Genomic DNA, 115343 nt, shown 5'->3' with positions numbered 1-115343 from the left:
TGCGCGAACGTGTTGCCCGCGTCGCCTGGCAGGATCGAAATGTAATAGTGCTTCGTTGGATCGAGCGCGACTTGCGACGGATCGACCGCAGTCTGTTGCGCGGCGGTCGTGCGGCATGCTCCGTCGCCGACGTCGCACACGGCCGGCACATGCGAGTTGGTGGCCGGATCGAAAACCGTCTGCCCCGATTCGCACGCTATGGTTCCCACGCAGCCCGCCGCGACGACCGGCATGTAGCTGGTATGGAAACTGGTGCCGAGACTCGGCACCGGCAGCGGCGGGCAGGTAGGCGGACGCCCGGCGCCGTTCACCTGGCAGGCAGGATCGATCTGGAACGTGCGGTCCTCTTCGATGATCCAGCGATAGTCGTTGAGCGCTATGCCGGTCGGCGCGTCCTTCACCGCCACTTTCAGTCCGCTGCCGCCCTTGAACGTCACGGTGACCTTCGCCGGTGAGCTAGCCGTGTTCTGCGAATTGACCGCCTTGTAGCGGAACGTGACCTTGGCCGTCGCGTTGCCCACCGGCGGCGTCGACGGGACGGCGTTGAACGAACCATCGGCGTTCAGCGTGACGGTGCCGCCCGGGTCTGTGCTCGTCAGGACCGCGGTGAGCGGCAGGCCAGACGGGTCCGTGTCGTTGGCGAGCACGCCCGGAGCGCCGATGTGCAGGAGCGAAGCGACATTGCTGGTGTACGTGTCGTCGTTTGCAACGGGTCCGTCGGACAGGCAATGAGCCTTTTCCGTGCAGGCCGCCAGCGTCACGGTTGCCGTCAGCTTGGGATTGCCGTTCGCCTGATAGACGAAGCTGTCCGTCGTCGTGCCGCTGTTCGGCACATACGTGAAGGTGCCGTTCTGATTCAGCGTGAGCACGCCGCCTTTCGGCGGGGTCTTGACCTGCACGCCGGAGACGCCCACATCGTTGGCGATCACGCCGCGGGCGGGATCCGTCACGCTCAAGGTCTTGCCGGGCACGAGGTAATACAGGTCGGGGTTGGCCTTGGCGCCTGTGTTGGCAGCCGCCGACAGCGACGTTGCGCCGCCGTTCACGCTGATGTACCCCTGCATGCCGCCATCGCGTTGATTATTGGTGGACAGGCTCAGCTGGCGATCGAACACAGGCAACGCGGGTGCGCCCGTTGCAGGCGCATTCATCAGCACGTCATAGGTTTTGCCGGCAGCGAGGAACACCTCCGACTGAACCCGCAGATTGCCCGGCAATACGTTGCCGTCTTCCGCCAGCAGCGAGAAGCCGGACACCGGGGGGGTGCCGGTTTGCGCGCCCACCACCGACGGCACGTGCATGCGCAGCCCGGCATTGACGAAGCGCAGCAGCACGAGCCCCGTCGAGGCCGGCGCGGCAGCCGCAAAGCTCGAAGCGGACGCGTTGGTGCGGTCGAACGCGATGCCGTTGATCAGGTAGTAGCGCGGGTCGTAGTTCACCGCCGGCGGATAGCAGGTGCCAAACGTGGATGACGACGGATTGCCGCAACCGCCTGGCTGACCGGACCAGACTGTGGTCTCGCTGAAGCCGGACGTCGTCACCGCCGAGGCCACGGCGGCGTTCTGCACCGGATCGATTTCGCTCAACACGAGCGGCACGTCCGCGTCATAGCTGACGCCGGGATAGGCCAGCGCGCGCGTCGAGCCATTGGCCGGCGTTCTGACCACCAGTACGCCATACAGGCCCATCGGCCCCTGAATGGACGGATGCGTACCCGACTCGATCAGGTAAGTGCCGGGGCTGAGATTGTTCCAGGTCAGGGAGGTCGTCTTGCCATGCGTCACCTCGTTGGCGAACGACTGCACCCGCGGCGGCTGGGCGGGTGGCGTGAAACTCGCGCCGCTCGCGCTGCTGGCGATCGGCCAGGTGGTCGCGGTTTGCGTCGCATGCACCGGGCTTGCCGTGCTCGTCGCTGTCGTGCCTTGGCCGACACCGAGTTGGCCGACCACGACAAGCGAAGTCGGTATCGAGCCCGGCAGACTGTTCGTGAGATTGATGGTCAGCGAGCCGGGCGGCACCGTGATCACGACAGGCGACCAGTTTGCGCCCGCGCCCGCATTCGACGCCGCGCATGTAGCGGGCGCCGTCGCCGCCGCTGAACAGGCGTAACCCCACATCGGTACGACCTGTCCGTCGGGAAGCGCAATCGTCGAGGCCTGCGCCGTCAGACTGACACTTTGCGCGAAGGCCATGCCGCTCGCCGTGAGCAGGATCGTTGCGGCGACGCCCGCCTTGATCAGACCGAGGAGCGTCCCTCTGAACTGGGTGGATCTCATCGCGTTTCTCCCCGCCTCTAATTTCCTTCGTTGATCGTGAAAGCTTGCGGATCCACGAGCATCATCATCATCATTCCGCCTGGGAAGATGTTGTTCGTGGTGATCTCGCGTTCATTGTGTGAGTGCCACATAAAGGCGAAGCCGGCTTCGCTAGTCGGTGGGTTCGCGACCGTGCCCGTGGGCGGCGTCGACCCAGTGAAAGAAGTCGCGCGAATGGTGGCATCGGGCCCGAGGTAGGGACTGCCACCGTACCAGGCACCGTTGGTCAGCACACGCGCATCCGGCAAGGTGACCGGACCGCCGCTGCCTACGTTGCCAAATGGATGAGCTTCCAGCGGCTTGTTGTGATCGGCGCACCACTCGTAGTAATTCGGCGCTTTCGGGTCGGCCGTGTAGTAGCCGTTCGCATCCGGAATACAGACGCTGCCGTCGCCCGGCTTGTGCCCGTACACGTCCCAATTCAGGCCCTTGCCGGTCCAGTAGAAGATACCGTCCATCGCGAGGCCCGGCGTCGTCGTGGTCGTGAACAGCAAGGGGCCGGCGAGCTTGGTCGCATCCGTCTTGCTCAGCAGCAGGTTGCCGTCACGCGCCAGCACGCGCACGTGATTGCCGTGTTCGTGGAACGGATGCTGCCAGCGCCCCGCGCCGATCACCCGCAGCAACACCAGTTCGCCAGGATGCATGTGCGGATTGCCGTTGTACGGCTGATTCGGATATTGCGGCGCGTAGTTCGCGTCCATGTCGTCAGGCATGGAGCGCCCGTTGATCAGGAAATAGGCCGGGTGATAGGGCTCGGTTTCGACGGTCATGCAACCGGTGGACTGGGTGCACGCTTTGGCCGCTTGCTGTTCCGCCTGCGAGTGGATGCGCGGATCCATTTCGGCAAACTGGAACAGATACTCGCGGTCGTAGCAGGTCGCGCTATGGTTGTAGGCCGCCGCGGCATTCCGGTAATCGGGCTGGCCGTCGGGCAGCGTCGAGGATACGGCGCGGCAGCCCGTCGGCACCGCGAGGGTCCCGGGCGTGGAAGTCGGCAAGACGATCAGCGCGCCGGACAAGCCCATTTCGATCTGCAAATCGCCCTGCGTGCCGCTGTAGTAGCTATGCGTTCCCGGCGTCGCCGCCACGAAGCTGTAGGTGACCGTGTTGCCGTGGGTCGCCTCGCGTGTCAACACGCCTGGCACGCCGGTCTGCGTCGCTGGACAGGTGCCATCCGAATTCAGCACCGCCGCGCACACCTGGAAGCCCGGAAACAGGATCGAGGTATTGCCCGCGGCGGCAGGTAGATTGTTGGTGAGCTTGACCGTCACGACGTCGCCCTGCTTTACGATCAGTGTCGGCCCCGGAACCTGCATGCTGGGACAGTTCGCGCCCGCAATGCCCGCTGGCGAAAATCCCGCGGGCGCCGTGCGGCACCCGTAGCCCCACGCGTAAATGCTCGCGCCGTCCGGTTGATTGATACGGTTCGCCTCGGCGCTCAGATCGAACGACGTTCCGGTGATACCCGGCGCGGCAGCCTGCGCATGCAGGCAGAACAGTGCCGCCAGCAACGCGGCGCCGAATCGCGCGAAGCGTGTCAAACGCGCGATGCATGCGGGGTACGCACGCAGGGCGATCCACCTTGCGTTGATGAAGTTACCCACGGTTGTTCTCCTAGGAGCAGGACTTCGTGGTCGGGTCCACCGAGTGGCAGATGTGGACCTCGGTCATCAACCCGCCGAAGTTCTCGGCGTCGTTGGACAGGTGATCGAGGTTCGGCGTGTACAGGTAATAGACCGAGCCCGGCGCGTACCTGGTCGTATCGCTCGCGTCGAGAATCACGTCGATCGACTCGCCGCCGCCCAGGGTGACCGAGTTCGTGTTGTAGGTCATGTCGTTGCCGGCCAGGTCGCGCAGCAGCCGCGCATTCATGCCAATCACGTGCATTGGAATGCCGAGCGAAGCGAGCGTCTGAAACTCCGTGACGTCGAGGTCGGAGATTCTGAGCAGCGCGCGGCCGCCGGCCGGAATGTTGATCAGCGCGGGCAGCGGTTGCGAAAAGTGCTTCGATCCGTCAGCCACCGGCGTTTGCATCGGTCCGGGCGTCACCGTGTCCGGATAGCTGCGGCCGTTCAACATGAAGTGCTTGTCCTTCATGTCGACGAAGGGCTCCGGATTGAACGTCATGCCGATGAAGTGGAAGTTCGGATCGAAGCCGTGGATCTGGATCGGATACTCGACGTCGTACGCAGTCGAACCGTCGCCGTCGTTGTAGGCGTAAAGCGTCGGCGTGCCGCTCTTGTTGTTCACATGCATCACGCTGTTTTGCGGCGGCAGCGGCGTCGAGCACAGAATGTCGCTGCCGCATGCGGTGCGCGGATCGAGCTGCTGCGACTGCAGCGACGCGTAGAGCGTCCCCGTCGTGACGCGGTTCTGCCTGGGCCGCACGTAGATCTGCCCGACCATCCCCATCTGCAAATGCTCAGGCGGCGTGATGTGGCAGTGCCAGAAGTAGGTGCCGGCATCCGGTGCGAGGTAGTAGTACGTGAAGCTCGCACCGATGTTGATCGCCACCGACGCATCCGGCACGCCGTCGAAGAACGAGGACGCATTCGGATAGCCGTGGAAGTGCACCGTGTGCTGCTCGAACAGGTCCGGGCGCATGATCATCCCGACGTTGGTGAGCGTCAGGAAGAACTCGTCGTCCTCGTCGATGGCCATCATCGGCGCGGGAATGTTGCCGTTCATCACGCCGATGTCCATGATCGGCCGCGGGTCGACGTGACCCGTCATCTGACCGGCCGGCACCGAATCCGGGTCGGGCGCGATGCCGACCGCGCCGTTGTAGTTCGGATTGGTTTTCGCATCGCCCTGGACATTGAACACCGAGGGGAACTCGGTGCCGGGCAGTCCGTTGCGAATATCGGCGAGACCGGATAACGGGCCGAACGAGAACATGTAGGTTTGCGTGCCGTCGCCCATCGTCGCGTAACCATCGCCGCCCGAAATCTGCTGGCACTTGATCGCGCCGTTGACGTTCTTCGTCGGGGTCGAGTTCGATCCGGTCACGGACGGACCGACGTAGGCCGGTTCGCCCGCACCAGCCGGCAGCGCGGTCGGATGAAGCGTCGTTGTCGGTGGACATTGCACGCGGAACGACTGAGCAAATGACGGCAACGAGAATAGCAATAACAGCAGCGCTGCAAAGCCGTTCCGACAGATTGGAATACTGAACATATGACCTCCGTCCAGGGGGCAGCCAGCGCGAACCGCGCTGGAGGTCATGCTCTACGGTGGGGCACTCACCGGGTACCGACGACCTGAACCCGTAGATTGATTCTGCAGACGCGTGCAGGCGTCTGGGATGGGTCAACTCCCTACACTTGCGGTAGGGGCGAACCCAGCGGGGGGCGGGAAGGTCTGCTGCAAGCGGGGCTCATATACCCGCCATGAGCTGCGACCGCACAAGGCGAAGCGGCGCTCGCGATGCCCAGTGGATATCTTCGTGTTGGATCACACACCCGGGATGCGATGAGGTTGACCCTTGACCGCGTTGCCCGCTAGATTTGAAGGTTCAAGCGCCGCCAGTGCGAAATCACTTCCCGTACAAGATATCTGTAGAAGAACTCGATGGGGTTGCGATGGGGGGTGCGGGGTGACGGAAACGACACAGCGTTTCGCGATGTCACCCGAAGCGACGGTAGCGAACTCCTTGCTGTTCGCAATATGCGTGTATCGATGTCCGGCGCCTGCGTTAGAACGGCGAGCAACGCCAGTTTTCAGGCGCCGGTCCTAGGCGCAAGGCGCCAAGTTTCCGGTTGCACTACCTGAATTCACCTATAACAAGGACAGAACAGGTGGCAAACATGCTTCAACCGGCTCTCGAATTGCGTATTGCCTATTGCCTGTTGGCCTTCCGCAAAGCACCGTCAGCCTCTCGGGCACAAGTCCTGATGTGCTCGATCCGTCAGTTCGACCCACCTGCCACGACACTTCAACCAGCCGGGAGAAACGACATGAGGATGATCGGTTTGCTGGGACTGCTGGCGAGTGCCGCTGTGCAGGCTCAGGTCACGCTGCCGTTGCCAGAGGCATACCCGACGCTGCTCGGGGTCTCGTGCGGCGGTGTAAATGTGACCAGCTATGTCACGGGATTCGACGCGAACGGGTATATCCGCGGCGAGGTCTACGCGTGGACCCGCTGCGGCGCATCGGGGCGCGGCGGCGGCTACCACGCCCAAACCTATCAGTCCTGGCACACCATCGTGTGGGACATGCGCCAGAACTACAAAGTGCTGCCTTATGACAACATGGTTCCGGACCCGGCATTCACGGCCACCGACGCGTACGGCAATAGCATCCGGAACACCTGTTCCGTTACGACCGACGGGCAGCCGGCCTGCGTCGCCAGTGCCTATATCTACTATGCTCCGCCCACTATGACGCCGATTTCGGACACCGTGACCGTTAGCCCGGTGTGCGGGCAATAGCCGGCGCCGGACGCTGTCGTTAATGACCGTTCGACGGTCGGCGCTAGCTTGCCCCCACCGGCAGACAGCGACTTTTTGCGCGCTGCTGAAATTTGCCCGAGAGCCGACGCGATTACGACCGTAGCCGAAACGGGTCGACGAGTTCGTTCATCATGTCAAGCAGCATGGCGCGATCGCGTTTGATTTCATCGATTGGGCCGCCCAAACTCAGTGTCATCGCATCGTAGCCGCGCTTCATGGGCAGAAGCATTGCCAGTGCAGCGGCTCCGGGCATGGACACGCCCGTGGAAAGAGCAAAGCCGTCGCGGAGCGTCTGCGCGATGCTTTTGCGTACGTCCTCCAGTGCAAGGTGCAAGTCGGGATTGCGCTCGAGCGCGTTGACCTTGCGTAGCAGGTTCGCGACCTCCCTATCTGTTCTCGTGGTCAGCAACATCTTGCCGGCGGCGCTGTGAAACAGGGGACGCAGCGCACCGCTCGAACTCGTGAAGCTGCCGGCGCGGGTTGCTTGCAGCACGTGCAGATAACGCACATGGGTTCCGTGCTGCGCGCCGATCATGACCGTGTGACCGCAGCGATCGAGCACGCTCCTCATCAGGCGCAACAGGCTTTGCGCGCTGTACATCTCCTCCTGAATCCAGGCCGTTGCGAGCGCAATCCGCAGATTGGGCACATACAGCCCGGTGCGCGCTTCATGATCGAAATAGCCCGCTTCCGTCAGGCTTTTCATGAGAACCGAGGTACTCGATTGCGGATAGCCAAGCGATTGCGAAATCTCCTTGATCGTCGCGGGGCTTCGCGTTTCCGCGAAATATTCGAGCACTTCGAGAACCCGGTGGGCTGATTTGACCTTAGGAAGGGAGTCCATAACGATGATTTTGAATCACATATGTGATGGTTGTGTTCCACGGATTATAGGCGGACTAAGCTGCATGCCAGCTCGCTGCGATCGGCGAGTGCAATGCACCGCACCAGCCATGTCATTGGTGCGCAGACATCCAGAAAAGGTCAGGGTCGCGCGGTTGCCGCCATCCCTCAAGACCAGGAGGAGGCAGAGTTTTATGGAAAACGTCGGAAACGTACTGTCCGCGGTTGAGGTCAAGAGAAGCTCGCGGTATCGTGCATGGCTCTTGTTGCTGCTCAGCCTGATCTACGCATCGAGCTTCATCGATCGTATTTTCATCGCCGTCGTGGGGCAGTCGATGAAGGTCGACATGAACCTGAGCGACCTGCAGATCGGGGTGCTCGGCGGCCTCGCATTCTCGCTGTTCTACGCGACGCTGGGCATCCCGATGGCCCGGCTCGCCGACCGGATGAGCCGGGTCACGCTGATATCGCTGTCGATTGCGGCATGGTCGGTGATGACCGTGCTGTGCGGCACGGCCGGCAATTTCGCGCAGTTGCTTCTGTACCGGCTTGGCGTCGGTATCGGCGAGGCTGGCAGCACGCCCACCGCTCATTCGCTGATCTCGGACGAGTTCCCCGAGGGACGCCGCGCCACCGCCCTCGCGATCTATGCGCTCGGTCCTCCGCTTGGTGCGATCGGGGGCGCGATCGGAGGCGGAATGATTGCACAACATTTCGGCTGGCGGCCGGCTTTCTGGGTCGTCGGCGCACCGGGGCTCATCCTGGCCGTCATTGCTTTCCTGAGCTTGCGCGAGCCCGAACGCGGCGCCATGGACCGGATTACCGCCGTTGATGCGCAGCGCAATGCCTCGCTGCGCGCTATCGCGGCCATCCTCTTGCGCAGCCAGTTGTTCGTGCAACTCCTGCTGGGCACAGTGATCGGCGCGTTCGCCCAGTACGGCATCAATCTGTTCATTCCGGCGTATCTAACACGCGAATTCGGCCTCGATGCCGCGCAGGCCGGGATGATGTTTGGTCTCACGATCGGTGTCGGTGGCGCGATCGGCACGACGCTCGGCGGATGGATTGCCGACAGGGCCGGCTCAAGCGACAAGCGCTGGTATGCCTGGGTACCGGCTTGGGGCACGCTGCTTGGCTTCGTGCCGGTATCCCTCGCGTTCATGCAGTCCGACTGGCATCTCGCGGCGGCGTTCCTGTTTCTCGCCACGATCCTGTTGAGCTCCTGGAACGGACCGACTTTCGCGGCGATTCACGGCCTCGTTGCGCCACGCATGCGCGCCACGACCTCGGCCTTCGTGTTCCTGATGATGAACTTCATCGGCCAAGGCGGCGGTCCGACGTTCATTGGTTTCCTTAGCGACCGCCTTGCCGCCCATCTGTTCACGGCCGGCGACTACCCGAAGGTCTGCCGGTCCCCGCATGGCGCTCATGGTGCGATTGGGGCGGTGGCAGACTCGCCGCTCGCGCATGCTTGTGCGGAAGCTTCGTCGGCCGGTCTGCGCTACGCGATGCTCTCGATGAGCATTGTCCTCGTGTGGGCTGCGTTCCACTACTTCCTCGCGGTGCGCCACGTCGACAAACGGCGTTGACGCTGACCTCATCGACTCCCAACTACGAACACGATCATCATGCTTACCGAAGAACAGAATCGCCAACTGACTCAGGTTGGCCTGGGCACGCCGATGGGCGAGCTAATGCGGCGACACTGGCATCCGGTCGCCGGCATCGACGAACTTGAGCGAGAGACGATCAAGCCGGTGCGCCTACTTGGCGAAGATCTGGTCCTTTACAAGGACCTGAGCGGACACTACGGCCTGATGGAGCGCTACTGCGCGCATCGCGGCGCAGACCTGGCCTACGGCTTTGTCGAAGACCATGGCCTGCGCTGCAACTATCACGGCTGGCAATACAACTATGGCGGGCAGTGCGTGGCGCAGCCTTACCAGGATCTGGTGGCACCGCAAGGCACCATGCGTGAGCGGATCAAGCTCAAGGCCTACGAGGTCCGTGCGTGCGCTGGCCTGCTGTGGGCCTATCTCGGTCCTAAACCGGCTCCTCAGTTGCCGGATTGGGAACCGTTCCACTGGCGCAACGGCTTCGTGCAGGTTGCGTTCGCAAGCGTGCCCTGCAATTGGCTGCAAACCCAGGAAAATTCGATCGATCCGCTTCATTTCGAGTGGATGCACGCCAACTGGGGACGCCGGCAGCGCGGCGAGCGCGACTATGCGCCGGCGCATCTCAAGATGGCATTCGAGGAGTTCGAGCACGGCTTCATCTACCGGCGCGTGACCGAGGATACCGACGAGTCGCATCCGCTCTGGACGGCTGGTCGTGTCTGTCTCTGGCCCAATGGCTTTTTTCTCGGGGACCATTTCGAGTGGCGGGTGCCCATCGACGACGAAAACACGCTCAATGTGACGTGGTCGTACGTACGCGTGCCCCGCGAGTCCGAGCCCTATGTCCAGCAGAGCATCCCAACCTGGCATGCGCCGGTCACGGATCCGCAGAGCGGTAAATGGATCAGCTCGCATGTGATCAACCAGGACATCATCGCGTGGTGCGGACAGGGGCGTATAGCAGACCGTACCCGTGAAAACCTGGCTGCCAGCGACGCCGGCATTGTGATGATTCGCCGTCAGTACTTCCGGGACATGGAAGCCGTTGCGCAGGGGCGTGATCCGAAAGGCGTCCTGCGGGAGTCTGCCGGACCTGAGGGCATTCCGCTGCCCTGCGGCGACTGGCGGGATTTCTTCACGAACAGTCTGCCTCGCGGCGAGTATGAGCGTCATCCCAAGTGGAGCAAGCTACTGCATCATTTCCTGTTCCATCCGGGGCAGCCCCAGGCGGTTCGCGAGGCGTGCGAAGCTGCCACCGGCGTGGCCATGAAGGACGTTGGCAGCGCGGCTGTGGCTGTTTGAGGTTGGTCGCGGCTTCCGGTATGCCGGAAGTCGCGAGGCATATTGAAACGCAACTCAGTGTTCAACGAACGCCACTTTGATCGAGAGGTTATCGCGATGAGGCTCACGTGAAGATCCGCGGCAATCGGGTCTGTCTTTGTTGCTCTGTTGCACAGACTCCAGGCCCGCATCCGCAGCTCTGATTTCCATCTCACGCGCGAGGCCGCGCAGCCTCAGCGGATTGCACTTCGACACGAACATAGCCGAAGCGCTTGGGCGCCGTGGCTAAACCAAGTGACATGCATCTGCGCTCGCGGCTCCATGGCCCAGCCATTGTTCACGAGTACGCGAGACGACTTTTCCGGGCGCCGTCGTCGCAACGTGCATTATCACGCCAGTGCATCGAGATCGCTTATAAGTTCCGGCACGATGGTGAACAGATCGCCGACGAGACCGTAGTCGGCCACGCTGAAAATCGGTGCTTCCGGATCCTTGTTGATCGCGACGATGACCTTCGAGTCCTTCATGCCCGCGAGGTGCTGGATCGCGCCCGAGATGCCGACCGCGACATACAGTTGCGGCGCGACGATCTTGCCGGTCTGGCCGACCTGATAGTCGTTCGGCACGAAGCCCGCGTCGACGGCTGCGCGCGATGCGCCCAGTGCCGCGCCGAGCTTGTCGGCCAGCGGCTCGAGCACCTTCGTGTAGTTCTCGCCATTGCCGAGACCCCGGCCACCGGACACGATGATCTTCGCGCTCGTCAGTTCCGGACGATCGAGCTTCGTCACTTCTCGGCTCACGAACTGCGAGATGCCTGCGTCGGCTGCGGCTTCGATCTTTTCGACCGCTGCGCTGCCGCCTTCGGCTGCGACGGCGTCGAAACCGGTCGAGCGCACCGTGATGACCTTGATCGGGTCTTGAGATTGAACCGTTGCGATCGCGTTGCCCGCATAAACAGGACGCTCGAACGTGTCGGCGCTACCCACCGCGGTGATGTCGCTGATCTGCGCGACGTCGAGCTTCGCGGCGATACGCGGCGCGACGTTCTTGCCGTACGCGGTAGCCGGCGCGAGGATATGCGTGTAGTTCCTGGCGATGGTCAGCACCGTCGCTTCGACGTTTTCCGCGAGACCCGCTTCGAGTTGCGGCGCGTCGGCGAGCAGTACCTTGGCGACGCCGGCGATCTTCGCTGCGGCATCGGCTGCGGCTTGCGCGTTGTGACCCGCGACCAGCACGTGAATATCACCGCCAATCTTCTGTGCCGCTGCGATCGTGTTCAGCGTCGCGGCCTTGATCGACGCGTTATCGTGTTCTGCTACTACGAGGTTAACCAGATTCGTCATTTCTTGCGTCTCCTCACAGCACCTTGGCTTCGGTCTTCAGCTTCTCGACCAGCGTCTTCACGTCCGGCACCTTCACACCGGCGGAGCGCTTCGGAGGCTCGGCGACTTTCAGCGTCTTCAGACGCGGCGTAACGTCGACGCCGAGGTCTTCGGGCTTCACCGTTTCCAGCGGCTTTTTCTTGGCCTTCATGATGTTCGGCAGCGTCACGTAGCGCGGCTCGTTCAGGCGCAGATCGGTCGTGACCACGGCCGGCAGCGTCAGCGACAGCGTTTCCGCGCCGCCATCCACTTCACGCGACACCGTTGCCTTGCCATCCGCCACGACCACCTTCGACGCGAACGTCGCCTGCGGCAGGTTCGCCAGCGCGGCGAGCATCTGGCCGGTTTGGTTGGAGTCGTCGTCGATCGCCTGCTTGCCCAGAATGACGAGCGAAGGCTGCTCCTTGTCGACCAGCGCCTTGAGCAGCTTCGCGACTGCGAGCGGCTGCAGGTCTTCGTTCGATTCGATCAGGATCGCGCGATCCGCGCCGATCGCGAGCGCGGTGCGCAGCGTTTCCTGCGACTGCGTCACACCGGCCGACACGGCGATCACTTCGGTCGCGACGCCCGCTTCCTTCAGACGCACCGCCTCTTCAACCGCGATTTCGTCGAACGGATTCATCGACATTTTCACGTTGGCGATGTCGACACTCGTGTTATCCGACTTCACACGGACCTTCACGTTGTAATCGACGACGCGTTTCACCGACACCAAGACCTTCATTCATTTTCCTTTCGTAATCAAATGGACAACCGAAGTTGCCCGAATGCTGGCGTCGGATCTCAAGCCATCAGGCTCAGTCATCACGATGACGGCCTCTGGAACGCTGGTAGAAACATCTGCAACCACCGTAACGGGCACACTCCCCCAACCACAATGGCGCTACGATGCGAGCGGTTCAGACTTCTCAGCCGAGCAGCGCTGAAATCAGGCGACCAGATTGACCGCCGTTGCCGTCGCGAGCAGCTTGTCGTCCTGCCAGAGTTCGCCCTCGACATTGACGACGCGCGAACCCTGACGCACGAGGCTCGCGCGGCCGGTAATCAGGCCGGGCTTGCCCGGGCGCAAAAAAGACACATTCAGGCTCAGCGTCGCGCAATGCTTGTCCTCGCGGAGCGAGGCCATGCACAGCAACGCCGTGACGTCGTCGAGCATCGCCGCGAGCATTCCGCCCTGAACCTGCCCGGCAGGATTCGCGAATGCAGGCAAGCCCTGATATTCGCATTCGATGCGGCCCGCCTCGATATCGACCAGGACAATCCTGTTGCCGAGCGTGGTGCTGATCGGCGGTGCCGCCAGTTCGCCGTCCATAATCTTGCGTATGTACGGATGGATCGCCGCAGTCATTGCCAGATGAACCCCGAAAAAGATCGGGCGCAACATGCGCCCTCGATAAAAATGCGTTCAGCGCCTCTCAGCACCCCTTGAATGCGGGCGCGCGCTTTTCCTGCCAGGCCAGCGCACCCTCGCGCAGATCGTCGGAGGCATCGGCGCGGGCCAGATCCTGGGCGTAATCGACAGCATCGAAGCGACCCGCCGCAATGCGCGTCAGATGCTTCTTCATGCCGAGCAGCGCAAGCGGCGCCATGCCAGCCAGTTGCGCGCCCAACGCGCCGGTCACTTCGTCGAGACGCGCGGGTTCGACCACCTCGTCGAGGAAGCCGCAATCGCGCATCTGCCCGGCATCGAAGCTCGCGCCCGTGAGCAGCAGACGCTTGGCCATGTTCACGCCAAGCCGCGAAACATAGCGGTGCAGGCCGCCCTGATAGAACAGCAGGCCGAGCTTCGCGGCCGGCACGAACATCTGCGAATGCGTGACGCCATAGCGAAAATCGCAGGCCAGTGCGAGATCCGTCGCGCCGCCATAGACGCCGCCGTTCACCGCAGCGATCGTCACCGGCCGCGCGGTTTCCAGCTCTCCCGCGAGGGCCTCGAAGGCTTCGCCGATATTGCCGGCGCCGACGCCGTGGATATTGAAGCCCGAGCAGAAATGCCTGCCCTCGGCGCGCAGATGCAGAACGAGCACGTGCTCCATCGCATTCACTTCGCGCAGGTAGCCGCGAATCGTCTCGAGATCGGAGAACTCAAGGCGGTTCGCGACCTGTGGACGGCGCAGCGTGATGACGGCCTCGCGGCCATTGACCACCAATTCCGGCGCCTGGCCCGATGCCATCTCGCTCATTGCCATCTCTCCTGTATGTTCGATTCAGTGAAAGCCGTAGATCTGCATCGTGGTCTCTCCGGCCTCGATGCGCTTGCAGATTGCCGCTTCATCGATTTCGCGCTGCGCGGCTTTCGCGACCACTTCGGACGCACGAGCACGCGGTACCGCAACCACGCCGTCGCGGTCGCCGACGATCAGGTCGCCGGGCTCGATTGTCGTGTTGCCGAGCAGCACCGGCGCATTGAGCCAGCCGATCGCGCCATAGTCCTTGCCCGTGCCGCGAATCGACAGACCGCGTGAGAACACCGGGAAGCCAATCTGTTCCAGCAGGTCGGCATCGCGCACGCAGCCGTCGATGACGAGGCCCGCAAGACCACGCACCTTGGCCGCCGTGGTCATGACCTCCCCCCAGTAGCCATGATCGTACGCACCGTTCGCGTAGACGACGAGTACGTCGCCCGGGTTGGCCGCGAGGATGGCACGGTGCAGCCAAAGGTTGTCACCGCCTGGCGAATGCACGGTGAATGCCGTGCCGCAGATCCGGAAGCCCGGCGCGACCGGCCTGATCGAAGTCGGCAGCACGCCGATCTTGCCGCCGGCCTCGTGCAATGCGGCTGCCGGCACGTTGCGCGCGGCTTCGACGACCTTCGCGTCGACGCGCTCGAAATCGGTGCGAATCGTCGTCGACGAATCGTGTTCCTTGACGTTGTTCGTGGCGCTCATTACTTCCCCTTGGTCTGCAACTGGTGGTACTTGAACTGCCTGCGTGCCTCGTCGAGACGCATGCCGCCACGGCAGGCCTCGCGGATCGCTTCTTCAGCGTTGTGAATCGTTTCGGCAGCCTCGAGCACAGCGTCCTCATGCTCGCGCGGAATCACGATCACACCGTCGGCATCGCCGCGCAGCAGGTCTCCCGGCGCGACACGCGCCTCACCGATATTGACCGGTACGTTCACGGCTTCGACCTGCACGCGGTCCTTGCCAGTGCGCATCCAGTGGTCGCGGCTGAACACCGGGTAGCCGAGCTTCAGGCACAGCGCGACGTCGCGGCACACTCCGTTGATCACTGTGCCGGCAATGCCGCGGCGGTGCGCGATCTCGGTCATGATGTCGCCCCACACGGTGGCGTCTTCACGGCCGTTGTTGTCGAGCACGACAATGCTGCCGACCGGCACGTCGTCGATGAAGTCGCCCACGGTGCCCGGCGGGTTCGAAGGCGGACCGTATTTGATCGTGTAGGCGCGGCCGGTGCTGCGAAAATCCGTGCTGCGGGGCTTGATCCTGTAGCACTGGCCCACGATGCCGAGCTTGTCGAGTGCGTCGGAAAGGGTCGCCGTGTCGAGCTTTGCAGCGCGCTCGACGTTCTTGTCCTGAGTCGTCATGGAATGGATTCCTGCGTATTTCCTGCGTTTGTCCAGATGCCGCTTACTTGAGCATATGCTCGTAGTTGCCGCCCATCACCTGCCCGACCGGCGTGCCGGCCAGAATCGCCTTGGCCATCGCGGCCTCCTTGTTGACGATCATTTCGGCAACTTCCAACACGGCTTCGATGTCGGCCGCGCGAATGAAAATCGCGGCGCTGTTGTCCGCCACGACGTAGTCGCCGGCTTCCACGCGAACGTCACCGATCCGCACCGGAATATTCGTGCCCTTCTCGACCACGCGGCCGCGCGCGGTGCGAGCCGTCGTCGAGCGGCTGAACACGGGCAGTTCGTACGCCACGGCTTCGTCGATGTCGCGCACCGGGCCGTCCGCGACCACGCCGGCCACGCCGCGCACCTTCGCCGCCAGCGACAGCAGACCGCCCCAGCAACCGGCTTCCACGCCGCTACTCTGCTCAATGACGATCACGTTCTCGCCGTCGGCCTGTTCGACAGCCGTGCAACCAAGGTGCACCGGCGGCCCCGGGGGCGCTTCGCCCGTGCCAAGCTTGACGGTGATCGCGCGGCCCGCGACGCGGCCCGCACCGGCGCGTTGCGGCAAACCGCTCACCACGCCGCTGAGTTTGAGTTTGTCGAGCGCGTCCGAGACGGCGCAGCAATCGAGCCGGCGCAGGCGCTGTACGTTTTGGTCAGCCATGATGTGTTGTACTTTCCTGAAAGAAACTTGAAGTGTCATCCGAGCCCCCGTGCTGAACGGACCGGGCTGCCGGGTTCAGTCGAGCGTATGCCAGGCCGCGAAAGCGAGGCCCGTGCCGGTCATGGCCGGCGTGCGGTAACCGGGCACGTAGTTGACCCATTCGAGCTCGAGTGACTTCAGTGCCTCTACGCCGATGATCCAGTTACGGATCTCCGAACTGCCAGCCTGCAACTTCTTCGGATCCAGCGCGGCCAGCCATTCACTGTCCTTGCGGCGGATCGCATCGATGATGCCGGTGTCGAGGTCCTCGTCCACGACGAAGTGCGACAGGCCGCCGGAAGCCAGCACGCCCACTCGCAGGTCTTCCGGGTAGGCCTCGATCAGCTCGCGCAGTGCCCGGCCGAGCTGGATGCAGCGGCGCGGCGTGGGCTGGTTCGGTGGATCGAACGTGTTGACGATCACCGGAATCACTGGCAGGTCGAGACCCTGCAAATAGCGGCGGTGAATGAATGAGAACGCATGGCCCTCGTACTGGTCGCGCTCGAGACCGTCCATCGCCGCGATGTCGAAATCGCGGTCGCACAGTTCGCGGATCAGCCAGCGCGCCATGTCGGCCTTAACGGGGTAGTGCACGTCGGCATCGGGCTCCTGGCGCATCGTGCGAGCGCGCGCATACCAGTTCGCGTTCGGGCTCACCTCGCGCTTCGCGTTGCGGATCGTCTCGCCATAGTAGATCGCGAATGCCGGGTTGTTCGTCGTGCGAAACAGTTCTGTCTGGTCGTCGCCGACCACGAGCAGCACGTCGAGTTTCGCCGCGCGGATACGATCGCGCACTTCGTCCATGGCGGCTTCGGCCTGATCGTAGCGCTCGCCCATCCTCTCGGCCGACACCATCGCCTCGGAATCCGTCGGGGCGATCTTTAGCAGCGCTTCATACGTCGTGGGGTTGCCGAGGCGATCGAAGTAATGCGGATTCTTCGGATCGACCTGCTTGAAACCATGCTGCCAGTCTTCGCGCTGGCAAACCAGCATGATGCTGTGCGATGAACCGAATCCGGCGACCAGTCGTGCCATTTCGTCTCCCTCTCTTAATACTTGCCGTAAGCGCGCGTCAGACCACGAAGGCCGAGCGCCACTGCTCTATCTGTTGATCGTCGTAGCCAAGCTCGTTCAGGATCGCCTGCGTATGCTCGCCCTGCTCTGGCGCGAGGCGCGGCGTCTGCGCGCGCGGGTAGCGCGAAAGACGGAACGGCGTGCCGACGAACGACACTTCGCCCTTGCCCGGCACATCGGCCGGCCACGCGACGCCCAGATGCTTGACCTGCGGATCGTCGAATACTTCGTTCACCTTGTAGATCGGGCCGCACGGCACGCCGACCTTGATCAGCAGCTCGGTCCACTCGCGCGTGGTGCGCGTGAGGAACACATCGCCGACCGCCTTGTTGACCGCATCGCGGTTCTCCACGCGGGCAGGATCCGATTCGTAGCCAGGCTGGCCGACCAGCTGCTGCAAGCCGAGCGCCTCGCACAGGCGCCCGAACATCGCATTGCCGATCGCGGCCAGGTTCAGGAAGCCATCGCTGGTCGGGAACACGCCGGTTGGCACAGTGAGCGGATGCTCGTTGCCGACCTGCTGCGGCACCTTTTTGTCCACCAGCCACTGCGCGGCCTGGAAGTCGAGCATCGCGATCTGCGCTTCGAGCAGCGAGGTCTGCACCCACTGGCCCTCGCCCGAAGCTTCGCGCTCGAGCAGCGCGGTCATGATCGCCTGTGCGCAGAAGTGCCCCGAGCACAGGTCTGCAATCGGGATGCCGACGCGCATCGGGCCTTCGCCCGGCTTGCCGGTGAGGCTCATCAAGCCGCCCATGCCCTGTGCGATGGAGTCGAAGCCGGGCCACTTCGCATAGGGGCCATCCTGACCGAAGCCCGAAATGCTTGCATAAACGAGGCGCGGATTGGTGGCGCGCAGCGTTTCGTAGCCGATGCCGAGGCGATCCTTGACGTCCGGGCGGAAGTTCTCGATGAAGACGTCTGCACGCTTGACCAGCTCGCGAAGAATCTCGAGGCCGGCCGGGTCCTTCATGTTCAGCGTCAGGCTTTCCTTGTTGCGGTGCAGATTCTCGTAGTCGGCGCGGTTATGGTCACGCCCGCCGATCATGTCGTCGCCGCCCGGCGCGCCTGGCGGAATCTCCAGCTTGATCACGCGCGCGCCCATGTCCGCGAACACGCGCATGGCCGTGGGGCCCGCGCGTACGCGCGAGGCGTCGATGATCGTGAAACGCGACAGCGGACCTTTGTTCGGATCGTGGCGGCCGTGCTGTTCCTTGAAATCGGCTGACATGCCTTGTCTCCTCTCGGGATTTCGTTCAGGCCGGCGTGAACATCGGCACGGGGTATTCGCCTTCGCTCGGCTTGAAGACGAGCTTTACGCGCTGGCCAACCGAGAGCGCCGCGGGATCGCAGTCGACCAGATTGGTCAGCATCGTCACGCCTTCGTCGAGCGTCACGTAGGCGAGCGTGTAGCGCGCCTCGTCCTTGCCCATCGTACTGAACGAATAGACCGCGCCCAGCCCCTTCGTATCGAACCATTCGGTGTTCGAGCTCATGCAGTGCGGGCAGATGTCGCGCGGGTAGTAATGCGTTTCACCGCAGTCCTGGCAGCGCTTGATAAGCAGGCGCCCTTCCTTCGCGGCGACCCAGAACGGCATGGCCTCGGGTAGCACGCGCGGCGCGTGGATGCGGCGCGGGCCAGCGGGCTTCGCGGCGGGTCTGGCAGCAGGCGCCGCGCCCTGAGCCGGTGTGCCGGTGGTCGATTGGGTTGTGCTCATGATTACTCCCGTTCCATGATCAGCGTGCCCGCGGTGTGACGCGACGCCAGCGCGCCGCCGATACCGTTCGCGAGCGCGATATCGCAATCTTTGACCTGCACGGCCGGATGAGCCTCGCCGCGCAGTTGGCGCACGGCCTCGATCACCTTCGTGACGCCACCGCGGTTCGCGGGATGGTTGTTGCACAGACCACCGCCATCGGTGTTGAACGGCAGCTTGCCGACGCCCGCAATCAGGTTGCCGTCCATCACGAACTTGCCGCCCTCCCCCTTCTTGCAAAAGCCGAGGTCTTCGAGCTGCATGAGCACTGTGATCGTGAAGCTGTCGTACAGCGACGCATACTTAATGTCCTCCGGCGTGAGGCCAGCCTCGGCGAACGCGGCCGCGCCCGACCACTTCGCCGCCGACCAGGTCAGGTCGATCTTGCCGCCGGCCGCGTGCTTGGGCGCCTCGCCCGTGCCCCGCACCTTGACGAGCGGACGTTTGAGCTTCTTCGCGATCTCCGGACGCGCGACGATCAACGCACCGCCGCCGTCGCTCATCACGCAGCAGTCCAGTCGATGCAGCGGATCGGACACCATCGGCGAACTGACGACGTCCTCGACGGTCACGACATTGCGCAGCATCGCGTTCGGGTTGTGCTGCGCGTGGTGCGAGGCCGCCACCTTGATCCATGCGAGTTGTTCGCTCGTGGTGCCGAATTCGTACATGTGACGCTTCGCGACCATGCCGTACAGGTTCTGCGTAGCCGGCCCGAACGGCAGCTCGAACTGCACTTCCGGCGCGTCCGGGTCCGGCGCCTTCAGCGACAGCGCGGCGCCTGCTGCGCGCGGACGGCCCGCTAGCGTGATCAGCGCCACGTTGCAACGGCCGGCCTTGATCGCTTCGGCCGCGTGCGCGACGTGAAGGATCGGCGCGGAGCCGCCGCATTCCGTCGAATCGACGTGGCGAAGCTTGAGGCCGAGGTATTCGGCGACTGTCGTGGTGCCGAGGCCAGGCGCGTCACCGGCGCAGAAGTAGCCGTCAATGTCGTCCCTGGTCAGGCCCGCGTCGTCGAGTGCGCCCTTTGCCACATCGGCGTGCAGGCGCAGCACCGACAGTTCGTCGGCCTTGCGCGTCGGGTGCTCGTAAGCCCCGACGATATACGCTGCTCCGTTCAGGCTCACGCTTCCCCCTGTGCAAGACGCTGCGAAGTGAAGCGCTGGAGATGCCAGCTCGCGTCGCCATAGGTCATGTTGATCGCGAACATGCGCTTCGCGTAGTGGCCGACGCGGCACTCTTCGGTCATGCCCATGCCGCCGTGCAGCTGGATGCCCCATTCGCCCGCTGTGCGGCATGTGTCGCCGACATAGGCCTTCGCCGCCGACACGAAACGGCGGCGCCGGTCAGGATCGTTGCCATCCACGGCCATCGCGGCGGCGCAGGCCATCGACTTGCTCTGTTCGAGCGAGATCAGCATGTCGGCCACCCGGTGTTGAAGCGCCTGGAACTTCGCGAGTGGCGCGCCGAACTGTGTGCGTGTGCTCAGGTGTTCGGACGTGTGTTCGAGCAGTGCTTCGAGCACGCCGACCGACTCCGCCACCAGCGCGGCGTTCGCGCGGTCGAGGGCAGCTTCGATGAGGTCGTGGGCCGCACCGGCCGAACCGATCAGATCGGCCTTGGTCACCGACACATTGGCGAACGTGACGTGCGCGGCTTCACGTGCGTCGATTGTCTCGAAGTTGCGCAGGCTGATGCCGGGCGCCTTCGCGTCCACGAGGAACAGAGTCAGGCCTTGCCTGTCGCCGCGCTGGCCCGAGGTACGCACGGCCACCACGAATGCGCCAGCGATTGCGGCGTCGAACACAATGGTCTTCGTGCCGTTGATCTTCCAGCCGTCGCCAGTTTCGGTTGCTGGCACCGCCAGACGCGTGACGTCGTAACGCGACTCGGCCTCGCTAACGGCGAACGCCAGCACTTCTTCGCCTCTTGCCACGGCTTCGAGCCATGTGACCTTCTGTTCGTCGCTGCCGGCCGAGCCGATCAGCGTGGCAGCCGGCAGCCCGCTCGCTAACCAGCCCGCTCCGCCGAGCGCGCGACCCAACTGCTGCGCGACCAGCATCGTTTCCACCGCACCGTAACCGCTGCCGCCATGATCGGCGTCGATCACGAGGCCGGTCACGCCCATCTGGGCCAGCCCACGGCGACGCCTGGCGGCAAGTTCGCGGTCCTCGGCGTTGCCACGCAGATGCGCGGGATATTCGCCATCGCAGAAGCGGCGCACGGCGTCTTGCAGCGTGACGTGATCTTCAGTCAGAGAAAAATCCATGTTCGTATTCCGCCTCAAGCATTGAAGAACGCGCGGCTAATCAGATTGCGCTGCACTTCGTTGGTCCCGCCGTAGATCGACGCTTTGCGAGCGTCGAAGTAGTTCGCCGCGACCGCGATCAGTTCGTCCGGGCTCGGGCCGTCGTAGCCGGCTGCATCGAGCATGGCCTGCTCGTCGAACGGCACTGCAAAAGGACCGGCGATTTCTGTCAGGAGTGCGTAGATGCCCTGGCGCAGCTCCGTGCCGCGAACCTTGAGCATCGGCGCCTCGACCGTAGGCACGCGGCTCGACTGATTCGCGCTCAGCATGCGCAGGCCAGTGAATTCGAGCGCCATCAGCTCGACTTCGAAACGGCTGATGCGCGACTGGAGCAGCGGATCGTCTTCGAGGCTCATCCGCTTCGCGAGATACCTGGCTCGGGCCAGCTGCTGCTTGCACGAGCCGATGCCAGCGATACCGGTGCGCTCATGGCCGAGCAGAAACTTGCCGTAGGTCCATCCCTTGTTCAGTTCGCCGACGAGGTTTTCCTTCGGCACACGCACGTTGTCGAGGTAGACCTCGTTGAGGTCCGTACCGCCTTCGAGCATCTTGATCGGGCGAACCTGGACGCCCGGCGCATGCATGTCGATCAACAGAAACGAGATGCCTTCCTGGGGCTTCGCGCTCGGATCGGTCCGCACGAGCGCGAACATCATGTCGCACCAGTGAGCGTACGAGGTCCAGACCTTGTGGCCGTTGACGATGAAGTGATCGCCTTCATCGTCCGTGGCAAGCACGGCCGTCGTGCGCACCGCCGCGAGGTCCGAGCCCGCGCCCGGCTCCGAGAAGCCCTGCGCCCACCAGGTTTCGCTGCGCAGGATCTTCGGGATGTACTTCGCTTTTTGCTCGGGTGTGCCGAATTCGTTGAGCACCGGGCCGAGCATGTTGATGCCGCTCGCCACGATCCGAGGCGCGCCGCCCAGCAGCGTTTCTTCGTCGAAGATGTAGCGCTGCACGTGCGTCCAGCCCGGTCCACCATGTTCTTTCTTCCACGACGGCGCGATCCAGCCCTTCTCGTACAGCAACGTGTACCACTCGACATAGTCCTCGCGCTCGATGCGCAGGCCGAGCTCGGCCTTGCGCTTCAGACGCGGTGACAGATTGTTCTTCACGAACTCGCGCACTTCGCTGCGAAATGCCTGGTCCTCGGCGGAGAATTCCAGTTTCATTCGATGTGTCTCCTCAGATCCAGGGCTCAGTGATGGGTCGAGGCGCCCTGAGCGCCGCACACGACGAGCGCGTCGAGCGCGAGCACACGGTCCGGGTAGGCCACCAGCGGGTTGACGTCGATTTCTGTGATTTCGGGGTTCGCGCGCATCTGCTCGGCAATCGCCGCCACGGCCTTCGCGACCGCACGCACGTCGACGCCTGCCGCGCCGCGCACGCCTTCGAGCATCGCGGCACCCTTCAGTCGGCCCAGCTCGACCAGGATGTCGTCTTCCGACAGGTCGGCCGGCACGAGGCGCACATCCTTGAGCACCTCAATGAAAATACCTCCTAGGCCCACGAGCACGACCGGCCCCCAGTCCGCGTCGCGTTTCGCACCCACGACCAGTTCCAGACCGCGCGGGCCCATCGCTTCGACCAGCGCGCCGTCGAGCATGAGTTCCGGGCGATGCGACTTCACGCTCGCATGCAGCTTGCCCCAGCCGGCGCGCAGCGCGGCGGCATCAGCGAGGCCGACCACCACGCCACCGACGTCGCTCTTGTGCGGCAGTTCGCTTGCCTGGGCCTTCAGCACGACCGGGTAGCCGATTTCATCGGCGATCTCGAGCGCTTCGTCGAGCGACTTCGCGAGACCTCCCTTCGGCACCGGCAGACCGGCCGCGGCAAGCCAGCCCTTGCCCTGGTATTCGGCGAAGATGCCGTTCGGCGGCACGGCGCCCGGTAGCGGGATCACCTTCGGCGCTTCGGTCCTCGCACGCTCGGCGCGCGCTAGCGATTCACCATATGCAGCCACGCGAGCGCAAGCGCGCAGCGCACGATCCGGTGAGCGGAAGAACGGCACGCCGCTCGCGGCGATCGCGTCCGTGAAGAAATCCTTGAGCGGGTTGTCATCGCCCATCACCACGAGCACGGCGGGTTTCGTTGCACGCGCCAGCGCCGGCACGAGGTGATCGGCCTTGTCGCGCTGAGCGATCGACGGGCCGCCCATGATCGCGAGCACGAGCGAACCGATGTTCGGATCGCTCAGCACCGTGTCGATCAGTTCGCCGATCAGGCCCGGGTTGCGCACGCCAATCGTCGTGTAGTCGAGCGGGTTGTCGGCCACGGCGTAGTCGGGGAGCAGTTCGGTCAGCTTCCTGACGGTCGCGTCGGTCAGGCGTGGCAGCGTCAGGCCGATGTCCTCGGCGAAATCGAGCGTGATGTTCTTGACCGCGCCCGAGGCCGTCATCACGGCCGTACCGGCTGCAGGGGGGGCCGGGAAGCGGGCCAGGATCGTCGTCGTATCGAACAGTTCGTCGAGCGAATCGACGACCACCACGCCTTCGCGCTGCAGCAGGACACTCGCCGTCGCGTGATCGCCTGCCAGTGCGCCTGTGTGAGACTGCGCGGCCTCACGGGCGCGGGCGCTCTTGCCCGGCATCAGCATCACGATCGGCTTGCCTGCGGCGCGTGCCTCGCGGGCGAGCAGCAGAAAGGTCTGCGGACGACGGATCTGCTCGGCGTAGACCGCGATTGCGCTCGTCTGCGGATCGGCGATGAACCAGGCCAGGTAGTCTTCGATACCGAGGCTGGCTTCGTTACCGGTCGAAACGGTTGCCGTCATCGGTTGGCCACGGCCCATGAACGCGTCGCGCAGGTTCGCGGCCATCGCGCCGCTCTGCGCCACCACGCCCACGCCATGGCGGCCGCCGCTCGGGTACGGCGCCACGGCTTCGAAGGTCACCGGCACGCCGGCCTGGAAGTTCGTGAAGCCCATGCAGTTCGGGCCGATCAGCGCCACGCCGCCATCGGCTGCCACACGCGCCAGCTCTTCCTGCTTCGCGCGGCCTTCGTCGCCCGCCTCGGCATAACCCGACGCAAAGATCACGGCAGCGCCGGCCTTGAGCGTGCCGAGCGTGCGCACCGTGTCGAGCACGCCCGACTCCGGAATGCACAGCACGGCCAGATCGATACCTTGCGGCAGCGCCTCGACGCTGCAGACACAGGCGCGACCGTTGATTTCCTGGCTGCTGCGCGACACGAGATGGATTTCGCCCGCATAGCCGAAGCGCTCGAGGTTCTGCAACACGAAATGACCGAAAGCGCGCGGATCGGCGGATGCACCGACGATCGCGATCGACTTCGGCTTGAGCACACGCTCGACAGGGTGCACGCCTGCGACATCTATAAGGCTCTTGCTCATCTGATCTGACCTGTGATGTTGATTGGATGCGGATCTGGCATACCAGAAACGGCTGTGATGTAACGCATTCTGGCATACCAGAGCCGGCTTCTCAATACACCAGACCCTCAAAACCGACCCTGGTACTTTCCCTAAGCGGCGGCGGAATGCGTCCACCAGATCGACGCACGCAATTGAAATATAAGGACTTTATGGCCAGCACCCATGATTCCGAAGGGACGACCGGGACACTCCAAGACAAACACTATGTTGCATACCACAAACTTGTGTTGGTATATTTCACTACCAATTTCCAACCCACCGAGCATGGCAACTCAATGAAACTTGCAGCAGACCCCACTCTTGAGCGTAGCGGCGCGGCGGGCGAAGCGCCCGAGCCGCCCGCCCGCGGTAGGGCCAGTCTAGCGAGCGATATTCGGGCGACCCTGCAGGCCGAAATCGAACAGGGCAAGCTCGCACCGGGCACGTTGCTCGACGAGCGTGCACTCGCGACGCGCTTCAAGGTGTCGCGCACGCCGGTTCGCGAGGCGCTGCAACATCTGGCCGCGCGCGATCTGGTCGTGATCTCGCCGCGCCAGGGCATTACGGTGGCCCGCCTGTCGATTGGCAAGGTGCGCGCCATGCTCGAATACATCGGCGAGCTCGAGACACTGTGCGCGCGTTTCGCCGCGCGCCGTGCGAGTGACGAACTGCGCGAGCAACTGGATCATGCGCTTCTGGCATGCCAGCAAGCAGCCGTGGAAGACGATGTCGACCGGTACGCGATCGCCAACGCGCAGTTCCACGAGCTGATCTACGAAGGCAGCCGCAACCAGTACCTGGCCGAGCAGATCCGCACGGCGCGCCGCCGCTCGGCGCGCTATCGCATGTCCGACCTGCGCAACCGCGGCCAGATCGCGCGTTCGCTGCAAGAGCACTTCGGCATCGCGCGTGCGATCCAGAGCGGCGACGAAACCAAAGCCGCCGAAGCCATGATGAAACATGTGCCGGCCGGCACCACCGGTTTCTCGGAGTTCCTCGCGGCGGTGCCGCGCCATTTCTTCGATTTGGGCGCGGACTGACACGCGCCCTCCAACACGACTAGACACGGAGGAGACATGCCCCAATCCATCGACGTTCCCGGCCTCGCGCACAAGGTGCCGATCCCGCTCGGTGCGCGCGCCGGCAACGTGCTGTGCTCGTCGGCGATTGCGGGCAAGGATCCCGGCACCGGCAAGCTCGCCGAGACGCCGGCCGATCAGGTTCGCCTCGCATTCGAAAACCTCAAGCGCTTCCTCGACGCGGGCGGCGCCACGCTGGACCAGGTGGTGAAGCTCGCCGTCTACGTCAAGGACGACTCGGTGCGCGCACACATCGACCCGCACTGGTTGGCCTTCTGGCCCGATGCCGCGCATCGCCCCGCACGCCATGTGACCACGTACGACCTCCAGCACGGCATGGTCATCCAGCTCGAAACCCTTGCGGTAGTCGCTTGAGCGCGACCCAAGCGCGCCGTACCCAAGTCATCGCAGTCTTTTGCTGAACACTCCGAACCCAACTGAGGCTCATCCATGATCATCGATTCCCACGCCCACGTCGTCATGCCCCCGCAAAGTTTCCGCTACATGGCCGAACTGGTCGGTGGACGCGCGAACCCGTCGAGCGCGCCGAACATCCCCGACGAAGCCGTGCGCAAGCAGGCCGAGGAACTCGTGCGCAGCATGGATTCGGTCGGCACCGACATCCAGTTCATTTCGCCGCGCCCCTACCTGCAGATGCACTCAATCAAGCCCGCGCGGGTGACGCAGCTGTGGACGCGCCACTGCAACGACCTGATCAAGCGTTTCGTCGACATGTTCCCTGACCGCTTCCGTGGCGTGGCCGGCCTGCCGCAGTCCATGAACGACTCGCCGGCGGAGCATTGCGTGGCCGAACTCAAGCGCTGTGTGAACGAACTCGGCTTCGTCGGCACGCTGCTGAACCCGGACCCGACCGAAGGCCACGGCCCGGCGCCGGCCGGTCTCGGAGATCCGTTCTGGTACCCCCTCTATGACGCGATGACCGAACTCGACGTGCCCGCGCTGATCCACTCCGCAGGCAGCTGCAACCCACGCGAGTCGTACACGCTGAAGTTCATCAACGAAGAGAACATCGCCGTGATCTCGCTGCTCGAATCGACGGTGTTCGAGAAGTATCCGAACCTGAAGATCATCGTCGCGCACGGCGGCGGCGCGATCCCCTACCAGATGGGCCGCTTCCGTTCGTGGGCCGCGCGCCGCAACAGCCCGCAAAGCTTCGACGACCAGCTCAGGAAGCTCTACTTCGACACCTGCAACTACTCGAAGGATTCGATCGAACTGCTGCTCAAGGTCGCCGGCACCGACAACGTGATGTTCGGCACCGAAAAACCGGGCACGGGCAGCGCGCGCGATCCGATCTCGGGCCGTGACTACGACGACATGAAGCCGGTGATCGAAAGCATCGAGTGGCTGACCGACGAGCAGCGCAAGAACATCTTCGAATGCAACTGCACGCGCGTCTACACGCGTGCCTTCCGCCACTACAAGGACTGACGCGCAAACCGCGAAGCCCGCAGAGGAGAGATCATGGCAATGACTCGTGAGGACAATGAGCTGCTGACGCGCGTCGAGAACGGCGCGCCGATGGGCGACATGATCCGCCAGCACTACTGGATTCCGGCCGTGCCGTCGGCGAAGCTCGAAGCCGACGGCGCACCGGTGCTGGTGCGTTTGCTCGGCACGAACTACGTGGCGTTCCGCGCGACTGACGGCCACGTCGGCGTGGTGGACGAACTGTGCCCGCATCGCCGCACGTCGCTGATGATGGCTCGCAACGAGGACAACGGCCTGCGCTGCATCTTCCACGGCTGGAAGATGGATGCGACCGGTGCCGTCGTCGAAGCGCCGAACCAGGTCGGGGATCAGGCGCAGTTCTGCAAGCGCGTGAAGACTGGCCAGTACCGCGTTCAAGAGCGAGGCGGCCTCGTGTGGGTGTGGCTCGGCAAGGGCGACACGTCACCGGTGTTCCCCGAGCTGCCGTTCATGGACCTGCCGCCCGAACACCGCTCGGTGACGAGCGTCGAAGTGCCGACCAACTGGGTGCAGGCCGTCGAAGCCTCGATGGATTCGTCGCACGTCGGCGTACTGCACGAATCGACCACGCAGATCACCGCGGGCGGCGGAAACGAACGCATGCTCATGTCGAAGGCGCTCGCGCCGCGCTTCGAGTTCGAAGATCGTCCGTATGGTTATCGCTATGCCGCGCTGCGCGACATGCCCGACGAGAAGGTCTACGCACGCGTGAACAACTTCGTGATGCCGTGGTACGGCATCATCTGCCCGCCTGATGCGAAAGGCCCGACCACGGTGTTTTTCTCGACCCCGGTGGACGACGTGACGCACCGTGCCTGGTTCGTGCAGTACAACCCGCACCGCCCGCTCGGCATGACGATCATGTCGGCCACGCCGGACGTCTGGAATTTCCCGCCACTGCCGCCGGGCACGCGCGAGGAATCGTTCGGCCAGAACCGCGACCTCATGAAGCGCGGCCACGCGACGGGCTTCTACCAGCACCTCGGCACGGAAGACTTCGCGATGTTCCTCGGCCAGGGCGCGATCTACGACCGCACCCAGGAACAGCTGTGCTCGGCCGACGGCGCCGTGCTGCGCGTGCGCGCATTGCTGCTGAAGGCGGCGCGCGAGTTCATGGCCGGCAAGACGCCGACCCTCGCCGAGAGCCCCGAACTCGATTACTCGAAGGCCGTCTCGGTCGGCGGCGTGATTCAGGCCGGCGCCGATTGGCGCTCGCTTGCGGACTCGAAGTAGCACCGCGAAATAAAACCCTGCAGTAAAACCGCGCGGCGTTCCCGCGCGGTGAGACCGATGCAATCTCCACGGAAAGACCACCATGCTCGCGCCTACTCTCAAGCTGCGTGTCGCGTCAGTCGGCGCGCCGACCTCGCTGATCAAGTCCCTCACGCTCGAAGCTGAGGACGATGCGCTGCTGCCCGGCTACGAGCCGGGCGCACACATTCAGGTTGAGATCCCTGCGGCCGATGGCGGCGTCGCGCAATGGCGCTCGTATTCGCTGATCAACACTGATCCGCAAGTCGATACGCGCGCGGGTGTGCGTGCCTACCGCCTCGGCGTCCGGCGCGAGGACGAAGGCCGCGGCGGTTCGCGCTTCATGCACACGCTGCAGGCGGGCGCCACACTCACGGTGCGCGCACCCGTCAACCACTTCCCGCTCGCCGCACCGCCCTCGGTCATCCTGATCGCGGGCGGCATCGGCATCACGCCGATGGCGGCTATGGCGGCGGAACTGAGCAGGCAGAACCGCGACTACTCGCTGCACTTCTCGGGCCGCACGCGCGACGCGCTGCCGTTCGTCGAAGAACTGCGTGCCGTCGCGGGCAAGCGCCTCGTGCTGCACGCCGACAACGACAACGCGACGCGCCTGTCGATCGACGTGCTGCTCGACGGCGCCGAGGTCAACCAGCCGATCTACGTGTGCGGGCCGTCCGGCATGATCGACGCGGTGCTCGCGGCGGCACGCCAGCGCGGTTGGCACGAGTGCGACCTGCATTACGAACTGTTCAGCGAAGTTGCACCGCAGGACGGCGACAGGACGTTTGAAATCGAACTCAAGTCCTCGGGCAAGGTGCTGACCGTGCCCGCCGACAAGTCGGTGCTCGACACCCTGCTCGATAACGGCGTCGACGTCATGTACGACTGCCGTGCCGGTTACTGCGGTCTGTGCTCGACCCATGTGGCGAGCGGCGACATCGAGCATCGCGACACCTACCTCTCCGATACGGACAAGGCGGGGGGGAGAGTCATGCAGGTGTGCGTGTCGCGCTGCAAGAGCGAACGCCTCGTGCTCGACCTATGACCTGTCGCCCGGTCATTCTGAACATCACCAGACAAACATCCAACGGAGCACCGCATGAGCGAAACCCAGGTTACCTATGAACTCGACGGCGCCGTTGCGCTGATCGGGCTGAATCGTCCCGAGAAGCGCAACGCGATCAACGAGGAAGTGATTGCGCAACTGCGTGATGCCGTCAACCGCGCCGGCGACGAAGCCATGTGCGGCGTGATCTACGGCCATGGCGGTCACTTCTCCGCTGGTCTCGACCTGCGCGAGGCGCTATCGCGCGCCACCGGCCAGACCGCCCCGCCGAAGAAGCGCCGCCGTCATTCGTGGCACGAAGTGTTCGACCTGATCGCGCGCGGCCCTATTCCGTTCGTCGCGGCGCTGCACGGCGCCGTGGTCGGCGGCGGTCTCGAACTGGCGACGGCGGCACACGTGCGCGTCGGCGACAACTCATGCTTCTTCGGGCTTCCCGAAGGCCAGCGCGGCATTTTCGTGGGCGGCGGCGGCACGGTGCGCATCCAGCGTGTGGTCGGCTATACCGTCATGGCCGACATGATGCTGACGGGCCGTCTGCTGACCGCCGAGGAAGGCCAGCGCGAGCACATCATCACCTATCTGACGCCGCTCGGCGGCGCACTCGACAAAGCCAGGGAAATCGCCGCAAAAATCGCGCAGAACGTGCCCGACACCAACTGGCGCATCACCAACCTGCTGCCGCGCGTGAACGATCTCTCGCATGAGGACGGCCTGTTCCTCGAGTACATGAGCTCGAACATGATGCGTTCTCCCGAAACCGCCGCACGTCTGCAGAGTTTCGTGGACGGAAACGCCAAACTCGTCAAGCCGGAGTAAAGCAACGATGAATGCACCCGCAGAATTCACGCCGCAGGAAGCTGCGGCACTGGCCCATGTGAAGGCCGCCGAAAAGGTCGCCGCGCAAATCCCGGTTGCCGCCGGTGTCAAGCCGCGCGATATCGGGCGCGCAGCCGTGATCGGCGCGGGCACAATGGGCGGCGGTATCGCCATGGCGCTCGTGGCGGCCGGCATCCCGGTCACGCTGATCGACGCGAACGACGAAGGTCTGCAGCGCGGCCTCGCACGCATCAGCGACAACTATAACCAGAGCATCAAGCGCGGCAAGCTGGACGACGCCACGCGCGAGGCCCGGCTCGCGCTGATCACGGGCTCGACCGCGATCGCCGACGTCAAGGACGCGGACATCGTCATCGAGGCCGTGTTCGAAGATCTCGGCCTCAAGCAAGGCATCTTCCGCGAACTCGATCGCCACGCGAAGGCTGGCGCGATCCTCGCCACCAACACGTCGGGCCTCGACATCAACGAAATCGCGGTTGTCACGACGCGCGCGCAGGACGTGGTGGGCGCGCACTTCTTCAGCCCGGCGCACGTGATGCGTCTGCTCGAGGTCGTGCGTGCCGACGACACCTCCGACGAGGCGGTCGTCACGCTGATGGAACTCGGCCGCCGCATGGGCAAGGTGGCGGTGTACTCGCTCGTGTACCCCGGTTTCATCGGCAATGCGCTGTTCCGCAACTACAATCGCGAAGCCCACTTTCTCGTCGAAGACGGCGCGCTGCCGCACGAAGTCGATGCCGCGCTCAAGGATTTTGGCTATGCGATGGGTATTTTCGCGGTGCACGACATGGCCGGCAACGACGTCGGTTACCAGACGCGCAAGGCGCAGATGGCCACGCGTCCGAACGATCGCCGCTGGAACGACCTGATCATGAAACTGGTCGAGATGGGCCGCCTCGGACAGAAGAACGGCAAGGGCTGGTACCGCTATGAAGCGGGCGACCGCACGCCGCATCGCGACCCGGAGATCGAGCAGTACATCGTCGAGGAATCGGCACGCCTGGGTATCACGCGCCGTTCGATTCCGAAGGAAGAGATCATCAAGCGCTGCATGTACGGCATGATCAACGAAGGCGCGAAGCTGCTTGAACAGGGTATCGCGCTGCGCGCGAGCGATATCGACGTCGTGTACGTGACAGGCTACGGCTTCCCAGCCAAGCTCGGCGGCCCGATGTACTACGCCGACCAGATCGGCCTCGCCAATGTCTATCAGGACATCAAGCGCCTGTACGAAGAGTACGGCTACTGGTGGAAGCCTGCGCCGCTGCTCGAAAAGCTTGCGGCCGGCAACGGCAGGTTTGCCGATCTCTGATCTCCGCAATCAAGCATGCTGCCCGCTTCACGCGGCAGCATGGCTCGAATAGAAAGGCCAGCCCTCATGTGAATGAGTATCTGGCCTTTCTTTCTTGACGAAGCACAACCCAGCTGTTTCGTTGTTGGCGCGAAAGCTCTCCCACATGCACAACGACGCAACCGGGCGTGATCCGGTCTGCAGGACGAGCAAACGCCACGCATAAGCGTGGCGTCCGAGGCATGGCATGCCGGGAAACCCCATGCATACCTGTACGGCTTGTTCCTGACCGGTCAGAACAGGTGACGAATACCGACTTGCACGGCGAGCTGGTTGGCGGTGCTCGAACGCCCGTTCCCAAAGATTGCATTCGTACCGACGCTGGCGCCGTATGACATCGGCGTCGAGATCAGGAAGTTGTCAGCAAATTGGCGACCAGCAAATGCATGCTGCAGGGTGCCAAAGGCATACACGTCCGTACGCTTGGACAGGCGATAGTCGGCACCGAAGCTATACAGATTGAATTTGCCGAGCTGACGCTGATCCATATAGGTAAAACCAGCACCGAACGTCATAAACGGCGAAGCCTCATAGGTTAGGCCTGCTTCATAGCCGCTTGACACGACGGTGCCAAGCGTCCGGCTATTCGCACTCGTGTACGTGTAGACACCGTTCAAGGCGAAACGATCACCGAGACGCACTTGACCAGCCAACGCTGCCGTGTAAATCGCATCGGCCTGTAGGGCGTATTGCGCCATCGTACCTGCGCCCGGTCCACCAGTTGCACCGACGGCACCACCTTGCGTGCGGGTAAAGCTTGCGGCCACCGAGTACGGCGCCTTCGACGTACCGGTCGGGCTGTACTTCAGGCCAGCACTGAATACGCTCGCTGCACCGTTGAACGTACCGCCGAGACGTCCCGGCGTATTGCTGAAACCATACATCACGCCAGCACCGAAGCCGTGCCAGATCGGCGTTTCATAGCGCACCATGTTGCTGACTGGCTCACCCGCCAGGCGGTCGACGTCATACGAACCGTGGAACGCATACGACGGGGCGAACTGGGCAACGTTCGTGTAGTACGAAATGTAATCGTAGATGAAGTCGTAGTCGTAACCGGCAATCAAGGTACCGAACCTGTCGCTCGTCAGACCGACAAAAGCGCGGCGGCCGAACAGCGCGCCGCCGTGACTCGCCGTACCGGTATTCAGCGAGAAACCGTTCTCGAGCGTGAAGATTGCCTTCAGACCGCCGCCCAGGTCTTCGACGCCACGCAGACCCCAGCGCGACGCCTGATTGATGCCGTCGTCGAGCTTGAACTGCGAGCTGCCTTTTACGTTGTTCACGTAGGTCAGGCCATTGTCGATAATGCCGTACAGCGTGACGCTGCTTTGTGCATGCACACCTACCGAAGCCAGCGCTGCAATCGCCCCTGCCAATAGTTTCTTCCTCATGTCCACGTCTCCACCTATCTCATTTTTTCAGATCAAACGTAATTTGCTGGTCAGCTTCGCACCGGAACCCGAACCATCCCGGTTCCGGGCACTAAACCCCGCCCGCTACACTCGCCATCGGCTTTAATATTCCAGCAACCGGTTCGTGGAATACTAGTTACGATTTTGATGCATACCTGTTGCAGCGCGCAAGAATACATTTAGGATATCGACCTATCGTTTTCCCTCACCGGTCATGCGAGCAGACCACGCGGCGCGCAAAGGCTTGCCAGAATTGGGCCTTGGAGGGGATAGCGGGAATGAAGGTGGGAACTGCAGGAATGGGAAGGCGTAAATCGCGCGGCGCAGCGATGTATGCGTACAACAGTGTGTAGGTATACCTATTGCGTCGGGCCGTCAGTTCAGTTTGGCAGCCAGAAGAAATGCCCCCAGGGAGCTCAGCTCATAAAAAGGGGGCAACGAACGGCAGGGGCGCGGGACTCGACCATCCCGGAAGACGCCAATACGGCGCATCAACGATCGTCGTAAGGCGGTTCCGTTGAGGAAGAACCACCGTCTCGCCCAGGCGTGGGCGCACTCGCGAAGTACTCTTCCGGCAAAGTGGCGAGGAACTCCGAAAAGCCCGGCGAGTGCTCGGCCATCGCGGCTTCGGCGGCGGCTTCGTCGCCGGAAAGCAACGCCTGAGCGAGCTTCTGGTGATCGGTGATGGCCTTCTCGCGGCGGCTCGGCGCGAGGAACGGCTTGGGCCGGTAACGCGAGATCAGGCGGCGGATGGAACGAATCTGATCAGCCAGATAATCGTTGTGGCAGGCGTTGCAGAGCACTTCGTGGAATGCCACATTGGCGCGGGCGAAAGCGCGCGGATCGTTATCCTGCAAGGCGGCGACGCCTTCGTCGATCGCCTTTTGGAGCGCCGCTCGCTGTTGGTCGTTCATTCGCCGCGCGGCGAGGCGGGCCGACACCACCTCAAGCTCGCTGAGCAGTTCAAGCACGTCACGCAGTTGCGGCACCGACATCTTGCTCACGAATACGCCCTGCCGCGGCACGATCTGTACATACCGCTGCGCGGCAAGCTGCTGAAGCGCCTCGCGGATTGGCGTGCGCGAGACATTGAAGCGGGTCGCCAGTGCTCGCTCGTCCAACGTTGCGCCCGGGACCAGCTCACCTCGCTCAATTTCCGCTTCGAGAAGGGCCTTGATTTCAACCGACCGGCTTATTTTTGGGATCTGGCTCATCGAACGAGAATGACAGACATAAAAGGTTTAACAGAAAACATGAATTCCTATGATACCGCAGAGGTATACCAGATATGCATTTCCCGACTAGCGATAATGCGAAACGGCGCCGTATTTGCATACGGCGCCGTCGGGACAATGCTCGCCAAACAGGACTTACGAATTCTTCAGATGACGCGTCGCGCGGAGGTAATGGAAGGCCGACCAGATTAGCACCACGCTCGCCGTCAGCATCGCGTAGCGCACACCATTGGCCGAGGCGTCATGACATGCCGATGCAAATGGACCCTGCAACACGGCCGCGGCACCATGCGGTCCTTTCGGCACGGTACACACCGCGTGGAAATCACCTTGCGTGAACAGGTGCGATGCGAAACGATCACTGAGAAAACCCACCGTCGGCGTACCGAGGCCCTGACCGATCAGGTTCATCAGCAGGAACACAATGGCCGACGCGGTAGCACGCATGCGCGGCTCGACGATGCTCTGCACCACCGCGAAGGTCGGGCCGTTCCACACGTTCAGCAGGATCGTGCCCATGAACAGCAGCGCGACGCTCAGCTGCCACTGATTTGCGATGAAGGCTAGTGCCAGCAGCGGGAAACCAAGTCCAGTACCCAGCGCCGGGATTCGCGCATACCAGCGGCGATCGTTGACGCCGACCCGGTCCGCACACACGCCGCCGAGCGTAGTGCCGATGATGCCGCCGACGCCGAGCACCAGACCGAAAATCACGCCGGCCTGGGCAAAACTCATGCTGTAGACGCGGATGAAATACATCGGGATGAACAGGTTGATACCGTACTGGCCAAACGCACCGATCACCGTGCCGAGCAGCATCTGCACGAAGGCGCGGCTCGAGGTCAGCCGCTTGAACACCACGCTCAGGGGCGGAGCACTGGCGCTGGTGCCGGCTGCGACACCATCGGCGCCGCCGCGCTTGGGCTCACGCAGTGTCAGCCATGCCAGCAGGCCAAACACGAGCCCCGGCAGGCCCACCACAAAGAACACTGGACGCCAGCCCAGATGCTCCACGAGCCAGCCGCCTCCGAACGCGCCGGCCAGCACGCCGATCGGCGGTCCCAGCGCATAGACGGCGAGCGCGCTCGCCCGGCGGCGCGGACCGAACTCGTCGGCGATCAGCGAGTGCGAGGTCGGCGTGCTGCCGGCTTCGCCGATACCCACGCCGAGGCGATACAGCATCAGTTGCCAGAAGCTGCCTGCCGTGCCGCAAAGCGCGGTCATCGCCGACCAGGCGACGATCGAGACCGAGATCAGCACGACACGATTGAATTTGTCAGCCAAACGCGCAATCGGCAGACCAAGCACCGAATAGAAAATCGAAAACGCGAGGCCGCCGAGCAGCCCGACCTGATAATCACTAAGGCCCATGTCCATCTTCACGGCCTGACCAACAACCGCGACGATGATGCGATCGACGAAGCTCGACGCATAGATCAGCACGAGCATCAGCAAAAACCATCCGCGATACCAGCTGCTGCTCGATCTCGTGCCCACATTCTGGGCGGTCAGTTCTTCCATATTGCGCGTCTCCACTCATTCGGGGCTCGGGCGGCCAAGCAGGTCAACTCACCTACCCTCTATATCGAAACCTTCTTGTATGCCACGATATGCATCGTGGAATTTCAATTCGATTTTGATGCATAACTGGTGGTCGCGCAATCGGAACATGACCTTGCAGCGTCATCGTTTTCACCTAGCCCAACTTGCGACCGCGTTGCCTTTGGGCAGCCATCACAACGGACCACGCGCTACAGCTTGTTTGCTGGTATGGAGCGCCCTAACCGGCAGCAGTCGCGCAGTCCATCGGGAGCGTCGCCCGGAAGCCGGCACCCGGGCCACGCTCACGCTGATTCAGGCCTGAGGCCATAAACTCACGCGTCGGACTCTGCTACGAATTGGCCGGCTCCGCGGACGGCACCAAGCCGCTTTCCATTCCATAACGCACCAGGTCCGCGTCTCGCTCGATACTCAGCTTGAGCATTGCCGAGCTCTTTTGCGTACTGATGGTTTTTTTACTGCGACGCAAAAGCTCGCCAATTTCCGTCACAGTCATCCCGGAAACAAACAGGCGTACGACCTCCAGTTCACATCGCGTCAATGGGGCTCCGGCCGTGTTGCCGCGCGCACGCGGGTTGATCGTGTCTGAGATCGCCGCCACGCGCGGCGACAGATAGCGACCATTCGCGTAGGCGGCATGTACCGCGATCGTCAGGTTACTGATCGGATCAGCCTTGCTGAAAATACAGCAGTGGCCTCCCTGCATCAGCAGCCGCACAACCGCCGGATTTTCCATCATGCTCAGCACAACCACCCGCACGTTCGGAGAGTGCTGGCGAATGGCAGCGAAAAGAGCCAGTCCGTCGCCATAACGTCCGCCGGGCATCACGTAGTCCGAGACAACCACGTCACAAGGCGAGTTGGTCAGCGCGGCCATCAGTTCGGTCGAATTTTTCGCCGTGCCAACAACCGAGATCGTGCTGCTTCTTTCGAGTTCGTATCGCACGCCTTCGAGAATCACTGGATGATCGTCTGCGAGTATTACGCGAATTCTTGATGTGGTCATAGTCGACTTCCGTCGCAATGTAATTTGAGGCGTTAGAGACGCCATTAAAGTGAGGGGCGGAATTCAAGTTGCATTTCCACGCTTCTCGTGTCGTGTCCTATTGACAATGAACGGGCAAGACTTTATCTACGCCGCATCGGATCAGTAATAGGCTTAGTCTTATAAGTGAGAAATATCAGAAAATAGGACAGGCGTACGTTCGCGGTCTTGAGCGGTCTGTGTGCGGTCGCGACCGTCTTCCCGCGAAGTGACGGTGACTCAATCCAGATGTTTCGTGCAATGCGTAGGTTTTCGTCCCGATGGCGCATGTAACGCGTGACGACGGACGCGCCCATGCCACTTCGAGAGCCAAGATTCCGGACCTGCACTTGCCACGTATGCGTTCTTCAGTGCGACTGTCCGGTCAACGACGGAATGCAAATCCGCAAGAATGCAAGCATCCCGTCACGGCTTTGCCTTCTCAATGTTATTTGCAAGGGCGAATCGCTTCCTGCATTTATTCTGTGGAGGAAGAACCGTCCGGCATCTTCTGCGATGAAGTCACCAGCCCATTTTCCATCGCATACCGAAACAGATCGACTTCTCGTTCAATGCCGAGTTTTTCCATCGCCTTCGATTTCTGTGTGCTGATGGTTTTCTTGCTGCGACTCAATTTCTCGGCAATCTCGTTCACAGTCAGCCCGGATGCAAAAAGACGCACAACTTCGGACTCGCGCTGACTCAGCACGTCCGATGAGCCCCTGCCCCGACGGTTCCAGTCGATCGACTGGACGATCTGATTGATCGTTGGCGAATAGTATTTGCCGCCGCTATGGACGGCATGAACGGCGGGGATAAGGTGGGCGCCAGCATCGGATTTGCTGACGATGCACGTTACACCTTGTGTAACGAGCGCACGAATCACCGCCGGGTTGTCGAGCATGGTTAGAACGACGATCTTGATCTCGGGATAGCGACGTTTGATCAGAGAGAACAGCGCGATTCCGTCACCGTAGTCGCCCGCAGGCATTGCGTAATCGGATACGAGAACGTCGCACTGTGTGCTCGTTAGAAGCGCGATCAGCTCAGTCGAATTCCTCGCTGTCCCTACCAGCTGGATTGTCTTCACCTCTGCGAGCTCATGCGAAATACCGCTGAGCATGACGGGGTGGTCATCGGCAAGGATGACTCGAATGGCGAACGCATCCATATTGTCAATATCGTCGAGATAGGACATTTGTATGATAGTCAGCGGCGGGATGTTTGCTCTGCGGGTTTACCTTCACGTTTTGCGATCGTTGGTTTCTTCGCAGCCAAACACCTGAGGCGTTTAATTTATTGCGTCTAAGGTCGCCACAGTCCATCCTCGTCATCGTTCACTCCCGTATTCGAGTCTAAATCTCCAGGGAACGCACTTCCCGGCGCCTCAACCAGCGACCTGCCGCGATGGCCAGGCAGCGCTTGCTGAACATGATCTCTCTGCCTTGCAAAGTTGGCTTCGGCGATCGTTCGATCACCTACTCTCTTTAGCGAGGGGCCGCTCCCATCCCGTCGACGGGCCGTGTAAAGGCTTGTGACCCGAGCCGGATGCCCGCGCGCGGCAATCGAACTCGCGAAACGCCCGCCGCGCTCGTTGCGGCACACGAAGTAGTATTCTCCAGTGCACACGTTCGACCGATCATCTGACTCGAGGAGCCGAGCCCATGGAAAGCACACTTGTCGTGGCGGCATTCGCTTTTGTCGGTAGCCACTTTCTCCTGTCCCATCCGCTGCGGGCGGGTATGGTCCGGGCAATCGGCGAACGGGCCGCCATGGGCGTCTATTCGCTGATCGCGATACTGACGTTCGGCTGGATGGTCATGGCTTACGACCGGACGCCCGTCTCCGAGCCGCTATGGCCGGCAGGCAACGTGCTGTGGGCGATTGTGACCGTGGTCATGCTGATCGCATCGATCCTTCTGATGGGCTCGCTGATCCGCAACCCGGCGTTGCCCACCGTTGGCCGGCCCGCCGCTCCTCCCGACGCGGCGCACGGCGTGTACGCGGTGACACGTCACCCGATGATGTGGTCGTTCGCGCTTTGGGGGCTGTGCCATATCGCCGTGCTCCCGGTCACCCGGAACATCGTGCTTGCCGGGGCGATCATCATTCTCGCGCTGGTCGGTGCCGCGTTGCAGGACCGCAAGAAGCGGCGTCTGCAACCGGATCTGTGGCCCGCATGGGAGTCGCAAACGAGCTATCTGCCGTTCGCGGCGATCGCCGCCGGCCGCGCGCGGCTGGGCGGGTTCGGCATGCACGCGCTGATTGGCGGCGTGGTGTTCTGGCTCGTGGCGACCTGGGCGCATATCCCGCTCTCCGGCTGGCCCGCGGGCATCTGGCGCTGGCTCTAGCCGGCCGATTCCACGAGATTTGTTCTCGTGGCGCAAGACTCTTTGTCCACGGTGTGTGTTCGAATTCGCGGCGGATGCGCCTACAGTGCGCTGCAGCGGGTCCATCGATTCGAACGGCCAGCAGGCCGAATCAATCACACTGTGAGACAAACCATGAGCACTTCCAGGGTCGTCATCGTCACCGGCGCCTCGCAAGGCGTCGTCGCTGAAACCGTCAAAGCTTTCCGCGCGCAGGGTCATCGCGTCGTCGCCACGGCTCGTTCCATCGCACCGGCCGTCGAGGCCGACGCCGGTATCCGCGCCAACGCGGTGTCGCCCGGCATCATCAAGTCGCCGATGCATCCCGCCGAATCGCTCGCGACGCTCGCCGGGATGCATCCGGTCGGGCGCATGGGCGAGATGAGCGACATCGTCAACGCGATCCTCTATCACGACTCGGCACCCTTCGTGACCGGCGAAATCCTGCATGTGGACGGCGGCCAGAGCGCAGGCCAGTAAATGGTCTAGCGCCGCCCGTGCTCGCCACGATACTCAAGGAGCCCATCATGTCCGTCCAACAGAAACTCGCCGAACTCGGTCTCGAACTGCCTACTCCGCCGCAACCGCTGGGCAGCTATACGGCTGTCAGCGAAGCCGGCAACCTGCTCTTCATCTCCGGGCAGGTGCCGCTGTCCGCCGGCAAAATGATCTACACGGGCCGCGTCGGCGAGACCCTGACGCTCGAAGAGGGCCGCAAGGCGGCCCAACTCGCCGCGCTCAACGCGCTCGCGCAGATCTCGCAGCATCTCGGCGGCTTCGAGCGCCTGCATCACATCGTTCGCGTCGAGGGGCACGTCAGTTCCGCCGATGGCTTCTACGATCAGCCCGCCGTGATCGACGGAGCTTCGGATCTGTTCGCCGCCCTGCTGGGTGACAAGGCGGGACATGCGCGCTCGGCGTTCTCGCATAGCCAGGGGCCCGCCAACGCCGCTGTCGTGATCGTCGTCATTGCTGAGATCCTGCCCGCCTGACCGACGCGTGCGACGCGACGCATGTGCTGCCCGCCGACCACATCCGCGCGAGCGTCGTTCGTGTCACCACTCCTTGATGGCCACGTCGTAGTCCTCGTCGTAGAACGCGACCAGAAACTCTTCGGGCATCAGCCACGAGTCGACGCTCACGCTTTGCGTGCCAACGTCGACCGCGACCTCAGTCAGCAACGTTGGATACCGAACGGGACGATGCCCGTCCAGACATGGCGTGTCATCAACCAGCCGCTGACCTCGCACCGATCGCACCGTCGAATGACGATGCCGATACTAGCGCCGCCTGCCGTGTCCTGCTCCGTCGCGGCAAGCTCGCCCTGAATCGGATCAACCTGCGTTCGCCTTGCGCTGCTGCGTCGCCACGCGCTGCGACTGCGATTGCGGTTGCGCCGCCATCGCGCGCGAGACCATGTCGTTTTGCTTGATGATCTTGTCGATCTCGGCGTCGGCCTGCGCATCGTACTGCGCGAAAACATCGGTGCTGTAGCGCGTGTTCCGCGCCGCGCCGAGCTGCGAACCGGATTCGTCGCGCGTGTCGGCATCGACCGTCATCGACAGGCCGATACGCAGCGGATGCGCGGCCAGCTCGGCCGGGTCGAGCGCGATGCGCACCGGCAGCCGCTGCACGATCTTGATCCAGTTGCCGGTGGCGTTCTGCGCCGGCAGCGTCGCGAACGCGCTGCCCGTGCCTGCTGAGAAGCCCTCGATACGACCGTGATACCTCGCGCCTCTGCCGTAGACGTCCGAGCGCAGCGTGACCTGCTGGCCAACCCGCATGTGCTTGAGCTGCACTTCCTTGAAGTTCGCGTCGACCCACACGCCGTCGAGCGGCACGATCGCCATCAGCGGCGTGCCCGGCGCGACGCGCTGGCCGACCTGAACCCGGCGTTGCGCGACGTAGCCGGTCACCGGCGCCGGCAAGGTATCGCGCGCATAGGCGAGCCACGCGGTCCGCACTTTCGCGGCGGCGGCCTGCACGTCCGGATGCTGCTCGACCGTCGTGCGGTCGGTCAGCGCGTGATTGGCTTCGCCCTGTTGGCGCGCGGCGTCGAGCGCGGCCTGCGCGACGCTGACGGCATCGCGGGCGTGCGCGATGTCTTCGGCGGACACGGCGCCCGTATCGGCGACGGCCTCGCGGCGGTGCAGGTCGTCGCGGGCGCGGCTAAGATCGGCTTCGCGCTGCGCGACGTTCGCCGCGAAGAAGTCATTGTTGACATACAGGCCGGAGACGCGACGCACGGTCTGGCCGAGTTGCGCTTCGGCATCGGCGAGCGCGAGTTTTGCATCGGCCGGATCGAGCGTGACGACGGGGTCGCCTTGCTTCACGATTTGCGTGTCGTCGGTGTTGACGGCGATCACCGTGCCGGTGACCTGCGGCGTCAGTTGCACGAGATTGCCGCTGACGTACGCGTCGTCGGTCTCTTCGTGATAGCGGCCCTCGGTGAAGTAGTACGCGCCGTACGCGGCGCTCCCGAGCAACACCGCGGCTCCGAGCAGCGCGATCAGGCGCTTGCGGCGTGCGGGCGGCGTGGCCTTGTTGTCGCCTTCGGGCGTGGCGGGCGCTTGCGCGCCGCTCTTGTGTTCGTCATCCTGATCCGCCAGTTCGCGGTCGGTCGTGATCGAATTGCTCATTGCAGTTCTCCTGATAGGTTTCCGACGCGCCGTTCAACGCGCGGCGACCGCGGATTTGACTTGACTGGCGGGTGCGGCAGCGACATCCGCGTGATGATCGGTTTGTGCCGACGTATCGACATAGCCGCCGCCCAACGCCGACGCGAGCTGGATCTGCTGCCGCGACGGTTCATCTTCAGATTGGCGATCGCCTCGTCGGCGTTCAGCGCGGTGACATCGGCATTGAGCACGGTCAGCTGGTTGGTCAGGCCGGCCTTGTATTGCGTGGTCGCGAGGCGATCGGCATCGCTCGCGGCCTGCTGCGCGGCCAGCGCATCGCCGAGCTGCGCGTCGCTCGAGCGGATCTGCGCGATTTGCGTGGCCACGCCGCTCAGCGCGCCGATCAGCGTCTGGTTATAGGTCGCCACCGCATAGTCGAACTCGGCGTAGCGGCCCTTCAACTGCGCGCGCAGCTCGCCCGCATCGAAGATCGGCAAGTGGATCGCCGGGCCCACCGACGCGGTGCGGCTCGCGGCGCTCAGGAAGCGGCCGAAGCCGAACGCGTCGAGACCGATCGCGGCGCTCAGGTTGATGTCGGGATAGAACTCGGCCTTCGCTTCCTTCACTTCGTGCGTGATCGCGTCGACGCGCCAGCGCGCCGCGACGATGTCGGGCCGCCGGCTCAGCAGATCGGCCGGCAGGTTGTCCGGCAGACGCACGTCGTCGCCGACGCCGAGGCTCGGCCGCGTGATCGCGAGTCCGCGATCGGGACCCTTGCCGAGCAGCGCCGCCAGTTGATAGCGGGTGCTCAGGATGCTGCCGTCGAGCGCGCTGACGCGGGCACGGCTCGTCGACAGATTCGCGTCGGCGGTCTTGCGCTCCACTTCGGTATCGAGTCCGTTTGCGATACGGCCGGCGGTGATGCGCTCGATCTGCTCGCGTCGCGCGACTTCCTGCTGCGCGATGTCGCGCAATGCGTAGAGCCGCGCCAGCTCGTTGTAAGTGCGGGCAATCGAGGTGTCGAGCGTGAGCCGGACGACTTCCGCGTCGGCCTCGCTCGCGGACGCCTCCGAGACAGCCGCGCGCAGCGCCTCGCGGTTCTTGCCCCAGAGGTCGAGATCGTAGGAAGCGGTGAGCAGCCCCTTGTTCTCGGTCTGCCAGGAGCCGGCGTACGGCGGCGGAATCAACGCGGTACTGCTGAATTGCTGGCGCGTCAGCGTGTACGACGCGTCGACGCGCGGCAGCGTGCCCGCCTTCGCCGTTTCGCTATAGGCTTGCGCCTGCGCGACTCGGGCGCGCGCCTGCTCGAGCGTCGGGCTGCCTTGCAGCGCCTCGGCGATCAAAGCCTTTAGTTGCGCGTCGCCGAACTGGTCGACCCAGTCGGCCGACGGCCAGTGCCCCTGCTCTTGCTGGAGGCTCCGCGACGTTTCCAGCTGTTGGGGTTGATCGATCTGCTTGTCGCTGTGGATGCCCGCATAGTTTGCACAGGCTGCCAGCACCGCGAATGAGATCACCGAAACACCGAGCTTCAGCGTACGGGCGACGGTGTTTGCCCTAGAAGTCTGCGTATTCATTTTCTGACAAATCAGATTAATGGGTGAAGAAAACGCGGCCCACGGCCGCGCCGCTCAATCGCCGGTGAACTTGCGAAGCAGGCGGTCCAGCTCGGCAAACTCGGCCTTCGTGAATTTGCGCAAGCGCGCGTTCAACACATGCGGTGCGACTTCCGGAATCCGCGCGGCGGTTTTCTGCCCTTCAGCGGTCAACGTCAGATTGACCACGCGGCGATCTTGCGGGTCGCGCGAACGTTCCAGCAGCCCTTTCGATTCCAGCTTGTCCAGCATCCGCGTCATTAGGCCGGTGTCGATTCCGAGCAGCTTCGACAGCTCGAAAGGCGTAGTTGCCACACCCTGCTTGAGCGAAAGCAGGATGCCCATCTGCTGCCCGTTGATGTCGAGGTCCTTGAGCGCCGCGTCCATTTCCGCGACGACGATGTTGCGGGCCTTGACGAGCCTGAAGCCGATACTCTCTGTAAGCATGAAGTTCTTCGTCGTGTAGTGGTCCATCGCGGCGTCCTCCTTGTTGATTTTCACAATATCTGCATTATCAGATAATGTCAAGAAGAGGATTGTGTGTTTCATTTTCCGTCCGAACCGGGTTGCCCAATCGGAATCAATGTCCGCCGGCGGCTGCCGCGCCCGCGGCACCACCTTTGGTCGGCTTCGTCACCCAGATCAGCGGGATGATGACCACAAAGATCACCGCCGAGATCCAGAAGATGTCGTTCAGGCCCAGCATCGTCGCCTGCGCGTTCAGCGAGGCTTCGTAAAACGCCGTGGCCTTGGGAATGCCCGCGTCCAGCGCCGCCTGCAGGTGCGCGATCGCGCCGGAAAAACCAGGGTCCTCCACGCTGCTTTGCTCGGCAAGTCGCGCATGGTGCAGGATCGTACGATCGCTCCATGCGTTGCTCATCAGAGACGTGCCCACCGCTCCCGCGAAAATGCGCACGAAGTTGGACAGACCCGCCGCCGCCGGAATCTCCTCCGGCTTCAGGCCCGACAGGATGATCGCGGTCAGCGGCGTGAAGAACAGCGCGGTCGGAATGCCTTGCAGCAAAGTGGGCAGCACGAGTGTCCACGCGTCGATGCCGGTCGTGTAGCTGGAACGCATGAAGAACACCCCGGCGAATCCGACGAACGCAAGCGTGGCGAGCACCCGCATGTCCGAGCGCGGCATGATCTTGCCCATCACCGGCGCGAGGATCACGGCGAAAATGCCGAGCGGCGCGGTCACGAGCCCCGCGTCCACCGCCCGGTAGCCGAGGAAGCCCTGAATCCACTGCGGCAGGATCACGAGGTTGGCGAAGAAGATCGCGTAGGCGACCGAAATCGCAATCGTGCCGCCGAGGAAGTTACGTCTGGTGAAAAGCCGCAGGTTGACGATCGGCTTTTCCTCGGTCAATTCCCAGATCAGGAAAAACAGGAAGCTGACCGCGGCGACGATCATCAGCGCCCAGATCACCGGCGAGCTGAACCAGTCGAGATCGCGGCCCTTGTCGAGCATGATCTGCAGCGGTGCGACCCATGCGATCAGCGAGATCAGGCCGACCTTGTCGATCGGGAGTTTGCGGGCCGGCGTCTCGCGATCGCGGTAGATCGCCCAGATCGCGCCCGCGGCAAACAGGCCGACCGGCACGTTGATGTAGAAGATCCACGACCAGCTGTAGCTGTCGGTGATCCAGCCGCCGAGCGCCGGACCCGCGATCGGCCCGACCGTCGCGGTCATCGCCCACAACGCCAGCGCGTTCGAACTTCTTTCCTTCGGAAACGACGCGAGCAGCATGGCCTGCGACAACGGCACCAGCGGCCCCGCCACCGCGCCCTGCACGACGCGGGCGACGAGCAGCACCAGCAGGTTCGGAGCGAGTCCGCACGCCGCCGATGACAGGACGAACAGCAGGATCGCCCAGACGAACAGCTTGACCTGGCCGATGCGCTGCGTGAGCCACCCGGTCAACGGAATCGACACCGCGTTGGCCGCGGCAAACAGTGTAATGACCCATGTGCCTTCGTCGATCGACACGCCGAGGTTGCCCGACAGCGTCGGAATCGCGACGTTGGCGATCGACGAATCGAGCACGTTCATGAAGGTGGCGAGCGCTACGGCAAACGTGCCGAGTGCGAACTTTGCGCCAGTCAGCTGGGCCGGCGCGCCCGGGTTGGTCGGTGGATTCATGTCCTCGTCTCGGTTCGGAGCGCCCTTCAGTGGCGGGCGATTATCTGCATTGTCAGATAAGTGGTTGAAAAAAAGCCGCCTTAGCGGTCGAGCAGTCTTGAAAGAAGCAGGCTCAACGAGTCGAAGTCCGACTTCGAGAAGTGCGAAAGCCGCTCGCTCCATGCTCCCTGGACAACCCGTGTGTGGCGCGCGGCGATGGCCCGCCCTTTCTGCGTCAATGAAACATTGACGAATCGACGATCCCTGCCGTTGCGGGCGCGCTCGATCAATCCGCTGTCTTCGAGTCTGTCCAGCACGCGGGTCATCCGGGTCGGGTGGACGCCAGCCAATTTCGACAGGGCGGCCGGTGTTTTCGCGCTCCCGCGCGCCAGCGTGAGCAGAACGCCGCGCTGCTGCAGATTGAGTCCTGCATCCGCGAGCCCTGCCCTGAGTTCGCTTGCAATCAGCTGACGCGCCTGACCCAGCACGGACACCAGCTTCTGCGTCCGCTCGAAGTCTTCGTTGATTGAATCGTCCATCGATCGCCTCTTCGATATCTGACTTCAATATATTTGACCATGCAGATTTGTGCAAGCGCATTTCCTCGCCGTATGCGCTACGTGGTGCAAAACTGAATTGATCTACCGGCGACAATCGCGACCGGCACCGGCAGTACCGCTGCCGACACGTGTCATCATTCACCGCTTGTTCCTGCGGCTCACAACTGTTTGTCCGCGCCTTGTGTGCAAAAGCGCAGCACGACTGCATAAATTAGTAGCCATCGGAGCCAACAGTCCGATCACAGATTGCTGATCCAACCAACTTCGAGGTTCACTATGAGTCAGTCTCCCAAAGTCATCGTGGTCACCGGTGCATCGCAAGGCATCGGCGCCGAAACCGTCAAGGCATTTCGCAAGCTCGGCCATAACGTGGTCGCGACATCGCGCAGCATCAAGCCGTCGGACGATCCCAACCTCGTCACCGTGGCCGGTGACATCGCCGATCCGGCCACGGCTCAGCGCGTGATCGACACAGCCGTGGCGCGTTTCGGTCGGGTCGATACGCTCGTGAACAATGCGGGCATTTTCGTGGCCAAGCCGTTCACGCAGTACACGGCCGAAGACTACGCGACGATCACCAGCATCAATCTCGCGGGCTTCTTCCACATCACGCAGTTGGCGATCGCCGAGATGGAGAAGCACGAGCGCGGCCATGTGGTCAGCATCACGACGACCCTCGTCGATCACGCGATCGACGGTGTGCCGTCCGTGCTGGCCTCGCTGACCAAGGGCGGCCTCGCCGCCGCGACCCGCTCGCTTGCGATCGAGTACGCGAAGCGCGGCATTCGCGCCAATGCAGTTTCGCCCGGCATCATCAAGTCACCGATGCATGCGCCCGAAACCCATGCGGCGCTCGGCGCATTGCATCCGGTGGGTCATATGGGCGAGATGAGCGACATCGTGAATGCGATCCTCTATCTCGACTCGGCGCCGTTCGTGACCGGCGAGATCCTGCATGTGGACGGCGGCCAGAGCGCGGGCCACTGAGCGGGCCATGCGATGAAGACGCGCGCGCCGCTCAGCGCGCGCGCGTGCGTGGCGCGGGCACTGGCGGTGTCGTGGGCGTGGCCAACTGCTCGATCAGAAATTCGACGAAAACCCGCACGCGCGAAGTCAGATAGCGCGCGTGCGGATAAAGCAGGATGAATGGCCGCGTACGCCCGCCCGCTTCGCGCAGCACTTCCACGAGCCGACCTTCGCGCAGGTCGTCGGCCACGACGAAGCGATAAGTCTGAAAGAGACCCGCGCCGGCACGCGCGAGCGTCACGCCGGCGAGCGCATCGCCCGAGGTTCCATAGCTTCCCCGGGTCAGCACGTCGCCATTTTCAGCCGAGCCCTCGAAGGTCCACGCGAGATGACGCCCGCTGCTCGGCATTTCGAACTGGATGCACTCGTGGGTCTGCAGGTCCTCGACAGTGTTCGGCACCCCCGCGCGTTTCAGGTAGGCGGGCGTCGCCACCACGACCATTTCCGCATCTTCGAGCTTGCGCGCGACGAGGTTTGAATCGGCCGGTGCGCGTCCGCGTATCGCCAGATCGAAACCTTCGTCCGCGAAGTCGATGTTGCGGTTGCTCAGGTGCGTCTCGACCTGGACTTGCGGATAGCGCTCGCGAAACGCCGGCAGCAGCGGCAACACGCGATAGTGCCCATACGGCGTCGGCATGCTTATGCGCAGCACGCCTGCCGGTGTGGTTTGCTCGCCCGTCACTTCGCGCTCGGCGTCCATCAGTTGCGACAACGCCTGACGGCACTGCTCGAAGTAGCGCCGCCCCGCGTCGGTCAGACGGATCTGGCGCGTCGTGCGCACGAACAGGCGCACGCCGAGCCGTTCCTCGAGCCGCGCCACCGAGCGGCTCACCGCCGCCGGCGTGACACTCGCGGCGTTGGCCGCTAGCGTAAAGCTTCCGAGCTCCGCCGCGAAACAGAAGAGCTCGATGCTGCCCAGCAGCAGATCGTCGAATTTGCGTTGCATGCCTGTCTCCCTTTGTTTTTTTGTTTCGAGGATGCGTGCCGATGTTTTCGATCGATGCGAGGCATGAAAATCAGACTGCTCAGTTCCACACCGATTGCAGCCGCTCGATACTTTCACGCGTTTCGCGTTCGAGTTGCGCGATCAGTTCGCCGGCGGGCATCGAACGCGCAAGCGGCGCGGCCTGCCCCGCCCATTGCGCGCCGTAGCCGAACTCACCCTTGGCCTTGGCGGCTGCATTGAGCGCTTTGCCGGCGTCGTAGGTGATCGGATAGGAAGGCGTTTGCGGGGCCTGCGGGTCCTCGCCGAGCGCCGTGAAGCGATTGACGATGCTGCGCGCGAGGCGCCCCGAAATGGCCGAAGTGAATGTCGTCGAGCGCGCCGCATCGCTGAGCAACGCGCTGCGATAGGCGTCGTCGATCGAGGTTTCCGGGCACGCGACGAAGGCCGTGCCCATTTGCGCCGCCTGCGCGCCCAGAGCAAGCGCGGCCGCGATGCCGGCGCCGTCCATGATGCCGCCCGCCGCGATCACGGGCAGGTCGAACTCGCTCGCCAGCAGACGCGTCAATGCGAACGTGCCGAGGCGCTCGTCGCGCAAGGTCGTGTCGAATATACCGCGATGACCGCCCGCCTCGATGCCCTGCGCGACGATCGCATCGACGCCTGCTTCGACGGCCGCCGCCGCTTCGTCGAGATTGGTCGCGCTCGCCAGCAAACGGATGCCCGCGTGCTTCAGTTGCGCGATCACCGCATCGGCCGGCAAGCCGAAATGGAAGCTGACGACGGCCGGCTTCTCCGCGAGCAGCATCGCCTGCATCGCGGTGTCGACGACGAAGCTCGTGTAGATCTCGGAGAGCGCTTGCGGCGGCGTCGCGCCGTATTCCCGGAACACCGGTTCGAGCCAGGCGAGCCATGCACGCTCCACGGCCGCATCGGATGTGGCCGGGCGATGGCAGAACACATTGATGTTGAACGGTTTCGTCGTTAGCTCGCGGGTCTGGTGGATCGCGCGGCGCGCGTTCTCCGCGTTCATCGCGGCAACGCCGAGCGAGCCCAGACCGCCCGCGTTCGACACCGCGGCCGCGAGCGCCGGCGTGGTGACGCCGGCCATCGGCGCCTGAATGATCGGCTTGTGGATGCCGAGCGTGCGCAGTAACGCGCGATTGTCCGCTTGAGTGCTCATGTTCCCGTCCCACCGGATGCGTTAAAAGGTTCAATGTACCTGCCGGCTTGCCTGCCTGTCATGCTCCAGCGCGGCCGTGCGCCCAGCGCCCGAGGCCACCGCAGGCGATCAGCCGCGCGCCGGTCACGAAGAATACACGGTGATGATCGGCTCGATCGACAGGTTCGCGAGCGGATGCATAGCCGCCTACCAGACCGGCGATCGAACGCAGCGCGATCAGCTCGTCAACATTGTGCGCCACGCCGATCAACGGCAGCGCCAGGGCCATACCGATCGCCGGTACAGACGAAACCGTCGCATTCATTTCGCGCTGCGCGCGGCAAACGGATCGACGGCGAGTGCGAGAAGGAGCGCCACCGCGCCAATCGCGTAGAGCACCGGATAATTGCCGCCGGTCACGCGGAGAACCTGAAGAACCCGCTGTGCAGCAGCACGGGCTTCGCGCCGACCTCCTCGAGCAGCTGTTTGGCGGCCTGCTCGATCTGATAGCGGTGCGCGAGGAACGCCTGGACCAGATCGTCCTCACGCAGCGAGCGCGCGCCGAAGTGATCTTCGAGCGCCTCGGCGGTAATCGCGCACTGCACTGACCGATCGTCGACGCACGCCGGAAACGCCAGCACCAGATCGCGGGCGCAGTATTCGGGCATGCAGGATGGAAAGGAAATATGCATGGTGACGCCCTCAAGCGCATGAAGTGCCGCGACGTCTCCAGCTTAATCACGCAATCCACCGCCGATTTGACGTACGTCAAGGCAGCGTTCCGCGTCATCAGCGGTGGCGTCGCGTCGTGGTGCGGCAAACGCACCGAGGCCGCGTGATCGTCCGTGCGCGATTAGCGCTGTCAGAGCGGGTGCCACACGGTTTGAGCAACGCCGGCCGCCACACACAGCACAACAACCGCAAGCGGCGGCACCTTCCAGCGCAGCAACAGCAAAAAGCCGATACACGCGACCGCGAAATCCGTCGCCGACAACACCGCGCTCGTCCACACCGGCGAATAGAGCGCGGCGGCCAGCAGGCCGACCACCGCGGCATTGACGCCGGCAAGCGCCGCCGCCATCGCCCCACGCGCGCGCAGCGCCTGCCACCACGGCAATGCGGCGAGCACGAGCAGCAGGCCCGGCAGAAAGATGCCCACTGTCGCCAGCAGTGCGCCGCTCCAGTGTCTGGGTGGCAGCGCCATCATCCAGCCGAGAAACGCCGCGAACGTGAATAGCGGTCCGGGTACCGCCTGGACCGCGCCATAGCCGGCCAGGAAGTCGTTGGGCGAGACCCATCCGGTCGCGGCGGTTTCACGCTGCAAAAGCGGCAGCACTACGTGCCCGCCGCCGAACACGAGCGCGCCCGAGCGATAGAACGCGTCGAATACGCGCAGGCCTTGCGAGGGCCCGCTTGCCGCCCATAGCGGCAACGCGAACAGCAATGCGCAAAACACCACTAGCGCGACGACGCCGGCCGTGCGCGACACCTGAAAATCGCCGGCCCGCAGAGGAGTGGCGCGTGGCGCTTGCGCCGCCGTGGTCCGGCACAGCGCGACACCGAGCACGGCGCCGGCGCCGATCACGATCAGTTGGGCGTAGACGGTGCCAAGCACACTCAGCAATGGGAGCGATGCGAGCGCGATCGCCGCGCGGCGGCGATCCGGACACAGACGCCGCGCCATGTCCCAAACGGCCTGCGCGACGACAGCCACCGCGACGAGTTTCAGGCCATGGATCACACCCGTGCCGAGCGTTCCGCCGAGGTCCGGCGCGATCGCGGCAAATGCCAGCATCACGAGTACCGACGGCAGCGTGAAGCCGCACCAGGCGGCAAGGCCCCCAGCCCACCCGGCCCGCAGCAACCCGATCGAAAATCCCGCCTGACTGCTCGCGGGTCCCGGCAGAAACTGGCATAGGCCGATCAGGTCGGTGAAGGCTTCGTCGTCGAGCCAGCGGCGCCGCTCGACGAACTCGCGCCGGAAGTAGCCGATGTGAGCGATCGGGCCGCCGAAACTGGTCAGCCCGAGTTTCAGAAATGCGCTGAAAACCTCGATAACGCGCGTGAACCGTGAGCGGCGCGGCGACGACAAATCAGTATCCATGGATGGGCGGGGCGAGCGATGCCGATTTCGCGAGGTGGCGGAACCACGGGCCATCGACGGGCCTCGTGTTTTGACGACGCACAGTATAGAGGTCCGCCGCTCGACCATGCGCGCCACCGCTCCGGCTCGCCGCACCCCGCCTAAGACGCTTCGATCAACACCTTCAGCGCGCGCGTGCTCGACGCGCTGGAGAACGTCTCGTAAGCCGAAAGAATATCGTCGAGCCGAAACCGATGCGTGATCAGACGCGTCGGATCGATCCGCCCCGCCTTGACCGTCTTCATCAGCATCGGGGTACTGACGGCATCGACGAGACGCGTCGTAATCGCGATGTTGCGATCCCACAGCTGTTCCAGATGCAGATCGCACTTCACGCCGTGCACGCCGATGTTCGCGATCGTTCCGCCAGGCGCGACCAGTTGCTGACAAAGCTCGAACGTCGGCGGAATGCCGACCGCTTCGATCACGCAGTCGGCGCCGACCGCTTCCGTCAGCTTCAGCACTTGCGCGACCGCATCGGTATGCGCGTTGTCGACGCACGCGGTCGCGCCGAAGCGGTGCGCGACCTCGAGCCGGTTGACATCGGGATCGATCATGATGATCTGCGCCGGCGAGTAGAACTGCGCGGTCAACAGCGCCGCGAGCCCGATCGGTCCGGCGCCGACGATCGCCACCGTAGAGCCCGGCTGAACCTTGCCGTTGAGCACGCCGCATTCGAAGCCGGTCGGCAGAATGTCGGACAGCATCACGAGCGCCTCTTCGTCGAGCCCGGCCGGAATCCGGTACAGACTGCTCTGCGCATGCGGAATGCGCACGTATTCGGCCTGCGTGCCGTCGACCCGGTTACCGAGAATCCAGCCGCCCGTCGTGCAATGCGAATACATGCCGCGCCTGCAGTAGTCACAGCGACCGCACGAGGTAATGCACGAGATCAGCACGTGATCGCCGGCCGCCAGCCCGGTCACCGCGTCGCCGACCTGATGCACGACACCGACACCTTCGTGGCCGAGAATGCGGCCCGGCTCGCAGCTCGGCACGTCGCCTTTGAGAATGTGCAGATCGGTGCCGCAGATCGTCGTGCGGGTGACTTTGACGATTGCATCGGTGGGCGCCGCGAGTTCGGGGATCGGCCGTTCGTCGAGCGACTTTTTGCCCGGACCGTGATAAACGAGTGCTTTCATGACGGACTTCTCCTGTGGCCGGAATGAAACACGATGCGTCCTATTGCGTCACGCGTTTACATCATGCGCCCCGGCATGGCGGGCGGCTTGATCTGGGTCAAGCATGTGGGTCCAACTGATTGCGGGCCGCGGCGTCCGAGCTACGAAAACAACGCCGACGCGTCGATGTCGGTCATTTTCTCGAGTTCGTCGCGGCGCGTATCGCACGCTCGCCTGATCGTCGCGCCTTGGGCGATCCACACGGCCAGCGAAATGAACGCGAGGCTACCGAGCGCAATGAATGCCGTCGGGTAGCCGAAGCGGCTGGCGAGCCATCCGCCGAGCAGTGGACTCAGGCAACCGCCGGCGGCTTCCACGCTTTGCACCGCGCCCTGACCGAGGTTCACCCGCCCGCTGCCATGCAACAGGTGCACGACGAGAGCCGGGATCGCGACGCTTTGCAGCCCGGAGCCCAGACCGTCGAAGATTTGCACCGGCACGATCCCCCACTCGGCCGTGATCCATGCCGCGCTCAAGCCGCGCAGCGGCAGCGTGATCAGCGTCGCGAGGATGACCCACCAGAAACCCCAGCGGCGGATCGCGCGGCTCGCGTAGACAGCCGCGCACAGCATCACGAGCTGGGAAATGATGATATTGGCCGCCGTGATCGCGCTGGCGTCGCGGTGGTGTGCCGCCGCTTGCGCAAGGCTGTAAAGCGGCAGCAGCGTGGAATTGCCGAGGCTGAAGGCGGCCAGCGCGAGCGCGAGCAACAGCAACGGGCGGCAGCGGATCAGCGCGCGCACGCTGTCCGCGCGCACCTGCGAGCGATCCTTGTCGTCCTCGTGCGCGAGGCCGCGCGCATAGTGCCGATGCACCGCGCGCGCGGGAATCAGCAACACGGAGACAATGCACGCGATGCCGAACGCCGCCCCGAGCGCGAACACCCAGACGATACCGAGCCACCAGCCGATCGCGCCGGACAAAGCCGCCGCCACGATGTTGCCGGCGTGGTTCGCCACCTGGTTGCGGCCGTATTGCCGGTCGAAGTTTCTGCGGCCGGTCATGCCGAGCGTCAATCCCATCAGCGCGGTGCCCATGACCGAGCCCGCCACTGCCGTGGCGATCTGCGAGAACGCGATCGGCCAGTAGCCGCGCGAGAGCCAGATCACGCACGCGGCGGCGACCGTCAGCGCGCTTGCGGCAACCACCACCGCGCGCCGATGGTAAATGGCATCGACCAGCGCGCCAGCCGGGGCCGTCACGAACACGCTGACGATGGCCCCCAACGTCAGCACGGTGCCGATCATGTCGGGGCTCCATCCATGCGCTTGCAGATAGATGCCGAGAAAGGGTCCCGCGCCTGCCTGCACATCGGCTGCGAAGAAGCTGACTGCCAGTAAGGGGGTGGTCGGTTTCGTGTTGTGTTCTTCCAGTTTTTGGCGGGCGCGAGCGATGGGCTTCCATCGATCACGCGTCCGTCGGGATATGCGCAAGGCGATCAGCGCATATCCCGCTGAAGCATCGAGCGTGCCTGGGACTGCCTTGAAGGTCACTGCCTTTCAGTTCACGTCCATCGGTTTGCCGATATTGGAGGTTGCGGCAACGCATGCGTCGCAAGCAGTTGCTGATGGCGTGCTTCGGTGGCCTCGTCGGCGGGAAACATGGATTCGATGCGCAGTTCCTGCGCGGCCACGTTTTGCGGTGTACCCACGGTCGTGACCATCGAGAAATAGCGCAGCACCACGCCTTCGCTGATGAAGCCGAGTGGAATCATCGGCAGCGTCGCGGGCGTCGTGGAAGAGCCATGATGCGTCTTCCAGTCGCGTGGCACATCGGGATACGCAAGCAGTTCATCGAGTAGACGCTTCGTGTGGGCACCGATGACATGACCCACCGATTCACGATACACGCGTTGCAGCAGGCTTCTCGCGACCTCATCCCAATCGGCCACGAACGGACGCATGCCGAGCGGATCGAAGATCAGATGCAGCATGTTGCGCGGGCCTTCGCGCGCAGCCATGTCGATGAAGCAGTTGAAAAAGCGCGGCGCCGCGTCGTTGCTCATCAGCACGTTCCAGTCGCGGTCCATCACGAGCGCCGGAAACGGCTCATGCTGACGCACGACCCGTTCGAGCGCGCGAACCACGCCGTTCATCTCTTGCGCATTCCACGGCGCTTCCGAATAGACCGGTGCGTAACCGGCGGCAAGCAGCAGCGCATTACGCTCGCGCAGCGGCACGTCGAGAGTTTGCGCAAGCGTCAGCAGCGTGTCGCGGCCCGGCACGCTGCGCCCGCTTTCGATGAAGCTGATCTGCCGCTGCGAGAAGCCGGCCTCGAGCGACAGATCGAGCTGACTCACGCCGCGCACGTCACGCCAATAGCGCAACAGACTACCGAGATCGCCCGGCTGCACTTTCGGATCGTGACTCGTGACGTTCATCGCATTGCCCTCCTTTTAATGGACTGAAAAGAACTGCTGCGCGCCATCGAATTGGCGGCGCAATAGCCGAAGATTAGCGGCGCCCGCGCGGCGCGCCAATTACATCGGATGTCATCGTCATCGGCCAATTGACGGCGGCTTCTTTCTGGCGACCCGCCTGGGCGCGGACTATGATGTTTGAGTTTGTTCCCCTCTTGTCCCGTTCACCACTGGAAAGGAAGAACATCATGCCCACGATGAAAGCAGTCGAAGTGAAGCAGGCAGGCGGCCCGCTCGAACTGGTCGAACGTGAAGTGCCCGAGGCGGGCGCGGGTCACGTGCGCATCAGGATTCAGGCTTGCGGCATCTGTCATAGCGATGTGATGACCAAGGACGGGCTGTGGCCGGGCCTCGCCTATCCGCGCGTGCCCGGTCATGAGATCGCGGGCGTGATCGATTCGCTCGGTGCGGGTGTCGAGGGCTGGCAGGTCGGGCAGCGTGTCGGGGTCGGCTGGCACGGCGGGCACTGCGGCAAATGCGAACACTGCCGCCGGGGCGACTTCGTGCTGTGCAAGTTTGCGCTGATCCCCGGCATCAGCTACGACGGCGGCTACGCCGAATATATGGTGGCCCCGGTCGAAGCGCTGGCGCGCATTCCCGACGATCTGTCCGATGTCGATGCCGCGCCGCTGCTGTGCGCGGGCATCACGACCTTCAACGCGATACGCAATAGCGGCGCGCGCGCCGGCGACGTGGTCGCGATTCTCGGTATCGGCGGCCTCGGTCATCTCGGCGTGCAGTTCGCGCGCAAGATGGGCTTTCGTACGGTGGCGATCGCGCGCGGTCAGGACAAGGCCCCGCTCGCGCAGCAACTGGGCGCGCATCACTACATCGACAGCAAAACGGAAAACGTCGCCGAGAAGCTCCAGGCACTGGGCGGCGCGAAGCTGATCCTCGCCACGGTGACGAGCGGCAAGGCGATGACCGCCACGCTCGGCGGTCTCGGCCTGAACGGCAAGCTCGTGATGGTCGGCGTTTCCGAAGAGCCGATCGAAGTGCCGATCGTGCAGTTCATCATGGGACGCAACTCGGTGCAAGGCTGGCCCTCCGGCACCTCGGCCGATTCGCAGGACACACTCGCGTTCAGCGCGCTCACCGGCGTCAAGCCGATGATCGAGGAGTATCCGCTCGCCGAGGCCGCGCAGGCCTACGACCGCATGCTGAGCGGACACGCGCGTTTCAGGGTGGTGCTGAAGATGATCTGAGTGGATGCCAGGGAAGGAGACGAAGAAAAAACGCGATTGCCGGCATCCCGGCAATCGCGCTCGATGACTACTCAAAGCTACCTTCAAACACTGTGTCGGCGCGGCAATGAACCACGCGCGCCGCAGTGGCTGGATCAAGCCAGATCGAAACGATCCAGATTCATCACCTTGACCCACGCGGCAATGAAGTCGCGCACGAACTTCTCCTTACCGTCCTCGCTCGCGTAGACCTCGCTCAAGGAGCGCAGCACCGAGTTCGAGCCGAACACCAGATCGACACGGGTACCCGTCCACTTGACCTCGCCGGTCTTCGCGTCGGCGCCTTCGAACGTTTCCGCGGCCTCCGACACCGGCGTCCATTCCGTACCCATATCGAGCAGGTTACGGAAGAAGTCGTTGGTCAGCGTTTCCGGTTTGTCCGTCAGCACACCTTCCTTGCCACCGCCCACCTTCAGCACGCGCAGGCCGCCGATCAGCGCCGTCATCTCGGGCGCCGTCAACGTCAGCAGTTGCGCCTTGTCGATCAGCAGCTTCTCCGCCTCCACCGGGAACTTGCCGCCCAGATAGTTGCGGAAGCCGTCGTGGACCGGCTCGAGCGCGCCGACCGATTGGACGTCAGTCTGATCCTGCGACGCATCCATGCGACCCGGCGAGAACGGCACCGTCACCTGCTGCCCGGCGTTCTTCGCGGCCTGCTCGATGCCGGCGCCACCCGCCAGCACGATCAGATCGGCGAGCGAAATCTTCTTGCCGCCGGACTGCGCACCGTTGAACTCGCTCTGGATGCCTTCGAGCACCTTCAGCACCTTCGCGAGCTCGGCCGGCTGGTTGACTGCCCAGTCCTTCTGCGGCGCGAGCCGGATGCGTGCGCCGTTGGCGCCGCCGCGCTTGTCCGAGCCGCGGAACGTCGAGGCCGATGCCCACGCGGTCGTGACCAGCTGCGACACCGACAGTCCGGACGCGAGGATCTTCTGCTTCAGCGCCGCGACGTCCTTGTCGTCGACGAGCGGGTGATCGACGGCCGGAATCGGGTCCTGCCACAGCAGTTCTTCGGCCGGCACTTCCGGGCCCAGATAGCGGGCGCGCGGACCCATGTCGCGGTGCGTGAGCTTGAACCACGCGCGCGCGAACGCGTCGGCGAACTCGTCCGGGTTGTCCATGAAGCGCCGCGAGATCTTTTCGTAGATCGGGTCGAGGCGTAGCGACAGGTCGGTCGTCAGCATCGTCGGCAGCAGTTTTTTCGACGGGTCGTGCGCATGCGGGATCGTGGGCTCCGCGCCCTTCGCAACCCACTGATTCGCGCCGGCCGGGCTCTTGGTCAGCTCCCACTCGTGGCCGAACAGGTTGTGGAAATAGCCCATGCCCCACTGCGTCGGCGTCGAGGTCCACGTGACTTCGATACCGCTCGTGATCGTGTCGCCACCCTTGCCGGTGCCGAAGCTGTTGCGCCAGCCGAGCCCCATCTCCTCGAGACCGGCACCTTCCGGTTCCGGACCGACGTTCTCGGCGGGCCCCGCGCCGTGCGTCTTGCCGAAGGTGTGGCCACCGGCGATCAGCGCGACCGTTTCCTCGTCGTTCATCGCCATGCGGGCGAACGTTTCGCGGATGTCGACCGCCGCGGCGAGCGGATCGGGATTACCGTCCGGGCCTTCCGGGTTCACGTAGATCAAGCCCATCTGCACCGCGCCGAGCGGGTTTTCGAGGTTGCGTCCGGGCGGATCCGTGCGGCTCTTTTCGGTGCCGTGCAGTTCCTCGTCGGCGACCAGCACGCCTTCGTCGTCTTCCCTGCCGGCCGCGCCCTTGCCATAGCGCACGTCGCCGCCGAGCCAGGTCTTTTCATTGCCCCAATAAACGTCCTGATCCGGTTCCCACGTGTCCTCGCGCCCGCCGCCGAAACCAAAGGTCTTGAAGCCCATCGTTTCCAGGGCGACGTTGCCGGTCAGGATCAGCAGATCGGCCCACGAAATTTTCTGGCCGTATTTCTGCTTGATCGGCCACAGCAGCCGGCGCGCCTTGTCGAGGCTCACGTTGTCCGGCCAGCTGTTGATCGGCGCGAAACGCTGCTGGCCGCGCCCTGCGCCGCCGCGACCGTCGCCGATGCGGTAGGTGCCGGCGCTGTGCCATGCCATACGGATAAACAGCGGTCCGTAGTGGCCAAAGTCAGCGGGCCACCACGGCCGCGAATCGGTCATCAGCGCGGCGAGGTCTTTCTTGATCGCGTCGTAGTCGAGGCTCTTGAATGCCTCGGCATAGTTGAAGTCCTTGTCTAGCGGATTGGAGCGGTTCGAATGCTGGTTCAGCAGGTCGACGCGCAATTGCTTCGGCCACCAGTCTCGAATGGTCGTCCCGCCGCCGGCGGTGTGGATGAACGGGCACTTTGCTTCGTTTGACATGCGTTCTCTCCTTTGGAGGATGTCTCCGTTGTCGATCGGAGTCGGTGCGAAGCACTTTCTCCAATCCCATGCAAGGTACTTGTTATGCGTTTGTCATCCTGTCAGGCGTCCGTGGCAATTTGACGATCGAGGAACCCGACAGTCGGCCGAATGATTCGGCAGTGCACTCATGAAATTCAGGGTTGAAGGAAACGCAGCCGGAGTCTCTAACAGATGACTCCGGCCGACGCGCCACTCCTATTCGAATATAGGCGAGGGCAAAGTTCAATAGAATTCGAATCCGGCAATGCCGGTAATAGATGGCGACTATAGCGGGCAACAATCGCGCGGCGCGCTCCATTACTGTATGCCGATCGATCGTCGCTGCGTCGAAGCTTGAGCGCGCCCCGCTGTTTTGCGCCAGGCGCGGTCTACTGTGTGATAGGGTTTCGCGTTTCGTCCGCAACAGAATGGGCACTGTTTTCTTTTCAGGCAAACGCTTCGGACAACGCCTGAGCGGAGCAGAATGACGCCAACCGGCGTGCGCCCGAGGAGTGTCCCGAACCGTGTCCAAAGCCGTGCCGAAAGCTGCCCCGAATGCTGAGCTCGCCACCGTCCAGCCCGTCGAATCGCTCGTCGTGCCGGAACTGCTCGATGGCCGCGACGGCACCAATCGCGGCGCGGCGGAAAACTCCCAGCTATCGGCGCGCAACGACCTCGACGCCGTGCGCGCGTGGCTCTCCAATTACGCCGACACCAAGACCACCTTCGACAACTACCGCAAGGAAGCCGAGCGGCTGCTGCTGTGGGCCGTCGTGCAGCTCGGCAAGCCGCTGTCGTCGCTGACGCACGAGGATCTGCTGCTGTTCAAAGCGTTCATCGCCGATCCGCAGCCGGCCGCGCGCTGGGTGTCGGCGAACGGCGGCAAGTACGCGCGCGGCGACGCGCGCTGGCGGCCGTTCAACGGGCCGCTGTCGCCGGCCAGCCAGCGCCAGGCGCTGATCATCCTGAACGCGATGTTCACGTGGCTCGTCAACGCGGGCTATCTGCGCGGCAATCCGATGGCGCTGCTGCGACAGCGCGCGAAGCGCTCGGCGCCGCGCGTCACGCGCTATCTGTCGACGTCGCTGTGGGACGAAGTGAAACTGTTCGTGGAGCAGTTGCCGCAAGATACCGATGCGCAGCGCGCGTACTACGCGCGCTGCCGCTGGCTGACCACGCTGTTCTATCTGCAGGGCATGCGCATTTCCGAGGTCGCCGGCGGGCAGATGGGCCAGTTCTTCCGAAGGCTCGGCGCCGACGGTCAGGACCAGTGGTGGCTCGAAACGCTCGGCAAGGGCGACAAGGAGCGGATCGTGCCGGTGTCGGCCGAACTGGTTCAGGAACTGCGCAGCTACCGGACGCTGAATGGTCTCGCCGCGCTGCCCACCCGCGCCGAGGAAACCCCGCTCGTGCTGCCCTTCAAGGGTCGCAACCGCTGCCTGTCGCGCTCGGCGATTCACGACGCGATCAAAGGCATCTTCGCGGGCGCGGCGATGTGGCTGCGCGCGCGCGGCGCCGAATTCGCCGATCGCGCCGACGAACTCGAGCGCGCGTCGGCGCACTGGCTGCGGCATACGGCCGGTTCGCACCAGGCGGACGGCGGCGTCGATCTGCGCACGATCCGCGACAATCTCGGCCACGTGTCGCTGAATACGACCAGCCTTTATCTGCACACCGAGGACGACGCGCGCCATACCGAGACCGTCAATCGGCACCGGATGAACTGGCACGACGCGAAGTCTAAAGAAGGCAATCCGGGCGGCAATTAAGCGCGGATCGGAGCCCCGGCTGCGCACGCAATGGCGCATGCGTTTTCGCCTGCGCGGTTTTCGCCTGCGCATCCATCAACTAATTTTCCCGACCAGCGATTCGTATCTCAAGAACGCAAAACGCGTGGCCGTTAAAAGGGCGTCGCTCGACAAATAAACAAGACAAACCGGGGAATGAAGTTGAAAAAGATCACCAAGGCGCTGTTGGCGTCGGCTGCGTGCGCGAGCTTTCTCGCGGGCTGCGCGACCAGTGGGCAAGGCCAGCTCGTCAGCGCCCCGAACCGCCCTACCGAAGCGACCGTGACCGCGTATCAGCCGTTGCCCACCGATGTGTACGTCGCGAATGTGGTCGACCGCGACGTGGTATTCGTCGGCGGCGATACGTATATCTGGGTCGTCGGCCGGGACGGCGTCCGGCAGCGCCAGTTCTATGCGCATGGCGATCGTCGCGCGGAGGTTTTCCATCGCCGTGAGGAGTTGCGTCGCGTGATGGCGAGCCATGACGGTCATCTGCCGGGGTATCCGGGTGACGCGCGTGCGCCGCTCGCGCGCCCAGCCGGTCCCTCGCCGGCGATGGCCGCGCACGGAGAGCCGCCGCGCGCCCACAGGCACGCCGCCGGGCCGCTCAGGCCTGCGCGCGTGACAGCCGCGCACGGGCAACCGCGCCGTGCCAACATGAAAGTCGCTGGGCCGGTCAGGCCCGCGCCGGCACCATCGGGCAAGCGGGTGCCAAAAGAGCCGAGAAACTCGTAACGTCGCCGACATGCGCATCATCGCGTAAGCGGCAAGACTGGGCGGGGAGCGGCTGGCAAGCGGCCGGCCTCTCGCGCCGGTCCGCCAGCAGCAAGCCGAAACCCGCTCCCAAAGTAGCTCCGCACACCGCCCCTTCCCCCCAACTCCCCGCCAATCCCACCCCATTGCCCGCTAGAATTGCCGGCTTTGCCCGCGTCGGGCGCGCCGCAAGGCAAAATACGGGTTTTGCGCGCACCGCACGCGCGGCCGACCCGGTCGCAAAGCGTCCTGGACCGTCCTGCGGCCCGGCGGTTGCATGATCATCGCCCAGGGCTCGCGCCCCCGGCCGCGCGCCGACCCGCAACATCACAGCCGCGCCCGGCCCGTCAGCTTCGCTGCCCGGCGCACGTGGCGCGGCGAGGACCGCTCGTCCCTAACAGAGCAGATCAGGAGCCTTTATGAGCGATTCGAACCCATCCTTCCTCGGCCGGATTTCCCTGGCCGTGGGCACGTTTTTCAGCATTCTCGGCAGTGGCGAGTTCGCCGCCGACGTGCTGCGCCTGCGCAACGGCGAAAAGTTCGGCGCGGCCCCGGCGCCCGCCCCCGCCGCCGCGGCAACCCCGGCACCCGCCCCGCAACCGAAGCCGCAACCCGCGCCGGTGCTGAAGGAGGCCACCCCCGACGCCGCGCTGCAACTGCTCGGCCTGCTGCAACGCGACGCGCGCTTCATCGATTTCGTCGAGGAAGACATCAAGGCCTATAGCGACGCCGACATCGGCGCGGCCGCGCGCCTCGTGCACGAAGGCTGCCGCGCGACGCTGCGCGAGCACTTCACGATCCGCCCGGTGCGCGACGAAGCCGAAGGCAGCCGCGTGACGCTGCCCGCGGGCTTCGACGCGAGTTCGGTGCGTCTGACCGGCAACGTGGTCGGCAGCGCGCCGTTTAGCGGCAGCATCAGCCATCGCGGCTGGCGCGTCGACGAGGTGCGTCTGCCGAAGCTCGCGGACGGCCATAACGCGAAGGTCATCGCACCGGCGGAGGTGGAGCTATGAGCGACGTACGCTATTCCATCGGCATCGACCTCGGCACCACGCACTGCGCGCTGTCCTACGTGGACACGCACGCGAGCGACGGCGAGAAAACCACCCAGGAGGTGCTGTCGATCGCGCAGCTGACGGGCCCCGGCGCAATCGACACTCTGCCGCTCTTGCCATCGTTCCTGTACCTGCCGCATCCGGACGAACTGGCCTCCGGCGACCTGTACCTGCCGTGGACCGGCCAGCGCGAATTCGCGGTCGGCGAATTCGCGCGCAATCGCGGCGCCGGCACGCCGATCCGGCTCGTGTCGAGCGCGAAAAGCTGGCTGTGCCATCCGGGCGTCGACCGTCGCGCGGGCATTCTGCCGAACGACGCGCCGCCCGAAGTCACACGCGTGTCGCCGCTCGAAAGCTCGGTGCGTTATCTGACGCACCTGCGCGAGGCGTGGGACCACGCGCATCCGGACGCGCCGTTCGGCGAGCAGGACGTCACGGTGACGATCCCCGCGTCGTTCGACCCGGCCGCGCGCGAACTGACCGCGGAAGCGGCCGAGGCCGCCGGCTTCACGCGCATGACGCTGCTCGAAGAGCCGCAGGCGGCGCTCTATAGCTGGATCCAGAAGAGCGGTGGCCAGTGGCGCAAGCAGGTCAAGGTCGGCGACATCATCCTCGTCGTCGACGTCGGCGGCGGCACCACCGACCTGTCGCTGATCGCGGTGATCGAGCGCGACGGCAATCTCGAACTGCATCGCGTCGCGGTCGGCGATCACATCCTGCTCGGCGGCGACAACATGGACCTCGCGCTCGCGCACGTGGTCGCGCGCAAGCTCGCCGCGCAGGGCACCCAGGCCGACGCGTGGCAGCTGCGTGCGCTGACCTACGCTTGCCGCGCGGCGAAGGAAACCCTGCTCAGCGACCCCGCGACCGACACCGTGCCGCTCGTCGTGCCGAGCCGCGGCTCGAAGCTGATCGGCGGCTCGATCCGCACCGAGCTGACGCGCGCCGAGCTCACGCAGACGATCCTCGACGGCTTTTTCCCGCAGGTCGACAGCGCCGCGCGTCCGGTGAGCCGCGCGCGGGTGGGTCTGACGCAGCTCGGTCTGCCCTATGCGCAGGACGCGGGTATCACGCGGCATCTGGCGGCGTTCCTCGGCCGTCAGGTCGCCGCGCTCGCCGAACTCGAAGGGCTCGGTGAAGCTGCGGCCAATGCCGCCGCGCAAAACGCGAGCTTTCTGCATCCGACCGCGGTGCTGTTCAACGGCGGCGTGTTCAAGTCGACGCTGCTGGTCGAGCGCATCATGAGCACGCTGAACGGCTGGCTCGCGGCCGAAGGCGCGGCGAGCGCGCGACTGCTCGAAGGCGCGGACCTCGATCTGGCGGTCGCGCGCGGCGCGGCCTACTACGGCTACGTGCGACGCGGCCGCGGCGTGCGCATTCGCGGCGGCACCGCGCGCGCGTACTACATCGCGATCGAATCGGCGATGCCGGCCGTGCCCGGCCTCGAGCCGCCGGTGCAGGCGCTGTGCGTCGCGCCGTTCGGCATGGAAGAAGGCACCGACGCCGAGCTGCCCGCGCAGGAGTTCGGGCTGGTCGTCGGCGAGCCCGTGCATTTCCGCTTCTTCGGCTCGTCGGTGCGTCGTCAGGATCAGGTCGGCACGCTGCTCGAATACTGGGGCCCCGAGGAGTTGCAGGAACTCGAGGAAATTCAGGCGACGCTGCCGGCGGCCGGCCGCACCGCCGGTGAAGTCGTGCCGGTGAAGCTGCACGCGCGCGTGACCGAAGCGGGCACGCTCGAACTGGAGGCGATCCCGCGCGGCTCCGACGAGCGCTGGAAAGTCGAATTCGATGTGCGCGGCAACCCGAATGCGTGATTGACATGAAGCGGTACAGCGTCGGCATCGATCTCGGCACCAGCAACACGGTGCTCGCATACGCGGAAGCCGGCTCGCAGCAGATTCGCGTGTTCGAGATCGAGCAGTTGGTGAGCCCCGGCGAGGTCGCCGCGCGGCCGCTGTTGCCGTCGGTGCGCTATCAGGCGGCCGACGGCGAGCTGAGCGCGGCCGATCTGCAGTTGCCGTGGTCCGCTGCGCGCGCGGCGTCCGGCCAGGGCATACACGCCGGGCAGCCGGTCGTGGTCGGCCGGCTCGCGCGGCTGCTCGGCGCGCAGGTGCCCGGGCGGCTCGTTGCGAGCGCGAAAAGCTGGCTGTCGCACGCGTCGGTCGATCGCGTCGCGCCGATCCTGCCGTGGGGCGCGCCCGACGACGTCCGCAAGATTGCTCCGCTCGACGCGAGCGCGAGCTACCTCGCGCACGTGCGGGCCGCGTGGAACCAGCACTTTTCGAAGGCGCCGCTCGAACAGCAGGACGTCGTGCTGACGGTGCCCGCGTCGTTCGACGAAGGCGCGCGTGCGTTGACCGTCGAAGCGGCGCGGCTTGCGGGGCTGCCGTCGCTGCGGCTGCTCGAAGAGCCGCAGGCCGCGTTCTATGACTGGCTGTTCCGGCATCGCGACACGCTTGCCGACGAGTTGGCCCACACCCGGCTCGTGCTGATTTGCGACGTCGGCGGCGGCACCACCGATCTGACGCTGATCGAAGTCGGCCTGACCGACGACGGCGAGCCGCGCCTGACGCGGGTCGGTGTCGGCAATCACCTGATGCTCGGCGGCGACAATATGGACCTCGCGCTCGCGCATCTGGTCGAGGCGCGGCTGTTGGGTGGTGCCGGTGGCGCTGGGCAGGCGCCGCAGCGGCTGTCGGCTGCGAGCCTGTCGCAGCTGGTCGAGCGATGCCGCGTCGCGAAGGAGCAGTTGCTCGGCGCGCAGGCGCCCGAGGCGGCGCCGGTGACGCTGCTCGGCGCCGGCTCGAAGCTGATCGGCGGTGCGCGCACCACCCAGGTCACGCGCGACGAGGTCGAGAAGCTCATCGTCGATGGATTCTTTCCCCGCGTCGCCGCAGATCAACGACCGGGCCGCCCGCGCGGCGCGATCGTCGAATTCGGCCTGCCGTACGCGACCGATGCGGCGGTCACGCGGCATATCGCGGCCTTTCTCGAACGCTTCGCCGCGCAGTCGCGCAAGGCCCTCGGCGCGCACTCCAGCACGCCGGAGCCATCCGGCACAGCCGCCCTGCCCGTTCCCGACACGCTGCTGCTCAACGGCGGCGTGTTCCGCGCCGACGCGCTATCGCGGCGTCTCGCCGACACGCTCGGCGGCTGGCGCGGCGCGCCGCTCCATGTGCTGCACAACGACAACCCCGACGTCGCGGTCGCGCGCGGCGCGGTCGCCTATACGCTCGCGCGCGCCGGTTTCGCGCCGAAAATCGGCGGTGGTTCGCCGCGCAGCTATTTTCTGGTGCTCGACGAAACGCCTGCCGGCAAAGACGTTGCCGAGCCGGACGCAGCGCCCGCGCAACGCGGCATCTGCCTGCTGCCGCGCGGCACCGAGGAAGCTCACGAGATTCTGATCGAGGATCGCACGTTCGCACTGCGGCTCGGACATCCGGTGCGCTTTCACCTGGTGTCGTCTAGCGCGGACACCGCATATCAGCCTGGCGAGCTGGTCGATCTCGCGGGCGGCGACTTCGTGCGCCTGCCGCCGATCGCGACGATCGTCCAGCCACGCGACGGCCAGCGCGCCCGCGAAACCGCGGTGCGCATCGCGACGTCGCTGACCGAGGTCGGCACGCTCGACGTGCATTGCATCGAGCTCGACGATCCATCGCAACGCTGGCTGCTCGAATTCCAGCTGCGCCACGGCGACGCGCAAGTAGACCTATCCGCCGATGGCGCGCCGCAACGCCACCCGGCGCTCGATCGCGCGATCGAACTGATCGACCGTTGCTTCGGCGCCCGCGCGCATAACGTCGACCCGAAGGAAATCAAACGCCTGCGCGCGCAGCTCGAACATCTACTCGGTCCGCGCGATGGCTGGGGTAGCGCATTGCTGCGCGAGCTGTTCGGCGCGCTGTGGGAACGCGCGCGGCGCCGGCGCCGCTCCGCCGATCACGAGCGGCTGTGGCTGAATCTGGCCGGCTATTGCGTGCGGCCCGGCTTCGGCTATCCGCTCGACGAATGGCGCGTCGAGCAACTGTGGACGCTGTTCGACGACGGCATTCAATACGTGACCGACAGCCAGGTGTGGTCCGAATGGTGGACGCTGTGGCGCCGCGCGGCCGGCGGTCTCGGCGAGGACGCACAGTTGCGCGTGCTCGACGCGATGGACTATCTGCAGAAGGCCGCGCAATCGCGTCACAAGCTGCCGTTCGATGTCGCGAAGACCGGCTTCGCCGATATGGTGCGCCTGTCCGCATCGCTCGAACGGATTCCGGCGGAACGCAAGATCGAACTCGGCGAGGCGGTGCTCACGCGCTTGAAAAAGCCCGCGGAAAACCATCAAAGCTGGTGGGCAGTCGGACGGATCGGCGCGCGCCAGCCGTTCTACGGCAGCGCGCACAGCGTCGTGCCACCCGAGGTCGCCGCGCAATGGCTCGACGCGATCCTCGCGCTCGACTGGAAGAAGGTCGACCCGGCCGCGTTCGCCGCGGTGCAGATCGCCCGCATGACCGGCGATCGCTCGCGCGATCTGCCCGACGAATTGCGCGCGAGCGTCGTGCGACGCCTCGAAGCGGCGAGCGCGCCGCGCGCCTGGATCACGATGGTCAGCGAAGTCGTCGCGCTCGATAACGCCGACGAAGGCCGCGTGTTCGGCGAATCGCTGCCGGTGGGGTTGAAGCTGATCGGCGGCTAGAGCGTTTGGCGCTGCGCGAAGCTCAGCACCGCTCGCGCCGCGTCCGGATTGTCACGGTCCTCGAGGCTTTCCGCGAGCAGAGCGCGAAAGACCGGCAACTTGTCCTTGCCGTATTGGAGCCCAAATTCGCACAGCACTTCGGCGATCGCCGCTTGCCGGCTGTCGGCGCCCAGCGTGCTCGAAATGTGCGAGCTGCCGCGCGCCAATTCGAGCAGATAGGTCGAGCGGTAACGGTTCTTTTCGGCCTGTCGGCCGAATCGGGGTCCACGGGGCATCGTTGTTTTTCTCTGCCATTGTCGAACCCGCTATCTATCAGTCAAAGCTGAAGGAAACCTTAGGACGAATCGCGCATGGTTTGCTTGCCACCCGTCACATCAAGGCAAGCCGGCGATGAACGACCCGCATCCTCTCTCTCGTCAAAGCCCCAGACATGCCGCTCCAGCCGCAACGACCAGGCAGGCGAGCCAGCGCCCGCCATTGACCGCTTCTCCAAGAAACACCCGCCCGATCAGCACCGCGAACACCACGCTGGTTTCGCGCAACGCCGACACCGCACCCATCGCGCCCGACTGCAGCGCCCAGATCACGATGCCATACGCCGCGATCGACACCAAACCGCCGACGAGCGACGAGCCCACCGACAGCGGCTCGGCACGTACCGGTGTCCATAGCGGCGCGAGGCCGCGCATTGCGACGAACAGCAGCGGCATCAGCCAATAGAACAGGAACATCCACGCGGTGTAGGTCAGCGGCTGACCGTCGGACAGTCTCACGCCGATGCCGTCGATCACGGTATAGAGCGCAATCGTCGCACCAGTCGTCAGCGCGCTCAGCACACCCGCGCGCGACACGTGCCGCCCCTGCAACGCGATCGCGATGATGCCGCCCGAGATCATCGCGATCCCGAGCGCGTGCAACGGGACGATCGCTTCACGCGCGAACAGCGCCGCGCCGAGCGTGACGAGCAGCGGCGACGAGCCACGCGCGATCGGATACGCGAGCGCCAGGTCGCTGCGTCGATACGACCGCACGAGGCTCACGTTGTAGAAGATATGCACGAGCCCCGATGCAACGAGGTAGGGCCAGCAGGCGCTGGCTGGCAACGGATTGACGAGGACGACGAGCGTGGAGACCGCCGCGATGGCGATGCTCATCCAGGTCATCGACAGGAACCGGTCGCGGTTGCCGTGCAGCATCGCGTTCCAGCTCGCGTGAAGCATCGCGGCAAAAAGCACGATGCCACCGATATAACTAAGCATGGGGTTTTGGGGCCGAGAGTGAGCGGGAATGGCATTAGCGGTACAACAGGAAGGATATCTATCTTGTCGTGGCCCCTCAAACCAGATAAATTGGCCGCCTGCGTTAGAAAAACTCTTGCAAATGAAACGGGCATTGCCTCCGCTCAATGCGGTACGGGCCTTCGAGGCTGCGGGCCGGCTCGGCAGCTTCAAGGAAGCCGCCGCGGAGCTGCACGTGACTCACGGCGCGGTGAGCCAGCAGGTGCGTCTGCTCGAGGAATGGCTCGGCGCCCCGTTGTTCGAACGGCACCACCGGCGCGTGACACTGACGGCGGCGGCGAAGGCCTATCTGGAGGAAATCGGCCCACTGTTCGAACAGCTGTCGCAGGCAACCGCGCGATACGGTGTGCCCGAAACGCTGTCGCGGACGCTATCCGTCAACGCGCCCGCGACATTCACGTTGCGCTGGCTGGTGCCGAGACTGGCGACATTCCGCGCCGAGCATCCCGACGTGGAGGTCAAGGTGGAGACGTCGAACGGACCGCTGGAGAGTCTGAAAGAGAGTTACGACATCGTCATCCGGGGCGGCCCGGACACGTTCTACGGCTATTCGATGCGGCCATTCCTGTCCGAGGAGAGGCTTCCAGTCTGCAGTCCTGCGCTCTTGCAGCGGGTGCCGCTTCGATCGCCGGACGACTTGCGGCAACACACGTTGCTGCACACCTCGAGTCTTCCGCGGCTTTGGCCCGACTGGCTGGCGAGCACGCAGCTTGCCGCGCTGAGGCCGGCCGCCACGTTGACATTCGATCACTTCTATCTGACCTTGCAGGCCGCCATCGACGGGATCGGCATCGCGATGGGACCGACCGCGCTGGTCTCCGACGATCTCGCCGCTGGCCGGCTCGTCGCGCCATTCGACGGTCCGCGTCTGCGGTCTCGCAGCTACTGCACTTACATTGCGGATGAGAAGTCTGGCGATGAACTGGTCGTGCAGTTCCGTTCGTGGCTCGAGCGCGAGGGGATGTGTTCTTGAGCGCAGACGTAGGTCATCTCACAGCAACGCGCACACAGGCGGGCGCCTGTGTGCGCGTATTGCTTCGGCACGCGCCGCTCAATTCGGCACGTTCACGGCGCCGTTCGTTGCGGAAATCGCATTGGCACCCGGGCTCGCCGCGATCGCCGGCAGGTTGGCCGTGGTCAGCGCCGGTGCGGCTCCTGGCGTGCCGCCGCGCGGTATCGTGTGGATCACTTGCGACGGCGGCAGCGGCGTGCCGTTCTTCAGATGCGCCCACATCAGGTTGAGCGCCTGAAGATTGTAGTAGTGCAACGGCACGAAACGCGTGTCGAAACCGGCGACGCCGAGGAACGCGTCAAAGTGCTGACCGTTCGTGACTTCGTAAAGCGCCAGCTTGCTCGCACCGCCCTCGGCCACCTGGTTCAAGCCGAGATACGGCCGCGACGCGTGGTTGATCGGCACCAGCGCATCCGCGCGTCCTTGCACGATGATGGTCGGCTTGCCATGCAGGTTCGCATTCACGCGGATTGCATCGACGCTGGCACTCAACGAACCGCTCGTCCACCGCGCGCGCAGGCATGCGGCGCCCGCGTAGCTCGCATCGGCGGTCGCGAGCCGATGATCGACCGCGCCCGAGGTGCCCGCGTTGTAGACGAGGTTGATGCCATTGGTCGGCGGCACGCCGTTGCCGTTGCCGAACACCGTCAGCATCGGCGAGACCGCCGGCGTCACGCCGGCTGCGCCCGTCGCGCTGGTGGTGCCGAAGCTGAAGTCGCACAGGTTGTCGGCGACGCTTGCACGCGCATATGCATTCGCATAGGTCACGGCGACGGCCGGCACTGCCTGCGAGTCCCACATCGGCGCTTGCAGCAGGTCCGAGTCCGTCTGATAGCCGTGCTGATGCAGCAGCGCGAGCGCATTGGTGGCCTGCGTCACCGTATCCGCTCCCGCGATCACACCGGCTGCCGCGAGCGACGCGCAGCGCGCGGTGCGCAGCGCGGTGGTGGTTGCGCTCGGCAGCGCGGTCAGATACGGCGCGCCGGCCGCGGCCGGCGCGAGTGCGGCGCACGGCTGCAGCAGGTTCGCGAGCGTCATGTAATCGGCGAGCGGTTCGCCGAACGCGCCGACCGGCACGCCGCCCTGCGCGACCGACACCTGCGACGTAAGCCGCATGTTGATCTGCGGTTCGCCGACCACCACTGCCGTGATGAGCCCCGACGTGTCCTGCTCGGCCGCAGCGAGCGACGCGCCGCCGCCGTTGCTGACCGACGCCGCGATCGTCGTGATGCTGCCGCTCGCATAGCGCACCGTGCGCGTCGTGCCATTCAACGCGCCGAACGAATCGTTGAGCGCCCAATACGCGAACTGGATCGCCTGCAACGTGTCCTTGCCCCAGTCCTGCTCGGGGTTCTGTTGCGAGTGCGCGTGCTTGAACGCATAGCGGTTCGGGAACTGCGCGTTGAATGTTGCCAGCGTGCTGCTGCCGAGCTTCGCGGTGAAGAGGCTTGCCTTGCCCGCTGTGCTCGCATCCTGCAACGTGCCGTCGATCAGCGTCACGCGATTCGTCGACAGCTCATGCGCGCCGTTGCCGCTGCCCTTGTCGGTGTAGGCCACGGCGCAGCCGCGCTTCAAGCCCCACTCGCCGGCCGCCGAAATCGCGCCGTACACGCCGCGCGAACCGGACGACGTCGCGGTGACGATGCACGGCTGGTCCGGATTGAAGCTGGTGGGAATCTGCACGAGCAGGCTCACGTTCTGCGCGCCGCTGCCGTCATCGGCATAGGCGAGGTATTCCTTGCCCGCGATCTTGCCTTCGCCCAGCGTGTCGTTGCCGTTCAGGTCGACGTTGGGGCCCCAGAAGCGTCCATAGCCGCCGTTCGCCGTCATATCGACGAGCGCCCGGTAGTTCGACCAGATCGCGAGACGCCGCAGTTCGGCGGCCGTTGGTTGCGCGGTATTCGCGATGGCCGGCGCCGTCGCCGAGGCGAGGCCGGTCTTGCCGAGGCCCGCGGTCAGCAGATCGTCGCTGTTGCCGTCATAAGATTTGGTCGTCACCGCGCTTTTGATGAAGCCTGGCAGCACGTTGTTCGGCGGCGGTGGATGCAGTCCGTCGTCGTTGCCGCTGCCGCAGCCGGCCAGCACGATCGCGGACGCCATCAGGCTCGCCGCGGTAGTGAGCCACCAAGGGTTGTGCATGGCCGCCGGGATCTTCTTCGGTGTTGTCATCTTTTCTGTCTCCGTCATTTATACGACGTTGTATTGGCAACGGCACCGAACTTATTACCGACTCCGCTTCATCAGTTCGCTAGAAAGAGATGCTTCGGATGCCGATGCATCGCTAGCGTGCATTGAGCTCTCGCCGGAGTCAATACACGCTCATACCGACACACAACGAGCATCAGGATTCGTTTGAAACAGCCGGCCGGCTAGTTGGAATCGGCCATGCGGGTGAACCCGTCGTCGCTCCAGGCTTCGGAGCCGACACCGTGACGAACGAAGAAAACTCCGTGCGGGTCATAACGTTTCTTGATCGACAGCAGACGCGCATAGTTGGCCCCCCAGTACGCGGCTTGCCAGTTTTGCTGAAAATAGCTGCTCTCAGCGACATAGGCGCCGTCTGCAGGTGCAATCTTCCTGAGTTCGTCAATGGCCAGACCGATCAGCTTCGCATCTCGCTGTGCCTTCGCAACGTCGGGCCCGTGATCGGTCAGACCGTCGAATGCCGGCGGCCCCTCGCTCGCGACGATGGCCAATGCGAACGACTCCGCCACGACTGGATTGACGGGCGTTTGCAAGCCGGCGGCAATCACATCGGCAGGGGCGCCGGCCAGCCCTTTCTGAAAATGAAGTTCGACAGGCCAATAGCGCGTAGCGCCCATCAGCGCATCGACGAGTTCGGGTTGGCGATCGCGCGTCAGCATTGCCGCAGGCAACCACAGCGAGTCGAAGCCGTGGATCACATGACCGGCCTCGGCGAGATTCTGTGTCCAGAAGAAATTGGCATCTGGCGCGCCGGGCCGGTCATCGAAACGGACCAGGCCGGGCACGTACCGCGCGAGCGCCTTGCCGTCCCAGCGTATCCTCCCCGGACCGGCGACGATCGATGGCGCGGCCGTCATGGTCAGGTCGTCCTGCAAGCCAATCCAGTCCCACAACGGCTGCCACAGCGTGGCGACCTCTTCTTTGCCGAGTCCCTGAAAACTCATGGCGATGCGCAAGCGCTTGCCCGGCAGCAGCGTGACGAGTTCACCCCAGTGGCGATTGCATAGGCTATCGGCGTAAAGCGCGACGAAGCGGCCCAGCAAGCGTTGGTATGCGAGATCCGAGCGTGCCACGACTGCGCAAGATACGAGACCGAACACCTCCGGCAGTTCGTGCGTGCGCAAGGTCAAACGGCTGACCACGCCGAAGGTGCCGCCGCCCCCGCCTTTCAAGGCCCAGAAAAGATCCGGTTCTCTTCGCGCGTTGACGACCCTGACCACACCGTCCGCGGTGACGACCTCCGCTTCGAGCAGTGAAGCCGACGCAATGCCGAATTGTTTGGAGTGCGTTCCAAAACCTCCCCCTTGAATCAGTCCTGCGACTCCCACTGTTCCACAACCGCCGCCCTGTACATATCGACCCACGCCGCCGGTAACGGCTTCATAGGTATGCATCCAGATCGCCCCTGCCCCCACGCTTACCGCGGGTCCGGGTGGAATGATCCCGTCACAACCGCTCGGAACGAAAGCATCGTGATTCCTGATGTCGTTCATCGCGCGTGTCCATATCATCATGGAGTCCGGTGCGTTCGAAGTGCCAAGATAGGAATGTCCCCCGCCGCGCACAACGACGCGAAGATTGCGTTCACGCGCGAAATTGACGGCCGCCGCCACATGTTCGACCTTTGTCGCCGCGACGACGTAGGCACTCGGTTCGGCTTGCCACGCGCCAACCCACTCGCAGGTTTGTGTCAAGACGGGACTATCGCCGATGAAGTACGGATTCTTGAGTTCACGGAAGAGCGCAAGGCACTCGGCGTTGTCGGGAGATTCGCGACAGAGCTCGAGTGGTGACTCCGGTCGGATCAGGTGGCCATCCACCTGCTGTTTCAGTCGCGCCCAGTCCGAAGGCGTGGGCCATCCCGGTTCGCCCGGACGTACGCGTCGCGGGGTCTGTGCAGCGTGAGCGGCATCGAGCCGAAGCAACGGCCAGACAGAGGGAAACAGCGGGACAGCCGCAAGCCACCTGATCAGATCACGACGCTTCACTGTGGCGCTCCTTCACCGCTTCGCTCGATGCAAGCGCTTAGGCGTCTCGTGGAACCAGTTCGACTTCACCCTCGATCTCCACGGGAATGTTAAAGGGCAGCTCGGCCATTCCCACCGCGCTGCGAGCGTGAGCGCCGCGCTCCTCGCCGAAGACAGCCAATATCAGTTCCGAGAAGCCGTTGATTACGGCGGGCTGCCGGTTGAATGCGGGTGCCGAATTGACCATGCCGAACACTCTCGTCCAACACGCGATGCGCTCCAGACTTCCGAGCTCGCGCTTCAGGCTGCCGAGAATAGCGAGCGCGGTGAGGCGAGCCGCCACGAACGCTTGCTCCTGCGAGACCTGACTCCCCACCTTGCCGAGTGGCTGGGCGAGCGAGCCGTCCGCGTTGGTCGGTCCATGGCCCGAGATGCAAGCCCTGTTGCCGACTACCCGCACCCATGGAAACGGAAGCGCCAGCCCCGCAGGAAGCTGCAATGGCTCCGGTAGGACGTAGCCAAGCGCGTGCAAGCGATCTTCAATGGTCGACATTTTCAGACTCCATGTGAATGCCCACCGGGTTCATTCGGGCGCACGCCTTGATGATCACGCAGCAGCGTCGCTGCGGTGACAGCGCTTTCAGACGAGCACTTCCCTTACGTTCCGCCCTGCTTGCGCATCTGCCCGATAGCGCGAGCCCGTGCCGCCTCGGCCTCCCGGACTAGCCGGTACGCAACATAATATTTGAAGACATTGCGCACGTACGTAGTGGGTTCGATGCCGATTTTCTCGGCGACTACGATTTCCACATTGTTGAACCACTTGTTCGGATCGAGACCGCGCGCCTGCGCCTCCTTGCGCATCCTGGCGATGTTTGCGGGTCCTGCGTTGTAGCTCGCGAATGCGAACAGCGAGCGGTCCCTTTCCGAGAAGTGAGCATCGGGGAAGTAACGGGCCATCAGCACGTCGAGATATTTCGCTCCCGCATGGACGTTGGACTCCGCCACCCTGATGTCGCCAACCGCAAGTTCCTTCCCCGTGGCTGGCATCAGCTGCATGATGCCGATTGCTCCAACGTGACTGCGCGCACTCTGGTTCAGCTGCGATTCCTGATAGCCCTGAGCCGCAAGCAGGAGCGGATCGAAGCCGTACTGCGCGCCGTATTTTTCGAAAAGGCCGACCGTCTGTTTGAATCGCTTCAGCTCCGCTGACTCCGTATTGTTGGAGATCTGCTTGATGCGCTTCATTTCCTGCTGCAGACGGACTTCCGCGACACTCTGCTTTTTCACGTAATTCAGGTAGAAGTCGTTGATCGCGTCCCGTAGCTTCGGGCTCTTGAGGCGGACCGCCCAGCCGATGTAGCCTGCGTCGCGCACCGCAATGTCGTTATGCACGACGATTCCCGGCAGTATCGGCGCCCATACCTTTGCCTTCCAGTCATCCACGACGAGGATCTGGACCAGCCCGGCATTGAGCATCTCCATCGCATCTTCGTCTTCTAGCGCGTCGGGCAGCGGTACGAGCTTCACGGGGACTTTGCGTTCCTTGGCAAACCGCGCATTCAACGCCTTCAGGCTCTCGTAGTAGCTGCTGCTGGGCCGCACATGGACGGTCTTGCCGGTCAGATCGTCGAGCTTCGCGAGGGTTGGCGACTTCGGCCCGGTCACGACCACTTCGCGTACTGCTGTCCGGTCACGCGGCGACACGAAGTCGACCTGCTTCAGGCGGGCCTCCGTGACCGTCAGATTGCCCGCGGCGATGTCGCCCCGGCCCGCTATCAGCCCTGGGAGCAACTGGTCGCGCGTCGTCGGAATGATGACCAGCGTGAGCGGACGTTTGCCGAGCGTCGCCTGGTATTTCCTGTTCAGATAACGCTCGAAGTCCCGCATCAGGCCGGCGGTCAGCCCTCGCTCGTGGCCTTGCTCATTCACATAGAGCGTTCGACTGTAGGGAACCAGTACGCGGATCAGCCGCCGGTCGAGCATGGCGTCGAAATCGCCGATGAACGGTTGATTGCCGAGATCGATATGGCGCGCAGCGGGAGTTGAGGCGGGGGCAACTGGGGCTGCCGGAACGGGAACGGCCGAAGAGGCGGCCGACGACGCGGCCGGCTGCGCAGCGGCAGTTTGGGCGGCGACGCACGTCGCAACGCCGACGGTCATGCCTGAGCAGAACGCCGCGATGAACAGCAACGTTTGAATGATGCGCATCGTAAAAAGCCCTGCTGCCGCACCCGGCGACTGCGTCGACGTTCACTACGCGCTTCGATATTGCCACGATGACAACGGTTGGAAATGGGACGTTGGTCCTATAAGCCATGCCGCCGTCACGACGAAGACTAGAGCTACGCCATCGTCACGCGATTTCGCCCGTTATGCTTCGAGCGATACAACGCCCGGTCCGCGCTCGCGAAACCGTCGCGATGCGCGGGCCGCGATAAATCGCTGATACGTGTAAGCGACGCGCCTACGCTGACCGTCACCACCCCTAGCGGCGACGCGCGATGTTCGATCGCGAGATCCGCCACGCCCTGGCGCAGCGTTTCGAGCGTGTCTTCGAGCTTCGACTTCTGTGCTTCGAGCATCAGCAGTCCGAACTCCTCGCCGCCCATGCGCCCGACCACGAAGTGCTCGCTGTCGGCGGCAGCCTGCATCACCGAGGCGACCAGCCGCAGACAATGATCGCCGGCCTGATGGCCGTAGGTGTCGTTGTACTGCTTGAACCAGTCGACGTCGACGACCACCGAGCCCATCATGTCGCCCTCGCGCGCCTCCTTCCAGCGTCGCGCGATGGTTTCCAGCAGAAAGCGCCGGTTGTACAACTGCGTGAGCGGATCGATCGCGGTGGCCGTGCGCATCTTCAGATCGTTTTCGATCATCGCGCGCAGGTGGTAGAACACACCGCGCTGGCCCGCGTCGAGCCGGCCCGGTGCCGGGTCCATCGCGCATAGCGCGCCGACGATCTCGCCGTTCGGCGCACGCAGCGCGATCGCCGCGTAAAAGCGCACGAACGGATGACGCTTGACCAGCATGCATTCACCGAAACGGCTGTCGTTGTGAGCATCCTCGATCACGAACAGATCGGCGTCGCGCACCGCGTAGTCGGCGAGCGAACGCGCGCGCGTGACGAGCGGCATCGCCATGCCGACCTCGGCGCGATAGTGCTGATACTCCTCGTCGAGCAGCACGATCGCGGTAATCGCCGCGCCGGTCACGCTCTTCAGAATCTCCGCCGCGTGCGTGAAGCACTCGCGCATCACCTGATCGTCGTGCAACAGCCACTCGATGACCGAAGACTCCACCTCGGGTTCGCCGCCGGCGGTCGAGTCGACTGGCAACCGGCTGGCGAGGCGGTCGATACTGTGAGCGAGTTGCACGGAAGGGTTCCAGAATGGGCTTAGCTTATGTCAACGGCATAGGCAGGCCAAACTTGAGCACAGAATGTGGGACCGCAAGCATGCGCCGGAGCGCATCCGGCGGCCCCAAAGAAAATGGGCCGGCTCTCGCGAGCCGGCCCATCGATCGATGCGACGTTGAGATAATCGGACCCGCCGCTTTACTCCTTGTCGCCCTTCACCTGCGGCAGCGCCGACGTCTCGTTCGACGACAGCAGACCCACCTGCGAGTAAATGCGCAGCTTGTCGCGCGTGTCCTTGATGTCGAGGTTGCGCATCGTCAGCTGGCCGATGCGGTCGCGCGGCGAGAACGTCGATGCGACCTTCTCCATCGACAGACGCTCGGGCTGATACGTGAGGTTCGGCGACTTCGTGCTGAGGATCGAGTAGTCGTTGCCGCGGCGCAGCTCGACGGTCACTTCGCCGGTGATCGCACGCGCGACCCAGCGCTGCGCGGTTTCGCGCAGCATGATCGCCTGCGGATCGAACCAGCGGCCCTGATACAGCAGACGACCGAGACGGCGGCCGTTCTCACGGAACTGCTCGATCGTGTCTTCGTTATGGATGCCGGTGACGAGACGCTCGTAAGCGATATTCAGCAGCGCGAGGCCCGGGGCTTCATAGATGCCGCGGCTCTTCGCCTCGATGATGCGGTTCTCGATCTGGTCGCTCATGCCCAGACCATGACGGCCGCCGATACGGTTCGCTTCGAGCAGCAGTTCGACCGCGTTCGGGAACGTCTGGCCGTTCAGCGCGACCGGCTGGCCTTCCTCGAAGCGGATCGTCACTTCTTCCTTGGCGATCTGCACGTCGTCGCGCCAGAACGCGACGCCCATGATCGGATTCACGATCTTGATGCCGGACTCGAGGCTTTCGAGATCCTTCGCTTCGTGCGTCGCGCCGAGCAGGTTCGAGTCGGTCGAATAGGCCTTTTCAGCCGACATCTTGTAGTCGAAACCCGACTGGCGCATGAACTCGGACATTTCAGCGCGGCCGCCGAGTTCGTCGATGAACAGCTGGTCGAGCCACGGCTTGTAGATCTGCAGGTTCGGATTGACGAGCAGACCGTAGCGGTAGAAACGCTCGATGTCGTTGCCCTTGTACGTGCTGCCGTCTCCCCAGATGTTGACGCCGTCTTCCTTCATCGCGGCGACCAGCATCGTGCCGGTCACGGCACGGCCGATCGGCGTGGTGTTGAAGTAGGTGACGCCCGCCGTCGAGATATGGAACGCGCCGCACTGCAGCGCTGCGATGCCTTCCGCGACCAGTTGCGCGCGGCAGTCGATCAGGCGCGCGCCTTCGGCGCCATATTGCGTGGCGCGACGCGGGATCGAATCGTAGTCGTCTTCGTCGGGCTGACCGAGATTGGCCGTGTAGGCGTACGGCACGGCGCCCTTCTTGCGCATCCAGTGCAGCGCGGCGCTGGTGTCGAGGCCGCCGGAAAACGCGATGCCGACCTTCTGGCCGATCGGAAGACTTTCAAGGATTGTACTCATAAGCAGTAGCGTTAAACTCGACGTACGGGGAGATTTGGGGATAACAGCTGAGTATCGGGCAAGCCTGGCGATCAGGCAAGTTACGCGGGAGTATACCGCGAACCGCCGTCCGGCCTTGGATTTTGCCGGTCGGCGCGGCCCTCCGCCGCGATCTCGGCGTGTCGAATTCCCGGATTAATTCACGCTTTATCAGTTCGTAACGGGGACCGATTTATTATCGTCTCGGGGTAGCATCGCGGGTTGCGTCAACGCACCGGCCGCGTATCCCTTGCACCCCGTGCACCCCGTTCACTCCCCTTGCCTACCGCTCATGACCACGACCACTCCACGCCCCACGACGAACGCCTCGCTGATCACCAACGTGCGTCTCGCCGACGGCAAGCGCGTCGAGGTGTCGATCGTCGATGGCCGGATCGCCGCGCTCGGCGCCGCTCTGCCGCGCGAGCCCGGTGTGCCGGTCGAGGACGGCGGCGACGCGCTGCTGCTGCCAGGTTTCGTCGAAGGGCATACGCATCTGGACAAGACCAACTGGGGCTTGCGGTGGTATCGCAACGAAGTCGGGCCGAAGCTGACCGACCGCATCGAAAACGAGCGCCGCTGGCGCGCCGAAAGCGGCCACGACGCGGGTGCGCAATCACTCGCGCTCGCGCGCGCGTTTCTCGCGGCCGGCACGACGCGGGTGCGCACGCACGTCGATATCGACACCGACGCGGGCCTGCGCCATCTCGACGGCGTGCTGGCTACGCGCGACACACTGCGCGACGTGCTCGACCTGCAGATCGTCGCGTTTCCGCAGTCGGGGCTGCTCGGCCGGCCCGGCACCGACGCGCTGCTCGATCGTGCGCTCGGGGCGGGCGCCGACGCGCTCGGCGCGCTCGATCCCGCGCTGATCGACGGCGATCCGGTGAAGTCGCTCGATCTGACCTTCGCGCTCGCCGAGCGTCACCGCAAGCCGATCGACATTCATCTGCACGAGCCCGGCGAAATCGGCGCGTTCACGCTCGGTTTGCTGCTCGATCGCGTTGCCGCGCACGGCATGCAGGGGCAAGTAGTGGTGAGCCACGCGTTCTGTCTCGGCGCGCTGCCCGAGCGCGAACGCGATGCGCTGCTCGCGCGTATCGCCGAGCTGCGCGTCGCGCTGTTGACCACCGCGCCGCCGTCGGTGCCGGTGCCGCCGCTCACGGCTTGCCGCGCGCACGGCGTCACGCTGTTCGGCGGCAACGACGGGATTCGCGACACGTGGACGCCGTACGGCTCGCCCGACATGCTGGAACGGGCGATGCTGATCGCGATGCGCTACGGCCTGCGCCGCGACGACGATCTCGCGCTCGCGTTCGATTGCGTCAGCGGCGTCGCCGCGCGCGCCTGCGGATTCGAAGCTTACGGTTTGCAGCCGGGCGCCCGCGCCGATCTCGTGCTGGTCGATGCCGACACGCTCGCGCATGCGCTCGTCGCGCGGCCGGTGCGCAAGCTGGTGGTCGCCAACGGCCGCGTCGTCGCGCGCGATGGCGCGCTGCTCGCGCGGTAGTTGAGCATGGGCGCGAACGCGGCCCCGCGGTGCGCAACAACAAAGACGTTTCTTGCACTCAGATGATCAATCTTTTTCAGGCCATGCAGGCTTTCGTCAAGGTCGCCGATGTCGGCAGCTTCGCTCAGGCCGCCGCGCAGCTGAACGTGTCGACATCGGTCGTCACGCGCCATGTGTCGGGCCTCGAACAGCATCTCGGCATTCGGCTGTTTCAGCGCACCACGCGCAAGGTCGTGCTGACCGAGGCCGGTGCGCAATACGCGGACGGTTGCCGCGTGTTGCTCGCCGAACTGGAGGAAGTGGAATCGCGCGCGACCACGGCGTCGCGCGAAGTGGCCGGCGACCTGCGCATCGTCGCGCTCGGCAGTTTTTCGCTGTTTCGGCTGACGCCGCTGTTCGCCGAATATCAGGCGCGCTTTCCGCAGGTGAACCTGCGCGTCACGCTGACGGAAAAACGCGTCGATCTGCTCGAAGGCGGCTTCGATGTCGGCATCGTGACCGAGCATATGATCCGTTCGGAGTCGCTGGTGGTGCGGCGTCTGATCAACTCGCACGCGGTGCCGGTGGCCGCGGCCGCGTATCTGGCGCAGGCCGGTCATCCGCAAACGCCGGCCGAGCTGGAGAGGCATCGGCTGATCGCCGCGCCGTTCGACACGACCGGCCCGATGTGGATCTTCCGCAAGGGGGACGGCGACGTCGACCGCACGAGCGAGGCCGGCGACGACAGCGGCGAGAGCATCGCGATCGATGCCTCGTTCACGGTCAACAGCATGATCATGCAGAAGCAGGCCGCGCTCGGTGCGATGGGCATCGCGCAGCTGCCGCTCGAAATGGTCGAGGACGAATTGCGCGCCGGCACGCTGGTGCGCGTGCTCGAGGGCTACTCGGTGCTCAATGGCGACGTGGCCGTGTCGCTGGTGTACCCGAGCCGCGAGTTCGTGCCGCGCAAGGTGCGCGAGTTCATCGATCTCGCGGTCGGTTTCTTCAAGTGACGTTATCGGGCTGACGCTTCAAGGCCGCTCGCCGCGCGCGAGCCGCGCGTCGATGTCGTACACGACGGGCATCAGATCCGCGACGCTGTCGATCACGTAATGCGCGCCCGCCGCCTTCAACCTGGTCGTCGCGGCGGTGCGGCGCGCGGCGAATTCGTCGGCCGGCAGCGCCTTCACCTCGGCCTCGCTCATGCCGAACGCGTTGCCGCTCACCGCGACGCCGACCGCCCACGTGCCGCCGTTGATGCCCTCTTCGATGCCGACCTCGGTGTCGTCGACCTTGATCGCCTCTTTCGCGCGCCATACGCCGAGCTGCGGCAGCGTCCGGTAGATCATGTACGGCGACGGCCGTCCTTCCGGCGTATCGCCGGTGCATACGATGCTGTCCGGCGAGAAGCCCTGCGCGGCCGCGCCCGGCACGATTTCGTCGATGATCGCGCGGGTATAGCCGGTGGTCGTGCCGATGCGGATAGCGTCGTGACGCAGTGCGCTCGCGACTTCGGCGACGCCCGGGATCACCGCGCTATAGCTCGCCGCGACCGCGATGTTCTTCGGCACGAACACGTCGTACACGGCGTCGATATCCGCGTCGGTCGGTGTATGGCCGTGACGCTCGGCCCAAGCCTGCGCGACGCGCGGCAGCGCCATCAGCGCCGCGATATGCGGCCGCTTCGCCATGCCCATCGGGCCGCGTGCTTCGTCGATCGTGATCGGCACGCCGAACTGCTCGAAGGTCTCGACGAAGGCGCCCATCGGCGCGCGTGAACCGTAGTCGACCACCGTGCCGGCCCAATCGAAAATCACCGCCTTCACGTATTTCATCTGCTTGAATCCCCAGGAATCCGAATGTGTTGGGTTTGCCGTCGCGGCTCAGGCCGCCTGTGCGAGCGCCTTGCGTTCGTCGAGCGCGGCGGGCGGCGGCGCCGCGTGCGTGACGCCCATCGTGCGCAGCGCTTGCGCGCAGGCCTCGACCACGCGACGCATCACGTGCTCGTCGACCAGACCGATGCAGCCGATGCGGAAACTGTCGACCACCGTCAGCTTGCCCGGATAGATGATGAAGCCCTGCTCCTTCATCAGTTCATAGAAGCGCGCGAATTCGAACGACGGATGCGCGGGCGAGAAAAACGTCACGATGATCGGCGAGCGCCAGTGCGCGCTGAGCAGCGGCTCGAAGCCCAGCTCGTGCATGCCGGCCACCAGCACGTCGCGATTGTTCGCATAGCGCGCGAGCCGCGCGGGCTGCCCGCCTTCGAGCCTGAACAGCCGCAGCGCCTCGAGGAACGCAGCCACCGTATGCGTGGGCGGCGTGAAGCGCCACTGGCCCGTGCGATTCATCACGTCCCATTGATCGTGGAGATCGAGCGCGAGCGAATGGCTGCGGCCCTTCGCTTCGGCGAGCGCGCTCTTGCGCGCGATCACGAAGCCGAAACCCGGCACGCCCTCGATGCACTTGTTCGCCGAGGACACGAACGCCTCGCACGCGATCTGCCGCACGTCGAGCGGCACCGCGCCGAAGGCGCTCATCGAATCGATCAGCAGCTTGCGGCCGTGCTTCGCGACCGCGGCCGCAATTTCTTCGAGCGGATTGAGGATGCCGGAGCTCGTTTCGCAATGGATCGCGACCACGTGCGTGATCGACGGATCGGCGGCCAGCATGCGCTCGACTTCGACGCCGCGCGGCGGCAGGTAGTCGCCCTTGTCGAGCAGCGTGCAGAGACGGCCGAGGTAGCCGAGCGTGGTCGCCGCGCGCTTGCCGTACGCGCCGTTCGCGAGCACGAGCGCATGGCCGTCGCGCGGAATCAGGCTGCCGAGCATCGCTTCGACGCAGTAGCTGCCGCTGCCCTGCAGCGGCACGCAGTCGTAGTCGCCGGCGGTGTCGCCGGCGATTTCGAGCAGGCTCGCGCGCAACTGAGCGGTCATCGCGCGGAAGTCGCCGTCCCATGAGCCCCAGTCGCGCAGCATCGCCTGTTTCGTCGAGAGTGCCGTGGTCAGCGGACCCGGTGTCAACAAGTAAGGCTCGCCGCCAGCCGGCGCCGCGCAGGATGTCGTGCCACGGGTAACGGATGTTGCCGCGGCCGCAACGCTCAATGCCGCCGCCGAACCGCCGATCGCGCTTTTCATGTCGGGTACTCCGATATCGCTATGTCGATACCTCACACGATATAGAAACGCCGTCCATCGGTAAAATCGATATAATCGATGACAGTATCGTAAAAACTTATCGGTCGACGAGGCACACGTGCAGTACGCGCAATTGCGGGCGTTTCATGCGGTCGCTGAACATGGCGGCTTTTCTAAAGCGGCACAGGCGCTGTCCTTGACGCAGCCGGCGGTGTCGGACCATGTGCGGCGCCTCGAACAGGATTACGGCGTCAAGCTGTTCGAGCGTGGGCCGCGCGGCGTGGAGACGACCGAACTCGGGCTGCGCCTGTTCAGCGTGACGCGGCATATGCTCAGCTGCGAGCGTGATGCGCGTCAGTTGCTCGAATCGGCGGGCGGGCTGGAGTCGGGTTCGCTATCGCTCGCGGCCGATGCGCCCGATCTCGCCGTCGCGCTGATCGGCGCGTTTCGCCAGCGGCATCCGGGCATCGTCGTCACGCTGTCGATCGCCAATGCGGCCGAGTGCATGCAGCGCGTGCTGTCGAGTGCGGTCGACGCGGCGATCACGGCCGCGCCGCAAGTGCATAGCCGCCTGCAGTCGCGTGTGTTGCGGCGCGATCCGCTGGTCGCGATGGTGCCGGCCAGCTATGCGGCCGCGAAGAAGCGCCGCCTCAGCTACGCGGAGCTCGTCGAACAGCCGATGATCTTCCGCGAGCCGCAATCGGTCACCCAACAACTGCTCGAAATCGAGCTCGTGCGCGAGTCGTTGCAGGTCGAGCCGGTCATGTACGTGGATGGCCGCGAGGCGCTCGAGGAAGCGGTCGCGCAGGGAATCGGGGTCGGCGTGATCGCGCGCGCCGAGTTCAACGAGTCGCGGCGCATCAGGATGGTGCCGCTCGTCGACTGCCGCGTGCAGATGATCGAATCGCTGACGCGGCTCGCCGAGCGGCCGGGTTCGAATCTGCTCGACGCTTTTTTTGCGGTGGAATTGCCGGGAGCGGAAACCGAGGTCTCGGTCGGCGAGGTTCGACGCGCGTAGCTCGCGCGCCGTCGCTGCAACAGGCGGCGCGGCCGTCGTGCTACCGGCCGCGCCATCCGTTATCGCACTCGATCTGAAGAGCGGGTTGCCGGAAGCGTTGGCAACCCGTCGGACTCAACGCGCGCCGCCGCTCGCGATCAGGCTCTCGCCCGTCAACCAGCGCGCGTCGTCCGAAGCCAGGAACGTGACGACATCGGCGATATCGTCGGGTTGGCCGATACGGCCGAGCGGCGTCGTGCTGATCGCCCACGTTTCGAACTCCGAGCCCATCACGCCGGCGGTGTGCGCGCCTTCGGTTTCGACCACGCCCGGATTCACCGAATTCACGCGGATCTTGCGCGGACCGAGTTCCTTCGCGAGCACGCCGGTGATCGCATCGACCGCGCCCTTGGTCGCCGTGTAGACCGCGGTAGTCGCCGGTGTGATGCGGGTCACGACCGAGCTCACGTTGACGATGCTGCCGCCTTCGCCCAGATGTTTGGCCGCCGCCTGCGTCACCAGCAGCAGACCCAGCACATTCACATCGAAGTGCTTATGAAAATGCGCTTCGGTGATCTCGTCGAGCGTCGCGAATTCGTAGACACCCGAGTTGTTGACGAGAACGTCGAGCCGGCCATAGGTTTCGATCGCCGTATCGATGATGCCCTTCGCGTCCGCGGCCTTCGACACGTCGCCGCCAACCGCGACCGCCTTGCCGCCCGCCGCGGTGATATCGGCGACCACCTTGTCGGCGCCCGCGCGGCTCGACGCATAGTTCACCACGACCGACGCGCCTTGCGCCGCCAATGCCTTCGCAATCGCCGCACCGATGCCTTTCGATGCACCCGTTACAACCGCTACCTTGCCTGTGAGCTTGCTCATCATCGTGTCCTTTCAATGGTTCGCGCCGGCATGCCTCGCGAGAAGTCACGAGGTCCACGCCGCTAAAAGCTGGAAATGCAGTGGCGCTGTCACAGGTCGTAAATTTAGGCATCGCGTGAGCTCGGATAAAGCGGCTCGAGGCGAATTGACACGCCGCTTCCGACGAACAATCGATTCGAAGCGGATTTCGTTGGATATGTTTACGCGGGGCTTACGAAGATTTCGGGCAATACGCGCTGATCGGGTTCGCGGTGCATCTCGTACCAGATCGATGCATAAAACTCCTACGAGCAGACGCTACGATCAGGCGCTACACACTGAAAGCGCTTTATTCACTGCGCTTTTTATTCAATGCTTGCGCAGCAGCGCGATCTGCGCCGCCACGCTCGCGAGCACCGCGAGCGCACCGAGCGTATCGAGAATAATGGGCCACATGATCTCCCTCCTCCGCTATCTGCTGCCTCGACGTCACTTAAACGAATGCGCGCGGTATTGATTGAACGTCGAGGCCCAGCAGACAGATAGGGTTTGACGGTGCTGTTGCTATCATTCGTTGCCGCCGCGGAGCGCTCCTGCCGGAGCACAGAGCCGTAAACGGACATTCAGCGCGCGGCATTCCAACGCCAACCCGATCGCCGACGCATCACACCTCTGAGGCATGCATGGAATTTCGCCAACTTCGCTACTTCATCGCGGTCGCCGAGGAAATGAACATCACGCGGGCGGCCAATCGTCTGCATATGACGCAACCGCCGCTGTCGCGGCAGATCCAGCAGATCGAGGAAGACGTCGGCCTGCCGCTGTTCGAGCGCGGCTCGCGACCGTTGCGGCTCACCGAAGCCGGCCGCATTTTCTACACCCAGGCGAAGCGTCTGATCGATGAAGCCGACGAGCTCGCGCCGCTCACGCGACGGCTCGCACAACTCGCGGAGCGCATCGTGATCGGCTTCGTGCCGTCTACGCTGTATGGCGCGCTGCCCGCGGTGATCCGCTCGTTCCGCGAGGCCGCGCCGCATATCGAGCTATCGCTGATCGAGATGTTCACACTCGAGCAGTTGGCCGCGCTCAAAGGCGGCCGCATCGACGTCGGCTTCGGCCGCCTGTGCTTCGATGATGTGCAACTCGCGCGCGAAGTGCTGGTCGAGGAACGGATGATCGCGGCGTTGCCGCAGGACCATCCGCTCGCACGGCAGAAGAAGCCGCTGACGCTCGCCGCGCTCGCCGAGGAAACGCTGATCGTCTATCCAAGCACGCCGCGGCCGAGCTACGCGGACCAGCAGATCTCGGCGATGCAGGATCAGGCGCTGGAGCCGAAGGCGATTCACGAAGTGCGCGAGTTGCAGACCGCGCTCGGTCTGGTCGCCGCGCAGGTCGGCGTGTGTCTCGTGCCGGAGAGCGTCGAGGGCTTGCGCGCGCACGGCGTCGCGTACCGGCCGATTCCGTCGGCAAGCGCCGCGTCGCCGATCATCATGAGCCGGCGCCTGCAGGACGAATCGCCCGCGACGATGCTGATGTGCTCGCTCGCGCGGCAGTTGTTCAAGCGGGTTTGAGCGCCGCTTGCGCGAGCACGGCGCATCGTGCCGCCCTACTTCACATCGAAGCCATAGTCCCCATGCGTTCGATGCCCATCCGACGCCACCGCGACCCAATGCACGGTGTAGTGTCCGGCCGCGAGCGTCGGCAGCGGCAGCGTCATCACCGCGGGTTGCCGCGCATCCACCGATGACTTCTGCGTGCCGACCTGCTTGCCGCTCGCATCGGTGACGCTCAGCGAGCTGAACGCCGGTTCGAGCGGCCCGTCGAAGGTCACCTTGACCTGCGCGGGCGCGGCCACCGATGCGCCCGCGCCCGGCTCCTGCTTCTGCGGAAACACATGCGCGAGTGCCGCGCTCGCGAACGTCACACCGGCGATCAGTGCCGCCAGGCGCATTGCGTGATATTCGAATCTGTTCATCATCGTTTTTCTCCTGCACTACTCATGGGAACAGCGGCTTGCCGAGCGTAGTCGGCGCAATGTCGTCGAAGAACAAGTGCGCCTGCACCAGAATGCCGACGTGCGAGCCGCTCGCACGGTTGATCGGAATCTGTGCCTCGACGCCGAACTGTCCGTAGCGATTGATCCAGATAAAGCCCGGATTGACCGTGCCGGTCGTCTGCCCCTGGCTGCGCGACAGCGGGACCTCGACGAGCGGGATCAGGTTCGAGAACGGCTGCGGCAGACCCGCGTCGTGCACGTGCTGCTGCAGATACGGCAGGCTGTACTGCACGGTGAAGCCGTAGTTGAACGCGTTCGGCTGACCCGCGCCGGTGTTGAGCGCGGGGGCCGCCTCGGCCGTGATCGCGACCGGGCGCAGATACGCGAGCGAATCGGGCAGATCGCCCATGCCCTTGCCGATGTAGACGGTCGGCGAGATCGTCGAGAAGTTGTCGGCAATCGCTCGACTGCCGGTGCCGCCGAGCTCCGCAGTGACGCCGATCGACGTCATCAGCTCGTGCGGCTCGTTCACGTACAGCAGGTACTTGAGGCCGACGCCGAAGTTGTTGAAGCCGGCCGCGCGCGGGTTGTTCTGAAGCACGTACGCGCCGTCGATCGACACGGCCAGACGCGGCGTGATCAGCTTGTCGTACTCGAAGCTGAACGTGTTGATGCTCTGGTCGCCGTTGTCGCCAGGCACGCGCTGATGGCCGTACTCGAGGTTGGCTTCGTCGCCGACGCCGGGGTCGTCGACCGCGAGCGTCGCGGGGAAGACGCGGTTGCCCGCGATCGCGTGCGCCTGCGCGATGGACGGCGCGGTGATCAGGCCTACGACGCCGCACGCGGCGTAAGCGGTGTAGGCGACATAGGTGGCGGCCGCGATGAGCGGCGCCGCGCGCGGCGGACGGCCACCGCGCGTTGCTGATGTGTGCATGAGTGCATCCTGTCTGTTCGGTGATGACGAGGCCGGCGCGCGCCGTCGAACGGACGCGCGCGAGCAAGCGCGATGCACGTAGGCGCATCGCGTCGTAAGGGATTCGGATCAGGAAGCGGAAGGCGGGGCGCGGGGCTGCGCGAAGGTCAGCGGTTCGACACGGCGCACGCTGTTATAGCGCGTCACGGCCGTGTGCTGGCGCGCGCGGACCGCGGCGACGAACAGCATGCCGACGCTCGGCATCACCGGCAGATGCGCGAGCAGGCTGCAATAGCCGCAGGCATCGCCGGACATCTGCGCGTGCTTGTCCGTGGGATTGCCGGTGTCGTCGGTGTTGTCTGGCGGGTTGGCGATGGCCTGGGTGGGCTCGGGCGTGTCGTCCTGGATCCGCATGCCCGGCATCGACGCCATGTCGTCCATCGACGCCATCTGGCAATGCTCGCCCATCATCGCGTCGGCATGGCGATGGGCGGCGAGCGTCTGCGAGATCGTCGGCGCGAGCGTCGACAGCAGGATCGCGAGCGATCCCAGCCAGCTGCCGATCTTCCGATGCCGACGATTCAACATGCGCCCAGCGACACTCCGCGAGTTGTGAAGTCCACTACTGCAAGACCGCGATTTGCGGCAAATTATGCCATGTACGCGTTATTCTCCGGCCGCGAGCGGCAGGCTCCGTCGAGCGCCGCGCGCCCGGTCGATAGAACGAACCGTTACGGCAAAGCCACCGCGCACAGGCGACAATGCCTGCTCCCGGCTTCAAGCACGGAGTATTCATGAAAGCGCAGCGTCCGCGTCCTCCGCACTTTTCCGCCGAACTTACGCGCGCCGAATGGCGCGAGCACCTGCTGCCCTACTTCATCACGGCGCTGCTGATCGCGTTCGCGATCGTGCTGATCGTCTGGATCGCCAACCCGGCGCCGCCGCGCACGATCACGATCAGCGCCGGCCCGCGCGACAGCTCGTTCGTCGTCACTGCGAACCAGTACCGCAAGATTCTCGCGCGCAACGGCATCCGCCTGAACGTGCTCGAATCCGATGGGTCCGTGCAGAACCTGCAGCGGCTGCTGGACCCGAAGCAGCAAGTCGATATCGCGTTCGTGCAAGGCGGGGTGGCCCAGAGGCTGGATACGTCGTCGCTGGTGTCGCTCGGCAGCGTGTTCTATGTGCCGATCGTGGTGTTCTATCGTGGCGCGGCGCTCGCGCAACTGGCGCAGCTCGAAGGCAAGCGGATCGCGGTCGGCCGCGAAGGCAGCGGCACGCGGCTGCTCGCGCTGCAACTGCTCGCGGCGAACGGCATCGAGCCAGGCGGCGCGACGACGCTGGTGCCGAGCGACGGTCTGCAGGCCGCCACGCAGCTGGTCGCCGGCGAGGTCGACGCGGCGCTCCTGAGCGGCGACTCGGCGACGCGCGGCCTGATGCTGCGGCTGTTGCGCGTACCCGGCATTTCGGTGATGAATTTCGACGAAGCCAGCGCCTATACGCGCGTGTTTCCGTTTCTCGACCAGATCGACCTGCCGCCCGGCGTGCTCGACCTGAAGCGGCGCATTCCGCCCGAGACCGTCCACCTGATCAGTCCGACGGTCGAACTCGTCGCGCGCAGCACGCTGCATCCGGCGATCTCGGATCTGCTGATCGAGGCGGCGCAGGAAGTACATGGCGCCGCGGGCCTGTTGCAGCACGCCGGCCAGTTCCCGACACCGGTCGAGCACGAATACCGGATCAGCGAGGACGCGCAGCGCTATTACCGGACCGGCAAGGGCTTTTTGTATCGGACGCTGCCGTTCTGGCTCGCGAGCATCGGCGATCGCACGCTGGTCCTGCTGTTGCCGATCGCCGTGCTGCTGTTGCCCGCGATGCGGGTGATCCCGGCGCTGTACCGGTGGCGGGTGCGCTCGCGCATCTATCGTTATTACGGTTCGTTGATCGCGATCGAGCGGCACGCGCTCGCCGGCGCAACCGATGAGGAGCGCACACAGCTACTGGGACAACTGGACGAGATCGAGGCGGCGCTGAACCACCTGCGCATGCCGCTGGCGTATGCGGATGCGTTTTATGTGCTGCGGGAGCATGTGGGATTCGTGCGCAGCCGGCTGACGGCTGCGCCGCACGTCATGGCCTCGTGAGCGAGGCCGCGACGGGTTATGCCAGGGTTAGGCCTGGGAGGGAGTGGAAGCTTGCGTCTCGTGTTGTGCGCTGGTTTGCGCCTGGGCGTCCCCGCTGCCCGCGGCATTCGGTGCTACGGTTTCCGGCGTTGCAGCAGCGGCATCCGCTTGCGGAACCGCCTGTTCCACGACTGGCGCTACCGCTGCTTCGGCCTGCGGCTCGTCGGCGGTCGCCGTCTCGGACGGTGATGGTGTACCGGCATCGGTCGGGGCATTCGCGCTTGCCGTCGCCGCGGCGGCCTTCTGTGCGCCCTTCGCCGCGCGATGCGCGAGCAGGCGCTGCGCACCGGCCGCTTCCTGCGCCGTGACCTTGCCGGCTTCGACGCCCGCCAGATCGACGCGCGCGGCGCCTTCGACGAGGCTCTTCCAGTAGCGCCCGCCACGGCACCACGTCTTGATCGCGTCGCGCAGCTCGGCTTCGGTCAGCGACAGCTCCTTCGCATGCACGACGAGATCTTCGAAAACGCCGATCTTCAGCGGCAGCTTCGGGGCCGGATTCTTCGGGAAAGCGACCGGGAAACGCTTTTGCAGACGACCGATCGAGCGCACCACCGGGTCCACGGGCTTGGCGTCGACCGCCGCCGGCCTGGCGGGCGCGGCGCCCTCGGGTGCGGCGTGGCGCGGCTGCGGGCGGCCGGGTCGCGTGCCCGGCTTGCCGTCCGGCCGACCACCGGCCTTCGCAGCCGGCTTTCCGCCGGGCCGGCCACCGGGCTTCGTGCCCGGATTGGCGCCACGCTCGGCGTTAGAGCCAGGATGTGCCCCAGGATTTGAAGCGGGCTTGCCAGCGGACTTCGAAGCGGGGCGCGCAGCCGATTTGCGATCGGGCTTGCCGGCGCCCTCGGCGGCGGCTCGCGCCGCGGCCAGTTGCTTCTTCAGTTCAGCGAGTTGTTCGAAACCCATAGTGCACAACCAATCTGTCGATCCGTAAAAATGAGATTGTAGCAGCGTGCGCCTATATGCTTGTGACAACCGCTAGCCGCAATGACGACCGTTAATTCGCGGCCGTGACGGGCGCATCGGCGGCGGGCGCATGCAGCCCGGTGACCGACACCCGCAAGCCCGGCGCGCCGACATTGTTGCGCAGCGACAGCCCGAGCTGATGCCGCTCGGCGATCCGCGCGACGATCGCGAGACCGAGCCCGCTGCCCTCGCCCTTCGACTCCTCGCCGCGATAGAAACGGTCGAACACGCGTTCGAGCTCCGCCTCCGGAATCCCCGAGCCGCTGTCGACGACCTCGAAGCCAACCCGCTCGCCCGTGCGCCGCAGCACCACGTCGACACGGCCGCCCCGCGGCGTATGACGAATCGCGTTGTTGATCAGATTCCCCAACAACACGCTGATACTGTGCGGCTCGGCGAGCACCGTGTAGGCGTCGTTCGGTGTGCGCGCCTGTTCGCATTCGAGGCCGAGATCGATCTCGCGCAGCTCCGCGAGCACGGAACAATCGCTGACCGCCTGCTCGCCGATGCGGCGCAGGCTGACCGGCACCGTCGAGGTGACCGGCTGCGCGTCTTCGCGCGCCAGCGTCAGCAATTGCTGCACGAGGTGGATGATCCGGTTCACCCGATTTTCGACACGCTCGAGCGTCTGCCCCTCGCCCCTCAGCGAGCCATCGCGCGACGCCGCCTGCAGTTGCAGCTTCAGCGCCGCGAGCGGCGAGCGCAGCTCGTGCGCGGCATCGGCGATGAACGTGCGCTGCGCCTGCGACGCCGTATGCAGCCGTTGCAGCAGATCGTTCAGCGCTTCGACGAGCGGGCGGATTTCGACCGGCATGTTGCCGTCGAGCCGCAGCGGTTCGAGCGAATCGATCGAACGCGTCGCGAGCGCGCGCGACAGCCCGCCGATCGGCGCGAGCCCGCGCGCGACCACCAGCAGCACCAGCGCGATCGTCACCGGCAGCAGCACGCCGAGCGGCCACAACGTGTGCAGCGCGAGATGCAACGCGAGGTCCTCGCGCACCGACACGGGCTGCGCTACCTGCACGTAGCGGTCCGGCTGCGCGACGCCGAAGATGCGCCAGTGGTACTCGCCGCGCGGCACCGTGTGGAAGCCCGGCGCCAGACGCTCGAACATCGGCGCCTGCGCGGAGTGATAGGCGAGCGTGCCGCTCTTGTCCCAGATCTCGATGACGATGCGGTCGTCGGCGAGATCACCGAGGTCGGGGGCACGACGCTCGCGCAGCCCAGCGCCGCTCAGCGACGACGGCAGCGACAACGCGACACTGCGCAGTTCGTAGTCGAACAGCTCGCTCGCCTCGCGCCGCGCGGTATGGAAGATCGCGAAAGCCGCGACCATCGAGGTCGCCGCCATGCCGAAGATCAGCCAGCCGAGCAGCCAGCGGCGAATCGACGTCATCCGCACCTCTTCAGGCGGTAGCCGACCCCGCGCACGGTCACGACCTGGTCCGCGCCGATCTTGCGCCGCAGACTGTGCACATGCACTTCGATCGTGTTGCTGCCGACTTCTTCGCCCCAGCCGTACAGCTTTTCTTCGAGCTCGGCCTTGGTGAACACGCGGGTCGGCTCCTCGATCAGCGCCTGCAGCAGCGCGAATTCTCGCGGCACCAGCGGCAGCGGCACGCCGTCCTTGGTCACTTCATGCGCGGCGGGGTCGAGCGTCAGTTCACCGTGGCTGTAGACCGGCTGCTTCTGGCCGGTGCGCCGGCGCAGCAGCGCGCGAATGCGCGCGGCCAGTTCGTCGAGATCGAACGGCTTGATCAGGTAGTCGTCGGCGCCGGCGTCGAGACCGCGGATGCGTTCGTCGATCGCGTCGCGCGCGGTCAGGATGATTACCGGCGCCGCGCCGCCGTTGCGGCGATACGCGTTCAGCACGTCGATGCCGTCTTTTTTCGGCAGGCCGAGGTCGAGCAGTACGAGGTCGTACACGCCGTTATCGAGCGACAGTTCCGCCGCGCGGCCGTCCTCGGCCCAGTCGATCGCGTAGCCGGCGCGGCGCATCGCGCCCAGCACCGATTCCGCGATCATGTCGTCGTCTTCGACCAATAGCAGGCGCATGGTCTCTCCCCTCCTTGCTGCGGTTTTAGCCGCCGCATTATCGGCCCCAGCAGCTTAACGAAGCCTTACGGGGTACTGATGACGGCGCCGATTTCGCGCGGCTCGGGTCACGCGATTCGACGTTAAGCCTGTCTTAAGCGCGCGCTTCGGAAAATTGGCTCCCATTGCGAGGCCTCGTTCGCGAGTCGCTCGCCCCTTCCGATGATTCGCAGGAGCCGGATTTTGCCTGATTTCCATCCCGTGACGGCGCTGCGTCGGCGCGCGCTGATGCCGTTATGCGCGCTGCTGATGAGCGGCTGCGCGACCTATCACCGCGAACCGCTCGCGCCGCAGGTCACCTCGACGTCCGCGCGATCGCTCGAACGGGTCCGCATCGATCCCGCGAGCATGCCGCTGCCCGAGTTGGCCACGCATCGGTTCGATCCCGCCGACGGGCTCGACATCGACGAAGTCGCGATGCTCGCGGTCGCCAACAACCCCGATCTGAAGCTGGCCCGCGACGATCTCGGCATCGCCCGCGCGCAGGCTTATTCGGCGGGTCTGCTGCCCGATCCGCAACTGAGCGTGTCGAGCGATTATCCGGGCGCGGCCGGCACCACGCGCGCGTTCAATTATGGCCTCAGCATCGACGTGATGGCGATCGTGCTGCGCAGCGCGAACAAGCAGTCCGCCGACGCGACGCTGGCGAAGACCGATCTCGGCCTTCTGTGGCAGGAATGGCAGGTCGTCGCGCAGGCGCGCCAGCTGTTCGTGAAGAGCTGCTTTCAGCAGCGCACGCTGCCGCTGTTGCAACAGCAACGCGAACTCGCGCGCACCCGCTACGAGCGCATGGCCGCGGCGCGCGCGGACGGCAATCTGACCGACGATACGCTCACCGCCGCGCTCATCGCTTACAGCGACGCGCGCAAGCAGTACACGGACGCCGAGCGCGCGGCCGCGCAAAGCCATCACGATCTGAACGCTCTGCTGGGTCTCGCGCCCGACGTGCAATTGCAGTTGCAGGCGGGCCACGACGACGAAGTCGCACCGCTCCCCGACGCCACGCTCGACTCAGCGCTCGCCGAGCTCGCGCACCGCCGCCCCGACCTGGTCGCGCTACAGGCCGGCTACGAAGCGCAGGAGCAGAAATACCGCGCGGCGATTCTGAGCCAGTTCCCGAGTCTGTCGGTCGGTTTCGTGCGGGCGCGCGACACCTCGAACATCTACACGAGCGGCTTTCAGATCAACCTGAGTCTGCCGATCTTCAACCGCAATCAGGGCAATGTCGCGATCGAAAAAGCGACCCGTCAGCGGCTTCGCGACGAGTACCAGACCCGACTGAACCAGGCGTATGCGGACGTCGCCCGGATGCGCGAGGACAGCGCGATTCTCGCGCGGCAGTTGCAGCAGACCGAAGCCGCATTACCCGGCGTCGAGCGCTCCGCGCGTGAAGCCGCGGCGGCCTACGCCGAACACAACCTCGCGCTCGGCGCGTACACCGACGCGCAAAGCGCCGCGCTCGCGAAACGCATCGACGTCGCGACGCTGCGCGAAGCGCTCGACGAACAACGCGTCGGCTTGCAGGCGCTGCTCGGCAGCGCGATTCCCGACGCTTTCACTCCCGCTCAAACTTTCATCGACACCCATGCGAAATAGCCTGTTTCCATCGCGGTACGGATGGCCGCGTGTTGCGGCCGTCGCCGCGCCGCTGGTTTGCGCGGTCCTGCTGTACGCAGCAGTCCATCCGGTTCGTGCGGACGACAACCCCGCCAGCGAAACTCAACCGTCGGTCGCGGTGCAGACCGTGCACGTGCAGCGCGCCGCGATCGCGCAGCCGGTGCGCGGCTTCGGGATCGTCGCGACCACCGCGTCGAACCTGACGACGATCAACCTGCCCTATGTGTCGCGTATCGCACAGATGCGCGTGCAGGCGGGCGAGACCGTCAAGCGCGGCACGCCACTGTTCGTCGTCCAGGCCGATCCTACCGCGGTGCTTGCCGCAACTCAGGCGAGAAGCGCGCTGACGCTCGCGCAAGGCGAACTCGCGCGGACCCGGTCGCTGTACGACAAAGGTCTCGCGACGCAATCGCAGCTCGCGAGCGCGAGCAAGGCCGTCGACGATGCGCGCGAAGCGCTCGCCGCGCAGACTCAGAGCGGCATCGCGAGCGGCAATAAGGTCGTGACCGCGCCGTTCGACGGCGTGGTGCTGCAGCTATCGGCGGCACAGGGCGACCAGGTGCAGGCTGGCGCGGCGATTCTGCAACTCGCGAGTGGCGCGAGCCGTGATGCGCGCGCAAACGTGACGCTCGGCGTCGAGCCCACCGACGCCGCGGCGATCCATCCCGGCGATGCCGTTACGCTGCACGGCCTGTCCGCGGCACTCGCGCAGACGTCGATCGAAGGCCGTGTGGTGCTCGTCGGTGCCGCGATCGATCCGCAATCGCAACTGGTCAACATCGGCGCGACGGTACCGCTCGCGCAGACGCCGTTCATCCCCGGCACACGCGTTTCTGGCGATATCGCGACCCGCACGGGCACGCACTGGATCGTGCCGCGCGCGGCCGTGCTGCAGGATGGGCAGCATGCGTACGTGTTCCAGATCACGCCGCAAAACAAGGCGCATCGCGTCGCAGTGAGCATCGCGATCGAAAACGGCGAGCGCTACGGCGTCGATGGTCCGCTCGACCCCATGCTCGGCGTCGCGACGAGCGGCAACTACGAGCTGAAAGACGGCATGGCGGTCCGCGCCGCGGGAGATGGCGCGCGATGAACTTCGGCCAATGGATGCAGACGCATCGCCGCTCGCTGCTGTTCGTCATCGCGTTGCTCGCGATTGCCGGCGTGTTGAGCGCGTTCCGCCTGCCGATCTCGCTGTTTCCGAACGTCGCGTTTCCGCGCGCGGTCGTATCGCTCGACGCGGGCGACCGCCCCGCCGAGCAGATGACCACGCTCGTCACGATGCCGGTCGAAGAAGCGCTGCGGCGCGTGCCGAACGTGCGCGACGTCGAATCGACGACGAGCCGTGGCGCCGCGGAGATCTCGCTGAACTTCGATTGGGGCACCGACATGGCGCAGGCGACCCTGCAGGCTCAATCGGCGATCAGCGAAATTCTCGCGACGCTGCCGCCCGGCACGACGATGCAGGTGCGGCGCATGGACCCGACCGTGTTTCCGGTGCTCGCGTACAGCCTCACGTCGAAGCAACAGTCGCTGTCCGCGCTGCGCGATCTCGCGCAGTTCCAGATGCGGCCGCTGCTGTCGTCGGTGGAAGGCGTCGCGCGCGTCGAGGTGACCGGCGGCGCCGAGGACGAGTTCGAGGTCGCGGTCGATCCCGCCCGCCTAGCCGCGTACAAGCTGTCGCTCGCCGATGTATCGAAGGCGATCGGCGCGAGCAACGTGCTGATGGCAAACGGCCGCATCGAGGATCACGACAAGCTGTACCTCGTCGTCACCAACTCCACGATCACGCAGCTCGACGAACTGCGCAACGTGGTCGTGTCCGCCAACGGCAATGCGAACGGCGCGCAGATCCGTCTCGGCGACGTCGCGATGGTGCGCCAGGGCGTCGTGCCGCAATGGATGCGCGTCACCGCCGATGGTCAGGATGCGGTGCTCCTGAACGTGTACCAGCAGCCCGGCGCCAACAGCGTCGCGATGGCACGCGCGATCCGCACGAAGATTGCCGCGTTCCAGCCGCAGATGCCCGCGGGCGTGCATCTGTCGAATTGGTACGACCAGAGCGAACTCGTGATCGCGTCGGCCACCAGCGTGCGCGACGCGATCATGATCGGCATCGTGCTCGCGGCGTTGACGCTGTTCTTCTTCCTGCGCAACTGGAAGATCACCGCGATCGCGGTCGCGCTGGTGCCGGTCGTGATGGCCGCGACGATCCTGCTGCTCGACGTGTTCGGCATGGGCTTCAACATCATGACGCTGGGCGGTATGGCGGCCGCGGTCGGCCTCGTGATCGACGACGCGATCGTGATGATCGAGCACATCGTGCGGCGTATGCGCGAAGCCGGCGCGCGCGCGTTCCATGGCCGCGTGATGGCCGCGGCGCTCGAGTTCACGCGGCCGCTCGCCGGTTCGTCGGCGGCGACGCTGATCATCTTCGTGCCGCTCGCGTTTCTGTCGGGTGTGACGGGAGCCTTTTTCAAGGCGCTGTCGCTGACGATGGCGAGCGCGCTGTTCATTTCGTTCCTCGTCACGTGGCTCGCGGTGCCGATCCTATGCGACCACTGGCTGAAGCCTAAAGACGCCGAAGAGCACCAGGAAACCCGTTTCGCCGCATGGCTGAACCGGCGCTATGCGGTGACGATCGGCCGCGTGATCGCACGGCCGCCGCTCGTGCTGCTCGGCGTCGTGCCGTTGATCGTCGTCGCGGCGTTCGCGTTCACGCGCGTCGGCAGCGGCTTCATGCCGAGCATGGACGAAGGCGGCTTCGTGCTCGACTATCACACGCAGCCGGGCACCTCGATCACCGAAACGGACCGGCTGATGAAGCAGATCGAGCAGATCGTGCGCGCGAACCCTAACGTCGCGACCTATTCGCGCCGTACCGGCGCGGGCCTCGGCGGCGATCTGAACGAGCCGAACAAGGGCGACTTCTTCGTGCGCCTGAAGTCGGGCAAGCGCGAACCGATCGACACCGTGATGGAGGAAATCCGCTCGCAGATCGACACCCAGGTGCCGGGCGTCAGCATCGAGCTCGCGCAGCTGATGGAAGACCTGATCGGCGATCTGACCGCGGTGCCCCAGCCGGTGCAGATCAAGATCTTCTCCGACGATCCGCACACGCTCGACACCACCGCGCGCAGAGTTGCCGCGCGTATCGGCCAGATTCAGGGCATCGTCGACGTGAACGACGGTATCAACCCGGCCGGCGACGCGATCGAGCTGCACATCCTGCCCGCCGCTGCCGCGGCCGAAGGCATGGACCCGCAGGCGATCGCGCAGGCCGTCACCGACATGCTCGAAGGCAATGTCGCGACGCAGTTCCAGAGCGGCCCGAAAACGGTCGGCGTGCGCGTGCGCGTGAACGGTGCGCGCCAGATGACCGATACGCAACTCGGTCAGTTACAGATTCGCGCGCCGGACGGGCATCTGTTCGCGCTGAAGCGCGTCGCCGATCGCGTGAGCGTCACTGGTCAGCCCGAAATCAGCCGCTCGAATCTGAAGCGGATGGTCGCGGTCACTGCGCGCATCGACGGGCGCGATCTCGGCTCGACGATCGCCGACGTGCAGAAGGCGCTCGGCACCGCGGACCTGCTGCCGTCGGGCGTCTATTACGAGCTCGGCGGTCTGTACCAGCAACAGCAGATCGCCTTCAAGGGGCTCTTGACCGTGTTCGGCGCCGCGATCGCGCTCGTGTTCGGCCTGCTGCTGTTCCTGTACGAACGCCTGCGTGTCGCGCTCGCGGTGCTGGCAATGCCGCTCTTCGCTGCCGGCGCGGTGTTCATCGGCCTTTGGATCACCGGCATCGAGTTGAATATCTCGGCGATGATGGGTATGACGATGATCATCGGCATCGTGACGGAAGTTGCCATCTTTTATGTATCGGAATTGCAGGCGCTCGTGCGCGACGACGAAATGCCGTTCGACGACGCGTTGCAGGCCGCCGGCCGCAATCGTCTGCGGCCGATCGCGATGACGACGATCGCCGCGATCCTCGCGCTGTTGCCGCTCGCGTTCGCGCTAGGGCAAGGCTCGGCGATGCAGCAACCGCTCGCGATCGCGATCATTTCCGGACTGATCGTCCAGTTGCCGCTCGTGCTGTTGCTGCTGCCGGCGTTGCTGAAGCTATTGATGAAAAAGCAGCCGGTGTGAGCGCGGCCCAGGTTTTCCGCGTCTCGCGAAGCAGGACGCTACGCAAGCACATCCGCGAACCCGCCGACTCGCGCGCCGAGCGCGCGGATCGCGGCGGCCACCTTTGGCGACAACAGCGCCTGCAACTCGTCGGCATGCCGGTAGTCGTGCATGCCCTCGCTCAGCGCGTCGCCGGCTAGCGCCGGATGACAATAGATTTCGCCGACGCCATACGGCAGATTCGCGAGCGCGGCGAGCCAGCTCGCCTCGTCCATGCGCCCGCTCGCCGCAATGCCGACCACGTAGTCGTTGTGCGCGATCCCCGCGCGCTCGAGCCGCGTCTTCACGTGCGCGACCCACGGCCTCAGCCACAGCGGCGCGTTCGCTTCGAACGGCAGACGCATCGCCTTCATGCCGTAGTCGCGGCCGATGTCGAGGATCAGGCCGAGCACGGTCGGATGCAGATGAAAATGCTTGTGCGTGTTCACGTGGTCGAGCCTGAGGCCGGTCGCGGCGAAGGCTTCGAATTGCGCGCGGATTTCGTAGGCGAGTTGCCGGCGCACGTGCGGCAGAAAGAAGAAGCGCACGCCGTCGCGCACCATGTTGCTGCCGAAGCGGCCGTTCTCGTCGAGCAGCGCGGCGACCTGCTCGCGCGGCGCCAGCGCGGCACCGTCGGCCAGCACCAGATGCAGGCCCACGCGCAGTTCCGGCAGCGTATGCGCGCGCGCAACCGCGTCTTCGGCGGCCGGCGCGCCGACCATCAGACTCGCCGCGCGCAGCACACCGTTGCGGTGCGCGCGCTCGACCGCGAAATTGACGCGCTGATGCAGGCCGAAATCGTCGGCGGTGATGATCAGTCCGCGCGGCTGGACCGGTTTGCCGCGCGCTATCACGTGAGGCTGTCCAGCCGGCCGCTGCGCTCGGCGGACGGCGTGCCGAGCTGCATGCGCTCGCCGCGCCACACGACGTGCGAACCGAACGCGCTGACGAGCCACTGGAGCGCGAGCAGCGTATCGCGCAAGGGCACCAGCGGCAGATCGCGCCAGAACGTGCGCGCACGGCGCGCCGCACGCAAATGCAGCAGCAGGCGCGCACCAACGCAGAGCGCGGTCGCCGACGCGCTCGCGACCACCGCCGCGAACGGCGCGTGAGCACAGGTTGCGAGCGACACGGTCAGCCCTGCGCTCGTCAACAGCCACGGTGTGGGGAATGTGATCAGCAGCGACACGAAACCCGGCGGATTGACCGAGCGGATCGTACGCAGCCAGCGCGTTTCGCGCTGCCACAGCGCCGCGAAGGTCGGCTCGATCACGTCGGTGGCGACCATCACCCGCGACAGCACCGTTTGCAGACCGAGAGCGCGCACGTGCTCGGCGAGCCAGTAGTCGTCGGCGAGGCAGTTTTTCAGCGCCTCGAAGCCGCCGATGCGCTCCAGCGTCGCGCGCCGCAACGCGAGGGTCGCGCCGAAACCGAAGCGGCGCGAGCCCATCGCATGGGCGACCCGCACCGACGGCGCGAACCACTCGTTGATGAACAGCGCACCGACGCGCGGCCAGAAGCCGCCGACGCCGCGCGCGACGTACAGGCACGTGACCACGCCGACGCTCGGGTCCGCGAGCGGCGCGGCGACGCTGTCGAGATAGTCGGAGTCGACCGCGATGTCGCTGTCGGCGATCACGATCACGTCGTGGCGAGCGCGTGCGGCCATGTTGATCAGGTTGCTGACTTTCAGATTGCTGCCGTGTACGCGCGTGTCGATCGCGAGCTCGATGTCGCATTTAGGATAGGCGGCCTGCAAGCGGCGCACCACCGCGATGGCGGGATCGTGCGGCGACGACACGCCCAGCACCAGCTGAAAATGCTGATGCCGCTGCTCGCAGAAGGTCCGGAGATTCTCGTAGAGACGCGGCTCGGCGCCGCACAGCGGCTTCAGCACGCTGACACCGACCTGCGCGAACGGCCCGCCTGGTCCATCGGACGAACCCTCTAGCGAACCGCCGTATGCGCCATTGACCGCCCTGCCGCCATGATGGCTCGATTTATGCCGCGCGGTGAAAAACGGCATGGCGAGCGCGGCGGCTACCGCGTAGATCGAAGCGCTAACGCAGCCGGCCAACAGAAGCCATTGACATGCAATCAACGCGTGGGCCGCCATCGTGTGTCGTCCGTATCCGTCAGTGCTCGGCCAGCACGAACGGTTGCCCCGTTAGCCGGAGGTGAAGCACGACGAGCCACCGGCGTGGACAGTTCGCTGAGATCACGGCGGGCCATGCGCCGCAAGCAGCGCGAATCGCGTAGTCGCGCCGCACCGCGAGCTCGAAGGCGACCTGGGAGAATTCGCGCGCAATCACCACGCCGCCGATGATCAGCGCGAGCGCGAACAGCCTGAACGATGCTGAAGCGAAAAAAGCGTCAGAGACCGGCAGTACAGGCAGCGCGATGCACAGCAGCGCTTCGGTGCCTGCGGCGGTCAGAGACGCGACTAGCAAATGGGCTCGTAGCATGTCGATGGTGACTCGCTTCATAACGTGCCTCGTGCGGGGCCTTGCAGCCTGACCGGATGCTGGCATTGGGCGGGACTCGTCGATACCATCCATTGACGCTATCGACCAGCATAAAGAATGCCTCGCGCGTCACTCCATCGAAGTCCTTACGATCAGGTTGCGATGGCCTGACGACAACCTGGTCTCGCACATGCATCACGATCTGCGACGACCATTTTATAGCGCGTCGATGGTATCGATTCAAGCTGAAGGAAACCTTAAGCATCCGCCTGGCATAAAGCGGCTAACGAACGGCGTGGTTACACTTCGAAACACCGGCGGATTGTTCGTATAGACGCATCAATGCCGCTTGCATAAAAATGCAGGACGTTATGCAATAAATCCCCACATTGGAACATTTGCCTCATGCGCTTACTCCTCGTAGAAGACGACGAGCTCATCGGCTGCGGTGTCGAAGCGGGCCTTCGCCAGGCCGGCTTCACGGTCGACTGGGCACGCGACGGCCACAAGGCCAGCCTCGCGCTCGACACGACTCAATATGCATTGGTGGTACTCGACCTCGGCCTGCCACGCGTGAGCGGCACGGAGCTGCTCAAACGCATGCGCGACGCCGGCAATGACGTGCCGGTGCTGGTGTTGACCGCGAAAGGCACGGTCGTCGATCGCGTCGGCGGTCTCGAAGCGGGCGCCGACGACTATCTCGGCAAGCCGTTCGATCTCACCGAGCTGGTCGCGCGGTGCCGCGCGCTGTTGCGCCGCGCACAAGGTCGCAGTATCGATCTGATTCGTTACCAGAATCTGACAGTGAATCCGGCCGCGCAAACAGTGCAGATCGACGAGGCGCGCGTGCCGCTTACATCGCGCGAATGGGCGATTCTGCTGCAACTGCTGACCAATCTCGGCATTCCGCAGTCGCGCTCGCGGCTCGAAGAAAGCCTGTACGGCTGGCAGGAAGAAATCGAAAGCAATGCGATCGAGGTGCATGTGTCGAACCTGCGCAAGAAGCTCGGCGCAAATCTGATCAAGACTGTGCGCAACATCGGCTATGTGATGGAGAAAGAATGATCGGTCCGTCGATCCGGCGGCGCCTCGTGCTGCTGGTGCTGGCGAGCATCGCGCTCGTCTGGGGCGGCGCGCTCGCGTCGAGCTACCGGCAGGCGACGCGCGAAGTCGGCCTATGGGAGCAAGCCCGCCTCGCCGAACTCGCGCAGATGCTCGCGCTGCTCGATTCGGCCAATCTGATGACGCTCGCGAATGCGCGCATCGACGTGCGCGAAGAAGAGCGAAACGGCGAAGCCGGCGCGAACAACTACGATGACGACGACACCCTGCCGCGCGATGCGCTTTTCCAGGTGCGCTCGGCCGACGGCGTCGTGCTGGCAGGCAGCCCGCAACTGCACGCGCTGGCCGCGTGGGATTTGCCGTTGCCGCCCGCGAGCGGCTCGCAAGACGTGATGCTGGTCGGCGAGCTCTATCACTCGTTCACGTTGCGCGAGACCGTGCTCGGCCACAGCGTGCGCGTGTTCGAGCCGGCCAATACCCGCAGCGACCTGGTGAGCGAAATCGCGAGCCGCATCGCACGGCCCACGCTGATCGCGCTGCCGGTGCTCGCGGTGCTCGTGTGGTTCAGCATCGGCTGGAGCCTCGCGCCGCTGAAGGTGCTATCGGCCGCGCTCAGTTCTCGCGACATCAACCGCATGGAACCGGTCGGCATCGGCCGCACGCCGCTCGAGGTGCGCCCGCTCGTCGATGCGATCAACCAGATGCTCGCGCGTCTGCAGCATGCGCTCGAACTCGAGCGCGCCTTCACCGCCGATGCCGCGCACGAACTGAAGACGCCGCTCGCCGCGATCAAGGTGCAGGCGCAGGTCGCGCTCGCGGAGCCCGACATCGGGCTGCAGCGGCTCGCGATGGAGCGCGTCGTGCAAGGCGTCGATCGCAGCGCCCGGCTCGCCGAGCAGTTGCTGCTGCTCGCGCGGCTCGACGTGCAGGAGAAGCTGCCCACCGAGCCGGTGAAGCCGGCCGCGATCGCGAGAGATACGCTGCTTGCGAACCGGCGTAATGCGCAGCAAAAGCACATCAACGTGATGCTGGTCGGCGACATGCTCGCCGAGATCGATGCGGAGCCGGTGCTGATCGGCATCCTGCTCGACAATCTGCTCGACAACGCGATCAAGTATGGACGTACGGGGGGCAATATCGAAGTCGCGGTGCGCCATGCCGACGAGCACGTGCAGCTGAGCGTGCGCGACGACGGTCCCGGCGTCGAGCCAGAGGATCTCGCGCGCCTCACGAACCGCTTTTTCCGCGCGACCGGCAATCAGGCGACCGGCAGCGGGCTGGGGTTGTCGATCGTTGCGCGGATCGCCGAGCATTTCGGCGCGAGTCTGCAGCTAGGCGCGGGAATCGGGGGCCAGGGGCTGGCGGTGCGGGTGTCGTTTCCGGCCTATCGCGCGCCGCGCTGACGGCGCGCGGCTGCGCGTCGAAGACGCGAGCGGGAAGCGGGAACCGGGAAACCGCGCGCCGATCGCTCAGCGCCGCTCGCCGCCGCGGTTCACGTCGGCGACGCGCGAACGCTGTTTGGCCAGCCCGGCGCCGACGCGGCGCGGCGCGGCATGCGGCCGCGCGCTGCCGGACGCCTCGAACAATTGCCACGCGATCAGGCCCGGCACGAACATCAGCAGGTCGCGAATGCGCCGCGCGGCCGCGAGCGCAAGACAGGTGGCGGGATCGAGCCCGAGTGCGCCGCCAATCAGTACGAAGGCGCCCTCCTGCACGCCGAGACCGCCCGGCACGAAGAACGCGGCGCTGCTGACCGCCTGGATCAGCGATTCGATCACGATCGCCTCGACGAGCGTCACGCGCGCGCCGAGGAAATACAGCGCGAGCCAGATTTCCAGCGAGGTCAGCACGCATTGCAGCGGCTGCCAGAAAAACAGATAGCGCAGCACGACCGCGCGGCGTCGCCAGATCACCTTGATCGATTGATCGATCTGCGCGGACTGGCCGACCAGCGCGGTCAGCTTGCCGCTCGTCATATTGTTTGCCACCCGCGTGATGCGCTCGAACGGATTCGCATGCTGCACGAGCCCGAACAGCAATAGCAGCGGCGTCAACGCGACCACGCCCCACGCGAGCTGCCCGGCGAGCCGCAGCGCGCCCGATTGCGCGTTGGCGAACAGAAAGCCGATGCCGACCATCGTGAACATCAGCTGACTGATCAAGGTCAGTTGCATATCGACGATGGTGCTGGCGACCGCTGTCGATGGCCGGACGCCCCAGCGCTTGAACATGCGAAACGCAACGAGTTCGCCGCCGATCCGCGCGACCGGCAGCATGGAGTTGACCGATTCGCGCACCCATACCAGATGCATCATGCTGCCGAAGCTCGGGCGATTCGCGCCGCGAATCAGCGAGCGCCAGTCGCAGGCGTTGGCGACCATTGGCAGCACGTGCGCCAACGCGGCCAGCACGAGGCCCGCGCCGGCCGCGCGCAGCGCGCTGAGCACCGCGCGCGGATCTTCGCGCCAGACCAGCCACAAAGAGATCAGCAAACCCGCGAGCGCGGCCGCGCGGCCCAGATGCTTCATCATGCGGGCACCTCGCAAGCGACCTGGATAGACCTGATGCGCCGCACGCCGCGTGCCGCGGTATGGGTTGCCGAGTGCGCCGCCTGTGCCGCCCGTGCCGCCGGGCCGCTGCCGTGCGTCTCGAGTGCGGTGCTGTGTCGCCCGCTCGATCCTTCTTCGCTCATTGCCCGCCCAATCTGCCGTTCGTTCGTCATTCGTCCTGTGCCGCCGACAGCAGCCCGTCGCCGTCGACCTTGAAGCTGAAGCCCCGCCAGATCACCCGCGACGAGCGGAAGCTCGCGACGAAAATCGCAAACGATACGATATCCCATAACGGCAGTAGCCACAGATCGCGGCAGCGCTGACGCAACGCCCGATCCGCGCGCCACTTCAACGCGACACGCGCGAGCACCGTCACAGCCGCGAGCAGCCACGCCCACGGCGCGCCGCCCGAGCACGCGAGCGCGAGCAGCGCGAACGGCAATGGATGCACGAGCGCGGTGCCGAGGTGTCCGAGCGGATCGATGCGGCGGATCGTGCGGCTCCAGCGCAGTTCGTGCGTCACCAGTTGCGCGGCGCTCGCTTCGACACAGGCATGCGCGATCGCGAACGGCGGAATCGTGACCTGCTCGCCCGCCGCGCGCACCGCCGCGCCGATTTCGTAGTCTTCGGCCAGATGCCGCACGAACGGCTTGAAGCCGCCGATCCGCTCGTAGGTGTCGCGCCGCATCGCGATGGTCTGACCGAAGCACGGGCGCGCGAGCCCGAGCGCCAGTCCGGTGACGACGCCCGGCAGGAACTGGTAGTTGGTGGCGATCGCCGACAGCCGCGGCCAGAATCCCGGATCGGGCTGGCCGCGATACGCGCAGGTGACGAGCCCGACGCCCGGCTTCTGCAATTCGCCGATCACGTTGCGCAGATAGTCGGGGCCGACGCACACGTCGCTGTCGGCGAACACGAGCACGTCGTGGCGCGCCTGCGGCAGCATGTTGAGGATGTTGCTGATCTTGCGGTTCGGGCCGTACAGGCGCGCATCGGCGACCACGACGATGTCCGCCCGCGGATGCAGGCGCCGCAGTTCGTCGACGGTTTGCAGCGCGGGGTCGGCCGAGTCGTGCACGCCGAACAGGAATTGCACGGGCCCCGGATAGTCCTGGGCGCAAAAGCTCGACAGATTATCGAGCAGCGCCCACTCGTTGCCGTGCAACGGTTTGATCACCGTAATGGGTGGAAAGCTGGAGGGAACGGCCACCGCCCTCGCGAAGAAGCGCCCGATGAGCGCGCTTGCGAGCACGGTGTAGCCGATGCCGACAACAGTCGCCGCCGCGCACGCGTACGCGAGCGTGACGGCGGCGATGTGTACGGCGCTCACGCCTCGTGCGCGCGCAGGAAGCGGAAAAATTCGACGCCTTCGCGCAGGCGCCGTTTCATCATGTCCCAGCTCGTCAGCATTTCGCGCAGGATCTCCCAGATCTTCGACGGCCGGAAATAAAAGCGTTTATAAAAGTTCTCGAGCTGGTGGTACATCTCGTCGCGCGACAGATGTGGATAGCCGATCGCCGCCAGTTGCACGCCCTGCTTGCTGACGAGATTGATCACCTTGTTCTCCGCGAGCCAGCCGCTCTCGACCGCCTGGTGATAGAGCCGGGTGCCCGGATACGGCGCGGCGAGCGACACCTGGATGGTCAGCGGATTGATCTCTTTCGCGTACTCGATGGTCTTCTGGATCGTTTCCTGGGTCTCGCCGGGCAAGCCGATAATGAAGGTGCCGTGCACCTTGATGCCGAGCGTGCGGCAGTCCTGCGCGAAGCGCCGCGCGATGTCCGTGCGCAGGCCCTTCTTGACGTTCAGCAGGATCTGGTCGTCGCCGGACTCGTAGCCGACCAGCAGCAGGCGCAGGCCGTTTTCCTTCATGATCTTCAGCGTCGAGTAAGGCACGTTGGCCTTCGCGTTGCACGACCACGTGACACCCAGCTTGCCCATGCCGCGCGCAATCTCTTCGGCGCGCGGCTTGAAGTCGGTGAACGTGTCGTCGTCGAACATGATCTCCTTGACTTCGGGCATGTTGTCGCGAATCCACTTCACTTCCTCGAGCACGTTCTCGACTGAACGCACCCGATAGCGATGGCCGCCGACCGTTTGCGGCCACAGACAGAACGTGCACTTCGAGCGGCAGCCGCGGCCGGTGTACAGCGACACGTACGGATGCTTCAGGTAGCCGTTGAAGTAGTTCTTGATGGTCAGATCACGCTTGTAGATCGGCGCGACGAACGGCAGCTCGTCCATGTTCTCGAGGATCGGGCGCGCTTCGTTGTGTTCGATCGAGCCGTCGGGGGCGCGATAGCTCAGGCCCAGGATCTGCGAGAACGGCTTGCCCTCGGCGATTTCCTTGCAGGTGTAGTCGAATTCCTCGCGGCAAACGAAGTCGATGGCCTCGGTCGCGATCAGCGAATTATGCGGATCGACCGCGACCTTCGCGCCGACCATGCCGATCAGCAGCGACGGCTTGCGCTTCTTGAGGTCCTGGGCGAACAGTGCGTCGGTCGGGAAGGATGGCGTGCTGGTGTGAATCACCACCAGCTCGTATTGCGAAGCGATGTCGAGCGCGGCTTCGACGGACAGGCCGTCTGCCGTTGCGTCGAGCACGCGGCTGTCGGGAACGAGTGCGGCGGGTTGTGCGAGCCACGTCGGATACCAGAACGAGCGAACTTCACGCTTGGCCTGATAGCGCGAACCCGCGCCACCATCGAAGCCGTCGTACGACGGCGCCTGCAAGAACAGAGTTTTCATGGATGCTCCAGCAACCCTTTATAGGCGCTTTCAGTTTTCAGTCAGGAATCTATCTGTTCCATTGCCCGAATGCAGGTCGTGAAAGCCTGTGCTCGACCCGCACGTAGCGGCGGCCGCGGTCCTGAAAGGCCACGGGCAGTGGCGCAAATAGTACGGAGCAAAGCTGAAGGAAACCTGAAGAATAATACTGCGTTCAGACCGTCCGCGGCATGCTCCGATGGGTCGATTTGTGCGATCGACGCGCTCGTGTAGCCGTGTCGCATCGATGTCGTATCGGTGTGGTACATGCATAGGTTGTCGCGTGGTTTGCGGGCTAGCCCCACTGGCGCCTCCGATGCGCATCACGTTCACGGGCGCGAACGCGCGGGCCGACGCGCCGCTTATTGTGCAAGATGCCTTGCCCATTCGAGCCAGCCGAGATTGAGGGCCGCGTTTACCACTACGCCCGTCGCCGCCGCGAGCGCGGCGATCATGGTCCAGAAGGCCGAGCGCCGCGCCGCGCGCGCCGAAGTGTGCGCGGCGGCCGCCGCGTCGCGCGACGCGGCGGCCGCCGCCTGCGCGATATGCGACGACGCCTCCATGCGGGCGAGCGACCTCAGCGCGAAACCGCGCTCGTCGTCGTGCGTGGCCGCGCCCGCGTCGTGCTCCGCTTCGGCGCGCTGCGCCTGTTCGAACAGATAGCGATGACAGAACGGTGTAAGCGGTTCGTCGGGATAGCGCGCGGCGAAGGTCTTCGCATAAGCGGCGCCGCCATTGCGCTCGATCTCCGCGTAGGCGGCGTCCTTATCCATTGTTACCTCGCATGCGGATGAACCGCCATGCCGACGTCACACGGGCTTGATATCGGCCGCCTGCTTGCCTTTCGGCCCCTGCTTGATTTCGAAGCTGACTTTCTGGTTTTCCTGCAACGACTTGAAACCTTCGGATCGAATCTCCGAAAAATGCGCGAACAGATCTTCGCCGCCGTCATCGGGGGTAATGAAGCCGAAGCCCTTCGCGTCGTTGAACCATTTCACTGTTCCGGTTGGCATGGCGATGTCCTCGTGATGCGCTGTAGTAGCGGTTGAATGGATGAAGCGCTGCGTCTTGCAGGCGTTTCGTGCGGCGCTGACGCGGCACCTCGGCGTGACACGCAGAGTCGCTCCGGTGCCAAGGCTCAGCAAACCGCATGCCACGAGCGGGCGCCCGCGGTCCGCGTCCGGTGCGATCGCCCGCAATCAGATAAGATAATTGATATCGGCAATTCATTCATGGCCGCGTAGGTGTGCGCCTCGTGCCGCACAACCACGCGGCCTGTTGTTTTCCCTCTCACAGGAACCCAGCATGGCCATCTCGAGCTATACCGATACCCGTCTTCTGATCAACGGCGAATGGTGTGACGCCGCCAGCGGCAAGACCCTCGACGTGATCAACCCCGCGACCGGCCAGGCCATCGGCAAGGTCGCGCATGCCGGCATCCCCGATCTGGACCGCGCGCTCGAAGCCGCGCAGCGCGGCTTCGAAGCCTGGCGCAAGGTGCCGGCCAACGAGCGCGCCACCATCATGCGCAAGGCTGCGGCTCTCGTGCGCGAGCGCGCCGCCGACATCGGCCGCCTGATGACGCAGGAACAGGGCAAGCCGTTCGCCGAGGCGCGCGTCGAAGTGCTGGCGGCCGCGGACATCATCGAATGGTTCGCGGACGAAGGCCGCCGCGTGTATGGCCGCATCGTGCCGTCGCGCAACCTCGCCGCGCAGTCACAAGTGCTGAAGGAGCCGATCGGACCGGTCGCCGCGTTCACGCCGTGGAACTTCCCGGTCAACCAGGTCGTGCGCAAACTGTCGGCGTCGCTCGCCTGCGGCTGCTCGTTCCTCGTGAAGGCGCCGGAAGAAACCCCCGCGTCGCCGGCGGCCCTGCTGCAGGCGTTCGTCGAAGCCGGCGTGCCGGCTGGCACGGTCGGCCTCGTGTTCGGCGATCCGGCCGAAATCTCGAGCTACCTGATCCCGCATCCGGTGATCCGCAAGGTTACGTTCACCGGCTCGACGCCGGTCGGCAAGCAGCTCGCGGCGCTGGCCGGTTCGCACATGAAGCGCGCGACGATGGAACTCGGCGGCCATGCCCCGGTGATCGTCGCGGAAGACGCCGACGTCGCGCTCGCGGTCAAGGCAGCCGGCGCCGCGAAGTTCCGCAACGCGGGCCAGGTCTGCATCTCGCCGACGCGCTTCCTCGTGCACAACAGCATCCGCGAAGAGTTCGCCGCGGCGCTCGTCAAGCACGCTGAAAGCCTGAAGCTCGGCGACGGTCTCGCCGAGGGCACGACGCTCGGACCGCTCGCCAACGCGCGGCGTCTGAGCGCGATGGCCAAGGTCGTCGACGACGCCCGCAAGACCGGCGCGAAGGTCGCGACGGGCGGCGAGCGCGTGGGTACCGAAGGCAACTTCTTCGCGGCCACCGTGCTGACCGACGTGCCGCTCGAAGCCGACGTGTTCAACAACGAGCCGTTCGGCCCGGTCGCCGCGATCCGCGGCTTCGACAAGCTCGAAGAAGCGATCGCCGAAGCGAACCGTCTGCCGTACGGCCTCGCCGGTTACGCGTATACGAAGTCGTTCGCCAATGTGCATCTGCTGTCGCAGCGCATGGAAGTCGGCATGCTGTGGATCAACCAGCCCGCCACGCCGACGCCGGAAATGCCGTTCGGCGGCGTCAAGGATTCCGGCTACGGCTCGGAAGGCGGCCCGGAGGCGATGGAAGCCTACCTCGTCACCAAGGCTGTCACGGTGATGTCGGTTTAATCACCTGATTTAATCACCTTGATCGCGCGCTTCGGTGACGGCGCCGCGGGTTTGCCGCTCGCGTCGTTCCCAGGCACGGATCAACCGGTCTGCCAGGTCCACGAGTGTTCCGCTCGCGGACCTTTTTTATTGCCATGAACGATATCTCCGCCGAATCGATGCAACCCACGCTGAGCGGCTCGTTCGTCGAGTTGCGGCCGCTGCGCGAGGACCACGCGCAGGCGCTCGTCGACGCCGCCGCCGATGGGCAACTGTGGGACATGAAGCTGACCGTCGTGCCGGGCCCGGCGACGATCGATGCCTATATTGCCAGGGCGCTCGCCGGCCGCGCTGCGGCCAGGGTGATGCCGTTCGTGATCGTGCGGCGTGACGAGGATGACGGGAATGACGGCGCCGGCCGCATCGTCGGCAGCACGCGGTTCTGGAAGATCGATCGCGCGAACCGTAAGCTCGAAATCGGCCATACGTGGCTCGCCGCCTCGGCGCAGCGCTCGGTCGTCAACACCGAGGCGAAGTATCTGCTGCTGTGCCACGCATTCGACGTGATGCGCTGCGTGCGCGTGCAATTCACGACCGACGAGCTCAACGACAGATCGCGCGCGGCGATTCTGCGCATCGGCGCGAAACAGGAAGGCATCGTGCGGCACGAGCGGATCATGCCCGATGGGCGCAAGCGCAACTCGGTGCGCTTCAGCATCATCGACGACGAATGGCCCGCGGTGAAAGCGATGCTCGAAACGAAGCTGGCGCGCTGAGCGGCGCGCCAGCTTCCTGCCCTGCTACTGACTCATTCAAACAGGTGCATCGCGCTACTCATTGAGCGGCGCCGCCTGCGTCACCGTGGCGAACTCCTCGCGCAGCGTGCCGCGCGGATGATGCCGGCGCACCCACAGCGCCGTGAGGATCGGCACCAGAATCGCGGTCACGAGGCAAGCGGTGGCGACCATCGCGGTGGCGGCCGGCACCAGCGGTTTGAAGCTCGGAATCATGTCGGCGATGATCGCCGGATTCGCGACCGCAGCCCCCGCCGTCGACGACGCCGCGAGCCCCGCCGCGCCATTGCCGCCCGCGATCCAGCGATCAGCCAGAATCAGCGGCACCCCGGTCACGACGATCACGCCGAGCCCCAGCACGATGCCCGGCAAACCGCTCGTGACGATCACGTTCAGATCGATGCCGTTGCCGAGCGCAAAGCCGAAAAACGGAATCAGCGGATGCACGCAGCGGCCGAACAGCTCGCGCAGCTCGCTATCGAAGTTGCCCAGTGCAAAGCCGATCAGAAACGGCAGCACCGCACCGACGAACAGCCGCGGCTCGAAGAACGCCACACCCGTGGCTCCAAGAATGATCATGCTGATCAGGGGCCCCGATTCGACCGACATCAGCACGAACGCGCCCGCCTCTTCCTTCGTGCCGTACTGTTGCATCACGGCCGCATAAAGACCGCCATTGGTCATGTCCATCGAGGTCGTGATTGCGAGCAACGACAGCCCCGCGAAAAGCCCGGTCTTGATGCCGTCGATCGGAATGAAGCGCGCCGCGATGAGCGTGACGATCCATGCGACCAGCATCTTGGTGGCGAGCAGCGTGCCCGACTTGCGCAGCACGGTGCCGGTCGCGCGCAGGTCGATCGTTGCGCCCATGCAGAAGAACCATACCGCCAGAATCGGCACGGTGCCGGTAATCAGGCCGTTGGTGAACGAGCCGAAATATTTGCCCGCGCCGGGCGCGAACGTATGCACACAGGCGCCGAGCAGTAGCGGCACCAGCATCAGGCCGCCTGGAATGCGGTCGATGGCCTTCTTGATCTTCATGCCTCCTCCATGGACGGTGACGTCCCGTTATCGGATCAATGACCCGTGTCGGTGTCCCGGTCTGCGCCGGCTCTCCCTGTTCGGCGCAATATAGCATCATGAAAGGAACGTCGTTCCGTCTTATTTCTTAAACGTGACTATCGTTTACCCGGTCGGTCTCAGTAAGCCATTCCAGCCGCGATCGCTCGCCGAAAAATTTTCGGACCGATGTTCCGAAATTGCGATTCTGCGTTACAGTCTCGGCACAAGGCGACACCGCGCCCCGCATACCGACAGGAGAACGATCAATGGATGTGAGACAGGCCGAGCCGCACGAAACACGGCATATCGTCGTGCGCAACGAGCAGGCGGTGATCTCGCCGGGCTGGTCGATTCATTCGGGTGTCGGCACGCGCGCGTACACGTTCATCTGGGGCATGGTCGGTGAGAACCAGGTGTTCGGCGACATGGACCATCTCGCGGTTCGCGAGCTGCGCTGAGCGAACATGAGCCCGACCACAATGAATACTTTCGATCTGAGCGGCAAGGTCGCCATCGTGACCGGCAGCAACACCGGCCTCGGCGCCGGCATGGCGGTCGCGCTCGCCGCGGCCGGCTGCGACATCGTCGGCGTCAGCCGCGCGGACGCGGGCACGACCGCCGCGCGCGTCGAGACGCTCGGACGTCGCTTCGCCGACGTGCGCGCCGATCTCGCGTCGATCTCATCGGTCGACGACATCGTGCGGGCCGCGGTCGAAGCATTTGGCCGCCTCGACGTGCTGGTCAACAACGCGGGCATCATCCGCCGCGAAGATGCGCTCGAGTTCGGCGAAGACGACTGGGACGCGGTGATGGACGTGAACCTGAAGAGCCTGTTCTTTCTGTCGCAGGCGGCAGCGCGTCAGTTCGTGCGGCAGCAAGGCGGCGGCAAGATCATCAACGTCGCGTCGATGCTGTCGTTCCAGGGCGGTATTCGCGTCGCGTCGTACACCGCGTCGAAAAGCGGCGTGCTCGGTCTCACCCGACTGCTCGCCAACGAATGGGCCGCGCGGGGCATCAACGTGAACGCGATCGCGCCCGGCTATATGGCGACCGCGAACACGGCCGCGTTGCGCGACGACGCGCAGCGCAACGAAGAAATTCTCGGGCGCATTCCGGCCGGCCGCTGGGGCGTACCCGACGATCTCGCGGGGCCGGTGGTCTTTCTCGCCTCGTCGGCGTCGGACTACGTGCATGGGCATACACTGGCGGTGGATGGCGGCTGGCTCGCGCGCTAGGTTCGACACAAGCTCGCCACCAGCGCGCGCGACGCGCTATGCTCTCGCGCCAGGCGAGCATCGGCTCGATGCGACAGCGGCGCGGCTTGGCACAGACAGGGAATGATCGACATGGCGGCAACGGGAACAGACAGGAACACGGCGAGAAACACAGCGAGAAACACTGCGCGCGACAAAGCGCTCGATAAGGCGCTGGATGCGGACAGCGGTGAGCGAGGCGAATCGGCTTCGTCGATCGGGCGCGTGTTCGCGATTCTCGGCGCGATCGGCGACACCGGGCAGATCGGCATCAGCGAGCTGTCGCAACGGCTCGGCATGTCGAAGACGACCGTGCATCGCGTGATTCAAACACTGAAGGCGCTCGGCTATGTGACTCAGGAAGTCGAAACCGAGCGCTATCGGCTGACGATCCGCCTGTTCGAGCTCGGCGCGAAAGCGCTCGAAAGCGTCGATCTGGTGCGCGAGGCCGACGTCGACATGCGCCGCATCGGCCAGATGACGCGCGAAGCGGTACACCTCGGCGCATTCGACGAGGACGCGATCATCTACATCCACAAGATCGATGCCGACTACGGGCTGCGCATGCAGTCGCGAATCGGCCGGCGCAATCCGCTGCATAGCACGGCGATCGGCAAGGTGCTGCTCGCATGGATGGACCCGGCCGATGCGCGTGACGTGCTCTCGCACATCGAATTCCGCAAGTCGACGCAAAAAACCTTGACCTGCGCCGAAGCGGTGCTGAGCATCCTGCCGCACGTACGCGAGCAGGGCTACGGCGAGGACAACGAGGAGCAGGAAGAAGGCCTGCAATGTATCGCGGTGCCGGTGTTCGACCGCTTCGGCCGCGTGATCGCCGGTCTGTCGATTTCGTTTCCGACGATGCGCTGCGGCGCCGACACGAAGCAGCATTACGTCGCGCTGCTCAAAGAAGCCGGTCTCGCGATTTCGGCGCGGCTCGGCTATCGCGAAGCGACCACCCAGGAGCCCGCGGCCGCGCAGTAAGACAGCCTGATGACGCTACAGGTGTGGCGTCATTTCATCGTGCTCGCCCGAACGCATGGCGAGCCCGATGACCAGTCTGCAACCGAATGTATCTGCGCGGCATAGATAAGGCGAAATTCCATTCGCTTCTTTTTTCAGCAATCGATGCGCCGAACCTTCGCTCCGCATCCATGCATCGCCTGCGATTGAATGCGGTTTTTTTCATAGCCTCTTCAAGGGTTTGCCCGCACGCCTGACTATCGCCCGGCATTTCGACATCTCACCCCCGGCGCTTTCCCTCTCCGTTCATCGCACTCGCATGAATGTATCGATGTGACCTCCAATCGACACGTCCTGTTACACACAAACACATCGGTAATCGCGCCGCTCAGTAGAGTTCGGTTCAAACGAAAGCGGTTTAGATGAAACGCTTCGCACGACAGGCACTCGCATCACAGATTTCAGGGAGCAACATCATGAAAAAAATTCTCGCATTGGTCATTCTTGCCGCCACGCTCGGCGGCGCGTTGAGCGGCTGCATCGTCGTCCCTGGCGGCGATCATCCGCATCACGACCACTACTACGAACGCTATTGATCGGGCCATCACGCGCAGTAGGTGCGCGTCCGGCTCGCCACTCCATCGCAGACATCCACACAACAGAGAACAATCATGAGTCTTTCACGCAACCGCTGGATATCGTTGAGCGTCATCGCGGGTCTCGCGATCGGCGCATCGACGGCCGCTTTCGCGCACGTCGATGTCGGCGTGAATATCGGTGTGCCGGGCATCGCGGTCGCGCCCGCCGTGGTCGAGGCTCCGCCGCCCCCGCCGGTCTATGTGCAGCCCGCGCCCGTGTATGCGCCTCCG

At 64.7% G+C, this 115343-nt stretch carries 100 protein-coding genes and 3 pseudogenes (2 of these 103 only partly in view); 38 read left to right on the top strand and 65 right to left on the bottom strand.

Features of this window, described 5'->3' with window-relative positions; translation table 11 throughout:
* From AB3X96_RS04970 to AB3X96_RS04960, 3 genes are all read right to left on the bottom strand, one after another.
* A protein-coding gene (locus AB3X96_RS04970) for an Ig-like domain-containing protein (protein ID WP_368588820.1) crosses the window boundary here: on the bottom strand, positions 1-2276 show its 5' end (the start). Its footprint begins 5803 nt before the window's first position; only the first 2276 of its 8079 coding nucleotides appear in the window; its start codon is at positions 2274-2276; its stop codon lies beyond the left edge, outside the window.
* 17 nt (positions 2277-2293) lie between these two features.
* Positions 2294-3865, bottom strand: coding sequence for a multicopper oxidase domain-containing protein (locus tag AB3X96_RS04965; protein WP_368589067.1), 1572 nt, complete (start codon positions 3863-3865; stop codon positions 2294-2296).
* A 64-nt stretch (positions 3866-3929) separates the two neighbouring features.
* On the bottom strand, positions 3930-5492 hold the full coding sequence (locus AB3X96_RS04960; protein ID WP_368588819.1) for a multicopper oxidase domain-containing protein: 1563 nt from the start codon (positions 5490-5492) through the stop codon (positions 3930-3932).
* 620 nt (positions 5493-6112) lie between these two features.
* Between AB3X96_RS04960 and AB3X96_RS04955 the strand changes: the two genes are divergently transcribed.
* Positions 6113-6745: a hypothetical protein gene (locus AB3X96_RS04955; protein WP_368588818.1), complete on the top strand. Its 633-nt coding sequence runs from the start codon at positions 6113-6115 to the stop codon at positions 6743-6745.
* A gap of 112 nt (positions 6746-6857) precedes the next feature.
* On the opposite strand, the gene AB3X96_RS04950 is transcribed toward AB3X96_RS04955, so the two are convergent.
* Complete coding sequence (locus tag AB3X96_RS04950; protein ID WP_368589066.1) at positions 6858-7367, bottom strand: IclR family transcriptional regulator C-terminal domain-containing protein; 510 nt, start codon at positions 7365-7367, stop codon at positions 6858-6860.
* 90 nt (positions 7368-7457) lie between these two features.
* Positions 7458-7610 (bottom strand): annotated as a pseudogene (locus AB3X96_RS04945) (helix-turn-helix domain-containing protein); the annotation flags it as partial.
* Between the two features lie 193 nt (positions 7611-7803).
* Here AB3X96_RS04945 and AB3X96_RS04940 point away from each other — a divergent pair.
* Positions 7804-9198 (top strand): spinster family MFS transporter, encoded by a 1395-nt coding sequence (locus AB3X96_RS04940; RefSeq protein WP_368588817.1) that lies wholly within the window; start codon positions 7804-7806, stop codon positions 9196-9198.
* Positions 9199-9237: 39 nt separating this feature from the next.
* On the top strand, positions 9238-10527 hold the full coding sequence (locus AB3X96_RS04935) for a Rieske 2Fe-2S domain-containing protein (RefSeq protein ID WP_368588816.1): 1290 nt from the start codon (positions 9238-9240) through the stop codon (positions 10525-10527).
* A 368-nt stretch (positions 10528-10895) separates the two neighbouring features.
* On the opposite strand, the gene AB3X96_RS04930 is transcribed toward AB3X96_RS04935, so the two are convergent.
* The 14 genes from AB3X96_RS04930 to AB3X96_RS04865 all read right to left on the bottom strand — a co-directional run bounded on the left by AB3X96_RS04930 (position 10896) and on the right by AB3X96_RS04865 (position 24656).
* Positions 10896-11840 carry an electron transfer flavoprotein subunit alpha/FixB family protein gene (locus AB3X96_RS04930; RefSeq protein WP_368589065.1) on the bottom strand — a complete coding sequence of 315 codons (945 nt, stop codon included), beginning with the start codon at positions 11838-11840 and terminating at the stop codon, positions 10896-10898.
* Positions 11841-11862: 22 nt separating this feature from the next.
* Positions 11863-12612 carry an electron transfer flavoprotein subunit beta/FixA family protein gene (locus AB3X96_RS04925; protein WP_176108479.1) on the bottom strand — a complete coding sequence of 250 codons (750 nt, stop codon included), beginning with the start codon at positions 12610-12612 and terminating at the stop codon, positions 11863-11865.
* Between the two features lie 204 nt (positions 12613-12816).
* On the bottom strand, positions 12817-13272 hold the full coding sequence (locus AB3X96_RS04920; protein WP_368588815.1) for a PaaI family thioesterase: 456 nt from the start codon (positions 13270-13272) through the stop codon (positions 12817-12819).
* A 31-nt stretch (positions 13273-13303) separates the two neighbouring features.
* Positions 13304-14071 (bottom strand): enoyl-CoA hydratase/isomerase family protein, encoded by a 768-nt coding sequence (locus AB3X96_RS04915; RefSeq protein WP_368588814.1) that lies wholly within the window; start codon positions 14069-14071, stop codon positions 13304-13306.
* A gap of 24 nt (positions 14072-14095) precedes the next feature.
* Positions 14096-14776, bottom strand: coding sequence for a 4-carboxy-4-hydroxy-2-oxoadipate aldolase/oxaloacetate decarboxylase (locus AB3X96_RS04910; protein ID WP_368588813.1), 681 nt, complete (start codon positions 14774-14776; stop codon positions 14096-14098).
* Positions 14776-15435: an RraA family protein gene (locus tag AB3X96_RS04905; protein WP_368588812.1), complete on the bottom strand. Its 660-nt coding sequence runs from the start codon at positions 15433-15435 to the stop codon at positions 14776-14778. Before AB3X96_RS04905 ends, AB3X96_RS04910 begins: the two co-directional genes overlap by 1 nt.
* Before the next feature lie 43 nt (positions 15436-15478).
* Complete coding sequence (locus AB3X96_RS04900) at positions 15479-16132, bottom strand: RraA family protein (RefSeq protein ID WP_368588811.1); 654 nt, start codon at positions 16130-16132, stop codon at positions 15479-15481.
* 75 nt (positions 16133-16207) lie between these two features.
* Positions 16208-17206 (bottom strand): protocatechuate 3,4-dioxygenase, encoded by a 999-nt coding sequence (locus tag AB3X96_RS04895; RefSeq protein WP_368588810.1) that lies wholly within the window; start codon positions 17204-17206, stop codon positions 16208-16210.
* 37 nt (positions 17207-17243) lie between these two features.
* Positions 17244-18473 carry a CaiB/BaiF CoA transferase family protein gene (locus AB3X96_RS04890; protein WP_368588809.1) on the bottom strand — a complete coding sequence of 410 codons (1230 nt, stop codon included), beginning with the start codon at positions 18471-18473 and terminating at the stop codon, positions 17244-17246.
* A gap of 25 nt (positions 18474-18498) precedes the next feature.
* Complete coding sequence (locus tag AB3X96_RS04885) at positions 18499-18960, bottom strand: Zn-ribbon domain-containing OB-fold protein (protein ID WP_176126015.1); 462 nt, start codon at positions 18958-18960, stop codon at positions 18499-18501.
* Positions 18961-18962: 2 nt separating this feature from the next.
* Positions 18963-20126 carry a thiolase domain-containing protein gene (locus AB3X96_RS04880; protein ID WP_368588808.1) on the bottom strand — a complete coding sequence of 388 codons (1164 nt, stop codon included), beginning with the start codon at positions 20124-20126 and terminating at the stop codon, positions 18963-18965.
* Entirely contained in the window at positions 20123-21268 is a 1146-nt protein-coding gene (locus tag AB3X96_RS04875; protein WP_368588807.1) for an acyl-CoA dehydrogenase family protein, read from the bottom strand. The genes AB3X96_RS04880 and AB3X96_RS04875 overlap by 4 nt, the downstream gene beginning before the upstream one ends.
* 14 nt (positions 21269-21282) lie before the next feature.
* The gene (locus AB3X96_RS04870; RefSeq protein ID WP_368588806.1) at positions 21283-22476 is read right to left on the bottom strand and encodes an acyl-CoA dehydrogenase family protein; all 1194 of its coding nucleotides are present in this window, start codon (positions 22474-22476) and stop codon (positions 21283-21285) included.
* 26 nt (positions 22477-22502) lie between these two features.
* On the bottom strand, positions 22503-24656 hold the full coding sequence (locus AB3X96_RS04865) for an acetate--CoA ligase family protein (RefSeq protein ID WP_368588805.1): 2154 nt from the start codon (positions 24654-24656) through the stop codon (positions 22503-22505).
* A gap of 26 nt (positions 24657-24682) precedes the next feature.
* Here AB3X96_RS04865 and AB3X96_RS04860 point away from each other — a divergent pair, with 26 nt between their 5' ends.
* From AB3X96_RS04860 to AB3X96_RS04830, 7 genes are all read left to right on the top strand, one after another.
* On the top strand, positions 24683-25717 hold the full coding sequence (locus AB3X96_RS04860) for a GntR family transcriptional regulator (protein ID WP_368588804.1): 1035 nt from the start codon (positions 24683-24685) through the stop codon (positions 25715-25717).
* A gap of 36 nt (positions 25718-25753) precedes the next feature.
* A complete protein-coding gene (locus AB3X96_RS04855; RefSeq protein WP_368588803.1) occupies positions 25754-26131 on the top strand; it encodes a RidA family protein in 378 nt (125 codons plus the stop codon).
* A 75-nt stretch (positions 26132-26206) separates the two neighbouring features.
* On the top strand, positions 26207-27208 hold the full coding sequence (locus AB3X96_RS04850; protein ID WP_368588802.1) for an amidohydrolase family protein: 1002 nt from the start codon (positions 26207-26209) through the stop codon (positions 27206-27208).
* Positions 27209-27241: 33 nt separating this feature from the next.
* Positions 27242-28480, top strand: coding sequence for a Rieske 2Fe-2S domain-containing protein (locus AB3X96_RS04845; RefSeq protein ID WP_368588801.1), 1239 nt, complete (start codon positions 27242-27244; stop codon positions 28478-28480).
* 82 nt (positions 28481-28562) lie between these two features.
* On the top strand, positions 28563-29546 hold the full coding sequence (locus AB3X96_RS04840) for a 2Fe-2S iron-sulfur cluster-binding protein (protein WP_368588800.1): 984 nt from the start codon (positions 28563-28565) through the stop codon (positions 29544-29546).
* Between the two features lie 54 nt (positions 29547-29600).
* Entirely contained in the window at positions 29601-30383 is a 783-nt protein-coding gene (locus AB3X96_RS04835; protein WP_368588799.1) for a crotonase/enoyl-CoA hydratase family protein, read from the top strand.
* Between the two features lie 7 nt (positions 30384-30390).
* Positions 30391-31716 carry a 3-hydroxyacyl-CoA dehydrogenase NAD-binding domain-containing protein gene (locus AB3X96_RS04830; protein WP_368588798.1) on the top strand — a complete coding sequence of 442 codons (1326 nt, stop codon included), beginning with the start codon at positions 30391-30393 and terminating at the stop codon, positions 31714-31716.
* A gap of 272 nt (positions 31717-31988) precedes the next feature.
* On the opposite strand, the gene AB3X96_RS04825 is transcribed toward AB3X96_RS04830, so the two are convergent.
* The 5 genes from AB3X96_RS04825 to AB3X96_RS04805 form a co-directional block, all read right to left on the bottom strand.
* On the bottom strand, positions 31989-33149 hold the full coding sequence (locus tag AB3X96_RS04825; protein WP_368588797.1) for a porin: 1161 nt from the start codon (positions 33147-33149) through the stop codon (positions 31989-31991).
* Between the two features lie 512 nt (positions 33150-33661).
* Entirely contained in the window at positions 33662-34384 is a 723-nt protein-coding gene (locus tag AB3X96_RS04820; RefSeq protein ID WP_368588796.1) for a GntR family transcriptional regulator, read from the bottom strand.
* A 156-nt stretch (positions 34385-34540) separates the two neighbouring features.
* The gene (locus tag AB3X96_RS04815) at positions 34541-35926 is read right to left on the bottom strand and encodes a spinster family MFS transporter (protein WP_368588795.1); all 1386 of its coding nucleotides are present in this window, start codon (positions 35924-35926) and stop codon (positions 34541-34543) included.
* Between the two features lie 370 nt (positions 35927-36296).
* Positions 36297-36971: a response regulator gene (locus AB3X96_RS04810; RefSeq protein WP_368588794.1), complete on the bottom strand. Its 675-nt coding sequence runs from the start codon at positions 36969-36971 to the stop codon at positions 36297-36299.
* Positions 36972-37467: 496 nt separating this feature from the next.
* Positions 37468-38187 (bottom strand): response regulator transcription factor, encoded by a 720-nt coding sequence (locus AB3X96_RS04805; RefSeq protein ID WP_176377683.1) that lies wholly within the window; start codon positions 38185-38187, stop codon positions 37468-37470.
* A gap of 466 nt (positions 38188-38653) precedes the next feature.
* Between AB3X96_RS04805 and AB3X96_RS04800 the strand changes: the two genes are divergently transcribed.
* The 3 genes from AB3X96_RS04800 (at position 38654) to AB3X96_RS04790 (ending at position 40350) form a co-directional block, all read left to right on the top strand.
* The gene (locus AB3X96_RS04800; RefSeq protein ID WP_368588793.1) at positions 38654-39340 is read left to right on the top strand and encodes an NnrU family protein; all 687 of its coding nucleotides are present in this window, start codon (positions 38654-38656) and stop codon (positions 39338-39340) included.
* Positions 39341-39493: 153 nt separating this feature from the next.
* A complete protein-coding gene (locus AB3X96_RS04795; RefSeq protein ID WP_368588792.1) occupies positions 39494-39838 on the top strand; it encodes an SDR family oxidoreductase in 345 nt (114 codons plus the stop codon).
* A 47-nt stretch (positions 39839-39885) separates the two neighbouring features.
* Positions 39886-40350 carry a RidA family protein gene (locus AB3X96_RS04790; protein WP_368588791.1) on the top strand — a complete coding sequence of 155 codons (465 nt, stop codon included), beginning with the start codon at positions 39886-39888 and terminating at the stop codon, positions 40348-40350.
* Between the two features lie 63 nt (positions 40351-40413).
* On the opposite strand, the gene AB3X96_RS04785 is transcribed toward AB3X96_RS04790, so the two are convergent.
* From AB3X96_RS04785 to AB3X96_RS04760, 6 genes and pseudogenes are all read right to left on the bottom strand, one after another.
* Entirely contained in the window at positions 40414-40539 is a 126-nt protein-coding gene (locus AB3X96_RS04785; RefSeq protein WP_368589076.1) for a hypothetical protein, read from the bottom strand.
* Positions 40540-40692: 153 nt separating this feature from the next.
* Positions 40693-41997, bottom strand: a complete 1305-nt coding sequence (locus tag AB3X96_RS04780; RefSeq protein WP_368588790.1) for an HlyD family efflux transporter periplasmic adaptor subunit — start codon at positions 41995-41997, stop codon at positions 40693-40695.
* 33 nt (positions 41998-42030) lie between these two features.
* Positions 42031-43550, bottom strand: a pseudogene (locus AB3X96_RS04775) (efflux transporter outer membrane subunit).
* 54 nt (positions 43551-43604) lie between these two features.
* Positions 43605-44042: a MarR family winged helix-turn-helix transcriptional regulator gene (locus AB3X96_RS04770; protein WP_368589064.1), complete on the bottom strand. Its 438-nt coding sequence runs from the start codon at positions 44040-44042 to the stop codon at positions 43605-43607.
* Between the two features lie 106 nt (positions 44043-44148).
* Positions 44149-45711: a DHA2 family efflux MFS transporter permease subunit gene (locus AB3X96_RS04765; protein WP_368588789.1), complete on the bottom strand. Its 1563-nt coding sequence runs from the start codon at positions 45709-45711 to the stop codon at positions 44149-44151.
* A gap of 80 nt (positions 45712-45791) precedes the next feature.
* Complete coding sequence (locus tag AB3X96_RS04760) at positions 45792-46229, bottom strand: MarR family winged helix-turn-helix transcriptional regulator (protein ID WP_368588788.1); 438 nt, start codon at positions 46227-46229, stop codon at positions 45792-45794.
* Between the two features lie 297 nt (positions 46230-46526).
* Between AB3X96_RS04760 and AB3X96_RS04755 the strand changes: the two genes are divergently transcribed.
* Entirely contained in the window at positions 46527-47237 is a 711-nt protein-coding gene (locus AB3X96_RS04755) for an SDR family NAD(P)-dependent oxidoreductase (RefSeq protein WP_368588787.1), read from the top strand.
* A 31-nt stretch (positions 47238-47268) separates the two neighbouring features.
* Here the strand turns inward: AB3X96_RS04755 and AB3X96_RS04750 are convergent, their stop codons facing one another.
* The 4 genes from AB3X96_RS04750 to AB3X96_RS04735 all read right to left on the bottom strand — a co-directional run bounded on the left by AB3X96_RS04750 (position 47269) and on the right by AB3X96_RS04735 (position 50073).
* Positions 47269-48222: a LysR substrate-binding domain-containing protein gene (locus AB3X96_RS04750; RefSeq protein WP_368588786.1), complete on the bottom strand. Its 954-nt coding sequence runs from the start codon at positions 48220-48222 to the stop codon at positions 47269-47271.
* Between the two features lie 79 nt (positions 48223-48301).
* Positions 48302-49402 carry an NAD(P)H-dependent flavin oxidoreductase gene (locus AB3X96_RS04745; RefSeq protein ID WP_368588785.1) on the bottom strand — a complete coding sequence of 367 codons (1101 nt, stop codon included), beginning with the start codon at positions 49400-49402 and terminating at the stop codon, positions 48302-48304.
* A gap of 58 nt (positions 49403-49460) precedes the next feature.
* On the bottom strand, positions 49461-49706 hold the full coding sequence (locus AB3X96_RS04740; RefSeq protein ID WP_368589075.1) for a hypothetical protein: 246 nt from the start codon (positions 49704-49706) through the stop codon (positions 49461-49463).
* Positions 49707-49797: 91 nt separating this feature from the next.
* Positions 49798-50073, bottom strand: coding sequence for a DUF1488 domain-containing protein (locus AB3X96_RS04735; RefSeq protein WP_368588784.1), 276 nt, complete (start codon positions 50071-50073; stop codon positions 49798-49800).
* On the opposite strand from AB3X96_RS04735, the gene AB3X96_RS04730 reads away from it, so the two are divergent.
* Positions 50068-50220, top strand: a complete 153-nt coding sequence (locus AB3X96_RS04730) for a hypothetical protein (protein ID WP_368588783.1) — start codon at positions 50068-50070, stop codon at positions 50218-50220. The genes AB3X96_RS04735 and AB3X96_RS04730 overlap by 6 nt on opposite strands.
* A 23-nt stretch (positions 50221-50243) precedes the next feature.
* Here the strand turns inward: AB3X96_RS04730 and chrA are convergent, their stop codons facing one another.
* The 4 genes from chrA to AB3X96_RS04710 form a co-directional block, all read right to left on the bottom strand.
* Complete coding sequence (chrA, locus tag AB3X96_RS04725) at positions 50244-51485, bottom strand: chromate efflux transporter (RefSeq protein WP_368588782.1); 1242 nt, start codon at positions 51483-51485, stop codon at positions 50244-50246.
* Between the two features lie 140 nt (positions 51486-51625).
* Positions 51626-52666 (bottom strand): zinc-dependent alcohol dehydrogenase family protein, encoded by a 1041-nt coding sequence (locus AB3X96_RS04720; RefSeq protein ID WP_368588781.1) that lies wholly within the window; start codon positions 52664-52666, stop codon positions 51626-51628.
* 140 nt (positions 52667-52806) lie between these two features.
* Positions 52807-54078 carry an MFS transporter gene (locus tag AB3X96_RS04715; protein WP_368589063.1) on the bottom strand — a complete coding sequence of 424 codons (1272 nt, stop codon included), beginning with the start codon at positions 54076-54078 and terminating at the stop codon, positions 52807-52809.
* 131 nt (positions 54079-54209) lie between these two features.
* The gene (locus tag AB3X96_RS04710; protein WP_368588780.1) at positions 54210-55085 is read right to left on the bottom strand and encodes a helix-turn-helix domain-containing protein; all 876 of its coding nucleotides are present in this window, start codon (positions 55083-55085) and stop codon (positions 54210-54212) included.
* A gap of 227 nt (positions 55086-55312) precedes the next feature.
* On the opposite strand from AB3X96_RS04710, the gene AB3X96_RS04705 reads away from it, so the two are divergent.
* Positions 55313-56329, top strand: coding sequence for an alcohol dehydrogenase (locus AB3X96_RS04705; RefSeq protein WP_176385741.1), 1017 nt, complete (start codon positions 55313-55315; stop codon positions 56327-56329).
* Positions 56330-56463: 134 nt separating this feature from the next.
* Here the strand turns inward: AB3X96_RS04705 and katG are convergent, their stop codons facing one another.
* Positions 56464-58722 carry a catalase/peroxidase HPI gene (katG, locus tag AB3X96_RS04700; protein ID WP_368588779.1) on the bottom strand — a complete coding sequence of 753 codons (2259 nt, stop codon included), beginning with the start codon at positions 58720-58722 and terminating at the stop codon, positions 56464-56466.
* A gap of 545 nt (positions 58723-59267) precedes the next feature.
* On the opposite strand from katG, the gene AB3X96_RS04695 reads away from it, so the two are divergent.
* The 5 genes from AB3X96_RS04695 (at position 59268) to AB3X96_RS04675 (ending at position 67025) form a co-directional block, all read left to right on the top strand.
* Positions 59268-60512, top strand: coding sequence for a tyrosine-type recombinase/integrase (locus AB3X96_RS04695; RefSeq protein WP_368588778.1), 1245 nt, complete (start codon positions 59268-59270; stop codon positions 60510-60512).
* Between the two features lie 174 nt (positions 60513-60686).
* On the top strand, positions 60687-61265 hold the full coding sequence (locus AB3X96_RS04690; RefSeq protein ID WP_368588777.1) for a hypothetical protein: 579 nt from the start codon (positions 60687-60689) through the stop codon (positions 61263-61265).
* Positions 61266-61702: 437 nt separating this feature from the next.
* Positions 61703-62296 carry a DUF2760 domain-containing protein gene (locus AB3X96_RS04685; RefSeq protein WP_368588776.1) on the top strand — a complete coding sequence of 198 codons (594 nt, stop codon included), beginning with the start codon at positions 61703-61705 and terminating at the stop codon, positions 62294-62296.
* Complete coding sequence (locus tag AB3X96_RS04680) at positions 62293-64152, top strand: Hsp70 family protein (RefSeq protein ID WP_368588775.1); 1860 nt, start codon at positions 62293-62295, stop codon at positions 64150-64152. The genes AB3X96_RS04685 and AB3X96_RS04680 overlap by 4 nt, the downstream gene beginning before the upstream one ends.
* Positions 64149-67025 carry an Hsp70 family protein gene (locus AB3X96_RS04675; RefSeq protein ID WP_368588774.1) on the top strand — a complete coding sequence of 959 codons (2877 nt, stop codon included), beginning with the start codon at positions 64149-64151 and terminating at the stop codon, positions 67023-67025. Before AB3X96_RS04680 ends, AB3X96_RS04675 begins: the two co-directional genes overlap by 4 nt.
* Here the strand turns inward: AB3X96_RS04675 and AB3X96_RS04670 are convergent.
* Positions 67022-67300, bottom strand: coding sequence for a hypothetical protein (locus AB3X96_RS04670; RefSeq protein WP_368588773.1), 279 nt, complete (start codon positions 67298-67300; stop codon positions 67022-67024). The genes AB3X96_RS04675 and AB3X96_RS04670 overlap by 4 nt on opposite strands.
* Positions 67301-67441: 141 nt before the next feature.
* Positions 67442-68284, bottom strand: coding sequence for an EamA family transporter (locus tag AB3X96_RS04665; protein ID WP_368588772.1), 843 nt, complete (start codon positions 68282-68284; stop codon positions 67442-67444).
* 121 nt (positions 68285-68405) lie between these two features.
* Between AB3X96_RS04665 and gcvA the strand changes: the two genes are divergently transcribed.
* A complete protein-coding gene (gene gcvA / locus AB3X96_RS04660; RefSeq protein WP_368588771.1) occupies positions 68406-69296 on the top strand; it encodes a transcriptional regulator GcvA in 891 nt (296 codons plus the stop codon).
* 78 nt (positions 69297-69374) lie between these two features.
* Here the strand turns inward: gcvA and AB3X96_RS04655 are convergent, their stop codons facing one another.
* From AB3X96_RS04655 to argG, 6 genes are all read right to left on the bottom strand, one after another.
* Positions 69375-71504, bottom strand: coding sequence for a D-(-)-3-hydroxybutyrate oligomer hydrolase (locus tag AB3X96_RS04655; protein ID WP_368588770.1), 2130 nt, complete (start codon positions 71502-71504; stop codon positions 69375-69377).
* A 200-nt stretch (positions 71505-71704) separates the two neighbouring features.
* Entirely contained in the window at positions 71705-73528 is a 1824-nt protein-coding gene (locus tag AB3X96_RS04650; RefSeq protein WP_368588769.1) for an FAD-dependent oxidoreductase, read from the bottom strand.
* Between the two features lie 37 nt (positions 73529-73565).
* Positions 73566-74060 (bottom strand): RidA family protein, encoded by a 495-nt coding sequence (locus AB3X96_RS04645; protein WP_368588768.1) that lies wholly within the window; start codon positions 74058-74060, stop codon positions 73566-73568.
* A 104-nt stretch (positions 74061-74164) separates the two neighbouring features.
* A complete protein-coding gene (locus AB3X96_RS04640; protein WP_368588767.1) occupies positions 74165-75718 on the bottom strand; it encodes a transporter substrate-binding domain-containing protein in 1554 nt (517 codons plus the stop codon).
* 134 nt (positions 75719-75852) lie between these two features.
* On the bottom strand, positions 75853-76884 hold the full coding sequence (locus AB3X96_RS04635) for a diguanylate cyclase (protein ID WP_368588766.1): 1032 nt from the start codon (positions 76882-76884) through the stop codon (positions 75853-75855).
* A gap of 179 nt (positions 76885-77063) precedes the next feature.
* Complete coding sequence (gene argG / locus AB3X96_RS04630; RefSeq protein ID WP_176369170.1) at positions 77064-78398, bottom strand: argininosuccinate synthase; 1335 nt, start codon at positions 78396-78398, stop codon at positions 77064-77066.
* Positions 78399-78708: 310 nt separating this feature from the next.
* Here argG and AB3X96_RS04625 point away from each other — a divergent pair, with 310 nt between their 5' ends.
* Both AB3X96_RS04625 and AB3X96_RS04620 read left to right on the top strand, forming a co-directional pair.
* A complete protein-coding gene (locus AB3X96_RS04625; protein WP_368588765.1) occupies positions 78709-79926 on the top strand; it encodes an amidohydrolase family protein in 1218 nt (405 codons plus the stop codon).
* 62 nt (positions 79927-79988) lie between these two features.
* Complete coding sequence (locus AB3X96_RS04620) at positions 79989-80918, top strand: LysR substrate-binding domain-containing protein (protein WP_368588764.1); 930 nt, start codon at positions 79989-79991, stop codon at positions 80916-80918.
* 18 nt (positions 80919-80936) lie between these two features.
* On the opposite strand, the gene phnX is transcribed toward AB3X96_RS04620, so the two are convergent.
* Entirely contained in the window at positions 80937-81740 is an 804-nt protein-coding gene (gene phnX, locus AB3X96_RS04615; RefSeq protein ID WP_368588763.1) for a phosphonoacetaldehyde hydrolase, read from the bottom strand.
* 48 nt (positions 81741-81788) lie between these two features.
* Positions 81789-83042, bottom strand: a complete 1254-nt coding sequence (locus tag AB3X96_RS04610) for a 2-aminoethylphosphonate--pyruvate transaminase (RefSeq protein WP_368588762.1) — start codon at positions 83040-83042, stop codon at positions 81789-81791.
* Between the two features lie 118 nt (positions 83043-83160).
* Here AB3X96_RS04610 and AB3X96_RS04605 point away from each other — a divergent pair, with 118 nt between their 5' ends.
* Positions 83161-84060, top strand: coding sequence for a LysR substrate-binding domain-containing protein (locus tag AB3X96_RS04605; protein ID WP_368588761.1), 900 nt, complete (start codon positions 83161-83163; stop codon positions 84058-84060).
* A gap of 114 nt (positions 84061-84174) precedes the next feature.
* Here AB3X96_RS04605 and AB3X96_RS04600 read toward each other — a convergent pair whose 3' ends face one another.
* Positions 84175-84921, bottom strand: a complete 747-nt coding sequence (locus tag AB3X96_RS04600; protein ID WP_368588760.1) for a glucose 1-dehydrogenase — start codon at positions 84919-84921, stop codon at positions 84175-84177.
* Positions 84922-85583: 662 nt separating this feature from the next.
* Between AB3X96_RS04600 and AB3X96_RS04595 the strand changes: the two genes are divergently transcribed.
* Positions 85584-86471 (top strand): LysR family transcriptional regulator, encoded by an 888-nt coding sequence (locus tag AB3X96_RS04595; RefSeq protein ID WP_368588759.1) that lies wholly within the window; start codon positions 85584-85586, stop codon positions 86469-86471.
* A 35-nt stretch (positions 86472-86506) separates the two neighbouring features.
* Here the strand turns inward: AB3X96_RS04595 and AB3X96_RS04590 are convergent, their stop codons facing one another.
* The 3 genes from AB3X96_RS04590 to AB3X96_RS04580 all read right to left on the bottom strand — a co-directional run bounded on the left by AB3X96_RS04590 (position 86507) and on the right by AB3X96_RS04580 (position 88397).
* On the bottom strand, positions 86507-86878 hold the full coding sequence (locus AB3X96_RS04590) for a copper resistance protein CopC (protein ID WP_368588758.1): 372 nt from the start codon (positions 86876-86878) through the stop codon (positions 86507-86509).
* A gap of 19 nt (positions 86879-86897) precedes the next feature.
* A complete protein-coding gene (locus tag AB3X96_RS04585) occupies positions 86898-87830 on the bottom strand; it encodes a hypothetical protein (protein ID WP_368588757.1) in 933 nt (310 codons plus the stop codon).
* A 108-nt stretch (positions 87831-87938) separates the two neighbouring features.
* Positions 87939-88397 (bottom strand): DUF2946 domain-containing protein, encoded by a 459-nt coding sequence (locus AB3X96_RS04580; protein WP_368588756.1) that lies wholly within the window; start codon positions 88395-88397, stop codon positions 87939-87941.
* A 206-nt stretch (positions 88398-88603) separates the two neighbouring features.
* Between AB3X96_RS04580 and AB3X96_RS04575 the strand changes: the two genes are divergently transcribed.
* Positions 88604-89953, top strand: coding sequence for a TAXI family TRAP transporter solute-binding subunit (locus AB3X96_RS04575; protein WP_368588755.1), 1350 nt, complete (start codon positions 88604-88606; stop codon positions 89951-89953).
* 27 nt (positions 89954-89980) lie between these two features.
* On the opposite strand, the gene AB3X96_RS04570 is transcribed toward AB3X96_RS04575, so the two are convergent.
* The 3 genes from AB3X96_RS04570 to AB3X96_RS04560 form a co-directional block, all read right to left on the bottom strand.
* Entirely contained in the window at positions 89981-90892 is a 912-nt protein-coding gene (locus AB3X96_RS04570) for a ProQ/FINO family protein (RefSeq protein WP_368588754.1), read from the bottom strand.
* Positions 90893-90983: 91 nt separating this feature from the next.
* The gene (locus AB3X96_RS04565) at positions 90984-92348 is read right to left on the bottom strand and encodes an ATP-binding protein (RefSeq protein WP_368588753.1); all 1365 of its coding nucleotides are present in this window, start codon (positions 92346-92348) and stop codon (positions 90984-90986) included.
* Positions 92345-93007 carry a response regulator gene (locus AB3X96_RS04560; protein WP_018434619.1) on the bottom strand — a complete coding sequence of 221 codons (663 nt, stop codon included), beginning with the start codon at positions 93005-93007 and terminating at the stop codon, positions 92345-92347. The genes AB3X96_RS04565 and AB3X96_RS04560 overlap by 4 nt, the downstream gene beginning before the upstream one ends.
* A 222-nt stretch (positions 93008-93229) precedes the next feature.
* Between AB3X96_RS04560 and AB3X96_RS04555 the strand changes: the two genes are divergently transcribed.
* From AB3X96_RS04555 to AB3X96_RS04545, 3 genes are read left to right on the top strand one after another with little or no spacing between them, the layout of a single operon-like run.
* Positions 93230-94642, top strand: a complete 1413-nt coding sequence (locus tag AB3X96_RS04555; RefSeq protein WP_368588752.1) for a TolC family protein — start codon at positions 93230-93232, stop codon at positions 94640-94642.
* Positions 94632-95756: an efflux RND transporter periplasmic adaptor subunit gene (locus AB3X96_RS04550; protein WP_368588751.1), complete on the top strand. Its 1125-nt coding sequence runs from the start codon at positions 94632-94634 to the stop codon at positions 95754-95756. The genes AB3X96_RS04555 and AB3X96_RS04550 overlap by 11 nt, the downstream gene beginning before the upstream one ends.
* The gene (locus tag AB3X96_RS04545) at positions 95753-98812 is read left to right on the top strand and encodes an efflux RND transporter permease subunit (RefSeq protein ID WP_368588750.1); all 3060 of its coding nucleotides are present in this window, start codon (positions 95753-95755) and stop codon (positions 98810-98812) included. The genes AB3X96_RS04550 and AB3X96_RS04545 overlap by 4 nt, the downstream gene beginning before the upstream one ends.
* Positions 98813-98850: 38 nt before the next feature.
* Here the strand turns inward: AB3X96_RS04545 and hpnK are convergent, their stop codons facing one another.
* Genes hpnK through AB3X96_RS04530 form a run of 3 tightly spaced genes read right to left on the bottom strand, consistent with a single transcriptional unit; the run spans position 98851 to position 101316 of the window.
* Entirely contained in the window at positions 98851-99684 is an 834-nt protein-coding gene (gene hpnK, locus AB3X96_RS04540) for a hopanoid biosynthesis-associated protein HpnK (RefSeq protein ID WP_368588749.1), read from the bottom strand.
* On the bottom strand, positions 99681-100946 hold the full coding sequence (gene hpnI / locus AB3X96_RS04535) for a bacteriohopanetetrol glucosamine biosynthesis glycosyltransferase HpnI (RefSeq protein ID WP_368588748.1): 1266 nt from the start codon (positions 100944-100946) through the stop codon (positions 99681-99683). Before hpnI (AB3X96_RS04535) ends, hpnK begins: the two co-directional genes overlap by 4 nt.
* Before the next feature lie 19 nt (positions 100947-100965).
* Positions 100966-101316: a hypothetical protein gene (locus AB3X96_RS04530; RefSeq protein ID WP_368588747.1), complete on the bottom strand. Its 351-nt coding sequence runs from the start codon at positions 101314-101316 to the stop codon at positions 100966-100968.
* Positions 101317-101700: 384 nt separating this feature from the next.
* Between AB3X96_RS04530 and AB3X96_RS04525 the strand changes: the two genes are divergently transcribed.
* Complete coding sequence (locus tag AB3X96_RS04525; protein ID WP_013089566.1) at positions 101701-102360, top strand: response regulator; 660 nt, start codon at positions 101701-101703, stop codon at positions 102358-102360.
* On the top strand, positions 102357-103760 hold the full coding sequence (locus AB3X96_RS04520; RefSeq protein WP_368588746.1) for an ATP-binding protein: 1404 nt from the start codon (positions 102357-102359) through the stop codon (positions 103758-103760). The genes AB3X96_RS04525 and AB3X96_RS04520 overlap by 4 nt, the downstream gene beginning before the upstream one ends.
* Before the next feature lie 66 nt (positions 103761-103826).
* Here AB3X96_RS04520 and AB3X96_RS04515 read toward each other — a convergent pair whose 3' ends face one another.
* The 5 genes from AB3X96_RS04515 to AB3X96_RS04495 form a co-directional block, all read right to left on the bottom strand.
* The gene (locus tag AB3X96_RS04515; RefSeq protein WP_368588745.1) at positions 103827-104888 is read right to left on the bottom strand and encodes a lysylphosphatidylglycerol synthase domain-containing protein; all 1062 of its coding nucleotides are present in this window, start codon (positions 104886-104888) and stop codon (positions 103827-103829) included.
* Positions 104889-105075: 187 nt separating this feature from the next.
* Positions 105076-106236, bottom strand: coding sequence for a bacteriohopanetetrol glucosamine biosynthesis glycosyltransferase HpnI (hpnI, locus tag AB3X96_RS04510; RefSeq protein WP_368588744.1), 1161 nt, complete (start codon positions 106234-106236; stop codon positions 105076-105078).
* Positions 106233-107654 carry a hopanoid biosynthesis associated radical SAM protein HpnJ gene (gene hpnJ, locus AB3X96_RS04505; RefSeq protein WP_368588743.1) on the bottom strand — a complete coding sequence of 474 codons (1422 nt, stop codon included), beginning with the start codon at positions 107652-107654 and terminating at the stop codon, positions 106233-106235. Before hpnJ ends, hpnI (AB3X96_RS04510) begins: the two co-directional genes overlap by 4 nt.
* 380 nt (positions 107655-108034) lie before the next feature.
* Entirely contained in the window at positions 108035-108445 is a 411-nt protein-coding gene (locus AB3X96_RS04500; protein WP_368588742.1) for a hypothetical protein, read from the bottom strand.
* Between the two features lie 36 nt (positions 108446-108481).
* Positions 108482-108685: a cold-shock protein gene (locus tag AB3X96_RS04495; RefSeq protein ID WP_007181784.1), complete on the bottom strand. Its 204-nt coding sequence runs from the start codon at positions 108683-108685 to the stop codon at positions 108482-108484.
* Between the two features lie 292 nt (positions 108686-108977).
* Between AB3X96_RS04495 and AB3X96_RS04490 the strand changes: the two genes are divergently transcribed.
* Both AB3X96_RS04490 and AB3X96_RS04485 read left to right on the top strand, forming a co-directional pair.
* The gene (locus AB3X96_RS04490) at positions 108978-110423 is read left to right on the top strand and encodes an NAD-dependent succinate-semialdehyde dehydrogenase (RefSeq protein ID WP_176108401.1); all 1446 of its coding nucleotides are present in this window, start codon (positions 108978-108980) and stop codon (positions 110421-110423) included.
* A 134-nt stretch (positions 110424-110557) separates the two neighbouring features.
* Positions 110558-111178, top strand: a complete 621-nt coding sequence (locus AB3X96_RS04485) for a GNAT family N-acetyltransferase (protein WP_368588741.1) — start codon at positions 110558-110560, stop codon at positions 111176-111178.
* 54 nt (positions 111179-111232) lie between these two features.
* Here AB3X96_RS04485 and kdgT read toward each other — a convergent pair whose 3' ends face one another.
* On the bottom strand, positions 111233-112237 hold the full coding sequence (kdgT, locus tag AB3X96_RS04480) for a 2-keto-3-deoxygluconate transporter (RefSeq protein WP_176384834.1): 1005 nt from the start codon (positions 112235-112237) through the stop codon (positions 111233-111235).
* Between the two features lie 305 nt (positions 112238-112542).
* Between kdgT and AB3X96_RS04475 the strand changes: the two are divergent.
* The 4 genes and pseudogenes from AB3X96_RS04475 to AB3X96_RS04460 form a co-directional block, all read left to right on the top strand.
* Positions 112543-112716, top strand: a pseudogene (locus AB3X96_RS04475) (5-deoxy-glucuronate isomerase); the annotation flags it as partial.
* Between the two features lie 6 nt (positions 112717-112722).
* Positions 112723-113493: a 2-dehydro-3-deoxy-D-gluconate 5-dehydrogenase KduD gene (kduD, locus tag AB3X96_RS04470; RefSeq protein ID WP_368588740.1), complete on the top strand. Its 771-nt coding sequence runs from the start codon at positions 112723-112725 to the stop codon at positions 113491-113493.
* 102 nt (positions 113494-113595) lie between these two features.
* On the top strand, positions 113596-114495 hold the full coding sequence (gene kdgR, locus AB3X96_RS04465) for a DNA-binding transcriptional regulator KdgR (RefSeq protein WP_368588739.1): 900 nt from the start codon (positions 113596-113598) through the stop codon (positions 114493-114495).
* A gap of 650 nt (positions 114496-115145) precedes the next feature.
* Positions 115146-115343 carry the 5' portion of a hypothetical protein gene (locus AB3X96_RS04460; RefSeq protein ID WP_176369194.1) on the top strand. The gene runs 189 nt beyond the window's last position, so only the first 198 of its 387 coding nucleotides appear in the window; its start codon is at positions 115146-115148; its stop codon lies off the right edge, out of view.

The organism is Paraburkholderia sp. BR13439 (genome assembly GCF_040948805.1).
Classification (GTDB): Bacteria; Pseudomonadota; Gammaproteobacteria; order Burkholderiales; family Burkholderiaceae; genus Paraburkholderia; species Paraburkholderia youngii.
This window is presented reverse-complemented; position numbering and strand designations above follow the sequence as displayed.

Bases quoted from the DNA above. Each gene is read 5' to 3' on its own strand.
- AB3X96_RS04845 (WP_368588801.1), top strand. From the start codon at position 27,242: ATGGCAATGACTCGTGAGGACAATGAGCTGCTGACGCGCGTCGAGAAC.
- AB3X96_RS04495 (WP_007181784.1), bottom strand. From the start codon at position 108,685: ATGCCAACCGGAACAGTGAAATGGTTCAACGACGCGAAGGGCTTCGGC.
- phnX (WP_368588763.1), bottom strand. From the start codon at position 81,740: ATGAAATACGTGAAGGCGGTGATTTTCGATTGGGCCGGCACGGTGGTC.
- AB3X96_RS04665 (WP_368588772.1), bottom strand. From the start codon at position 68,284: ATGCTTAGTTATATCGGTGGCATCGTGCTTTTTGCCGCGATGCTTCAC.
- katG (WP_368588779.1), bottom strand. From the start codon at position 58,722: ATGTCAAACGAAGCAAAGTGCCCGTTCATCCACACCGCCGGCGGCGGG.
- kduD (WP_368588740.1), top strand. From the start codon at position 112,723: ATGAGCCCGACCACAATGAATACTTTCGATCTGAGCGGCAAGGTCGCC.
- AB3X96_RS04485 (WP_368588741.1), top strand. From the start codon at position 110,558: ATGAACGATATCTCCGCCGAATCGATGCAACCCACGCTGAGCGGCTCG.
- AB3X96_RS04745 (WP_368588785.1), bottom strand. From the start codon at position 49,402: ATGAGCACTCAAGCGGACAATCGCGCGTTACTGCGCACGCTCGGCATC.
- AB3X96_RS04855 (WP_368588803.1), top strand. From the start codon at position 25,754: ATGCCCCAATCCATCGACGTTCCCGGCCTCGCGCACAAGGTGCCGATC.
- AB3X96_RS04530 (WP_368588747.1), bottom strand. From the start codon at position 101,316: ATGAAGCGAGTCACCATCGACATGCTACGAGCCCATTTGCTAGTCGCG.
- AB3X96_RS04890 (WP_368588809.1), bottom strand. From the start codon at position 18,473: ATGTCAGCCGATTTCAAGGAACAGCACGGCCGCCACGATCCGAACAAA.
- AB3X96_RS04935 (WP_368588816.1), top strand. From the start codon at position 9,238: ATGCTTACCGAAGAACAGAATCGCCAACTGACTCAGGTTGGCCTGGGC.
- AB3X96_RS04750 (WP_368588786.1), bottom strand. From the start codon at position 48,222: ATGCAACGCAAATTCGACGATCTGCTGCTGGGCAGCATCGAGCTCTTC.
- AB3X96_RS04590 (WP_368588758.1), bottom strand. From the start codon at position 86,878: ATGATGAACAGATTCGAATATCACGCAATGCGCCTGGCGGCACTGATC.
- AB3X96_RS04940 (WP_368588817.1), top strand. From the start codon at position 7,804: ATGGAAAACGTCGGAAACGTACTGTCCGCGGTTGAGGTCAAGAGAAGC.
- AB3X96_RS04860 (WP_368588804.1), top strand. From the start codon at position 24,683: ATGCGGATCTGGCATACCAGAAACGGCTGTGATGTAACGCATTCTGGC.
- AB3X96_RS04950 (WP_368589066.1), bottom strand. From the start codon at position 7,367: ATGTACAGCGCGCAAAGCCTGTTGCGCCTGATGAGGAGCGTGCTCGAT.
- AB3X96_RS04795 (WP_368588792.1), top strand. From the start codon at position 39,494: ATGAGCACTTCCAGGGTCGTCATCGTCACCGGCGCCTCGCAAGGCGTC.
- AB3X96_RS04545 (WP_368588750.1), top strand. From the start codon at position 95,753: ATGAACTTCGGCCAATGGATGCAGACGCATCGCCGCTCGCTGCTGTTC.
- AB3X96_RS04825 (WP_368588797.1), bottom strand. From the start codon at position 33,149: ATGAGGAAGAAACTATTGGCAGGGGCGATTGCAGCGCTGGCTTCGGTA.
- AB3X96_RS04610 (WP_368588762.1), bottom strand. From the start codon at position 83,042: ATGAAAAGCGCGATCGGCGGTTCGGCGGCGGCATTGAGCGTTGCGGCC.
- AB3X96_RS04645 (WP_368588768.1), bottom strand. From the start codon at position 74,060: ATGTCGACCATTGAAGATCGCTTGCACGCGCTTGGCTACGTCCTACCG.
- AB3X96_RS04920 (WP_368588815.1), bottom strand. From the start codon at position 13,272: ATGTTGCGCCCGATCTTTTTCGGGGTTCATCTGGCAATGACTGCGGCG.
- AB3X96_RS04740 (WP_368589075.1), bottom strand. From the start codon at position 49,706: ATGAATGCGACGGTTTCGTCTGTACCGGCGATCGGTATGGCCCTGGCG.
- AB3X96_RS04575 (WP_368588755.1), top strand. From the start codon at position 88,604: ATGAAAGCGCAGCGTCCGCGTCCTCCGCACTTTTCCGCCGAACTTACG.
- kdgR (WP_368588739.1), top strand. From the start codon at position 113,596: ATGATCGACATGGCGGCAACGGGAACAGACAGGAACACGGCGAGAAAC.
- AB3X96_RS04805 (WP_176377683.1), bottom strand. From the start codon at position 38,187: ATGTCCTATCTCGACGATATTGACAATATGGATGCGTTCGCCATTCGA.
- AB3X96_RS04580 (WP_368588756.1), bottom strand. From the start codon at position 88,397: ATGTTGAATCGTCGGCATCGGAAGATCGGCAGCTGGCTGGGATCGCTC.
- AB3X96_RS04770 (WP_368589064.1), bottom strand. From the start codon at position 44,042: ATGGACCACTACACGACGAAGAACTTCATGCTTACAGAGAGTATCGGC.
- AB3X96_RS04850 (WP_368588802.1), top strand. From the start codon at position 26,207: ATGATCATCGATTCCCACGCCCACGTCGTCATGCCCCCGCAAAGTTTC.
- gcvA (WP_368588771.1), top strand. From the start codon at position 68,406: ATGAAACGGGCATTGCCTCCGCTCAATGCGGTACGGGCCTTCGAGGCT.
- AB3X96_RS04670 (WP_368588773.1), bottom strand. From the start codon at position 67,300: ATGCCCCGTGGACCCCGATTCGGCCGACAGGCCGAAAAGAACCGTTAC.
- AB3X96_RS04560 (WP_018434619.1), bottom strand. From the start codon at position 93,007: ATGCGCCTGCTATTGGTCGAAGACGACGACATGATCGCGGAATCGGTG.
- AB3X96_RS04905 (WP_368588812.1), bottom strand. From the start codon at position 15,435: ATGACGACTCAGGACAAGAACGTCGAGCGCGCTGCAAAGCTCGACACG.
- AB3X96_RS04655 (WP_368588770.1), bottom strand. From the start codon at position 71,504: ATGACAACACCGAAGAAGATCCCGGCGGCCATGCACAACCCTTGGTGG.
- AB3X96_RS04730 (WP_368588783.1), top strand. From the start codon at position 50,068: ATGCATGGTGACGCCCTCAAGCGCATGAAGTGCCGCGACGTCTCCAGC.
- AB3X96_RS04865 (WP_368588805.1), bottom strand. From the start codon at position 24,656: ATGAGCAAGAGCCTTATAGATGTCGCAGGCGTGCACCCTGTCGAGCGT.
- AB3X96_RS04625 (WP_368588765.1), top strand. From the start codon at position 78,709: ATGACCACGACCACTCCACGCCCCACGACGAACGCCTCGCTGATCACC.
- AB3X96_RS04925 (WP_176108479.1), bottom strand. From the start codon at position 12,612: ATGAAGGTCTTGGTGTCGGTGAAACGCGTCGTCGATTACAACGTGAAG.
- AB3X96_RS04690 (WP_368588777.1), top strand. From the start codon at position 60,687: ATGAAGTTGAAAAAGATCACCAAGGCGCTGTTGGCGTCGGCTGCGTGC.
- AB3X96_RS04765 (WP_368588789.1), bottom strand. From the start codon at position 45,711: ATGAATCCACCGACCAACCCGGGCGCGCCGGCCCAGCTGACTGGCGCA.
- AB3X96_RS04490 (WP_176108401.1), top strand. From the start codon at position 108,978: ATGGCCATCTCGAGCTATACCGATACCCGTCTTCTGATCAACGGCGAA.
- AB3X96_RS04520 (WP_368588746.1), top strand. From the start codon at position 102,357: ATGATCGGTCCGTCGATCCGGCGGCGCCTCGTGCTGCTGGTGCTGGCG.
- AB3X96_RS04565 (WP_368588753.1), bottom strand. From the start codon at position 92,348: ATGACGTCGATTCGCCGCTGGCTGCTCGGCTGGCTGATCTTCGGCATG.
- AB3X96_RS04620 (WP_368588764.1), top strand. From the start codon at position 79,989: ATGATCAATCTTTTTCAGGCCATGCAGGCTTTCGTCAAGGTCGCCGAT.
- AB3X96_RS04760 (WP_368588788.1), bottom strand. From the start codon at position 46,229: ATGGACGATTCAATCAACGAAGACTTCGAGCGGACGCAGAAGCTGGTG.
- AB3X96_RS04835 (WP_368588799.1), top strand. From the start codon at position 29,601: ATGAGCGAAACCCAGGTTACCTATGAACTCGACGGCGCCGTTGCGCTG.
- AB3X96_RS04720 (WP_368588781.1), bottom strand. From the start codon at position 52,666: ATGAAAGCACTCGTTTATCACGGTCCGGGCAAAAAGTCGCTCGACGAA.
- AB3X96_RS04570 (WP_368588754.1), bottom strand. From the start codon at position 90,892: ATGGGTTTCGAACAACTCGCTGAACTGAAGAAGCAACTGGCCGCGGCG.
- AB3X96_RS04680 (WP_368588775.1), top strand. From the start codon at position 62,293: ATGAGCGACGTACGCTATTCCATCGGCATCGACCTCGGCACCACGCAC.
- AB3X96_RS04810 (WP_368588794.1), bottom strand. From the start codon at position 36,971: ATGACCACATCAAGAATTCGCGTAATACTCGCAGACGATCATCCAGTG.
- AB3X96_RS04840 (WP_368588800.1), top strand. From the start codon at position 28,563: ATGCTCGCGCCTACTCTCAAGCTGCGTGTCGCGTCAGTCGGCGCGCCG.
- AB3X96_RS04525 (WP_013089566.1), top strand. From the start codon at position 101,701: ATGCGCTTACTCCTCGTAGAAGACGACGAGCTCATCGGCTGCGGTGTC.
- AB3X96_RS04790 (WP_368588791.1), top strand. From the start codon at position 39,886: ATGTCCGTCCAACAGAAACTCGCCGAACTCGGTCTCGAACTGCCTACT.
- AB3X96_RS04595 (WP_368588759.1), top strand. From the start codon at position 85,584: ATGGAATTTCGCCAACTTCGCTACTTCATCGCGGTCGCCGAGGAAATG.
- AB3X96_RS04780 (WP_368588790.1), bottom strand. From the start codon at position 41,997: ATGAGCAATTCGATCACGACCGACCGCGAACTGGCGGATCAGGATGAC.
- AB3X96_RS04870 (WP_368588806.1), bottom strand. From the start codon at position 22,476: ATGAAACTGGAATTCTCCGCCGAGGACCAGGCATTTCGCAGCGAAGTG.
- AB3X96_RS04705 (WP_176385741.1), top strand. From the start codon at position 55,313: ATGCCCACGATGAAAGCAGTCGAAGTGAAGCAGGCAGGCGGCCCGCTC.
- AB3X96_RS04875 (WP_368588807.1), bottom strand. From the start codon at position 21,268: ATGGATTTTTCTCTGACTGAAGATCACGTCACGCTGCAAGACGCCGTG.
- hpnI (WP_368588748.1), bottom strand. From the start codon at position 100,946: ATGGCGGCCCACGCGTTGATTGCATGTCAATGGCTTCTGTTGGCCGGC.
- AB3X96_RS04685 (WP_368588776.1), top strand. From the start codon at position 61,703: ATGAGCGATTCGAACCCATCCTTCCTCGGCCGGATTTCCCTGGCCGTG.
- AB3X96_RS04820 (WP_368588796.1), bottom strand. From the start codon at position 34,384: ATGAGCCAGATCCCAAAAATAAGCCGGTCGGTTGAAATCAAGGCCCTT.
- AB3X96_RS04895 (WP_368588810.1), bottom strand. From the start codon at position 17,206: ATGGCACGACTGGTCGCCGGATTCGGTTCATCGCACAGCATCATGCTG.
- AB3X96_RS04550 (WP_368588751.1), top strand. From the start codon at position 94,632: ATGCGAAATAGCCTGTTTCCATCGCGGTACGGATGGCCGCGTGTTGCG.
- AB3X96_RS04800 (WP_368588793.1), top strand. From the start codon at position 38,654: ATGGAAAGCACACTTGTCGTGGCGGCATTCGCTTTTGTCGGTAGCCAC.
- AB3X96_RS04735 (WP_368588784.1), bottom strand. From the start codon at position 50,073: ATGCATATTTCCTTTCCATCCTGCATGCCCGAATACTGCGCCCGCGAT.
- hpnJ (WP_368588743.1), bottom strand. From the start codon at position 107,654: ATGAAAACTCTGTTCTTGCAGGCGCCGTCGTACGACGGCTTCGATGGT.
- AB3X96_RS04885 (WP_176126015.1), bottom strand. From the start codon at position 18,960: ATGAGCACAACCCAATCGACCACCGGCACACCGGCTCAGGGCGCGGCG.
- AB3X96_RS04830 (WP_368588798.1), top strand. From the start codon at position 30,391: ATGAATGCACCCGCAGAATTCACGCCGCAGGAAGCTGCGGCACTGGCC.
- AB3X96_RS04910 (WP_368588813.1), bottom strand. From the start codon at position 14,776: ATGAGCGCCACGAACAACGTCAAGGAACACGATTCGTCGACGACGATT.
- AB3X96_RS04815 (WP_368588795.1), bottom strand. From the start codon at position 35,926: ATGGAAGAACTGACCGCCCAGAATGTGGGCACGAGATCGAGCAGCAGC.
- AB3X96_RS04515 (WP_368588745.1), bottom strand. From the start codon at position 104,888: ATGATGAAGCATCTGGGCCGCGCGGCCGCGCTCGCGGGTTTGCTGATC.
- AB3X96_RS04640 (WP_368588767.1), bottom strand. From the start codon at position 75,718: ATGCGCATCATTCAAACGTTGCTGTTCATCGCGGCGTTCTGCTCAGGC.
- AB3X96_RS04500 (WP_368588742.1), bottom strand. From the start codon at position 108,445: ATGGATAAGGACGCCGCCTACGCGGAGATCGAGCGCAATGGCGGCGCC.
- AB3X96_RS04600 (WP_368588760.1), bottom strand. From the start codon at position 84,921: ATGAGCAAGCTCACAGGCAAGGTAGCGGTTGTAACGGGTGCATCGAAA.
- kdgT (WP_176384834.1), bottom strand. From the start codon at position 112,237: ATGAAGATCAAGAAGGCCATCGACCGCATTCCAGGCGGCCTGATGCTG.
- AB3X96_RS04585 (WP_368588757.1), bottom strand. From the start codon at position 87,830: ATGCACACATCAGCAACGCGCGGTGGCCGTCCGCCGCGCGCGGCGCCG.
- argG (WP_176369170.1), bottom strand. From the start codon at position 78,398: ATGAGTACAATCCTTGAAAGTCTTCCGATCGGCCAGAAGGTCGGCATC.
- AB3X96_RS04915 (WP_368588814.1), bottom strand. From the start codon at position 14,071: ATGAGCGAGATGGCATCGGGCCAGGCGCCGGAATTGGTGGTCAATGGC.
- AB3X96_RS04755 (WP_368588787.1), top strand. From the start codon at position 46,527: ATGAGTCAGTCTCCCAAAGTCATCGTGGTCACCGGTGCATCGCAAGGC.
- AB3X96_RS04900 (WP_368588811.1), bottom strand. From the start codon at position 16,132: ATGGCTGACCAAAACGTACAGCGCCTGCGCCGGCTCGATTGCTGCGCC.
- AB3X96_RS04710 (WP_368588780.1), bottom strand. From the start codon at position 55,085: ATGAACGTCACGAGTCACGATCCGAAAGTGCAGCCGGGCGATCTCGGT.
- AB3X96_RS04960 (WP_368588819.1), bottom strand. From the start codon at position 5,492: ATGTTCAGTATTCCAATCTGTCGGAACGGCTTTGCAGCGCTGCTGTTA.
- chrA (WP_368588782.1), bottom strand. From the start codon at position 51,485: ATGGATACTGATTTGTCGTCGCCGCGCCGCTCACGGTTCACGCGCGTT.